Here is a 112,521-nt window from a genome sequence, read left to right as displayed (position 1 = left end):
CGGGCGGTGCCCCCGCCCCGGGGGGGGGGGGGGGGGGGGGGGGCTGTGCGGCACCCCCCCGGGGCCCCCCCCCCCCCCCCCCCCTAACGGGGGGGGGGGGGCCGGCCCCCCCCGCGCGCCGCCCCCCACCAACGATCCCGGACCGCTTCTCAGCCGGATCCGACGAACAGCACCAGCAGCAGCCACACGACCGGCGCGCTCGGCAGGAGCGAGTCGAGCCGGTCCATGATGCCGCCGTGGCCGGGCAGCAGCGTGCCCATGTCCTTGATCCCCAGGTCCCGCTTGATCATGGACTCGCCCAGGTCCCCCAGCGTGGCGCTGGCGGCGACGGCGAGACCCATCAGCAGGCCCTGCCACCAGCTCCCGCCGTCGATCAGGAACTCCATGCACAGGGCGCCGGCCACCATCGCGAAACCGACCGCGCCGAGCAGTCCCTCGCGGGTCTTCCCGGGGCTGATGCGCGGTGCCAGTTTGTGCGTGCCGAAGCGCCAGCCGACGGCGTACGCGCCGGTGTCGCTGACCACCGTCAGGAGGAGGAAGGTCAGTACACGCCACGCACCGTCGTCCGCGGTGAGCATCATGGCGACGAACGTTGCCAGGAAAGGCACGTAGAACACGGCGAAGACACCTGCCGTGACGTCCTTGAGGTAGCCCTCGGGCGGCTCCGTCATCCGCCACACGAGCACCGCGAGGGCCGTGAGCGCCATGGCCACCCAGGCGCCCTCCGCCTCCCGCACATAGCCGGCGACCACCATCGCGGCGCCACCGACGGCGAGCGGCACGAGGGGGACGTTGATCCCCTTGCGCTCCTTGAGGCGGGAGGTGAGCTCCCAGAGCCCCACCACCACCGCCAGCACGACGACCCCGACGAAGACGGCCTTCACGATGAAGAGCGACCCGGCGACGACCGCGCCGAGCCCGAGGCCGACCCCTATGGCGGCACGCAGATCACGCCCCGCACGCTTCTTCTGCGGCGGGGGTGACGGCAACGGGGTGGACATGGGCTCCTGCGGCTTCTCGTCACGGAACAGGGGGCCGCTGACGCGCGCGGCGTCCCTGTTCCGGTCGTCGCGGTCGTCAGCGTCTCTACCTGCGTCGGGAACGTCCGGCACGATGGGCATGGGCCGAGTCTGCTGGGCGCCGTACACATCGTATGCAGGACCCGCCGGAGCGGCCCCCGTCTCGGGCGCGCCCCAGTAGCCGGCTCCCTGCGGGGCGCCCCGGGAAGAGTCGTTCATCAGACTTCGAGCAGCTCGGCTTCCTTGTGCTTGAGCAGCTCGTCCACCTGCGCGACGTACTTCGCGGTGGTGTCGTCGAGCTCCTTCTCCGCACGGCGGACCTCGTCCTCGCCGGACTCCTTGTCCTTGACGAGCTTGTCGAGCGTCTCCTTGGCCTTGCGGCGGATGGAGCGGATCGAGATCTTGGAGTCCTCGGCCTTGGTCTTGGCGACCTTGATGTACTCCTTGCGGCGGTCCTGCGTGAGCTCGGGGAACGTCACGCGGATGATGTTGCCGTCGTTGCTCGGGTTGACGCCGAGGTCGGAGTCACGGATCGCCTGCTCGATGTTGCGCAGAGCGGTCTTGTCGAACGGGGTCACCACGGCCATCCGCGGCTCGGGGACCGAGAACGAGGCGAGCTGGTTGATCGGGGTCAGCGCGCCGTAGTAGTCCGCGACGATCTTGTTGAACATCGCCGGGTGCGCACGGCCGGTACGGATCGCGGCGAAGTCCTCTTTCGCGACCACGACGGCCTTCTCCATCTTCTCCTCGGCCTCGAGGAGGATTTCTTCGATCACCACGTGCTCCTGCGTGTCTTGAGCGGACCCGGCATCGTCGGGTCCTGCGGATCCTGCGTCGCGTCCTCACCTGCACGGTGTCCGACCGGCAGGCCGTTGTCCATCTTTGGGGCTGTCAGGCCCGGGTGCTCTCGTCGCTCACCAGCGTGCCGATCTTCTCACCCTTGACCGCGCGGGCGATATTGCCCTCCGTGGTCAGTTCGAACACCAGGATCGGAAGCTGGTTGTCACGGCAGAGCGTGATGGCGGTGGCGTCGGCGACCCTGAGGTCGCGGGCGATCACCTCGCCGTACTCCAGGGCGTCGAACTTCACCGCGTCGGGGTTGGCCTTCGGGTCGGAGTCGTAGACCCCGTCCACGCCGTTCTTCCCCATCAGCAGCGCCTCGGCGTCGATCTCCAGAGCACGCTGGGCGGCGGTCGTGTCGGTGGAGAAGTACGGCATTCCCATACCGGCCCCGAAGATCACGACGCGCCCCTTCTCCAGGTGCCGTACGGCACGGAGCGGGATGTACGGCTCCGCGACCTGGCCCATGGTGATGGCGGTCTGGACGCGCGAGTCGATGCCTTCCTTCTCTAGGAAGTCCTGCAGCGCCAGGCAGTTCATGACCGTGCCGAGCATGCCCATGTAGTCGGACCGCGCCCGGTCCATGCCGCGCTGCTGCAGCTCGGCGCCGCGGAAGAAGTTGCCTCCGCCGATGACGACCGCGATCTCCGCGCCGTCGCGCACGACAGCGGCGATCTCACGCGCGATGGCGTGCACGACATCCGGGTCGACGCCCAGACCGCCGCCACCGGCGAACGCCTCACCGGACAGCTTCAGCATGAAGCGGCCGGAAATCTTGCCGTCGTCGCGTTTGTGGTCGCCCTGGGTGGCGTCCGCGCCCTTGTTCATGGGAATTCTCCTCGTGCACATACGAAGAAGGCCATTGCCGGTGGGTCTGTTGTCCCTCAGCGGCAATGGCCTCCTCGTCAGATCTGCGGTCGTCCGGCTGGGTGCGGCCGACGACTGCACCAGACCCTATCGGGGTCCACCGTTGTTCGCGGACGGACTCAGATGCCGACCTTGATGCGCGAGAAGCGCGTCAGGCTGACACCGGCCTCGTCCAGGACCTTCTGGACCGACTTCTTGTTGTCCTTCGCGAAGGCCTGCTCAAGGACGACGATTTCCTTGAAGAAGCCGTTGACGCGACCCTCGACGATCTTCGGGAGGGCGGCCTCGGGCTTGCCCTCCTCACGCGAGGTGGCCTCGGCGACGCGGCGCTCGTTCTCGACCGTCTCGGCCGGGACCTCGTCGCGGTTGAGGTACTTCGGGGCGAAGGCGGCGATGTGCTGCGCGACGTCCTTGGCAACCTCGGCGTTCTCCTTGTCCAGCTGGACGAGGACGCCGACCTGCGGCGGGAGGTCGGGCATGGTGCGGTGCATGTACGCGGCCACGTAACCGCCGGTGAACTGCGCGAAGCGGTCCAGGACGATCTTCTCGCCGAGGTTGGCGTTGGCCTCGTCCACGTACGCCTGGACGGTCTTGCCGGACTCGATCTCCGAGGCGAGGAGCGCCTCGATGTCGGCCGGGGAGGTCGCGGCGACGTGCGCGGCGAGCGTGTTGGCGACGCTCTGGAACTTCTCGCCCTTGGCGACGAAGTCCGTCTCGCACTTCAGCTCGAGCAGGACGCCGGACGTCTTGTCCTCGGAGATGAGGGAGACGACGGCACCGTTCTCGGCAGAACGGCCTTCGCGCTTGGCGACGCCCTTCTGGCCCTTGATACGGAGGGCCTCGACCGCGCCGTCGACGTTGCCGTCGGCCTCGTCGAGGGCCTTCTTGCAGTCCATCATGCCGGCGCCGGTGAGCTCGCGGAGCTTCTTGACGTCAGCGGCGGTGTAGTTCGCCATGAGTCTGTTTCTCTCTCGAAGTCTGAAAGATCTACGGGTGGACGGCGGGGGCGGTGCCAGTGCACCGGCCCCCGCCGTCATTCAGCCGTGACTGACGGGTGTCAGGCCTGCTCGGCGTCCGCGGCCGGAGCCTCGGCAGCGGGGGCCTCGGCGGCGGGGGCCTCGGCCTGCTCGGCAGCCTGCTCGTCGGCAGCGGCGACCGGCTCGGCGTCGGCGGCCTTCTCCGTCTCGGCGGAGGACTGGACCTCGGCGTCGTCCTTCTTCTCGCCCGTGAGCAGGTCGCGCTCCCACTCGGCGAGGGGCTCGCCGGCGGCCTTCTCGCCCGGCTTCGAGTCACCGGTGGCGGCACCGGAACGGGCGATGAGGCCCTCGGCGACAGCGTCGGCGATCACGCGGGTGAGCAGGGTGACGGAGCGGATCGCGTCGTCGTTGCCCGGAATCTTGTAGTCGACCTCGTCGGGGTCGCAGTTGGTGTCGAGGATCGCGACGACCGGGATGTGGAGCTTGCGCGCCTCACCGACGGCGATGTGCTCCTTCTTGGTGTCGACGATCCAGACGGCGCTCGGCACCTTCTGCATCTCGCGGATACCACCGAGGGTCTTCTCCAGCTTGGCCTTCTCGCGGGAGAGGACCAGGAGCTCCTTCTTGGTGAGGCCGGAGGCGGCCACGTCCTCGAAGTCGATGAGCTCGAGCTCCTTCAGACGCTGAAGGCGCTTGTAGACGGTGGAGAAGTTGGTGAGCATGCCACCGAGCCAACGCTGGTTGACGTACGGCATGCCGACGCGCGTCGCCTGCTCGGCGATGGCCTCCTGGGCCTGCTTCTTCGTACCCACGAACATGATGGAGCCGCCGTGGGCGACGGTCTCCTTGACGAACTCGTAGGCGCGGTCGATGTACGACAGCGACTGGAGCAGGTCGATGATGTAGATGCCGTTGCGCTCGGTGAAGATGAAGCGCTTCATCTTCGGGTTCCAGCGACGGGTCTGGTGACCGAAGTGGACGCCGCTTTCCAGCAGCTCCCGCATCGTGACGACGGCCATGGCCGTACTCCTTGAGGTACTCGGTTATCGCGACCGCAGGATTGCTGTCGCGCCTGACGCCCCGACGCGCCGTGCCACGAGGGACCGAGGAGCGCGGCCACCGTCCGCAGAGAGGGAGGTGGCGGGGCGTGCGAAGTCGACCCGGTGACCCGGATCGCCAGAAGAAGTGTACGGGACCCGCCGGGTGCCGGGTGACGGCGATGTCCACAACCTCCCGGTCGTCCACAGATCCGGACCTTGATCCCCGCGGAGCACGCCTTCGGTGGATCGTTTCCGTCATGTGCCGCTCACCTGGAAAAACCGCCGGCCGACCCCGTGACGCCCTTCCGGCTGCGCCGCTGCCCGCCGCGCTGCCGGCAGTCCTGATGACCGCGCTGCTCGTGATCCTGCTGGGGCCCGCCGCCGCCATGGCCGCGGCGGGAGCGCCGTCCGAAAGCGACCGTGCCTGGCCGCTCGCGGGCCGGCCACCGGTCGTACGGGGCTGGGAACCGCCCGCCGGCCCGTACGGGCCGGGCCATCGTGGGGTCGACCTCGCCGCCCCGCCGGGCACCCCGGTGCGGGCGGCCGCCCCCGGCCGGGTCGCCTTCGCGGGGCCGGTGGCGGGGCGCGGGGTGGTCTCCGTCGACGTGTCCGGGAGCGGGAAGCCACCGCTCCGCTTCACGTACGAGCCGGTGCGGGCGCGGGTCACCGCGGGCGACGAGGTGGTCGCGGGGCAGGTGGTGGGAATGGTCGGGACGGAGCCGTCCCACTGCGCCTCCGGCTGCCTGCACTGGGGGCTGCGGCGCGGGGACGTCTATCTGGACCCCCTGTCGCTGCTGCCTCCGTCACTGCTGCGACGTGGGCCTTCCCGGCTGCTGCCGGTGTTCGGCGTACCGCTCCCGCAGACGGACCGCGGGCCCGCTGCTCAGCCCCGTACGCCGCGAAGGATCATGGCCACGGCCGTGTCCGCAACGATGCCTGGTTCCTCCGCCGCGCCCAGCTCGATCCTGCGCACCGCCGCGTCCACGGAGCCCTGCAGCAACATGGCCGCGAGCCTCGGCTCGGTGTGGCCCAGGCCGGCGAGCGCCTCGATGATCATGGTGATCAGCCCGCCGTGCGCGGCGCGGATCTTCTCGCGCGCGCCCGCGTCCAGCTCGCTCGCGGAGATGGCCACGACCGCGCGGTGCCGCCGGTCGCCGACCAGGTCGAGCTGCCGGCGCACATAGGCCTCGATCTTCGCCTCGGGCGCGTCTGCCCGCTCCATCGCGTTCTCGACCTCGGCGGCCCAGACGGGGAAGTCGACGGCGCAGAGCTCCTCGACCACGGCGGCTCGAGAGCGGAAATACTCGTAGACGGAGGACCTGGCGAGGCCGGTGCGCTCGGCGAGAGCGGGGAAGGTCAGCGCCTCCGTACCCCCCTCGGACAGCAAGGAGCGAGCGGCGTCCAGGAGGGCGCCGCGCTGCATGGTCCGGTGCTCGGCCACGGAGGCCGCTCGAATCCTGGGCACGCCTCCACTCTACGGCGGCATCGGTTCGAAGGGGGGTCCACGTCCTCGGTCGGGTGGCCGAAGCCGCTCCGCTCAGCGCCCGGCGTCGGCCAGCTTCGCCCTGAGCTGCAGCACCGACTTGGTGTGGATCTGACTGACCCTGCTCTCGGTGACCCCGAGGACATTGCCGATCTCGGCGAGGGTCAGCCCTTCGTAGTAGTAGAGAGTGACCACGGTCTTCTCCCGCTCCGGGAGCGTGTTGATGGCACGGGCGAGCAGCCGTCTGAGCTCCCGGTCCTCGGCGACCTCGACCGGATTGTCGGCCGCGGTGTCCTCCAGGGTGTCCATCAGGCTCAGCCGGTCGCCGCCCTCGCCGCCGACGTGCAGCAGCTCCTCCAGGGCCACCACGTTGGCCAGCGACAACTGGCTGAAAACTGCGTGCAGTTCCTCGAGGGCGACACCCATCTCCGCGGCGACCTCGGCCTCCGAGGGCGTACGCCGCAGTTGCGCCTCCAGCGTGGCGTAGGCGCGCTCGACGTTGCGCGCCTTCTGCCGCACCGACCGGGGAATCCAGTCCAGCGCCCGTAGTTCGTCGATCATCGCGCCGCGGATCCTGGTGATCGCGTAGGTCTCGAACTTGATGGCCCGCTCGATGTCGAACTTCTCGATGGCGTCGATCAGCCCGAAGACACCGGACGAGACGAAGTCCGCCTGTTCCACATTGGACGGCAGCCCCACGCTGACCCGGCCGGCGACGTACTTCACGAGGGGTGAGTAGTGCAGGATCAGCTGCTCCCGCAGCCGTTCGTCACCGGTGGTCTTGTACGAACGCCACAACTCGTCGAGCGAGGAGGGGGCGGGAGGGCGCACAGTGCCACGCGCAGCCGGTGGTACTGCCGCGCGGTCAGACCCGGAGGTGTGCTGGGGCATGTGGTGCCTTGAGCCGTTCTGCTGTGAAGTGCTGGGACGTGTCGCTGGGGCGGATTCCTTGTGAGCGTAGCGTGACTGTGGTGTTGCAGTGCGCTCAGGACAAGGGAACCGCGCGGTGCGATTTCACCCAAATCCCTCGCCGTTCCCTGTTTTCCGACAGGCCGACAGCGAGGGCCGTCACCGCTCACACCGTCCCCCGGAGGGCTGACCCGGTGCTGCCGAGGTCACCGGCATCACCTTTTCACCCGAATGCTCCGGGTCAAGTACCGCCTCGCCGCGCGCCCTCATCGCGTGTCCGTCCCGGCGTCAACCGCCATCCGTCGCCCTCGCGTTCGACGAACCCCAGTGAGTGCAGTTCGTACAACCGACCGAGGGCTTCATCGGTTGACGTCCCGGCGCCCCGGGCCACGTCACGCCCGTCCACGACTCCGGTCCACGGCAGTGCCTCCAGCACCCGTGCGGAGGCGGCGTCGAGGTGGTCCCTGGGCAGGACCGGTCCGCATCTGGCCGGGGCCAGTTCGCCGATCTCCCCCACGAGTTCGGCGATTTCGGCCGCATCGGTGACCAGCACACCCTCGCCGCGCAGGAGTTCATGGACCCCGGCCGAGAGACCGCTGGTGGCGGGACCCGGCACCCCCATCGTGAAACGCCCCAGCCGTAGCGCGTTCCTCGCGGTGACCAGGGAGCCGCTGCGGTATTCGGCCTCCACCACCACGGTGCCTCTCGTGAGCGCCGCGATCACCCTGTTCCGCAGGATGAATCTGCTGCGCGTCGGATGGTCCGAGGGCGGCAGCTCACCCATGACCACGCCCTGTTCCACGATGCGCCCGATCAGCTCGGCGTGCCCCCGCGGATAGGCCACATCCACTCCACAGGCCAACACCGCCATGGTCGCCCCGCCCGCGGCCAGCGCTCCGCGATGGGCGGCGCCGTCCACCCCGAACGCCGCACCGGAGACCACGACCCATCCCCGCTCCGCCAGCCCCGCGGCGAGCGTCCCCGCCATGTGCGCCCCGTAGGGCGTGCAGGCCCGCGCGCCGACCAGGGCGACCGAGCGCAGCGCCCAGAGGCGCAGGTCGGACCGGCCGCGCACCCAGAGCCCGATGGGCCGCGCGTCACCCAGGTCGTCGAGCTGGCTCGGCCACTCCCGGTCACCGGGGCAGACGAACCGCCCGCCCACCGCGGATACGTCCGCCAGGTCCTGCCCGGGGTCGGCGCTCGACGCCCGTAAGCGGTAGCCGGCGAGCCGGGTCTCCGTCATCCCTTTGAGCGTCCGCGCCGATCCGTCCGTACCGGCGAGAAGCCGCAGCAGCTCGACGGGCCCGATCTCACGGATCCAGCGGCCGCCGCGCTCGTCCCCCGGCTCGAACACGCGAGTGAGGGCCGCCCGCGCCAGCCGCTCCCGCGTGTTCAGGCCGTGGGCCGACACCGGCCGCTCCCGCTCGCCGCCCCGCTCGCCGCGGCCCGGCAGGGCGTTCACAGTGCGCTTGCCTTCATCGGGGCACCCCGCTGAATGCCCGTCCGCAGCTCCAGCGCCACCGCGACGTCCGAGGCGTCCGGGCGGTCGGCGGCTCTCAGGTCCGCCACGGTCCAGGCCACGCGCAGGACCCGATCGAGGCCGCGGGCCGTGAGGGCGCCCCGCTCCATGTCGCGTTCGGCCGCCATCAGGGCGCCGGGCGCCGTGACCAGCCTGGTCCGCAGCTCGTGCCCGGGCACCTCGCTGTTGGTGGTCCAGGGGGTGCCGGCGAGCCGCTCCGCGGCGCGCTCCCTGGCCTCCCGCACCCGGGCGGCCACCCCGGCCGAGGACTCCCCACGGCCGCCGCCCCCCATCAGGTCCGCCCTGCCCACCGGTTCGACCTCTACCCGCAGGTCCACCCGGTCGAGCAACGGGCCGGACAACCGCGACTGATAGCGGCGGACCGCGGAGGGCGGACACTCACAGCCCGCCCCGGTCAGGGTGTGCCTGCCGCACGGACAGGGGTTCGCGGCCAGGATCATCAGGAAGCGCGCGGGCAGCCGGACGACCCCGGCCGCGCGCGCGACCACCACGTGTCCGGACTCCAGGGGCTGGCGCAGCGCGTCCAGGGCCCGTCCGGAGAACTCCGGGGCTTCATCGAGGAAGAGAACGCCCCGGTGCGCCAGGGACACCGCTCCCGGCCTCGGCAGGCCGTTCCCCCCGCCCACGAGGGACTGCATCGTCGCCGAGTGGTGCGGTGCGCAGTACGGTGCTCTGCTGATCAGTGGTTCACCCGGCGGGAGGATGCCCGCGACCGAGTGCACCGCCGTCACTTCGAGGGATTCCTGTCGGGAGAGCGGCGGCAGGATGGCCGTGAGCCGCTCGGCCAGCATGGTCTTTCCCGCGCCGGGCGGCCCGGAGAGCAGCAGATGGTGTCCGCCCGCCGCCGCCACCTCCAGGGCCTTGCGCGCCCTGCCCTGGCCCGCTACATCGGCCAGATCGGGCCGGTGCGCCGTGCCGTCGGCCGACAGCGGGGCCAGCCCGGTGCCGAGGCCCGCTCCGGGCACCATCAGCCCGGCGAGCATCGTGTCGGGGCGGCCCCGGTCGGCGGACGGCTCCTCCGGCACGGGTTCGTCGCCGAGGACGGCGATCAGCTGGCGCAGGCTCCGTACGCCGAGGACGGAGATGCCGGGCACGAGGGCGGCCTCCCCCGCGGTCTGTTCGGGGACGACGACGTGCCGGTATCCCGCCTCCGCGGCCGCGAGCACCGCGGGCAGCACTCCGCGCACCGGGCGGACCCTGCCGTCGAGGCCCAGCTCCCCGATCATCACCACATCGGCGATGGCGGCAGGGTCGATCCGCTCGGCCGCGCCGAGCACCGCACACGCGACGGCGAGGTCGAAACCCGAACCGCCCTTGGGTACGGAGGCGGGTGACAGACCCACCGTGAGTTTCTTCTGCGGCCACTCGGCCCCGGAATTGACGACCGCGGCCCTGACTCTGTCCCGGCTCTCCACCAGGCTCTTGTCCGGCAGGCCGACGAGCGTGAACGCCGCCACGCCTGGTTCCAGATCGGCCTGGACCTCCACCACCACGCCCTCGACGCCGACCAGGGCCACCGAACACGCCCGCGCGAACCCCATCAGGCCACGCCCCGCACGTGTTCGACGACCGGGGCGCCGCGCCTGGGCAGGATCACGCCGATCAGGTCGATCCGGACCCCGCCCGGCGGCGGGCCGCCGTGCCGGGCGAGCCAGATCTCGGCGAGCCGGCGCAGCCGGTCGGCCTTGACCGGTGTGACGGCCTCCATCGGATGTTCGAAGGAGCCCGCCCTGCGGGCCTTCACCTCGCAGACGACCACCGCGTCGCCGTCCCTGGCGACGATGTCGATCTCTCCTGCGCGACACCGCCAGTTGCGCTCCAGCACGGTCATACCGGCGTCTGCCAACAGCCGAGCCGCCAGATCCTCGCCGTACCGCCCGAGTGCCCCCCGTGCGTTCATATCGGCACCACCTCCGGCACCGACTGTGACGCGCACCGCCCGATCTATTGGATCTTGGTGGACAACCAGGACGATGTGAATATCCCGGCCACTCGGACGAGTGAACCGGGACACCGGGGAGCACGTCCGGGATCAGCCGCCCGGGAGTTCGAGATCACTCTTGTTGAGCTCTTCGATATTCACGTCCTTGAACGTCAACACCCGGACCTGCTTGACGAACCGGGCGGGCCTGTACATGTCCCAGACCCACGCGTCCGCCATGGAAACCTCGAAAAAGACCTCACCCTGGACCGAATGCACCTGCATCTCGTAGTCGTTGGTGAGGTAGAAGCGCCGTTCGGTCTCGATCACATATTTGAACAGACCGACGACATCGCGGTACTCCCGGTAGAGCTTCAGCTCCATCTCGGTCTCGTACTTCTCGAGGTCCTCGGCACTCATGGCATGTTCCCCTTCAGCCGTGCGTCCCCCCATTGTGCGTCAGCTCCCCGCACCCCTGGCCGATTAGACGACTTCGGGGGCGAGAACCAACGGAACACTCGGGGGACCCTCGTCGAGCAGCGTGCGCAGCAGCCCGGCGAGCTTGGTCGGATACACCGTCTCACGCGTGGCGAGAAGTTCGGCGGAAGTCCACCACCTCAGACCTGCGACACTGCGCAGCTCCAGCTCGGTGAGGCCCTTCTGATCGGTGGCCGTCTGCGACGTACGGGCCAGGAAGTACCACTCGTCCTGGTCCCAGCGCCGCCCGTCGAACGGGAAGGAGCAGATTCTCGTCCACAGCAGCGGACCGAGGGAGACATCCGTGATCCCGGTTTCTTCGGCGAGCTCGCGCAGGGCGGCCTCCTCCCGGCTCTCCTCACCCTCCAGGCCACCGCCCGGGGTGAACCACCAGCTCTCGTCCGGATCCTCGGGCTCGAAGCCGTGGAGCAGCAGGATCCGGTCGTCCGGGTCCAGGAGCACCACACGGGCGACCTTGCGTGTCTCAGTACGCACCGGCGGACGCCTCCGGCCGCCTGCTCCCCCGTTGTGCCGAGCGCGCCACGAGCGGGCCGTAGGCCGCTCCGCCCAGGATCAGCACCACACCCACCGCGAGGGCGCCGACCTGCAGCGGGAGCGGCCCGTCGGACGACACGCCGCCGGGCAGGGCCGCGAAGGCCGCGGGCCGGCCGATCATCCCGTTCATGGGCCAGACCACGGCGTCCACCCGTGCCTGGACCGCGCTGCGGGGCACTGAACCCTGTCCCGGTTCCTCCAGGTGGACGCGGGAATCCATGGAGGTACTGCGCTCGTCCCCGAGGAGGAAGAGCTGGCCTTCGGGAACATCGGCCGTGAAATTCTGGGGGGAGGCCGGAGCCTCACCGTCCGCGGAGGTGAGCGACGAGGCGCCCTCGGCACGCAGATACGGTTCCTCGATGGGCTTGCCGTTGACGGTGAGCCGGCCGTCCTTGTCGCAGCAGGCGACCTTGTCACCGCCCACACCGACGACCCGCTTCACCATGGGCACGTCACCCCACGTCGAATCGATGAAGACGACCACGTCACCGCGCCGCACGTCATCGCCGTCCAACCGCTCCGCGAGGACCCGGTCGCCGGCATTCACCGTCGGGGCCATCGACTCGGTCGGCACGGTGTACGGCTTGTACACCACCGCTCCCCAGGCGAACCCGCCGAGGAAGAGCACACAGCCGACGGCCACGGCCAGGTTCGACAACGCGTTGCCGAGCCGACCGCGGCCGTCCGTACGTCCTGATCCACTCATCCCAGCGCTCCCCCATCGGAGATCGACAATCGCTGATCCGAGTCGGCACCCTACCCGGCGGTATGCCCGCGGGTCAGCCTGCGGCGACGCCAGAACACGAGGGGCAGTGCCCCGGCTACACCCAGTGCTCCGGGCACAGCCGCAGCGGCCACCGCGTTCAGCGCGGGCTGGTCGAACGTGCCCGGCACCGGGAGGGTCGCCCAGCGGTTGACGGGCCAGGCCACGACGACGGCCCGCCCGACCACTTCGTCCGTCGACACCGTGCCCTGACCGGGCAGCTCCTGGTGGTAACGGGAGTCCAGCGAATTCTGCCGGTGGTCACCCATCACCCAGATCCGTCCCTCGGGCACATGGATCGGCCCGAACGGCTCGTCGTCGCAGGCACTGTTTCCCTCGAAGATGAACGACTTGTCGTCCAGCGCCTTGCCGTTGACCGTCACCGGCCCGTTCTTCTTGCACTCGACCGTGTCGCCGCCGACCGCGATGACCCTCTTGATCAGGTCCTTCTCCTCGGCGGACGGCATCAGCCCGATGAAGCTCAGGAACTTCTGCACCGCGTTGGGTTCGGGCGTCGCGGTGGTGTCCAGCCAGCCGCCCGGGTCGTGGAAGACCACGACCTCTCCGCGCTCCGGCTCCGAGCCGAACCACGGCGTCAGTTTGTCGACCAGCACCCGGTCCCCCCGCTGCAGAGTGTTCTGCATGGAGTCGGAGGGAATCGAGAACGCCTGCACCAGGAACGTCTTGATCAGCAGCGCGAGAATGAGCGCGATACCGATGAGGAGCGGCAGTTCCTTCCAGAACGACCGCGGCTTCTTCACCGCCGTACTGCCGCCGCCCGGGGACTCGCCGTCACTCTCCGCCTCCACCGGGGCCCCGTTGCTCGAAGGCCGGTCCTCGGGTTCGTCGTGTCCGGATCGTGCGCCGACCGCCAAATCCCCCACATCCACTCCTCACTCCGTGCCAACGCCCGCGCCCGATTCGGCGCAGGCCCACCACTCCCATAACGAGCGGGAGTTCCGCAGGGGTCGGGAGCAGGATCATTCCATTGCGATCCTGGGATGACACACTATTCGACGGAGCAGCCCCAGCCGTCGCTCCGACGCCCGCGTCAGGGACGGAGGCGTACGTTCCGGGCTCCTCCAGCCTGCGCCAATGCCCGAACGGCCAGGCGATCACCACAGCCCGGCCCACGACCTCGTCCTCCGACACCGTGCCCTTCCCCGGTTTGTCGAGATGGAATCGCGAGTCCGCGGAATTCGACCGGTGGTCACCCATCACGAAGATGCGGCCTTCGGGAACCTTCACCTCGAATTTGAGCGTGGAGGGTACATCGCCGGGATTCAGATACGGCTCGTCGAGCGCCACCCCGTTGACCGTGATCCTGCCGTCGGCGCCGCAGCACTTCACGGTGTCGCCCCCGAGGGCCACCACGCGCTTGATCAGATCCTGCTCGTCCTCGGAGGGGAGCAGTCCGATGAAGGTCAGCAGTTCCTTGACCTGTTTGACCCCGGCGGGCGGGTCCTCGGTGACGGCGCTCTCCTGCTGCAGCCACCCGCCCGGATCCTTGAAGACGACGACGTCGCCACGCCGTGGTTCGGAACCGAACCACGGGGTCAGCTTGTCCACCAGCACCCGGTCACCGATCCGGATGGTCTGTTCCATCGACCCGGAGGGGATCACGAAGGCCTGGACGAGGAAGGTCTTGAGCACCAGCGCGATCAGCAGCGCCACCAGGATGAGGAGGGGTATCTCCTTGATCGCGGACCGGCGCCTGCGGCGTTTCACCTTACGGGCCAGCTTGCGCCGCTCCGCCCGCGTGGGCAGTGAGCGGCCCGAGGCCGGCCCCGGGCCGGTGGGCAGCGGCGGGCTGGTGTCCGGCTCTCCCCGCTTGCGCCCCCGGTTACCCATGGTGCGCGTCCGTCGGCCGTATGCCGGTGAAAGCCTCGGCGCCTTCCAGGGAGCCCATCCTGCCGAGCGGCCAGCCGAGCCAGTCGACCCGTCCGATCACCCGCTCGACGGGCACCATGCCGCCCCCGGGCTGACCCAGGTGGTCGCGGGAGTCCCGTGAGTTGCTGCGGTGGTCTCCCATCACCCACAGCGTGCCCTCGGGCACCACGATGTCGAAGGCGACCTCCGACGGGTGGTCACCCGGGTGCAGGTACTCCTCATCCACCGGAGCGCCGTTCACCTCGAGCCTCCCCCGCTTGTCGCAGCAGACCACACGGTCGCCCCCCACGCCCACCACCCGCTTCACGAAGTCGGACCCGGCGGGTTCGGCCAGCCCCAGGGACGCGGCCGCACCGCGCAGCAGCGCGCCGACGGGGTTCTCCCCGGACGCCGTCTCCTGCACGAAGGATCCCGTGCCGTCGAAGACCATCACGTCGCCGCGCCGAGGCTCCGAGCCGAAACGGTACGCCAGTTTGTTGACGAGGACCCGGTCCCCGACCCGCAGCGTGGGCTCCATCGAGCCGCTGGGGATGAGGAAGGGCTGCAGCACGAACGTGCTGAACAGCAGCAGGGCGACCGTGCAGAGCATGCCCAGGAAGACGGTGCGTCCCCACGACATCGACATCGGCATCGTCGTGGTCGTGGCCCGAGGGTCCGGGACATGCGTGAAGCGCGACCCCTCCTCCGGCCCGTCTTCGGGGCCGGAGGAGCGATCGCGCTCCGTGTGCTGTGCTTCCGTGTCCATCGGAGCCGGATTCTATCCGGCCGCGCTGTGGACGCCGGAGGTGAATCAGCGGTCGCGCTTCTCCTTGATCTTCGCGGCCTTGCCGCGGAGCTCACGGAGGAAGTACAGCTTGGCGCGACGGACGTCACCACGGGTGACGAGCTCGATCTTCTCGAAGATCGGGCTGTGCACCGGGAAGGTGCGCTCGACGCCGACGCTGAAGGAGACCTTGCGGACCGTGAAGGTCTCGCTGACGCCCGAGCCCTGGCGGCGGATGACGACGCCCTTGAACTGCTGGATACGGGAGCGGTTGCCCTCGATCACGCGCACGTGGACGTTGACGGTGTCGCCGGGGCGGAACGCCGGGAGGTCGGTGCGGAGGGTGGCGGCGTTGACGCCATCGAGCAGCGAAGTCATGTTGTCTGCTTTCTTCGCCGATGCCACAGGTCATCGACGGGAAGGTTGGAGAGTGAGGTTCGGGTGCTGATCACATCGGGCGGGCGTCTGTCCCCCTGTGGCAGGGGCGCACACCGGACGTACAGCGGGCCTATTCTTCCACGGCCTCGGGCCTGCGCCAAAATCGTCCGTCGGGCGCCGGGGACCAGCCGAGGATCGAGAGCATCTCACGGTCCTTCTTGTCGAAGCCGGACGCCTCGCAACGCTCGATGAGATCGGGCCTGTGGAGAGCGGTGCGACGGAAGGCCTCGTCCCGTCGCCAGCGTGCGATGCGGCCGTGATGGCCGCTGAGCAGCACCTCGGGGATGCCTCGCCCCCGCCACTCGGGAGGCTTCGTGTAGACCGGGCCCTCGAGCAGGTCGGCCATGGCCCCGGGCGCGAAGGAGTCGTCGCGGTGCGACTCGGCGTTGCCGAGCACTCCGGGCAGCAGCCGGGCCACGGCCTCGGTGATCACCAGGACTGCGGCTTCCCCGCCGGCCAGGACGTAGTCCCCGATGGACACCTCGATGACCGGCATCCGGGTCGCGTACTCATCCATCACCCGGCGGTCGATGCCCTCGTAGCGGGCGGGAGTGAAGATCAGCCACGGCTGTTCCGAGAGCTCGACGGCCAGTTCCTGGGTGAAGGGCCTGCCGCTGGGCGTGGGTACCACGAGGACCGGGGAGTGCGCCCCGGCCTCGTACCCGCCGGCCAGCGCGTCGTCCAGGGCCTCGCCCCAGGGCTCCGTCTTCATGACCATGCCGGGGCCACCGCCGTAAGGCGTGTCGTCCACCGTGTTGTGCCGGTCGTAGGTCCAGTCCCGCAGGTCGTGGACGTGTACGTCGAGACGGCCGCGGGCGCGCGCCTTGCCGACGAGCGAGACGTTGAGGGGTTCCAGGTACTCGGGGAAGATCGTGACGACGTCGAGCCGCATCACGCGTCGCCCTTCTTCCCGTCACGCGCGGCGTCGGCCCCGGCATCGGCGCTCCCGTCCACCACGTTCGCGTCCTCGTCGCGCGTGGAGGCGATCACGGCCTCGCTCTCGTCGATCAGGCCCGGCGGCGGAGTGATGACGGCCCGCTGCTCCTCCAGGTCGATCTCGGCGACGATCTCCTCGACGAACGGGATCATCACCTCGCTGCCGTCCGGCCGTTCCACGATGAACAGGTCCTGGGACGGCAGGTGCGTGATCTCGGTGATCCGGCCGACCTCCGTACCGTCGGCGAGGACGACGTCCAGGTCCATCAGCTGGTGGTCGTAGAACTCCTCGGGATCCTCGGGCAGTTCCGCCGGGTCCACCTCGGAGATCAGCAGGGTGTTACGCAGCGCCTCGGCGGCCGTACGGTCGCGCACGCCCTCGAAGCGCAGCAGCAGCCTGCCGCTGTGCACCCGGCCGGTCTCGATCGTCAGCGGCCCCACGTGGGCGGGCTCCGTGGCCAGCACGGCGCCGGGCCCGAGCCGGAGCTCAGGCTCGTCGGTACGCACCTCGACGGTGACCTCGCCCTTGATGCCATGGGCGCGACCGATCCGCGCAACTACCAACTGCACGCTACTTCTCCCGGTGATCTTTTACTGAGGAGGCGGTCATGTACGGACGACAAAGGCCGGGGACGGCTCGAAAGCCCTCCCCGGCCCCGGCCGGTGTTCAACTCTTTCAGCGAACCTGGTCCACATCGACGAGGTCGACACGGATTCCACGGCCGCCGATGGCACCCACGACGGTACGCAGGGCGCGCGCGGTGCGGCCGTTGCGGCCGATCACCTTGCCGAGGTCGTCGGGGTGAACCCGGACCTCGAGCACGCGTCCACGGCGCAGGTCACGCGAGGCGACCTGCACATCGTCGGGGTTGTCGACGATGCCCTTCACGAGGTGCTCAAGAGCCTCCTCGAGCACGCTCAGGCCTCGGTCGACTCGGTGGACGCGGCAGCGTCAGCCGCCTCGTCCGCCTTCTTGTCCGACTTCTTGGCCTTCTGGGTGATGGCCTCACCCTTGGCCTCGTCGCCGTCCGAGGTCAGGGCCTCGAACAGGGCGCGCTTGTCAGCCTTGGGCTCCGGCTGCAGCAGCGGCGCGGGGGCCGGGAGGCCCTTGTGGGCCTGCCAGTCACCGGTGAGCTTCAGGATCGCGAGGACGGGCTCGGTCGGCTGGGCGCCGACGGACAGCCAGTACTGCGCGCGCTCTGCGTTGACCTCGATGCGCGAGGGGTTCTGCACCGGGTGGTACAGGCCGATCTCCTCGATCGCCCGGCCGTCACGGCGGGTACGGGAGTCGGCGACGACGATGCGGTAGTGAGGCGAACGGATCTTGCCCAGACGCTTCAGCTTGATCTTGACTGCCACGGAAGTGGTGTCTCCTGGTCTCTGACGTGGTTGGGCACAAAAGATGCCACGTGGGGATTGCGGTACTCGGGTGCCCGATGGACGCGTCAGCCGGAGGAGAGAGGGGTCCTATGCGACTGTCGAGTACAGCTAGCCATTGTGCCACACCACATCGGGTCACCCCACCGCGACCGCCGCTTCCGGGATACGGAAGGGCTTCCCGCAGCCACCGCAGACGATCGGAGCCTGGGCGAGGACCGAGGGAACGACGCGGACGTTGCGCCCGCAGTCGCATACGGCCTTGACCCGCACGCCTCCCCCGGACGAGCCGTGCCGCGCGGCGGGACCGCGGAACGAGCGCTTCGTGTCCGCCGCGGTGGCGACGGTGTGCGCCTTGAGCGCACGCTGCAGCCGTTCCGTCGTGGGGCGGTACCTGCGTTTGGCCTCGGGATTCAGTGTCACCAGCGAGAATCCGCTGCTGGGGTGGGGCTCCTCGGCATGATCGAGGCCCAGCTCCTCCGCGATCGCGAGGAAGCGTCTGTTGTGGTAGCGGCCGGCGCGGGAGGTGTCCCGGACACCTCTCGCGGCCGCGATGCCGTGGACTGCCTCATGGAGCAGCCGTTCGAAGGAGAGCTCGGCGCCACAGGCGGACGAGGACTCTCCGATCAGGGACTCTGGCGCGGCAAGATCGGGCAGCTCGGGGTGGTACCGCTGAATGTCGGCCCACGCCTGTGCCAGCTCTGCGGCAAGTACAGGTGGTGTCGTGCTCACGTCGTGACAACGAGCCTGAGTGCTCCGGTGTTCCTATTCCGGGGCATCCCAAATAATTTGCACGTACCAGTCAGTTGCCCTTGATGCGTCCGGACGAGGGCGGGTGCGCAGATCAGCGGAGAAGTCTCACAGCTCGCACCAAGGTGGTACGTAGCAACGCGTACGCACCGGCGTGGACGGGCGCCCCGCAGGCGACATTACCCGGCACGGAGCGACGGCCCCACACCGGTCGTGACCCCGGGCCGGGGCGCTCGACGTGCTGCGCCCCGCGTGTCGGGTCAGACTGTGAGGAAGCGAGCGGCAGGCGTGCTGTTCCCGGCGCCCGCACCGGTCACGCTGCGCCCGGGGGCGCACGACCGGAGCACGCACGCAATGCCATCCCACCCCGTCCGGCCTCTGGACGGGACCGCCGATGCGGAGTTCTCTGACATACGAGGGCTGTGGGCGCACCTACACAGCAACGGACATGGGGGACCTCACTCGGGCACGACCGACCTCACGGCGGATTGGGGCGCATTCCATGACACCTACGCTCGTCCGGCACCACAGGTACGCGGATTCGTCCGCCCAGGTGGACGCCGGTACCCGTGCCCGCGACTGGGCCGAGATCCAGGAGCGCATGCTGGCACCGCTCTACGAGGCGGTGTACGAGCGCCTCGAAGTCGGGACCGGTACGCGGATGCTCTCCCTCGGCTGCGGTTCCGGGCTCGCGCTGCTGATCGCGGCCTCGCGCGGGGCGCGCGTCACCGGCGTCGACACCGACCGTGAACGGCTCGCCCTGGCCCGCGAGCGTCTCGCCTCCGATCCGGGGCGGGACGCGGGCCCGGGGCGTACGGACCCGAGGGCGGCGAGGCTCGTCGACAGCATACCGGCGGCCGCCCCGGCCGGTGAGGCCCCGTACAACCTGCTGACCGCCTTCCAGCCGATCGGCTGCGCGGCCGGAGACTCCGACGGGCTCGCGCCCGCGCTGGCCGGCGCGGTGCCGCACGCCGTGCGAGGCGCCACGGTGGTCCTGGCCGGCTGGGGGCCACCCGAGCGGTGCGCCACGGCCCCGGTGCTTCGGGTGGCGGCCCGGCTCACCGAGTCGGCGCGCGCCCCGCGCTCAGGGAGCGGCTGGCGGCCGGCGCTGCGGGACGATCTGGAGGAGGTCGCGGCACGGGCCGGGCTCAAGCCGGACGGCTCGGGCCGGGTGTCCTGCCCGTTCGGCTACGCGGACGTGGACAGCGCGGTACGCGGCCTGCTGTCGACCGGACTGTTCGATACGGCGATACGGGCGACGGACCGTTCCCAGGTGGAGAAGGAGGTCGCGGAAGCCCTGCATCCGCATCTGCGGCCGGACGGCACGGTGTGGATGCCGAACGTCTTCCGCTATCTGGTGTGCGTGTCGTAACGGCAAGGCGAAGGGGCGCCCCGGCAGGGCGCCCCTTCGTCCGTGTGCCTGGCCAGTCAGCCCATGAACTTCTTGAACTCGTCCGGCAGTTCGAAGTTCTGGTCCTCCTGGGCGGGCAGACCCAGCGCGCCGCCCTGCGCCGCCTGCTCGCGACGGGCGGCAGCGGCCTGCTCCTCGGCCTTGCGCTTCATCGGGTTGCCGCTCTTGCGCTTGCCCTTGGCCTGCTTGACCTGCTTCTTCTGGCGGCCGGGGCCGCCACCCATGCCGGGCATCCCCGGCATCCCGGGCATGCCGCCGCCCTGGGCCATCTTCGACATCATCTTCCGGGCTTCGAAGAACCGCTCGATGAGGCCCTTGACCGCGGAGACCTCGGCACCGGAACCCTTGGCGATACGGGCGCGGCGTGAGCCGTTGATGATCGTCGGTTCGGCGCGTTCCTTCGGGGTCATCGACTTGATGATCGCGGCCATGCGGTCCACGTCACGCTCGTCGATGTTGTTGATCTGTTCCTTGATCTGCCCCATGCCGGGCAGCATCCCGAGCAGCTTGGAGATGGAGCCCATCTTCCTGACCTGCTCCATCTGCGCCAGGAAGTCGTCGAGCGTGAAGTCCTTGCCCTTGCTCGACGCCAGCTTGGAGGCCATTTTGGCGGCCTCTTCCTGGCTGAACGTCTTCTCCGCCTGCTCGATCAGGGTGAGCAGGTCACCCATGTCGAGGATGCGGGAGGCCATGCGGTCGGGGTGGAAGGCGTCGAAGTCCTCGAGCTTCTCACCGTTCGACGCGAACATGATCTGCTTGCCCGTGACGTGGGCGATCGACAGGGCGGCACCACCGCGGGCGTCACCGTCGAGCTTGGAGAGGACCACGCCGTCGAAGCCGACGCCGTCGCGGAAGGCCTCGGCGGTGTTGACCGCGTCCTGGCCGATCATCGCGTCGACGACGAAGAGGATCTCGTCGGGGCTGACGGCGTCGCGGATGTCCGCGGCCTGCCGCATCAGCTCCTCGTCGATGCCGAGCCGGCCGGCGGTGTCGACGATGACGATGTCGTGGACCTTGGACTTGGCGAACTCGATGGAGTCCTTGGCGACCTCGACCGGGTCGCCCACGCCGTTGCCCGGCTCCGGCGCGTAGACCGCGACGCCGGCGCGCTCGGCGACGACGCTCAGCTGGTTGACGGCGTTGGGGCGCTGGAGGTCACAGGCGACGAGCAGCGGGGAGTGCCCCTGTGCCTTCAGCCAGACACCGAGCTTCCCGGCGAGGGTGGTCTTACCGGCACCCTGCAGACCCGCGAGCATGATCACGGTGGGCGGGTTCTTGGCGAACCTGAGCCGCCGGGTCTCGCCACCGAGGATGCCGACGAGCTCCTCGTTGACGATCTTGACGACCTGCTGGGCCGGGTTCAGCGCCTGGGAGACCTCGACGCCGCGCGCCCGCTCCTTGACGTTGGCGATGAACGCGCGGACGACGGGAAGGGCGACATCGGCCTCGAGCAGGGCGATACGGATCTCGCGAGCCGTGGCGTCGATGTCCGCCTCGGACAAGCGGCCCTTGCCCCTGAGGTTTTTGAAAGTCGCGCTAAGGCGGTCGGAGAGAGTATCGAACACGGCGCTCGTCGGTCCTCAGGGTCGGGGGCGGGGCAGGTCAGTCGTCCTCCAGGGTATCCGGACCCCGGAGAACGCAAAGCCCTCGCCCGTTTCTCGTGACGAACGGGCCTGGGCCGGCGGGTCAGCCGAGCTCCTTCTCGACCTCCCTGGCCACCTCCGCGGCGCGTTCCGGGCGCAGTGGTTCACCGTCGCCGTCCGTGACGTAGAAGGCGTCCACGGCGTTCGCTCCGAGCGTGGAGACATGGGCGCTGCGCACGCGTACCGCGCTCTGCTCCAGCGCCCGGCCGATCCGGTGCAGCAGCCCCGGGGCGTCCTGGGCCCGGACCTCGATCACCGTGGCCAGACGTGATCCCGCCGCCGCCACGGACACCCTGGGGGGCGGGGCCTTCACTCCGCGCCGCCGTGGGTAGGCGGCCTCGCGTTCGGCGAGCCTGGCCCGGATGTCCAGGGAGCCGTCCAGGGCTCGTACGAGGTCGGCACGCAGCCGGGTGGCCTGCGGGAGGGATCCGTATTCGGCCGCGACCCGCCAGCTGAGCAGCAGCAGGCCGGCCGATTCGCCCAGCTCGGTGGGGAGCTCGACGGCGCGCAGGTCGGCGGCGCGCACGGTGAGGCGGTGCAGGGCGAGGACCCCGGCCGCCGCCGGCAGGACGCCTGGGCGGTCGGGCAGCGCGATGAGGAGTTCGACGCCGACCGGTTCGGGGGCGCCGTCCTCGGAGGCCGGCTCGGGCCGGGTGTGCAGGGAGAGGACGGGCTCGCCGGTGCGCAGCGCCTCGACGGCGAGACGTTCCTGCTCGGCGCTCGGGGCGAGCGGCTCCGGTGCGGGGGGCTCCTCGCCGGCCAGGAGGGCGGCGACGCGTCCGACCAGGTCGGTGACGAGGGAGGCCCGCCAGGAGCTCCAGGCGGCCGGGCCGGTGGCCAGGGCGTCGGCCTCGGTGAGCGCGTGCAGCAGTTCCAGGGTGGATGCGCTGCCCACGGCCGTGGCGACGGAACGGACGGTCGCGGGGTCGTCGAGGTCGCGCCGGGTGGCGGTCTCGACGAGCAGCAGATGGTGACGTACGAGTGTGGCGACGACGCCCACGTCCTGCTCGTCGAAGCCGATCCGGGTGGCCATGTCGCGGGCGATGACCTCGCCTGCGACGGAGTGGTCCCCGGGCCAGCCCTTGCCGATGTCGTGGAGCAGCGCGGCGATCAGGAGGAGGTCGGGGCGGCCGACGCGACGGGTGAGGTGGGAGGCGCGGACGGCTGTTTCGACGAGGTGCCGGTCGACGGTCCAGGTGTGGACGGGGTTGCGCTGCGGACGGCAGTGGACCCGCTCCCAGTCGGGCAGCAGGCGGGTGACGATGCCTTCCGCTTCGAGGGCTTCCCAGACGCCCACGGTGGACTCGCCGGCGCCGAGCAGGGTGACGAGCTCTTCGCGGGCCTCGGCGGGCCACGGCACGGGCAGCGGCTGGACCGCGGTGCTCAGATGGCGTACGAGGTGACGGGAGAGCGGCAGCCCGGCCTCCGCCGCCGCAGCGGCGGCCCGGAGGGTGAGCACGGGGTCGCGTTCGGGGTGGGCGGTGCGTGCGAGGACGACTTCGCCGTCGGCCTCGACGACGCCCTCGGCGAGCGGGGTGCGTTCCGGTGCGGCCTTGGCACCGCCGCCGAGGATCGCCCGCAGCCTGGGGCGTACGGAGCGGGCCCGCAGCACGCGGTTGACCTCGCGCCAGGTGACGTCGGTGGCGTACGAGACGGTGCGGGCGGCCTCGTACACCTGGCGCAGCAGGGCGTCGGAGTCGAGGAGACCGAGGGCCTCGGCGACCTGGTCCTGTTCCTGCAGGGCGAGGCGGTCGGTGGCCCGCCCGGTGGTGAGGTGGAGGGCGTCGCGGGCGTCGAGGAGCGTACGGCGGGCCTCGGCCAGGCCTTCGCGGGGGGCGTCGGCGACCCAGGAGGCTGCGACGGCGCGCAGTGCGGTCGCGTCCCGGAGACCGCCGCGGGCCTCCTTGAGATCGGGTTCCAGGAGGAACTGGAGCTCGCCCATCCGTTCGGCCCGCTCGCGGCACAGCTCGTCGAGGGCGGGGAGGCGTTTGGGGGCCTGGTTGCGCCAGTCGGCCAGGATCGCGGTCCGCAGTCCCGCGACGAGGCCGAGGTCTCCGGCGACGGGGCGCGCGTCGAGCAGTCCGAGCTGGACCTTGAGGTCCTCCCCGGCGGTCCTGCTCGCTTCGCCGGGGGTGCGCACGGAGTGGTCGAGGGCGAGGCCGAGGTCCCAGACGGGGTACCAGATCCCGTCGGCGAGGGCGGCGACGGCTCCGGCGTCGGCGGTGCCGTCGTGCAGGAGCAGGAGGTCGAGGTCGCTGCGGGGGGAGAGCTCGCCCCGCCCGTATCCGCCGACGGCGACGAGGGCGGCGCCGCGGACGCCCGCCCGCTCGGCGGCCGCGCTGAACAGCCCGGTGAGCCAGTCGTCGGTGAGCCGTGCCAGCGCGGCACGGCGCGGCGGCCCGGACCGCGCCTCCTCCTGGAGAAGGCGCAGCCGGGCCGCCGCATAGCCGCTGGGTCCCGAGTCCTCGGATCCGGTGGTCACTTCGGTGCTCGTCACCCAGTTGCCTTTCCGTTCACAGGAACCGTCGGTCAGAGTGCGTCCGGGCCGCGTTCCCCGGTCCTTACGCGGATCGCGGTCTCGACCGGGACGCTCCAGACCTTGCCGTCACCGATCTTGCCCGTCCGGGCGGCCTTGACGACCACGTCGATGAGCTGTTCGGCGTCCTCGTCCTCGACGAGGACCTCGATACGGATCTTCGGTACGAGGTCGACGGTGTACTCGGCGCCCCGGTAGACCTCGGTGTGTCCGCGCTGCCGCCCGTACCCGCTGGCTTCCGTGACCGTGAGGCCCTGGACGCCGAAGGCCTGGAGGGCCTCCTTGATCTCGTCCAGCCTGTGCGGCTTCACGACTGCGGTGATGAGCTTCATGCGTCCACCTTCTTGTTCGTCGGGGCTGCCGTGCCGCCGGGGGCGGGAGGCGAGGTGCGCGGGGCCGCGCCGCCGCCGGCGCCGCTGTAGTCGTACGCCGTCTCGGCGTGCTCGACCTGGTCGATGCCGGAGATCTCGTCGTCCTCACTGACCCGCATCCCGATCGTCCTGTCCAGGATGAACGCCAGGACAGCGGAGACGACCAGGGAGTACGCGAGGACCCCGAAGACACCGACGGCCTGCTTGCCGAGCTGGTCGAGCCCGCCGCCGTAGAAGAGGCCCTTGGCGTCGGACTGCACTCCGCCGGTGGCGAAGAAGCCGACGAGGAGGGAGCCGAGGATGCCGCCGACGAGGTGGACGCCGACGACGTCCAGGGAGTCGTCGTAACCGAACTTGTACTTGAGGCCGACGGCCATGGCGCACAGGACACCGGAGATGATCCCGATCGCGATGGCGCCGAGCGGGCTGACCGCACCGCCCGCGGGGGTGATCGCGACGAGGCCCGCGACGGCGCCGGAGGCCGCACCCAGGGTGGTGAAGGAGCCGTGGCGGATCTTCTCGTAGGCGAGCCAGCCGAGGACCGCCGCACCGGTGGCGACCTGCGTGTTGACGAACATGACGGCACCGACACCGTCGTCGTTGCCGAGCCACGAGCCGGCGTTGAAGCCGAACCAGCCGAACCACAGGAGGGCGGCACCGAGCATGACGAGCGGCAGGCTGTGCGGCCGCATCGGGTCCTTCTTGAAGCCGACCCGCTTACCGATGACGAGGATCACGCCGAGGGCCGCCGCACCGGCGTTGATGTGGACGGCCGTGCCACCGGCGAAGTCGATCACGCCCAGCTCGAAGAGCCAGCCGCCGGCTCCCCAGACCCAGTGCGCGACCGGGAAGTAGACGACGGTGACCCACAGGGTGATGAACAGGGCCCAGGAGGTGAACTTGACGCGGTCGGCGAGGGCGCCGCTGATGAGGGCGGGGGTGAGCACGGCGAACATCAGCTGGAAGACGGCGAAGACGTATACCGGGATGGTGTAGCCGTCCCAGAGCTCGGTGACACCGATCCCGCTGAGGCCGACGAAGTCCGAGCTCCAGCCGATGACGGAGCCGACGTCGGTACCGAAGGCGAGGCTGAATCCGTAGAGCACCCACAGGACCGTGACGATCCCGAGGCTGATGAAGCTCATCATCAGCATGTTCAGGGTGCTCTTGACGCGGACCATGCCTCCGTAGAAGAAGGCCAGACCCGGGGTCATGAGCATCACCATCGCGGAGCAGATGAGCATGAACCCTGTGTTGGCGGCAGACAGCTCCGGGGCGTCTGCGGCAAGCGTCGTGATGCCTGGGGGCATCGGCGTCTCCTCGTCGTCGGTGCGGCCACGTGCGGGGGTGCGGGACCACGGTGAAAAGGTGCGGGCCGGTTATGCGCCATGAGATTCGCGCAGCACGGTTTCCACGGATGCCGCACGGTGTTTCACCGCAGTGACGAAGGAGCCCCACGTGTTACGTACCGATGAACCGGGGGTGTCGGACCCGGTGTGCTGCCTACCATGCTGCCTGCGCCGCATACGGTGCGGTTGGAACGCCCGGAAACGTGAACCGGCCACGACGGCGACCCGCTGACCTGGCGATGGGGGAGCCGAGTCGGGTGGTACGGGGCGGCCGTCGCGGCCGGTGGCGGTGGGCCCGGTCAGACCGCTTCGGCGGTCTCCGGGAGCTGCTCGGTGAGCAGGTCGGTGAGCCGGGCGACCTCGGGAACGTCCTCGAAGTCCCTGGCAGCGGTGTCGACGGTCTTGCGGAGCCTGGTGTTGACGCGCTCCGACCTGACCTTCTTGGCGACCCTCAGGGCCCTGGTGGCGGGGACGGTCGACTTCTCCGGCTCGCGCTTGAGGAGATGCACGGTGGCCATGCCGATCAGATTGAGCGCGTAGGACCTCTGGTGCTCGTCGTCCTCGCCGAAGAGCTCGACGGCACGGGCCATGACGGGCTCGGCGAGCGAGGCGTAGGTGGGGCTGCGGCCGGCGACATAGGCCAGGTCGCGGTAGGAGTGGGCGTTCTCGCCGTGCAGTTCGGCCTCGGAGAAGAAGCGGATCCAGTCGGGCTCGGGCTCGTCGTCGAGGACGGCGTCGGCGAAGGTGTCCTCGGCCATCCGGACCGCTCGCTTGCACCTGCTCGGCTGGCCCATGGTGGCGTAGGCGCGCGCCTCCATCGCATACAGCATGGCCTGGGTCCGCGCGGTGGCGCAGTCGCGGCTGCCGTACTGGGCGAGATGGATGAGTTCGAGCGCGTCGTCGGGCCGGCCGAGGTGGATCATCTGGCGGCTCATGCTGGAGAGGATGTACGAACCCAGCGGCTTGTCGCCGGCCTCCTTGGAGGCGTGCAGCGCGAGCACGAAGTACTTCTGGGCGGTGGGCTGGAGGCCCACGTCGTAGCTCATCCAGCCCGCGAGCTCGGCCAGCTCGGCCGCGCAGCGGAACAGGCGCTTGGCGGTGGCCCCCGGCTGCGGCTCCTGGAGCAGATCGGTGACCTCGTGGAGCTGGCCGACGACGGCCTTGCGGCGCAGCCCTCCGCCGCACTGGGCGTCCCACTGACGGAACATCGCCGTGGTGGATTCCAGGAGGTCCAGCTCGGGACCCGAGAGGCGCGAGGGCCGGCTCTCCGCGGTCGGCAGCTCCTGCTCCGGCTCCCCCGAACGGGGGACGGGCACCAGCCAGCGCTGCATGGGCTCGATGAGGGTGGGGCCGGCGGCCAGGGCGAGGGAGCTGCCGAGGAAACCGCGCCGGGCCAGCATGAGGTCGCTGCGGGAGAACTCGCTGAGCAGCGCGACGGTCTGCGGTCCCGCCCAGGGCAGGTCGACCCCTGACACCGAGGGCGCCTGGTGGGCGGTGCGCAGTCCGAGGTCCTCGACGGAGACGACGGCGCCGAAGCGCTCGGAGAAGAGCTCGGACAGGATGCGCGGAATCGGTTCGCGGGGCTGTTCGCCGTCGAGCCAGCGGCGGACCCGGGAGGTGTCGGTGCTGATGTGGTGGGCGCCCAGCTGGCGTGCCCGCCGGTTCACCTGGCGGGCGAGCTCGCCCTTCGACCAGCCGCTGCGCACGAACCACGATCCCAGTTGCCCGTTGGGGCGCTTTCCGGCATTCGTCTCGCCTGCGCCACTGCCACTCACTGGAACGCCCCCATCCCGCCGACACCTGTCGCGCGAACCTCTATCAGAATGCCGTGCCCCTGTGCCGTCCGTACTGACGTTGCCCACCATCAAACGGATCAGCGGGTTGCCCGAGGCATACTCAACTGCAGATGCAATTGCAGGTTCGAGTACCCACAGTAATCCTACGATCACTGCTCCGGCGAGGGGCTTTGCGGAAACGCCACCATTCGCCACCCCTTCGAGTGAACCCGTTCGACGCGGTCCGCGCTTCACTTGACAGGCCGTGACCGGCAGCGAGCGGAGTGAAGCATTCAGGGGCGCGGAATCGACATCGCGCACGCCTGCGACGCCATCCCGTGCGCCGGCGGATCGGCGGCGCACGGAGTCCGCCGGAGAGCCGAGGACTCCGGGTCGTAACCACCGGTGAGTCGCACCCGTTGGAGGGCACATGGGCTTCACGATCGGCGGCATCCGGGAGATGCGGTCCGGCACGCGGCGCCACCGCCGTGCGGCCGGGGCGACCGAGGTGGCCGAGTACACAGGACTCTGGGGCTGGGCAGTGGCTCCGGGCGCACGCGCCGCGGCAGGTGCCTGCTCGTGCGGCGACACCGCGTGCGCGGCCCCCGGCGCGCATCCACTGGACTTCGCCCGCGAGGTGCCACCGGGCGCCACGCTCGGCATGGCCGCGGACGCCTGGGCCGAGGTACCGGGCGCCTCACTGCTGCTTCCCGTGGGCCGGACCTTCGACGTACTCGATGTCGCCGAGGCAGCCGGCCGACGCGCGCTGGTGCGTATGGAGCGGATGGGGCTGCCGCTGGGACCGGTGGCGGTGACGCCGGCCGGCCGGACGCAGTTCTTCGTCGCCCCCGGGGCCGCGGCGGGACTGCCCGGGCTGCTCTACCGCATGGGGTGGGACGACGCGGACCTTGATCTGCGGGCCCTCGGCCGCGGCGCGTACGTCACCGCTCCCCCGTCGGACCTCGGTGGCCTCGGCCCGGTCCGCTGGCTGCGTCCGCCGGTTCCGGACACCGCCGCCGCTCCCCCGCAGGCCCGGCTGCTGCTGGGCACCCTCGCCTATACATGCCACCGCTGCTGAACGCCGAAGGGCGGTGAACCCCTCTCGGGTCCACCGCCCTTCACACGTCCGCGGGGGTACGCCGGTCAGTCGCCGATCAGCGCGTCGACGAAGGCACCCGGCTCGAACGGTGCCAGGTCGTCCGGGCCCTCACCGAGCCCGATGAGCTTCACCGGGACGCCCAGCTCGCGCTGGACGGCGATGACGATGCCGCCCTTGGCGGTGCCGTCGAGCTTGGTGAGGACGATGCCGGTGATGTCGACCACCTCGGCGAAGACGCGCGCCTGGACGAGGCCGTTCTGCCCGGTCGTGGCGTCGAGGACGAGCAGGATCTCGTCGAGCGGCCCGTGCTTCTCGACGACCCGCTTGACCTTGCCGAGCTCGTCCATCAGGCCGGTCTTGGTGTGCAGGCGGCCCGCGGTGTCGATGAGCACCACGTCGGCGCCCTCGGCGATGCCTTCCTTCACCGCGTCGAAGGCGATCGACGCCGGGTCGCCGCCCTCGGGGCCGCGCACCGTCCGGGCACCGACGCGCTCGCCCCAGGTCTGGAGCTGGTCGGCGGCGGCGGCACGGAAGGTGTCGGCGGCGCCGAGCACGACGCTGCGGCCGTCGGCGACGAGCACCCGGGCCAGCTTGCCCGTCGTGGTCGTCTTGCCGGTGCCGTTGACCCCGACGACCATCACGACGCCGGGCGTGGCGTCGCCGCCCTCCGTCTTCACCGCACGGTCGAGGTCGGGGCCGAGCAGGGTGACGAGCTCCTCGCGCAGCAGGGTGCGCAGCTCGTCGGGCGTACGGGTCCCGAGGACGCGGACCCGCTCGCGGAGCCGCTCCACCAGCTCCTGCGTGGGGGCGACACCGACATCGGCGGTGAGGAGGGTGTCCTCGATCTCCTCCCAGGTGTCCTCGTCGAGGTTGTCGCGGGACAGGAGCGTGAGGAGCCCCTTGCCCAGGGAGTTCTGCGAACGGGCGAGCCGGGCGCGGAGCCGCACCAGACGGCCGGCGGTGGGTTCGGGGACTTCGAGCTCGGGGACTTCCGGCTCGATGACGACCGGGGTCTCCTCGACGGGAGTCCCGGCGCCGGGAAGACCGACCTCCTCGATGGGGCGCCGCGCTTCGTCGCGCGGCGTCTCGGCTTCCTCGCCGACACGGGGCTCGGCGGGAGGAGTGATGGTCGGCGTGCTCGACGGCGCCGAGGGCGGCAGCTGCTTCTTCTTGCGGCTGCTGACCACGAGCCCGCTGATCAGGCCGACCGCGACCAGGGCGATGACTACAGCAAGGATGACGATTTCCATAACGCGTCCAGTATCGGCCACGACCGTGATCCGGCGCGGTTGCGGAGGACGACGGGCGCCGACCGTGGAAGTGGTATGCCACGTTTGGGGATAAAGGTACGCTTCTGCCCGTGGAGAACCGCGGCTTGGACCCCGTCCCCGACGACGAGCGCACCGGCCGGGTCCGCGCCCTCCTCCCCACCTGGGTGACGGCCAACATGACCGTGCTGCTGCTGACCGTGGGAGCAGGGCTCACCGTCTTCAACGGGCTGAATTTCTGGCAGGTGCTGGCCGTGGCGGTCACGGCCCCCGTGCTCTCGTTCGGGCTGGTCGGCCTCGTGTCGATCGCGGGCAAGCAGGGCGGCGCGCCCGGGATGGCCCTGTCCAGGGCGGTTTTCGGACAGCGCGGCAATCTCTTCCCCGGCGCCCTGCTGTGGGTGGCCCGCTGGGGCTGGGAGACCGTGAACGCGGTCACCGGCTCCTACGCCATGCTGGCGGTGCTCGCCCTGCTGTTCGGCGTACGGAGTACCCACACGCTGACCCTGGTGACTCTGACGGCCTTCGTCACCGCGAGCTTCCTCGTGTCCGGACTCGGAATCCGGGCCCTGCGGATGTGCTCCCGGGTCTCCGTCTGGCTCTTCGGCGGCGCGAGTCTCCTCGTCCTGGTCGATCTGATCGGTTCGACCCCGTGGCGGACCGTCCTGGACCGGCCACCGGGTCCGGCGGCGATGATGATCGCGGGGATCGGGACGCTGGCCGCCGGGGGCATCAGCTGGGTTCCCTCGGCGCCGGACTTCGCCCGTTACCTGCCGCGCTCGGCGTCCGGCCGGGCGATGGTCGGCGCGACCGTGGGCGGGGCCCTGGTCACGGTTCTGCCGATGGTGATGATGGGTGCGGTGATGGCCGTGAGCTCGCCGCGCCTGGCGGTCACGAAGGATCCCGTGGCGTTCATCGGCGAGCTGCTGCCGAGGTGGATCTCGGTGCCGTACCTCCTGACGGCCGTCGTCGGCATGGCGCTGATCAACGCGATGTCGATGTACTCCGCCGGCTTCACCGCGCAGACGCTCGGATTCGCGGTCCCCCGCGCCTGGGCCGTGGGGGTGAACGCGGCGATCAGCCTGCTGTTCGGCGGAACGCTGATGATGGTGGCGACGAGTTTCATCGACACCTTCCTCTCGTTCCTGACCCTGCTCGGCGTGACTTTCTCCGCCTGGATCGGGGTCTTCGGCGTCGATCTGCTGCTCGGCCGTACGTACGACTCCGCGGCTCTCATGGACACCACGCCCGGCAGCGGCTACTGGTACGCCGCCGGGTTCAGCCGGCAGGCGATGGGCGCCTGGGGTGCAGCACTCGTGGCGGGGCTGCTGTGCACCGACGTCGGGTGGTTCACCGGCCCGCTCGCCGACAGCTGGATCGGGCGTCACGGGCTGGGCTGGGCCGTCACGGTCCTGGTCGCGGCGGGGATGTACGCGGTGCTGCCGCGCCCGGCTGCCGGCCGGGACAGCGCACCGGCCCGGTTCTGACGCCCTGTCGGCGGACGGGCGGCGGACGGACGGGCGGGCGGGCGGCACGACGGGACGCTGCCCCGGGCCGGCATGGGCCGGACCGGGGCAGCGGGTCGAGGAGAGGGGCAGCGGGGATTAGCCCATCTCCTCCAGCGCCTTGCCCTTGGTCTCCTTCACGAACTTGAGCACGAAGGGGATCGAGAGCACGGCGAAGCAGGCGTAGATGATGTAGGTGCCCGACAGGTTCCAGTCGGCCAGGCTCGGGAAGCTGGCGGTGATCGCCCAGTTCGCGATCCACTGCGCGGAGGCGGCGACACCGAGCGCGGCGGCACGGATCCGGTTCGGGAACATCTCGCCGAGGAAGACCCAGACCACCACACCCCACGACAGGGCGAAGAAGAGTACGAAGACATGGGCCGCGACCAGGGCCACGACACCTTGGGTGCTGGGCAGCTTGCCGTCGACCAGGTCCGCGGAGAAGGCCCAGGCCTCGAACGCCAGGGCGACGGCCATACCGGCGGATCCGATGAGCGCGAGCGGCCTGCGGCCCACCCGGTCCACCAGGACCATGGCGATCACGGTGCCGATGATGTTGATGATCGACGTGGTGAACGAGTAGAAGAACGAGTCGGTCGGGTCGATGCCGACGGACTGCCACAGCGTCGCCGAGTAGTAGAACGCCACGTTGATGCCGACGAGCTGCTGGAAGACCGACAGGCCGATACCGACCCAGACGATCGGGAGGAAGCCGAAGCGGCTCCCGAGCAGGTCGCTGAACTTCGACTTGTGCTCACGGCGCATGGCCGTCTCGATCTCGCCCACGCGCGCGTCGAGGTCGACGTTCTTGCCCTCGACCTCTTCGAGGATCTTCCGGGCCCGGTCCTTCTTGCCGACGGAGATCAGGAAGCGCGGCGACTCGGGGATCGCGAAGGACAGCAGCCCGTACAGGATCGCCGGGACGACCATCACACCGAGCATCCACTGCCAGGCCTCGAAGCCACCGATCTCGCCGCGCTGGTCGCCGTCGGCGAGCTGCAGGATGCCGTAGTTGACCAGCTGCGAGATGGCGATGCCGATGACGATGGCGGCCTGCTGGAAGGAGCCGAGCCGGCCCCGGTAGGCGGGCGGCGAGACCTCGGCGATGTAGGCCGGGCCGATGACCGAGGCCATGCCGATCGCGAAGCCGCCGATGATCCGCCACATGGCGAGGTCCCAGAGGGCGAACGGCAGCGCGGATCCGACGGCGCTGATGGTGAAGAGCACCGAGGCGATCTGCATGCAGCGGATACGGCCGATCCTGTCGGCGATACGTCCCGCCGTGGCCGCACCGATGGCACAGCCGATCAGAGCGATGGCGATGACCTGTGCGAGCGTCCCCGACCCGATGTCGTAGCGGTCCCGGATGGCCTCGACGGCGCCGTTGATCACGGAGCTGTCGTAGCCGAAGAGGAAGCCGCCCATCGCTGCGGCTGCGGTGATGAAGATGACATGGCCGAGATGGTCCGGGTGGGCCTCCCGGGCTCCGGACTCCGGTCCGCGCGCTGTGCTGGTCACATGAACTCCTGGTACCTGGCCGCGACGTCAGGCGTGGGGGGTGAGCCCTCCCAGTGGCGCACAACTTCCAGCCGACCACCACTTGAAGGTAAAAACAACATTGCCGAGGTTATTCGTTCAAGTTTCGAAGTCAAGACTCGAGCTCACCTCAAGATGCTCCTCACAAGTACCCATGAGCACCCAAAAGGTGCGTTGAAGTCTTGAAGATTAGGTAAAGAGCGTGTGACTGCCCGTCAATCGGTGACCGGAAGGTCAGCGGAGCCGCTGGCTGATCACCTTGGAGACCCCGTCACCCTGCATCGAGACGCCGTACAGCGCGTCGGCGACCTCCATGGTCCGCTTCTGGTGCGTGATCACGATGAGCTGGGAGCTCTCCTGGAGCTCTTCCATGATCCGGATCAGACGCTGCAGATTGGTGTCGTCGAGCGCCGCCTCGACCTCGTCCATGACGTAGAACGGACTCGGCCGGGCCTTGAAGATGGCGACCAGCAGGGCAACGGCCGTAAGGGATCGCTCGCCGCCGGACAGCAGCGAGAGCCGCTTCACCTTCTTCCCCGGCGGGCGTGCCTCGACATCGAGACCGGTCGTCAGCATGTTGTCCGGGTCGGTGAGGACGAGACGGCCTTCGCCGCCCGGGAAGAGCCGGGAGAAGACGCCCTCGAACTCGCGCGCGGTGTCCCGGAAGGCCTCCGTGAACACCTGCTCGACCCGCTCGTCGACCTCCTTGATCACCTGCATCAGATCGGCCCGGGTCTTCTTCAGGTCTTCGAGCTGCTCGGAGAGGAACTTGTGCCGTTCCTCCAGCGCCGAGAACTCCTCCAGGGCGAGAGGATTCACCTTCCCGAGTTGCTGATAGGCCCGTTCGGCCGCCTTCAGCCGCTTCTCCTGCTCGGCCCTGACGAACGGCTTCGGCTGGTTGCGCGGATGCTCCGCATCCGCCGGGAGCTCCTCGCCCTCCGCCGCGGGAGACGGCGGCACCAGCTGTTCCGGTCCGTACTCGGCGGCCAGGCCGGACGGCTCGACGCCGAACTCCTCCAGCGCCTTCGCCTCCACCTGCTCCATGCGCAGCCGCTTCTCGGCCCCGAGCACCTCACCCCGGTGCACCGAGTCCGTGAGCCGGTCGAGCTCGCTCTTGAGGTCACGGCCGCGGCCGCGTTCGGCCGTCAGATCCCGCTCGCGCCCGGCCTTCGCGGCCTCGGCCCTGGTGCGTTCCTCGTCCGCCCGTACGACCGAGACCTCGACGTGGGCGAGCAGCTGCCGGGCGCCCGAGGCCACGGCGGTGGCCACGGCGGCCTCGTGGCGCAGCCGGGCACGGCGCTGCTCGGCCCGGGTACGCGCCTCGCGTTCGGCCCGGGCCCCACGGTCGAGGGCGTCGGCCCGTCCGGCGAGCGCCTTCACCCGTTCCTCGTGGGTACGGGCCTGGAGGCGGGCCTCCATCTCGGTCTGGCGCGCGTTGGCGCCGTCGGCGGCGAGCCGGTCCCGCACGGAGGTGTCGGGCTCCTCCTCGACCGCGGTCTCCTCGGCGACCAGCAGCCGTTCCGCCAGTTCCTCGGCCTCCTCTGTGGCCCGCTCCAGCGCCTCCTGCGCCCGGGCGGCGGCAGCGGTCATCCGCTCGGCCTCCCCGGCTGCGCCACGGGCCTGCCCGGCCAGCCGGCCGAGTTGCTGCGCCACCCCGGACTTCTCCCGCTCCGCGGCCCGGCGGCGCTCCCCCAGCGCCTCCACCCGGGCGGCGCCGTCGCCGCGCCGCGCGGCCGCGGCGCGCTGGGCCGAGGCGAGTTCCTCGCAGCGGACGGCGAGCTCGGCCAGTTCGGCGGCGGCCTCGTCGACGGAGGCCTGGACCTCCAGCAGACTGGGCGCCCCGGCGGATCCGCCGTACGCGAAGTGGGCGCCCAGCACGTCGCCCTCGGCGGTGACGGCGGTCAGCCCGGGGTGGGCGGCGACCAGTTCCTCGGCGTCCTCCAGGGTGCCGACGACGACCATGTCGCGCACCAGCCGCCGTACGGCCGCCATCAGTTCGGCGGGCCCCTGGAGCAGGCCGGCGACGGCGGGCGCGGCGCACGCCCCGGTGCCGGCGGCTGCGGGACCCGCACCGGAGGTGCCGGTGACCGTGACGGCCGTGGGACCGTGTTCCGTCCCGGTCGCCTGCCCCGGGACCTGGCCGGCAGCGGCGCCGACGGGTTCCGGCAGCTGTTCCGTGGCCTGGCCCTGCGCGGGGACCTGCCCGGCCCGTGCGCCCCCCGGCACCAGCGCCGCACGCCCCGCGTCCTGCTTGCGCAGCAGACGGATCGCGTCCGCCGCCGTGGCTGGATCGGTCACAGCGACGGCGTCGGCGGCCGCGCCCAGCGCGGCGGCCACCGCGACCTCGTGCCCCGGGGCCACCGTGATCAGCTCCGCGACCGGCCCGAGCAGTCCGGCGAGCCGGTCCCCCGCCCCGAGCAGCATCCCGGTGCCGTCCTTGCGCCGCAGCCCCAGCGACAGTGCCTCGTGCCGGGCGGACACCGCCGCGCGGCTGCGTTCCGCCACGGTGAGCGCCTCACGCGCCGCGCTCAGCTCAGCCTCCGCCCCGGCGAGCTCCTGTCCGGCGGCCTCGTGCTGCTCCGCCAGCTCCGCGTCGCCCGCGTCCAGGCCCTCGACCTCGGCCCTGAGCTGCTCGTACTCCTCCTGGGCCGCGACCGCGCGCTCCTGCGCCTCGTCGCGCGACGCGGCCAGTCGGTCGATCTCTGCCTGCGCCGAACCAGCCCGGCTGCGGGCGGCGTTGACCTGCCCGTTGAGCCGGGCGAGGCCTTCACGCCGGTCGGCGATGGCCCGGGCCGCGTCCCGGAGTCTGCGCTCCTCGGAGGCCAACTCCCGCTCCAGCTCGGCCCGGTGCGCGGTCGTGTCCTCCAGGGCGTGCTCCGCCGCTTCGAGTGCCGCCTCCAGTTCCGCCTCCTGCTCACGGATCCGGGCGGCCTCACGCTCCATGTCCTCCGGGTCCCGCCCGCGCCGTTCCTCCTCCGGAGCGGCGGTGGCGCTCTTCACCCGGGCGTCGGCGAGCGAGATCGTGCCCCGCACGCGCTCGGCCAGCTGCGAGAGTTCGTACCAGGTCTGCTGGGCCCGTTGCAGCCGCGGCGCCAGCCGGCGTACCTCGTCCTCCAGGTCCGCCTCACGGGCGAGTGCCGCCTTCAGCTCGGCCTCCGCCCCTTCCCTGCGCCGCTTGAGGGCGGCCTCGTCGGCGATCTCGCCGCGCAGCGCCTCCCGCAGCCGCACCAGGTCGTCGGCGAGGAGCCGCAGCCGGGCGTCCCGCAGGTCGGCCTGGATGACAGCGGCCCGGCGGGCCACGGCGGCCTGCCGGCCCAGCGGTTTGAGCTGGCGCCGCAGTTCGTCGGTGAGGTCCTGGACACGGGCGAGGTTGGCACCCATCGCCTCCAGCTTCCGCAGCGCCTTCTCCTTGCGCTTACGGTGCTTGAGCACACCCGCGGCCTCTTCGATGAAAGCGCGGCGCCCCGTGGGGTCGGCGTGCAGGACCGAGTCCAGGCGGCCCTGGCCGACGATGACATGCATCTCGCGGCCGATTCCGGAGTCCGAGAGGAGTTCCTGGATGTCGAGCAGCCGGCAGGTGTCGCCATTGATCTGGTATTCGCTGCCGCCGTTGCGGAACATGATCCGGGTGATCGTGACTTCGGCGTACTCGATGGGCAGCGCCCCATCGGAATTGTCGATGGTCAGCGACACTTCCGCACGGCCCAGCGGCGGCCTTCCCGTCGTACCGGCGAAGATCACGTCTTCCATCTTGCCGCCGCGCAGGGATTTGGCCCCCTGCTCGCCCATGACCCAGGAGAGCGCGTCCACCACATTGGATTTACCCGAACCGTTGGGACCGACGACACAGGTGATCCCCGGTTCGAACCGCAGGGTCGTGGCGGAGGCGAACGATTTGAAACCACGGAGGGTCAGAGCCTTGAGGTGCACGCCGCCGGACTCTACCTTTCACTCTCGGTTTCGCTGATGAAGGCGCAGGGCACATCAGACGGTAAGCGAAGGGCGATAGGCCGGGGGCGGTCCAGGGGGAAAGAAAGAAGGGACGCCGAAGCGTCCCTGGTAAATCCTGCACGGTTCTGCTGTGCAGTCATCCGAACACAGTCTTGCGTAACGGATCGCGACGCACCGGATCACGAGCAATCCTCGGTGTTCCGGACGACGATCCGTGACGAAGACTTCGATGGTTGTCCCGAGCGGCTGGCGTGCGGCCCGACCGGCCCCGGCAGGGCCTTGAGGTCAGGTCAGCGCGGGCTCCGCCTGGGGTACGTCGATGTCGATGCTGTCGAGCAGCGACTCCTGGTGCTGAGCGGCGGCGTTGAGCGCGTCATTTTCGTCCTGGATCCGTACGAGCTCGGATTCCAGGTCCTGGACGCGCTTCTGAAGCCGTCGCATCTCGGCGAGGAGTCGCGGGTCGGAACCGCCGACGTAACCGAGAAGCGCCTTTGCCATGATTGATGGTCCTCCACACTGAGTGACCGACCGGATGCGGTGTGGGTCGTGAGGGAATCGCACCCGCGGCGCTCGGCAGTGCTCTGTATTCACTGCTGTTCTGCTGTCACCAGCCCTGCCGAACAGCTAAGGTGCGCGGGGTTTTCAGCGTCTCACCAAAAAGTTTGACGGTCAACACGATCACACGCCGACAGGGCGGGTGTCCCGGGGGCGCGCGGCCTGACGATCATGGGGCGCGGCTCTTCCGTGGGTCCCGAAGGGCGTGGAGATCTTCGTCAATGCCGCAGCCTGGCACGGCGTGCGCTTCTTGGCAACCATGTCCATACGCCGGCCTCTTTCGCAGGTCATTTCGGGTGCGGGGCTCTCCCCCGCCCTCCCTGCCACCGCTCGCCGCACCCACGTACACGCCATGGATCCGACCCTTTCTCCCCACCGGGGTCAGCGGATCGCGAATCCCTCATATCCTCCGCGAGGCGTGTCCCAGATCTCAGTGACACCATCCACGCGGCCGGGTGTGTCGGCGGAGCCGAGCCAGTCGAGCAGGCGGTGGCAATTCTCACGCGGCCCTTCGGCCACCACTTGTACCCGGCCGTCGTCGAGATTGAGGGCGAAGCCGGTGATGTTTCCGATCTCCAAGGCATTTTCCCTGGTGAACCAGCGGAAACCTACTTGCTGTACTCGACCGCGCACCCAGACGACGAGTCGTGCGTCTTCGTTCATGCCCGAACGCTAACCGGCCAATTGGCCAAGGAGCACACCGCCCCAATCCGCCATGGCGTAAGGTCCCCTCGCAATAGCTTCACCCGAACGGGTGAGTTTGATCTTGCATACGGTGACGTCGGAACGGCGTCCGGACCACGAGGAAGGCACAGCGCATGGGACGGCATCGACGCGCAGGCGCGGCCCCCGCCGCTGAGCAGCACGCGGCACACGCGGAGGGCGGGCGCCGCGGCGCCCGCCGGAAGAAGCGATCCGGCATACCCGTGCGCGCCGGGCTTCTCGGCGTGTCCGCCGCCGTGGCCGTCGGAGCGGTCGCCGTCGCCTCCGGTCTGCTGCCCGGCGGCGACAGCTACAGCGTCAGCGATGGCGGGGCCGCCGACCAGGTCCGCGCGGGCGGCGCTCCCGACCTGCTGACCCAGGGCGAGTCCTCCGCCGAGCCCACCGGCCGCACGTCGGCCTCCGCCTCCGCCGAGGCCGACCGGGGTTCCGGCCGCTCCACCGCCCCCTCGAAGTCCCCCTCGGCCTCCCCGAGCGGGAAGACGAGCGAGAAGCCGTCCGCCACTGCCTCGAAGAAGGCGACGAGGACACCGGAGCGGACGAAGGCACCTGCCCCGGTGCCGAAGAAGAGCACGTCGTCCCGCCCTGCGACCAAGACCCCGGACGCTCCGAAGCCCTCGTCGGCCGCGCCGAGCCAGGAGACTCCGGCCCCGACGAGCCCCTCCGCCCCCACCGCTCAGGCCGCCGTACTCGCCCTGGTCAACCAGGAGCGCGCGAAGGTCGGCTGCAGCCCCGTCACCACCAGCGCCTCGCTGACCGCGCTCGCCCAGGACTTCAGCGAGGACATGGCCGCCCGCGACTTCTTCGGCCACACCGACCCCGACGGGGCGACCCCGTGGGACCGTGCCGCCGCAGCCGGGGTGCAGGGTCTGGGCGGCGAGAACATCGCCCGTGGACAGGCCGACGCGCAGGCCGTGATGGACGCCTGGATGAACAGCGACGGTCACCGCGCAAACATCCTCAACTGCGATTACAAGACGCTCGGCGTCGGAGTCCACCTCGGATCCGGCGGCCCCTGGTGGACGCAGGACTTCGGCTTCTGATCCCTCTGCCGTCCCGAACCCTTACGCCTGTGCAGCGCTCACCTGGAGTGAGCGCTGCACAGGCGTAAGCTGGGACGCATGGGTGAGACGGGAACAGAGTCCGTACGGGACGTCGAGCAGTCGCCGTTCGACGTGTTCTCACGGCAGTGCCCCTCACGCGGAACCCTGGAACACGTCACCGGCCGCTGGGGCAGTCTGACCCTGGGCGCGCTGTACGAGAGCGGCGCCCGCTTCAACGAGCTGCGCCGCAGGGTCGACGGTGTCAGCGAGAAGATGCTCTCCCAGACACTGCACGCGCTGGAGCGCGACGGGCTGGTGAACCGGGAGGCCCGGATGACCAATCCGCCGCGCGTCGACTACGAACTGACGGCGCTCGGCCGTGAGGTCGCGGGCCGGCTGATGGACCTGATCCAGCTCGTCGAGAGCCGGATGCCCGCGGTCGTGGAGGCCCGAAGCCGGTACGACGTGGCACACGAGGCCTGAGCGGGGGACCTCAGCTGATCCGCGGCGGACGCTGGCAGCGCGGGCAGAAGTAGCTGGAGCGGTTCATCCATGGCCGTCGGCGCATCGGCGTACCGCAGCGGTGACAGGGTTCGTCCTCGCGTCCGTACGCGTCCAGCGACCGGTCGAAGTAACCGGACTCCCCGTTCACATTGACGTACAGGCTGTCGAAGCTGGTGCCGCCCTGGTCGAGGGCCTCCCGCATCACGTCCCGGACGTGGCCGAGCAGCTCCGCCGTCCTCGGGCGGGTCAGGGTCGCGGTCGGCCGCTCGTAGTGCAGCCGGCTGCGCCAGAGAGCCTCGTCGGCGTAGATGTTGCCGACGCCGCTGATCAGGGACTGGTCGAGCAGTGCCCGCTTGACCGTCGTACGGCGCAGGCGCAGCGCCAGGTGGAAGGCGGTGTCGTCGAAAGCCGGGTCGAGGGGGTCGCGCGCGATGTGCGCGATGACATCGGGCAGGCCGTCAGGGGTGTTCTCGTGCAGCGACAGCCCGCCGAAGGTGCGCTGGTCGACGAAGCGGAGCTCGGTGCCGAGTGCGTCGTCGAAACGGATCCTGATCCGCAGGTGCTTCTCGTCGGCGGCGGACTCGGGCTGCACGAGCAGCTGACCGCTCATCCCGAGGTGGCCCAGGAGTGAGGACTCCGCCTCGTCGAGGGGGACCCAGAGGTACTTGCCGCGGCGCATCGCCGTACCGAAGCGCAGGCCACGGAGCCGGGCCGCGAAGTCGCCGCCGCCCGCGAGGTGGCGGCGGACCGCACGCGGATGCAGGACCTCGACGTCCTCGACGGTGCGCCCGGCGGTCCAGCGTTCCAGACCCCGCCGCACGACTTCGACCTCGGGCAGTTCGGGCACGGCGGGTACTCCTTCGGGGACACAGCGGGGCAGGGGACGTGACGGGACAGCGAAAGCCCCCCGGTGCCGACGAGGCACCGAGGGGCTTCCGGATCGTTCAGGCCGGAGCTGCGTCCGAGTGCGGCGACGGGTCGGCAGGGACGTCGGCGACCCCTCCGTCGGGCGCGGACGTGCCCGCGGCCTCCCGTGCTTCCGCGGCGGCGCTGATCTCGCGCCAGGCGGACTCCGCCGCCTGCTGCTCCGCTTCCTTCTTGCTACGGCCGGTGCCGGTGCCGTACGAGACACCACCGACGCGAGCAGCAGCAGTAAAGGTCTTCTCGTGATCGGGGCCGGTCTCCGTGACGAGGTACTCGGGGACTCCGAGGCTCTCGCTCGCGGTGAGCTCCTGGAGACTGGTCTTCCAGTCCAGGCCGGCTCCGAGGTTGGAGGACCTGTCGATCAGCGGGTCGAAGAGCCGGTGGACCAGCTCCGAGGCCGCGCTGAGGCCCTGGTCGAGATAGACGGCGCCGAGCACCGCTTCAAGGGTGTCGGCGAGGATGGAAGCCTTGTCCCGGCCACCCGTGCCCTCTTCACCACGGCCGAGCCGGATGAAGGAGCCGAGTTCGAGGCCGCGGCCCACTTCCGCAAGTGCACGCGAGTTGACCACCGCGGCCCGCAACTTGGCCAGCTGGCCTTCGGGCAGGTCGGGGTGGGTGCGGTACAGCGTGTCCGTGACCACCAGGCCGAGCACCGAATCCCCGAGGAATTCGAGCCGCTCGTTGGTGGGCAGACCGCCGTTCTCGTATGCGTACGAACGGTGGGTCAGCGCACGCACCAGAAGGGCGGACTCGAGGTGATACCCGAGCCGCCCTTCCAGAAGCGTGTGGGACGAGGCTGTGTTGACGTTGTCTGCCTGCTTCTTGGCGCTGGACAACTCAGACATCGGGCCTCTCACCAGCCGCTCAGACCTCGAGGACCTGGCGCTTGTTGTAGGTGCCGCAGCTCGGGCACGCAATGTGCTGGAGCTTCGGCTCCTGGCAACGCTCGCACGAAACCAGGGTGGGGACCGCAGCCTTCCACTGCGACCGGCGGTGGCGCGTGTTGCTGCGCGACATCTTCCGCTTCGGAACAGCCACGGCTACTTCTCCTGCTTCTCGTCGACGCCAGGTTCGGCGCCGCCCATGTTGTCCTTCTCGCCGTCCTGAACGGTGTCGGCGAGTCCTTGCAGTGCCGCCCAACGGATGTCGACGGCATCGTGGTGGTGATCCGGATTCTCGTCCAGCCTGATTCCGCATTCGGAACACAGACCGGCGCAGGTCTCCTTGCACACCGGCTGCAGCGGCAGTGCGAGCACCACCGCGTCACGCAGCACAGGCTCGAGGTCGAACGAGTCGTCCTCGAGAAAGAACCTGTCCTCGTCGTCCTCGGCGTCGTCGACCGGGTCCGCGGTCCTGCTGCGGTTCCGGTCATCGGCGTCAGGGTACGAGAACATCTCCTGGAAGTCCGCTTCGACCTTGACGGTCAGCGGCTCCAGACACCTTACGCACTCCCCCTCGGCCGTCGCACGGGCGGTGCCTGTGACAAGCACCCCGTCCATGACGGATTCGAGGCGGAGGTCCAGCGCCACGGGCGCCTTCTCCGGCACACCGATGACCCCGTCGATCCCGAGGACCGGCGTACCAGGGGCTTCCACCGAGCGGGTCAGCCGCTTCATGGCACCGGGACGCCGACCCAGCTCGCGCGTATCGAACACGAGGGGGTTTCGGTGGTCGAGGTGGCCGTTCAGGGCTTTTCCTGCTTTCGAAAATCATGTGCGTGGTGCGGCTTCGGGTGGGCCGCCCCTGTCCGGAAGGGAAGAGGGCAGCCGGGATCGCGGACATACACGCGACCGAAGAGCCAGGATACTGGACGTACCGCCCAGCTCCCAATCCGGTACGGGCCGCTCCGGTCAGCGGCCCTGCTCGTAGCGGCGCAGCTGTTCCAGGTCGATCATGCTCGTGTCGAAGAGGCTGGTCTCGTCGAGCGCGCTCTCACCCTGCTGCGCGGGGGCCTGGGCCTGCTGCGGCCAGCCGTACCCCTGCTGCTGGTTCGGGTCGTACGCCTGCTGCTGGTATCCGGCGTACGGGTCGGGCTGCTGCTGGTAGCCGTAGCCGTCCTGGGGCTGCTGCGAGTCCTGGTAGCCGTACGTCTGCGCGTACTGCGGCTCGGGCTGGGTCTGCGCCGGGAAGCCGCTCTGCACGGGGGCCTGGTAGTCCGCCACCGGCGCGTAGCCCGGCTGCGCCGGCTCCTGGTAGGAGGGCTGCTGAGGGCTCCGGAGCGGCTCGGGGGTGGCGATCTCGGCCAGGCCGGCCCAGTGGTCCTCGTCGCTGGTGTGCTGGTGGCCGCCCGCGGCGTCCTGGGCGGCCATGTGCACGCCGAGGTCGTCGGTGGCGACCCGGCCGTGCAGCTTCTGGCGACCCCGGCCCACGGCCTCCAGGGTCTTGGCGAGGACTGCCTCGAAGGCACCGAGCTTGGTGTCCACGTAGTCGTCGGCACGCCGGCGGAGCGTCTCGGGGTCGGCGCTGCGCTCCGGCGCCTCGGCGAAGTCGGGGTCCGTGTAGCCCTGCTCGTCGGCACGTTCGCCGCGGCCCAGGAGCTTCTCCCGGCCACGGTCGACGGAGCCGATGGTCTTGGTGAGGACGACCTCGAAGTTGGCGAGCTTGCTGTCGACGTACTCGTCGGCCTCGCCCCGCACCTCGTCGGCCTCCCTGCGGGCCTCGGACAGGATACGGTCCGCCTCGGCCTGGGAACGCTGGGCGATCTCGGTGCCGGAGATCAGCGAGCCGCGTTCCGCGCGGGCGGACTCGATGATCCGCTCGGCCTCCTGCCTGGCCTGCTCGACGAGCTGTTCACGACCGCCGATGAGCTCTTCGGCGTGGGCCAGCGAGTTGGGCAGGGCCTCGCGCACCTCCTCGAGCATCGCGAGCAGTTCGGCCCGGTTGACCACGCAGGAGGCCGACATGGGCATGGAGCGGGCGTTCCCGACCGTTTCGACGATCTCGTCGAGCTTCTTCTGCACGTCCACCGTGTGCTCGCCACTCTCTGCTGCTGTTGGAGACGGACGGGACGACTGTAAGGCCAGTCGCCTCCCGTCCGACACCTGGTGACGGACCGTCAGCACATCACTGCTGGCGGAGACGCTCCGCCAGGGCCTCGTGGACCGTCGGCGGCAGCAGGTGCGCCACGTCGCCGCCCCAGGTGGCGACCTCCTTGACCAGGGAGGACGACAGGAAGCTGTAGGTCGGGTTCGTCGGCACGAAGAGCGTCTCGACCCCCGAGAGGCCGTTGTTCATCTGGGCCATCTGCAGCTCGTAGTCGAAGTCGCTGACGGCCCGCAGACCCTTCACGATCGCCGGGATGTCGCGCTGCTTGCAGAAGTCGACCAGCAGGCCGTGGAAGGACTCGACCTCCACGTTGCCGAAGTCCGCCGTGACCTCACGGATCATCTCGATCCGCTCGTCGACGGTGAACAGGCCCTTCTTGGACTGGTTGATCATCACTGCGACGTGCACGACGTCGTACAGCTTCGAGGCTCGTCCGATGATGTCGAGATGTCCGTTGGTGATGGGGTCGAACGACCCCGGACAGACGGCGCGGCGCAACGTGATTCCCTCGCTCTCCGGTGCGTTCATCGTGCGTCTTCGCACGTAGAGGCGGCGCGACCGTACCAAAACGTGGCCTCGCCGTAGCGACGCGCCCGCTGTGGCTCGAATCCGTCGGGCCAGTTGAATTCCCCGCCTCTGGTGCTCCGTTCCACCGTGACGAGAGCGTCGCCCGTGAGCCACCCCTGAGCACGGAGTGTGAGGAGGATCTCCCCAAGATCGCCATCGGTGACGGCGTACGGCGGGTCGAGGAAAACCACGTCGTACGGCTCGGAAGGCGCCGGTCCCGTCACGATCTGTTCGGCTTTGCCCGCACGGAATTCGGCGCCGGGCAGACCGAGGGTGCGGATGTTGTCACGGACGGTGCGCGCGGCCTTGGCGTCGGCCTCCACGAGCAGCGCGTGGGCCGCTCCGCGCGAGAGCGCCTCCAGGCCCACGGCGCCGGAACCGGCGTACAGGTCGGCGACACGGATGCCGTCGAGCGTGCCCAGGAGCGCTTCCCAGGTGGAGAACAGGGCCTCGCGCGCACGGTCGGAGGTGGGGCGGGTGCCGGTGCCGGGCGGGACGGCCAGGCGGCGTCCGCCGGCCGAGCCGGCGATCACGCGGGTCATGGGCTTTACGTTCCTCGGGTCGCGGGTGGCACACAGGAGGGGACGTGTGCCGTGCTCCCCACGATATGGCGTCACCGGGGATCCGCCCGGTCACCCCTTGTCGAGGTATTCCTCCCGGTCCTTGTCGAGCAGGGCGTCCAGCGCGATGCGCAGCTCCGGCAGCCGCTCGAGCCCGGGGTCGTCCGCGACGACACGGACGGCCTCCTCCCGGGCCGCCGCGATGACCTCCTCGTCGTCGATGACGCTGAGCACCCGCAGAGAGGAGCGGACCCCGGACTGCGCCTGGCCGAGGACATCGCCCTCGCGCCGCTGTTCGAGGTCGATCCGGGACAGCTCGAAGCCGTCGAGGGTGGCGGCGACCGCGGAGAGCCTGGCCCGGGCGGGACTCGCCTCGTGGGCCTCGCTGACCAGCAGGCAGAGGCCGGGGGCCGAGCCACGCCCCACGCGGCCCCGCAGCTGGTGCAGCTGGGAGACACCGAAGCGGTCGGCGTCCATGATCACCATCGCGGTGGCGTTGGGGACGTTCACCCCGACCTCGATGACGGTGGTGGCGACCAGGACGTCGACCTGGCCGGCGGCGAACCGGCGCATGACGCCGTCCTTGTCGTCGGGGTGCATCCTGCCGTGCAGCACCTCGATGCGGAGCCCGGTGAGCGGGCCCTTCCCGAGCTGCTCGGCGATCTCCAGCACGGCGAGCGGCGGCCGCTTCTCGGCGTCGTCGGCCGACGGGGCGTCGGCCTGCTTCTTCCCCTTCCCCTTCTCCGGGGCCTCGTCGGTGTCGTCCCCGATGCGGGGGCAGACGACGTACGCCTGGTGGCCGTTCTCCACCTCCTCGCGTACGCGTTCCCAGGCGCGGCTGAGGAAGTGCGGCTTGTCCTTGGCGGGGACCACATGGCTGGCGATGGGCGAGCGGCCGGCGGGAAGCTGGTCCAGGACGGAGGTCTCCAGGTCCCCGAAGACAGTCATCGCGACCGTACGGGGAATGGGTGTGGCCGTCATCACCAGCAGGTGGGGCGGCTGCTTCCCCTTGGAGCGGAGCGCGTCGCGCTGTTCCACTCCGAAGCGGTGCTGTTCGTCGACGACGACCAGACCGAGGTCGTGGAACTGGACCTTGTCCTCGATCAGCGCATGGGTGCCGATGACGATCCCGGCCTCGCCCGTGACCAGGTCGAGCAGCGCCTGCCGACGGGCCGGGACGCCCATCGAACCGGTGAGCAGCACCACTTTGGTGCCCCGGTCGGAGCCGCCCAGCATGCCGCCTTCCGCGAGCTCGCCCATCATCTCGGTGACGGACCGGTGGTGCTGCTGGGCGAGCACCTCGGTGGGGGCGAGCATCGCGGCCTGGCCGCCCGCGTCGACGACGGTGAGCATCGCGCGCAGGGCGACCATCGTCTTCCCCGACCCCACCTCGCCCTGCAGAAGCCGGTGCATCGGGTGTTCCGTCGCCAGGTCGCCGAAGATCTCTCCGGTGACCTTCTGCTGGCCTTCGGTGAGGGTGAAGGGCAGCTTGGCGTCGAAGGCGTCGAGCAGTCCGCCGGGGACGGATCTGCGGGCCACCGCGGGGAGCTGGGTGTCCGCGTAACGGCGGCGGGCGAGCGCGACCTGGAGGACGAAGGCCTCGTCCCACTTCAGCCGGTCCCGCGCGGCCGCGACGTCCGCCTTGGTCTGCGGGCGGTGGATCTTGAGCAGGGCCTCGGGCAGCGGGACGAATCCGCGTCCTTCCCGGAGCGTCGCGGGCAGCGGGTCGACGGCGTCCTGCGCGCTGGGCAGGACCGTGTCGACGGCCTTGGCGATCCGCCAGGAGTCGAGCTGCTTGCAGGCGGGGTAGATCGGCAGGAGCTGCCCGGCGAAGGCGTCGACGGCCTCGGTCACATCCGCGGCCTCGTCACTGTCCTTCGCGTCGAGGAGTTGGTACGTGGGGTGGGCGAGCTGCGTCTTCCTGTTGAAGACGGAGACCTTGCCCGCGAACATCGCCCGCCGGCCGGGGAGGAGTTCCTTGTGGGGCTTGTGGACGCCGTGTCCGAAGAAGACCAGCTGGAGCCTGCCGCTCCCGTCGGTGAGGGTGACCTCCAGGCGCTTCCCGCGGCCGTTGTTGAACATCATGATCCGCGCGTCGGCGACCTGGGCGACCACCGTCACGTGCTCGTCCAACGGGAGATCGGTGAGCGCCGTGAGACGGCCCCGCTCCTCGTAGCGCCGCGGGTAGTGGTGCAGCAGATCCCCGACCGTGTGCAGGTCGAGGTGTTCGGCCATCACCTTCGCGGTGGCTCCGCCGAGCAGCTTCTTGAGAGGTTCATCGAAAGCGGACACGCGGTCCATTGCACACCACGCCACTGACAGATGGTGCCGGGCGCAGCGCAGTGCGACGTGTCATTCGACGCCGATCAGCAGGGGTGCCGCCTGGTGGCCGCCCCGGTAGAAGACCGTGTCGACAGCCAGGTAGCCCTCGCGGATGTGGTCGCTCAGCTCGTCGGCCAGGGCCTCGGGCACGTCCTCCCCGAGGATCAGGGTGACGAGTTCGCCGCCCGCCGACAGCATCCGGTCCAGGACCGTGCGGGCCGTGCCGGGGACGTCCGCTCCGATGACGGCGACGTCCCCGTCGATCAGGCCGAGGATGTCGCCGGCCTGGCAGATGCCCGCCATGGTCCACGACTGCCGTTCGGCGACCGCCAGTTCGGCGTACCGGGTGGCGCCGGCCGCCGAGGTCATGGCGACGACGTCCTCGTCGAAGCTGCGGCCGGGTTCGTGGACGGCGAGCGCGGCGATGCCCTGGACCGCGGCGCGGGTGGGGACCAGGGCGACGCGGATGCCTTCGCTCCTCGCCTGTTCGGCGGCCGCGGCCGCTGTGTGGCGCAGCTGGGCGTCGTTGGGCAGCAGGACCACTTCGCGCGCGTGGGCCCGCCTGATGGCGTCGACCAGTTCGCCGCTGGCGGGCGGCTCGCCGGGGCGGGCCAGCACGGTGGTCGCCCCGGCCTCCGCGCACAGTCCGGAGAGCCCGTCGCCGGGTACCACCGCGACGACCGCGCGCTGGGCGGGTTCCCGGTGGGCCGTGCCCCGGTCGGCGGCGAAGTGGGTGATCCGGATCCGGTAGGGCCGGCCGGCCTCGACCCCGGCCTCGACGGCCGCCCCGGCGTCGTCGACATGGACGTGGACGTTCCACAGGCCGTCGCCGCCGACCACGACGAGGGAGTCCCCCAGGGCGTCCAGCCGGCTCCGCAGCCGGGCGACCGCGTCGTCAGGAGCCTCCAGCAGGTAGATGACCTCGAAGGCCGGCCCGCCGTCCGGGTCCGGGTCCGCACAGTCGCCGGTCAGGGGCAGGACGGCGGGTGCGGGCATGACGGCGCGCTCCCGCGCCCGTCCGCCGACCGCCTCCAGCAGTGCGCCGAGCACGGTCACCAGTCCCTGCCCGCCCGCGTCCACGACGCCCGCGCGCCCGAGGACGGCGAGCTGGCCGGGGGTGGCGGCCAGGGCCGCGCGCGCCCCTTCGTACGCCGCCTCGACCACGTCCCTGAGGCCGGCGCTCCCGTCCGTGGCCCCGGCCGCCTCGGCCGCGGCGGTGGCGACGGTGAGCACCGTGCCCTCGACGGGATGGGCGACGGCCAGCCGTGCCGCCGCGGCGGCCTCCTTCAGCGCGGTCCGCAGGTGAGGCGCGTCGCCCGAGTCGGACAGCACCGAGGCCATGCCGCGCAGCAGCTGGGCCAGGATGGTCCCGGAGTTCCCCCGGGCGCCGATCAGCGCGCCGTGCGCCATGGCCCGCACGGCGTCGGCGGGGGCGGGCACGGTGGAGGCGGTCTCGTGGGCGGCGAAGACCGCTTCGACGGCGGCGGCCGCCGACTCGACGGTCAGATACAGGTTGGTGCCGGTGTCCCCGTCGGCGACGGGATAGACGTTGATGGCGTCGATGGCCGCCCGCTCCCGGCCCAGGGCCTCCAGCGCCAGTGAGCACCAGGTGCGCACCGCGACGGCGTCAAGATCGTCGGGGAACTGCGGCACCGTTGGTCCTCCTTGGGGGCGGCCGTGGGGGGCTGGCTGCACCGCAGGGTAGCCGTCGTCCACGGGTCCGCCGGGCAGAGGTGCGGGACGGAGTGCCCGGGGAGCCATGGTAGTTTCGTACCTCCGACGCAGTCGTTGTATGCTGCTTCGGTTGCCCGACGAAAGTCGGGCCATTCCCCCGGTACCGCCACTTCAGTAAAATGATTCCGGCGTGCCGGAATTCACTGTAAGTGCATCTGAAGTCTTTGGAGTGACCCGTGGCTGCCAACTGCGACGTTTGCGGCAAGGGGCCGAGCTTCGGCAACAGCATTTCGCACTCGCACCGCCGTACGTCCCGTCGCTGGAATCCCAACATCCAGCGCGTGCGTGCCGTGGTCGGTCGGACGCCGAAGCGGCTCAACGTCTGCACCTCGTGCATCAAGGCCGGCAAGGTCGCGCGCTGACGTCCCCGTCGTAGCGCAGCCTTCCGGTTGCCCAAAAAGCCGGTCCACCTCGGTGGACCGGCTTTTTGCTGTGCTCTGCGTCAGCGGACCGGGCGTACGAGCCAGCCGTGGTCGACGGGGCCGATCCCGCCGCCCAGCGCGAAGCCGCCCTGGATCGCGCCGGTGACGTACTCCTTCGCGCCCCGCACGGCCGTCGGTACGTCCTGGCCACGGGCGAGTCCGCAGGCGATGGCGGAAGCCAGGGTGCAGCCGGTGCCGTGGGTGTGCCGGTTGTCGTGCCTCGGTGCGCGCAGCCAGTGCTCCTCACTGCCGTCCGTCAGCAGGTCCACGGCCTCGCCGGGCAGATGGCCGCCCTTGATCACCACCCAGCGCGGTCCGTACGCGAGGATCTCCGCCGCCGCCCGGCGCATCCCCGGCTCGTCGGTCACGGTGAGGCCGGTGAGCTGCGTCACCTCGTCGAGATTCGGGGTGGCGACCGTGGCGACGGGCAGCAGTTTCGTGCGTACGGAGTCGAGGGCCTCGGCGGCCAGCAGCGCGTCCCCATGCTTGGAGACTCCGACGGGGTCGACGACGACGGGTGCGCCGGTGCCCGCGAGGAGTTCCGCGACGAGGTCGACGAGCGCGGCGGAGGACAGCATGCCGGTCTTCACCGCCTGGACTCCGATGTCGTCGACGACGCTGCGGTACTGGGCGCGTACGGCGTCCGCCGGCAGTTCCCAGGCCCCCTGCACGCCCAGCGAGTTCTGAGCGGTCACCGCGGTCAGCACGCTCATTCCATGGGTGCCGAGGGCCAGCATCGTCTTCAGGTCGGCCTGGATGCCCGCACCGCCGCCGGAGTCGGATCCGGCGACGGTGAGGACACGGGGCGGTATCGGGGCAGCTGCGGTCATGCCCCGGAATCTACTGGGCGTCCTCGATGGATCCGAAATGGTCCCAGCCGCCCTTGCTCGTCCAGGGCGCCCCGTCGACGGTGACCTGGGGCAGCGCCGACGGTTTGAGGACCTCCCCGATGACCTTCCAGCGTGCGGGGAGCTTCACGTCGGCCGGGAACGTCGCCACGATCGCGTGGTCCTCGCCCCCGGTGAGCACCCACTGCAGCGGGTCGACCCCGACGGCCTGCCCGATGTCGGACATCTGCGAGGGGATGTCGATGAGCCCGGACCGCAGGTCGATGCGGACCTTGCTGGCCTCGGCGATGTGACCGAGGTCGGCGACGAGCCCGTCGCTGACGTCGGTCATGGCCGTGGCGCCCAGCCCGGCCGCCGCGGGGCCCGCGTGGTACGGCGGTTCGGGGCGCCGGTGCGCCTCGACGAACGCCCTCGGGGAACGGAACCCCCGGGAGAGCACGGCGAATCCGGCCGCGGACCAGCCGAGCCATCCGGTGACGGCCACGACGTCGCCGGGCCGGGCGCCGGCCCGGGTGACGGGCTCGTGGTTGCGCAGGTCGCCGAGCGCGGTGATCGCGACGGTGATGGTGTCGCCGCCGACCACGTCGCCGCCGACCACGGCCGCACCGGCGACCTGGCATTCGTCACGTAGTCCGTCCATCAGCTCGCCGGCCCAGGTGACCGGCAGGTCGGCCGGTACGACGAGGCCGAGGAGCAGCGCCGTGGGCACGGCGCCCATGGCCGCGATGTCGGCGAGGTTCTGGGCGGCGGCCTTGCGGCCGACGTCGTACGCGGTCGACCAGTCGCGGCGGAAGTGCCGCCCTTCCAGCAGGATGTCCGTACTGGCCACGACCCTGCGGTCGGGAGCGGCCACGACCGCGGCGTCGTCGCCGGGTCCCAGCCGTACCGCCGGAGTGGTGGTGAGCCGGGAAGTGAGCTCTCTGATGAGCCCGAACTCCCCCAACTCGCCCACGGTTCCCTTCACCGAGTCTCACCTCTCATCTATCGCACCGGACACCTGTCCGGGCTGCTTCAGCGGCCGGCGGCCCGGACCATGGGCGGACGGCCCACGGGAGCCGGTGGCCCCGGGACGTGCAGGCATCACTGTCCCCCCTTCCGCACCGGTGGGCTTGCGGTCGCGAGCCCCAACTGCTGTCGGTACCGTCAAGAGATACGTCAACTTCTGTGGTGCGTACGCCACGCTGAGGGCGTCAACCGGCCCGCAGGTCTCCCCGCGGCCCGAGGCAACGCGATAACGTGGCGTCCCTTTCCCCCACATGATCCTCGTGGCCGCCCTGGAGGTTCCGTGGTACAGGCGTACATCCTCATCCAGACCGAGGTGGGCAAGGCGTCGACCGTCGCCGAGACCATCGCAAAGCTTCCGGGAGTGATCCAGGCAGAAGACGTCACAGGCCCCTACGACGTGGTGGTGCGCGCGCAGGCCGACACGGTCGACGCACTCGGCCGCATGGTGGTCGCCAAGATCCAGCAGGTGGACGGCATCACGCGTACCCTGACCTGCCCGGTCGTCCACCTCTGACCCCTGTCTACGCTGGTCCGGTGACTCACACCCGCCGCCGGTCCCCCAGATCCCGCGTTCTCGCTGCGCCCGCCGCCCTGTTCGTCCTGATGGCGGCGGGCTGTTCCTCCGGCCCCTCGGTGGCGGTTCCCACGCCGTCGTCGGAGGCCGCCGGGTACTGCGAGAAGCTGCACGAGGAACTGCCGGAGACCGTCGCCGGGCTGGAACGGAGTGATCCCTCGCCGGATTCGGACCTGACCGCCGACTGGGGGGACGGGGCGATCGTACTGCGCTGCGGCGTCCCCCGGCCCGCGAAGATGGATGATTCCCAGTCCGAGGCCGTCGACGCGGACGGCGTCAACTGGCTGCTGGAACAGCCCGATGACACCGGCCCGCGGTTCACGACCACCTACCGCAAGGCGTACGTCGAGGTCACGCTCGGGACGGAGTACGCCCACGACATCACCCCGTTGTCCGCGTTCGCCGAGCCGGTGGAGAAGACGGTACCCGGCAGTCTCTGAGGCCCGGCCCGCGCGGGGGCGGTCCCGGTCCTCAAGGTCCTCCAGGCACTCCAGGCCCACCAGGCCCACCAGGCCCCCAGAGGTCAGCGCAGACCGGTGGAGCGGTTCAGCGCGGCCGTGATCAGCCGGTCCACCAGCTCCGGGTACTCCACACCGCTCGCCTGCCACATGCGGGGGAACATGGAGATCGGGGTGAAGCCCGGCATGGTGTTGATCTCGTTGATGACGAACGTGCCGTCCTCGGTGAGGAAGAAGTCGGCGCGCACGAGACCCTCGCAGGAGGCCGCTTCGAAGGCCTCGACGGCGAGCCGCCGCACCTCGGCCGTCTGCTCCTCGGTGAGCGGCGCGGGAACGAGGCCGGCCGCCGAGTCGATGTACTTGGCCTCGAAGTCGTAGAAGTCGTGCGCGGTGACGGGCGGGATCTCCGCGGGCACGCTGGCCCGCGGCCCGTCCTCGAACTCCAGCACGCCGCACTCGATCTCCCGGCCGCGCAGCAGGGACTCCACGAGGAACTTCGGGTCGTGCCGACGGGCCTCCTCGATCGCCTCGTCGAGCCCGGCGGCGTCGTCGACCTTGGTGATGCCCATGGAGGAGCCGCCGCGGGCGGGCTTGATGAAGAGCGGCCAGCCGTGTTCGGCCGCGAACTCCATGACGCGCTTGCGGGCGGCGGGGCGGTCCGACTCCCATTCCCGGGGGCGGACGACCTCGTACGGGCCGACCGGCAGCCCGAAGGAGGTGAACACCCGCTTCATGTACTCCTTGTCCTGGCCGACGGCCGAGGACAGGACACCGGCGCCGACGTAGGGCACACCGGAGAGCTCCAGGAGCCCCTGGAGCGTGCCGTCCTCGCCGTAGGGGCCGTGCAGCATGGGGAAGACGACGTCGACCTCACCCAGGACCGTGGGCACCGAACCGGGTTCGCCCACGACGACGTCCCGGTTGCCGGGGTCGACGGAGAGCGTCACGGCGCCCTGCCCGGACTCCGCCAGCTGGTCCACGTCGGGCACTCGCCGGTCCGTGATGGCCATGCGGGCCGGATCGTCGGACGTGAGGGCCCAACGTCCGTCCCTGGTGATGCCGATCGGCAGGACGTCGTACTTCGTCCGGTCGATGGCACTCATGATGGCACCGGCCGTGACGACCGAGATGCCGTGTTCGGAGCTCCGGCCGCCGAACACGACGGCCACACGCGGCTTACGGCCCGGCTCGGAGCTCTGCTCGGAGCTCAGCGGGCTCTCAGGGCTCTGGGGGAGGTTCTGGCTGCTCATATCGCGACGAGCGTACCTGCTGGTAGGGCTCGAGTCAGCGTCGCTCGGGCTTGGCGCTGCGCGACATCAGTTCCTTGAGCGCGACCACCGGCGGCTTGCCCTCGTGGACGATGCCGACGACCGTCTCGGTGATCGGCATGTCGACACCGTGCCTGCGCGCCAGATCGAGCACGGATTCGCAGGACTTGACGCCCTCGGCGGTCTGGCTCGTGACGGCGACGGTCTCCTGGAGCGTCATCCCGCGTCCGAGGTTGGTACCGAAGGTGTGGTTGCGCGAGAGCGGTGAGGAGCACGTCGCCACCAGGTCGCCGAGTCCGGCCAGTCCGGAGAAGGTGAGCGGGTCGGCGCCCATGGCGAGCCCCAGCCGGGTGGTCTCGGCGAGGCCGCGCGTGATGAGCGAGCCCTTGGCGTTGTCGCCGAGGCCCATGCCGTCGGCGATGCCCACGGCGAGACCGATGACGTTCTTCACGGCGCCGCCGAGCTCGCAGCCGACCACGTCGGTGTTGGTGTACGGCCGGAAGTACGGGGTGTGGCAGGCCGCCTGGAGGCGACGGGCGACGTCCTCGTCCGCGCAGGCGACGACAGCCGCGGCGGGGCGGCGTTCGGCGATCTCCTTGGCGAGGTTGGGGCCTGTGATGACGGCGATCCGGTCCGGGCCGACCTCGGTGACGTCCTGGATGACCTCGCTCATCCGCTTGGCCGTGCCGAGTTCGACGCCCTTCATCAGGGAGACGAGCACGGTGCCGGGCTCCAGATGCCGCGCCCAGTCGGCGAGGTTGGCGCGCAGGGTCTGAGAAGGCACGACCAGGACCGCGAAGTCGGCGCCGCGCAGCGCCTCGGCTGGGTCGGTCGTGGCCCGGACCGAGGCGGGCAGCTCGACGCCCGGCAGGTACTCCGGGTTCGTACGGGTCGTGTTGACGGCCTCGGCGACCTCCGCGCGACGGCCCCAGAGGGTGACCTCGCAACCGGCGTCGGCGAGGACCACGGCGAAGGCCGTACCCCATGAGCCGGTTCCGAAGACGGCCGCCTTTACGGGGTGCGTCACGTGGTTCCCTTTCCCTTGCCTTCTGCCTTGCGCCGCTGTTCAGCGCGGGCCTTGCGATGATCGTAGAGCTCGACGGGGGCCTTCTCACCGCGTACGTCCTCGAGCTGGGCGGTGATCGCGTCCATGATGGTCTCGGTCGCCTGACGCAGGACGTCGGGGGTCGGCTCCAGGCCGTAGTAGCGGGAGAGGTCGACCGGCGGACCGGCCTGCACCCGCAGGGTCTTGCGGGGGAACAGCTGGAGCTTGTTCTCCTTGGCGTAGGGCGGCATCGCGAGGTTGGCGCCCCACTGGGCGACGGGGATGACCGGGGCCTTGGTCATCAGCGCGACGCGGGCGGCGCCGGTCTTGCCGGCCATCGGCCACATGTCGGGGTCGCGGGTGAGCGTGCCTTCCGGATAGAAGGCGACGCATTCGCCACGCTCGACGGCGGCGACGGCGGCCCGGAAGGCGTCGAGTGCGTTGGTCGTCTCGCGGTACACGGGGATCTGCCCGGTGCCACGCAGGATCATGCCGACAAAGGGTGTCCTGAACAGTCCGGCCTTGGCGAGGAGCCGTGGCACGCGTCCGGTGTTGTACTGAAAATGCCCGTACGACAACGGGTCCAGATACGAGTTGTGATTGACCGCGGTGATGAATCCGCCATCGGCCGGAATGTGTTCCATTCCCCGCCAGTCCCGCTTGAACAGAACCACCAGGGGCGGTTTCGCGATGACCGCCGCCAGGCGGTACCAGAAGCCGATTCTGCGGCGGGACACTCGGACGCCTTCCTCTAGGAAACGAGCTGCTGTGCGGCTCGTGGCGGTGCTGTCCTGCCCCGGGCCCCTGCTGTGTGGAGAACACCGTACGCCTCACCCGTGGGGGCGGACCTCCGGGTTGTCGTACCGGCAGGGGAGAATATGGGCTGACGCGTACGGAGGGGGAGATCGCCACGAACACCGACCCGACCGGCCCCTGGTCCCTGGTCGTCCCGCTGAAACCGCTCGCACGGGCCAAGAGCAGGCTCGGCCGGGCGGTGGGCGGGGATCTGCGTCCGCGCCTGGCCCTGGCGTTCGCCCAGGACACCGTGTCGGCCGCGCTGTCCTGCGGGGCGGTGGGGGATGTGGTGGTCGTCACGGACGACCCGGTGGCCGGAGCGGCGCTGGCCGCGCTCGGCGCGCGCACGGTGGCCGACACCCCGGCGGCCGGGCTCAACGCGGCACTGCGGCACGGTGCGCGATCGGTGCGGGTGCGGCGCGGGGACGCGGCGGTGGCCGTGCTCAACGCGGATCTGCCCGCCCTGCGTCCCGACGAATTGGCGCGGGTGCTCGAATTCTCCGCCGCATTTCCCCGCACATTCATCAGTGATGCGCAGGGAATCGGCACCACATTTCTTTCCGCGTCGCCCGGGACGGAATTGGGGCCGGCTTTCGGAGGGGCGTCACGGGTGCGGCACCTGGCGTCGGGGGCGGTGGAGGTCACCCTGCCGGGCCTTGATTCGGTCCGCAGGGACGTGGACACGGGCGACGATCTGGGCGCGGCGCTCGCGCTGGGCGTGGGGCGGTTCACCGCGGAGCTGACGGCCCCGGCGGTGCCTGCCGCCGAGCGATAGGCTGCCGCGCATGCAGGCGACCTCGTTCACGTACGACTCCGAGACCCGCACCGGCAGCGTGCTGCTCGACGACGGCACCCCGGTGGACTTCGACGCACCCGCGTTCGACGCGGGAGGGCTGCGGCTGCTGCGTCCGGGGCAGCGGGTGCGTATCGAGACCGAGGGCGAGGGTGCCTCGCTGCGGATCACCCTGGTGACGTTGCAGACGCTCTGAAACGGCCCTTGAACAGCCCGCGGGCCGGGCTCCCCGAGGGGAGCCCGGCCCGGCGCGTATGAGGAACGAGCGGTGCTCGGTCTCACTTCTTGCGTGCGGTGACCTTCTTGGCTGTGGTCGTGCGTGCCGTGGTCTTCTTCGCGGGCGCCTTCTTCGCCGTGGTCTTCTTGGCGGGCGCCGTCTTGGCGGCGACGGCCTTCTTGGTCGCCGTCGCCTTCTTCGCCGGGGTCGCCTTCTTCGCCGCCGCCGACGTGGTCTTCTTGGCCGTGGCGGTGGCCTTCTTGGCGGTCGTGGCCTTCCTGGCCGGGGCCGTCTTCTTCGCGGCCGCCGTGGTCTTCTTGGCGGCGGCGGTGGCCTTCTTGGCGGTGGCCTTCTTCGCTGCCGCCTTCGCCGTCGTACGGGTGGAAGAACCGCCCGAGAGGCTGCCCTTGGGAGCCTTCTTCACGGCCACGTCGTTCTTGGGGAGCTTCTTGGAGCCGCTCACCAGGTCCTTGAACCCCTGTCCCGCACGGAAACGGGGCACGGAGGTCTTCTTGACCCGTACGCGCTCGCCCGTCTGCGGGTTGCGGGCGTACCGGGCGGGGCGGTCGACCTTCTCGAACGAGCCGAAGCCCGTGACCGAGACACGGTCTCCCGCGACAACCGCACGGACGATCGCGTCGAGTACCACGTCGACAGCGTCTGCGGCCTGCTGGCGGCCACCGACCTTGTCGGCAATCGCTTCTACGAGCTGCGCCTTGTTCACGTCTTCCCCTTCGGAGACATTGCCCGGAACGAAACTGTTCAGGCTTTTTCGCACGTTAGGCAGATATATACCGCAAATCAAACACGAAACGGGCTAATCACCCTAGTGCCGCAACGAAGTCGACCGCTGCGCTCTCCGCAGAGTCAGTCACCTTCGGGGAATCGGCCCTCATCGAGGTCCTTCATCAACCGGTCCAGACGCCTTGCCGCGCCTGGGAGATCGTGCTTAGCCGCGGCCGTGACGACCAGCAGCTTCCGGGACAGCGCCATCCGTACGCCCTCCGGGACTTGCAGTGCGCGCACCTTTGCGTGCGCTTCTTTCAGTCGGTCGGCGACTTGGCCATAGAGCTCGAGTTGGCTGTCGCGTTCCATGCACCGATTGTGCCATCTGGGGCGAGTTGTCGCCCGAGGGGGTCTCAACAAGCGACTGCGCCCCCTGTCGGCAGACAGGGGGCGCAGTTCGGGAAAAGCGCTGCTCAGACGTCAATTGTGCGGGGCTTGTGGGACGGCCTGGCCGCCTCGTAAGTCACAATGTCCGCTTCGTTCTGAAGAGTGAGGCTGATGTCGTCGAGCCCGTTCAGCAGTCGCCAGCGGGCGTTCTCGTCGAGCTCGAAGTCGGCCGTGACGCCGTCCGCGAGGACCTGCCGCTTCTCCAGGTCGACGGTGACCTCGGCCGTGGGGTCGGCCTCGGTCAGCTCCCAGAGCCTGTCGACGACCCGCTGGTCGAGGACGACGGTCAACAGACCGTTCTTCAGGGAGTTGCCGCGGAAGATGTCGGCGAAGCGCGAGGAGATGACCGTCTTGAAGCCGAAGTTCTGCAGCGCCCAGACGGCGTGCTCACGCGAGGAGCCCGTGCCGAAGTCGGGACCGGCGACCAGCACCGAGGCGCCCTTGCGCTCGGGGCGGTTGAGGACGAAGTTCTCGTCCTTGCGCCAGGCCTCGAAGAGCCCGTCCTCGAAGCCGTCGCGGGTGACCTTCTTCAGCCAGTGCGCGGGGATGATCTGGTCGGTGTCGACGTTGCTGCGGCGCAGCGGGACGGCCCGGCCGGTGTGTGCGATGAATGCTTCCATGACTCTCAGACTCCGGCGGGCGTACGGACGTCGGACAGATCGGCGGGCGAGGCCAGATGGCCCAGCACGGCGGTGGCGGCGGCGACCTGCGGGGAGACCAGGTGGGTACGGCCGCCTTTGCCCTGCCTGCCCTCGAAGTTCCGGTTCGACGTGGAGGCGGAGCGCTCACCGGGGGCCAGCTGGTCGGGGTTCATGCCGAGGCACATCGAGCAGCCCGCGTGCCGCCATTCGGCGCCGGCGGCGGTGAAGACCTTGTCCAGGCCCTCCTCGACGGCCTGCAGGGCGACCCGGACGGAACCCGGGACGACCAGCATCCGTACGCCGTCGGCGACTTTGCGGCCGTCCAGGACCGAGGCCGCGTTACGCAGGTCCTCGATGCGCCCGTTGGTGCACGAACCTACGAACACGGTGTCCACGTCGATCTCGCGCAGCGGCTGGCCGGCGGTCAACCCCATGTACTCCAGGGCCTTTTCGGCGGCGTGGCGCTCCGAGGCGTCCTCGTACGAAGCGGGGTCGGGGACGTTCGCCGACAGCGGCGCACCCTGGCCGGGGTTGGTGCCCCAGGTGACGAACGGCGCGAGTGCGGTGCCGTCGATGACGACCTCGGCGTCGAAGACGGCGTCGTCGTCGGTGCGCAGCGTCTTCCAGTACTCCACCGCGGCGTCCCAGTCCTTGCCCTCGGGGGCGTGGTCACGGCCCCGCAGATAGGCGAAGGTGGTCTCGTCGGGGGCGATCATGCCCGCGCGGGCGCCGGCCTCGATCGACATGTTGCAGATGGTCATCCGGGCTTCCATCGACAGCTTCTCGATGGCGGGGCCGCGGTACTCGAGGATGTAACCCTGGCCGCCGCCGGTGCCGATCCGGGCGATGATGGCCAGGATGAGGTCCTTGGCGGTGACGCTGTCGGGGAGTTCTCCCTCGACGGTGATCGCCATGGTCCTGGGGCGGGCCAGCGGCAGCGTCTGGGTGGCCAGGACGTGCTCGACCTGGCTGGTGCCGATACCGAAGGCCAGCGCTCCGAACGCGCCGTGGGTGGAGGTGTGGGAGTCACCGCAGACGACCGTGGTGCCGGGCTGGGTCAGGCCGAGCTGCGGGCCGACCACGTGCACGACACCCTGCTCGACGTCACCCAGCGGGTGCAGCCGGACGCCGAAGTCCGCGCAGTTCTTGCGCAGGGTCTCCAGCTGGGCGCGGGAGACCGGGTCGGCGATCGGCTTGTCGATGTCGAGGGTCGGGGTGTTGTGGTCCTCGGTCGCGATGGTGAGGTCGAGCCGCCGCACCGGACGGCCGGCCTGGCGCAGACCGTCGAACGCCTGCGGGCTGGTCACCTCGTGCAGCAGGTGCAGATCGATGAAGAGGAGGTCGGGCTCGCCATCGGCGCGCCGGACGACGTGGTCGTCCCAGACCTTCTCCGCGAGTGTCCTACCCATCGCTTTCCCTCCGGCCGGCGTCGTCGCCGGCCCAACTAGAGATTTCGGGTGCCGCCGTCCTGACCCCCGAGCGGGGCGGTGGCTGCGGGCCGTTGTACGGCCGCCTGTACAGGTTCGCAACTTCCGGGGAAAATTGAACTTGCGTTTCACAGAGTGAGACGCGAGTATCGTCGTATGGACAACTCTAGCGGCGTCGGCGTTCTCGACAAGGCAGCTCTGGTATTGAGCGCCCTGGAGTCCGGTCCGGCCACCCTCGCCGGGCTGGTCGCGGCGACAGGGCTCGCACGGCCCACGGCACACCGACTGGCCGTGGCACTCGAACACCACCGGATGGTGGCGAGGGACATGCAGGGCCGTTTCATTCTCGGCCCCCGGCTCGCGGAACTCGCGGCCGCGGCCGGCGAGGACCGCCTCCTGGCGACGGCCGGACCCGTACTCACACATCTGCGGGACATCACCGGCGAGAGCGCGCAGCTCTACCGCCGGCAGGGCGACATGCGGATCTGCGTGGCGGCGGCGGAGCGGCTGTCCGGACTGCGGGACACCGTGCCGGTCGGCTCCACGCTCACGATGAAGGCGGGCTCCTCCGCACAGATCCTGATGGCCTGGGAGGAACCGGAGCGTCTGCACCGGGGCCTCCAGGGTGCCCGCTTCACGGCGACCGCCCTCTCCGGCGTACGGCGGCGGGGCTGGGCCCAGTCGATCGGCGAGCGCGAGCCGGGCGTGGCCTCGGTCTCGGCCCCGGTCCGCGGGCCGTCGAACCGGGTGGTCGCCGCGGTGTCCGTCTCCGGGCCGATCGAGCGGCTCACCCGCCACCCGGGCCGGATGCACGCCCAGGCCATCATCGACTCGGCCGCGAGGCTGAGCGAGGCGCTGCGCCGCACGGGCTGACCCGACCCGCCTCGTCCCCTCCGGCCGCCCCAGCGTCGTGGCGGCCCAAGTCACCTGTCCCGCAAGGGACATGGGCGTTGCGCACGCACGCAGAAGGCCCCCCACCGAAGTGAAGGGCCTTACTGTACTGCCGTGTTGTACCCCCGACCGGATTCGAACCGGCGCTACTGCCGTGAGAGGGCAGCGTGCTAGGCCGCTACACAACGGGGGCTTGTTTACTGCTGACTTGCGCTGGGCTACCAGGACTCGAACCTAGAATGACGGTACCAGAAACCGTAGTGTTGCCAATTACACCATAGCCCATAGTGTGACAAGTACCCCCGACCGGATTCGAACCGGCGCTACTGCCGTGAGAGGGCAGCGTGCTAGGCCGCTACACAACGGGGGCCCTAGCGATCCTGCATCGAAAACGTGGGTGCGACCCAGGTGTTCTCGCGGGAAGGATCTGTACCCCCGACCGGATTCGAACCGGCGCTACTGCCGTGAGAGGGCAGCGTGCTAGGCCGCTACACAACGGGGGCTTGTTACTTCGGTCTTACGCTGGGCTACCAGGACTCGAACCTAGAATGACGGTACCAGAAACCGTAGTGTTGCCAATTACACCATAGCCCACTGAAACGCAACCCCTGAGGGCTCTGTTTCTGTCTGCGCTTCCCGGCCGGATCTTTCGGCCCGCCCGGGTGGCGCAGGAAGAACATTACCTGAAGGTGTCCGGCGCTCCAAAACGGGTATCGCCCACCAGCAGGCCGGGAAGCTCGTCCAGACCGGTGATCCGCACGAGTTCGGGACGCCCTCCCCGCCCCTCGCGGTCCAGCCAGATCCCCGTCAGTCCCGCGGCCACCGCGCCGCCCGCGTCGATGTCGGGCTCGTTGCCGACGTACGCCACCTCGCGCGGGTCGAGCTCCAGCACCGCACAGGCGGCGTGGAACGCTCCCGCGTCCGGCTTGGAGACACCCAGCTCGACGGCGCACACCACGGCCTCGAAGCGGTCCCGCACCCCGAGGGCGCGCAGCTTGCGGTCCTGGTTGTGGATGCTGGAGTTGGACAGGACGGCGTGGCGGAAGCTCCCCGCCAGCCGGTCCAGGACCGGCAGGGTGTCCGGGAAGAGCGCCCACGCGGCCTCGTAGTGGGCGGCGTGCCGGCCGAACCAGTCATCGGCCTCGGCGTCACTCAGCCACCGCCCGAGAAACGCGCGTACGCGCTCCCGGCGCTGCCCCTGGAAGTCGAGCTCCCCGGCGGCGAAGCGCGCCCACTGCACATCCGTGATGGCCTTCCACGCGTCGAGGGCACGCTCCAGGCCGTCATACCCCTCGGGACAGCCCTCGTGCTCCAGATGCTTGCGCATACCGATGCGGTCGGCTCCGGAGTAGTCGAAGATCGTGTCGTCGATGTCCCAGAGGACCGCGCGGATGGCCATGCGGCGAACCTACCCGTCCCGGGGCACGGGGATGCGCCGGGACGGTCCCACGCCGCGCACGCCGGAGGCCGGGACTCCCCCAAGGGAATCCCGGCCTCCGGCGTGCGCGGAAGAGCCGCGCGACAGACCTACGCGGCCAGCTTCGCCAGCGCCGCGTCGATGCGGGCGATCGTCTTCTCGCGGCCCAGGATCTCCAGGGACTCGAAGAGCGGCAGCCCGACCGTACGGCCGGTGACGGCGACGCGGACCGGGGCCTGCGCCTTGCCGAGCTTCAGGCCGTGCTGCTCGCCGGCGGCGAGGACGGCGGCCTTGAGGGCCTCCGCGTTCCACTCGGCGGCGATCAGTCCGGCACGGGCCGTGACGAGGAGGGCGTCGGAGCCCTCCTTCATGGCCTTGTTCCAGGACGCCTCGTCCTCGACGGGCTCGTCCAGGAAGAGGAAGTCGACGTTGGCCGTGATGTCCGAGAGGACCGTCACCCGGGTCTGGGCGTGCGGGGCGATCTCGGCGAACTGCGCCGCGTCGAAGGCTTCCGGCGCCCAGGGGGCGAAGGGGGCCTTCAGCCAGGGGCCGCACGCCTCGGTGAAGGTGTTCACGTCGAGCATGCGCAGGTGCTCGGCGTTGATGTGCTCGGCCTTCTTCAGGTCGAAGCGGGCCGGGTTGGCGTTGACGTCGGCGATGTCGAACGCGGCGACCAGCTCGTCCCGGTTGAAGATGTCGCGGTCCTCGGCGATCGACCAGCCGAGGAGGGACAGGTAGTTGACCAGACCCTCGGCCAGGAAGCCACGCTCGCGGTAGAGGTTGAGCGAGGCCTGCGGGTCACGCTTGGAGAGCTTCTTGTTGCCCTCCCCCATGACGTACGGGAGGTGACCGAAGGCAGGGGTGTCCTTGGCGACGCCCAGTTCGATGAGCGCCCGGTAGAGGGCGATCTGGCGCGGGGTGGAGGAGAGCAGGTCCTCGCCGCGCAGGACGTGCGTGATCTCCATCAGGGCGTCGTCGACCGGGTTGACGAGCGTGTAGAGAGGAGCGCCGTTGGCACGGACGATGCCGTAGTCCGGGAGGTTCTCCGGCTGGACCGTGATGTCGCCGCGGACCAGGTCGGTGAAGGTGATCGCCTCGTCGGGCATCCGGAAGCGGACGATCGATGTGCGGCCCTCTGCCTCGTACGCGGCCTTCTGCTCGTCGCTCAGGTCGCGGCAGTGACCGTCGTAGCCCGAGGGCTTGCCGGCCGCGCGGGCGGCGTCGCGGCGGGCGTCGAGCTCCTCGGTGGTGCAGTAGCACGGGTACGCGTGCCCGGCGGCCAGGAGCTTCTCCGCGACGTCCTTGTAGAGGTCCATCCGCTGCGACTGACGGTACGGGGCGTGCGGGCCGCCGGTCTCGGGGCCCTCGTCCCAGTCGAGGCCGAGCCAGCGCATCGAGTCGAGCAGCTGCTCGTAGGACTCCTCGGAGTCACGGGCCGCGTCGGTGTCCTCGATGCGGAAGACCAGGGTGCCCTGGTGGTGCCGGGCGAAGGCCCAGTTGAAGAGAGCTGTCCGGACCAGGCCCACGTGGGGGTTGCCCGTGGGGGAAGGACAGAAACGTACACGGACGGGGGCGTTAACCACGCTTGATCACCTTGTTGGTGAGAGTGCCGATGCCTTCGATGGTGACGGCGACCTCGTCGCCGACGTGCAGGGGCCCGACCCCTGCGGGGGTCCCGGTGAGGATCACGTCGCCCGGGAGCAGCGTCATGGCTTCCGTGATGTGGACGACCAGGTCCTCGATCGACCGGACCATGTCGCTCGTACGGCCGAGCTGACGTTGCTCACCGTTGACCGTGGCCTGGATGGCCAGGTTGCCGGGGTCGAGGTCGGTCTCCACCCAGGGGCCGAGCGGGCAGGAGGTGTCGAAGCCCTTCGCCCGGGCCCACTGGCTCTCGCGTCGCTGGACGTCACGCGCGGTGACGTCGTTGGCGCAGGTGTAGCCGAAGATGACGTCCTTGACGCGCTCCCGCGGGACCTCACGGCACATGCGGCCGATCACCACGGCCAGCTCGGCCTCGTAATGCAGTTCCTCGGAGAAGGAGGGGAACTCGATGGAGTCGCCCGAGCCGATCACCGAGGTGGTGGGCTTGAAGAAGGCGACGGGCACATCCGGGACCTCGTTGCCCATCTCGGCGGCGTGTTCCGCGTAGTTGCGGCCGATGGCCACGACCTTGTTGGGGAGCACGGGCGGCAGGAGCCGGACCTTCTTCAGCGGGACCTTGGTCCCGGAGAGCTCGAAGTCGGCGTACGGGATGCCCTTGATGATGTCGAGGACGAGGCTGTCGGGGCTGTCGCCCTCGACCGCGCCGAAGGCGACATTGCCGTCGATGGAGAACCTGGCGATGCGCACGGGATGCTGTCGCCCCTCACTTGCTGGCTGGCTGAAGACTGACGCTCCAGGCTATCGCCTCGCCAGGCCGGAGGACGGCCGCTACTTCGCCGCCGCGACCGGGGCGACCATGAGGATGGTGCGGCGCGGGTTGGCCGTCTGGGTGGGCAGGTCGACGACGTGCTCCCGCAGCTCCGGCGCCTGCAGCGTTTCGGCGCCCTCGAGGTGCATCAGCGTCGTGCGCCGGGGGTTGGCAATGTTGCGGAACGTCATCGTCGTCTTCATCTGCCGTGTGGACCTTTGCCGCTGGGGGCGCTGCCCGGAGGAGGCGCGCCGGTTGTCGGATTCGCTATCCCTGTAAAGCGCCAGGCTAAACATCCGATTCCCCACCGCGGCCGGGATGAGGCGGCGATCATGATGTGAGTTTGCTCACGAAGTTGACGACATAACGCTCATTAAAGACAGTTGATCATGGGATGCAAACCAGACAATACACCACTGAATCTCTCATTCCGCTCCCGATCATGGCGTCTGGGACACCCGGCACTCCCCGTACGCCAACCCCTTTCCACCCGATTTGACCGTGAACACGCTCCACGCCTTGTTACTCAGCCATCACACCGTGTCATCCAGGTCACAGCCCGGTACACGGGCCTTGTTGGAGATCCTCCACTGTGCTGGAATTCCACGCACCGCCGCGGGTTTCAGGCCCAACGCGCAGGGGCGCAACGCAGCGCCGAGTGGCGGCGGAAGGGGGAAGTACGCCGGTCACTCACGACCACCATGGGGCGCGTCCAGCGCCCCACGACGCCGACACCGTCCCGCCGGGCAACCGCGCGGAGGGACGCCTGGTCCAGAGGTTGCGACGCTAGTGCAGGGACGTTTCAAGAGGGATGGCATGGGGTCGCCCCAGCCCCGCCAGGGCCGAGGGGACACCCCGGCGGATCAGGAGCCGCGCGGCGGGAACGACCGCGGTTCCTCGCCCCAGCACGCCCAGAATCCCGGTGCGGCCGGAGACGGCGGCAACCGCGCGCAGCGCTCCGGCACGACGAGTTCCGGCAGTGTGGAGGCCTCGGCGCCCCCCAAGGCGGCCGGCCCCACCTCCGCCGGCTCACGCGTGGCCCTGCGTAACTGGCGCATCAGCACGCGTCTGGTCTCCCTGCTCGCTCTCCCCGTGGTCGCGGCGACCACCCTGGGCGGGCTGCGGATCAACGAGTCGATGAACGACATCGACCAGCTGGAGCACATGCAGCTGCTCACCAAGATGACCAAGAAGGCGACCGCGCTCGCCAACGCGCTCCAGGAGGAGCGCGACAGGTCGGCCGGCCCGCTGTCGACCGGCGTGAAGGCCACCGACTACAAGGTCACGCAGCCCCGTGAGCGCACGGACCGTGCCAAGGCCGCCTTCTTCGAGGCCACCGACGAGATCGGCAACTCCCCGGGCGACGCGGCGCTGGACAGCATCCACGCGAGCGTCAGCCAGATAGGCAACCAGCTGGGCAACATCACCAGCATCCGCAAGGACGCGTACGCCGGCGACAGCCCGAGTCTCAACACGGTCGACCAGTACAGCCAGCTGATCACCTCGCTGCTGAGCCTTTCGCAGGACATGGCGCAGGCCACCAGCAACCCCGAGATGATCAAGCGGACGCGTGCGCTGGCCGCCTTCTCCTCCTCGAAGGAGTACGCCTCCGTCGAGCGCGCCATCATCGCCGCGGCGCTGCCGGGCGGCGACGGCACCAAGGCGCACCTGAACGACAACGACCAGGCGTTCGGCCGCAACGCGCTCAACAAGGCGAGCACGACCCTCAAGACCTTCGAGACGACCTACGAGTCCACCGGCAGGAGCTCCGCCGAGCTGCTGGCCCCGCTGGACAACGGCAATCCCGAGATCACCGCCGCCGACATGTACGCGAAGAAGGTGCTCGACAGCCCTCTCGGCATGGAGGGCAGCGGCAAGACCCGTACGTACATGGACTGGTACGACCAGAGCTCCAACAAGATCCAGGCCATGAAGACCATCGAGGAGACGCTCCTCGGTGAGATGGAGAGCAAGGCCCGCGAGCTCCGTGACGAGTCGCGGCGCGACGCGATCCTCAACGGTGCGATCATCCTCATCGTCCTCGGTGTGTCGCTGGTCGGCGCCTTCGTCGTGGCACGGTCCATGATCCGCTCGCTGCGAAGGCTGCAGGAGACCGCGACCCGGGTCGCCCAGGACCGGCTGCCCGAGCTCGTCAGGCAGCTCTCCGAGACGGACCCGCAGGACGTCGACACCTCCGTCGAGTCGGTCGGTGTGCACTCCCGGGACGAGATCGGCCAGGTGGCCGCGGCCTTCGACGACGTGCACCGCGAGGCGGTCCGTCTGGCCGCCGAGCAGGCGCTGCTGCGAGGCAACGTCAACGCGATGTTCACCAACCTCTCGCGCCGCAGCCAGGGCCTCATCCAGCGCCAGCTCTCGCTCATCTCCGAGCTGGAGTCCCGCGAGGCCGACCCCGACCAGCTGTCCTCGCTCTTCAAGCTCGACCACCTCGCGACCCGTATGCGCCGTAACGGCGAGAACCTCCTCGTCCTCGCGGGCGAGGAGCCCGGCCGCCGCTGGACCCGGCCCGTGCCGCTGGTCGACGTGCTCCGCGCCGCCGCCTCCGAGGTGGAGCAGTACGAGCGCATCGAACTGGCCGCGGTGCCCGCCACCGAGGTCGCCGGCCGCGTCGTCAACGACCTCGTGCACCTCCTCGCAGAGCTGCTGGAGAACGCCACGTCGTTCTCCTCTCCGCAGACGAAGGTCCGCGTCACCGGCCACGCGCTGCCCGACGGCCGTGTGCTCGTCGAGATCCACGACACCGGCATCGGCCTCTCCCCCGAGGACCTGGCCGCGATCAACGAGCGGCTCGCCTCGCCGCCCACCGTGGACGTCTCGGTGTCCCGCCGCATGGGTCTGTTCGTGGTCGGCCGGCTGTCCCTGCGTCACGGCATCCGTATCCAGCTGCGGCCCTCCGACTCCGGCGGCACGACCGCGCTGGTCATGCTGCCCATGGAGGTCGCGCACGGTGGCAAGCTGCCGCCGAAGCCGGGCCAGCAGGGCAAGGGCCCGCAGGGCGGCGCCCCGGGCGGGCTCCTCGCCGGCGGTGGCGCTCCCGCCGCGGGCGGTCAGCGTCCCGGCCTCGACGGTTCCGCGTCGGCTCCCGCCAAGGGGCTGGGCGGGTCCGCCCCGCGCGGCCAGGTCGGTGCGGGCTCGGCTCCGCGGGCCGCGCTGCCCTCACGTGACGGCGGACCGCGTCAGCCGCAGCAGGGCAACCAGCAGGGCCCGGGCCAGCAGGGCCCCGGTCCGCTGGGCAACAGCCAGCAGGGTGCCGGTCTGCCCGGCAGGCCCGACGCCCCGCGTCAGGGCGGCGGCCTCGCCGGTGCCTTCGCCGGTGGTGCCCGTGCGGGAGCACGGCCCCCGCAGAACCCCTCGGCCGGTACGGACTCGGGGCGGCCCAACCTCTTCGGTCACTCCGGTGCGCCCACGCCCCGGACTCCGCAGCAGCAGCCCCAGGGCAACCAGGGCGGCCCCGGCCGTCAGCTGCCGCCCTCCGGCGGACCGCGGGCCGAGCTGCCCGGCGGCAACCCGCAGCCGCAGCGCCCGCAGAACACGAGCTGGGGCGTCGAGGAGCAGGGTGCTCCCCGGCGTACGCAGCCGGACGCTCCGCGTGGGCACGAGGAATACGACAACGGCCGGTTCGCCCGGCCGGGCACCTCCGGCCCGAACCAGTCGTTCAGCCCGCCGAACCAGCGTCCGCCGATGGACGACCGTCAGGGCCCCGGTGCCACCGCGGAGTTCGCCCGCCCGGACTTCTCGGCCCCGCAGGCGCCCCAGTTCCCGCAGGCCCCGGACCCGGCGAGCACCGCGCAGTTCGCCCGCCCCGACTTCAACGCCCCGATGCAGCAGGACCAGGGCTACGGTGCCCAGGCCCCGCAGCGCCCGCAGGCACCCGCACCGCGCCACCCCGACAACACCGACTTCGGCGCACCGCGTCCGCCCGCCCCCTTCGCGGGTGAGCCGCACCGCCCGGCGCTGCCGCAGCAGCCCGAGGCGCTGCCTCCGGCCGGTCCCGGTGACGGGCGTACGCCGCTGTTCGACAATCTGGAGACGAACTGGTTCCACGGTGCGCAGCAGGACGGCCAGATGCCGCCCGCTGCCGAGCCGCAGGCACCGGCCTCCTCTCAGCCCTTCGACGGCACCACGCCTCCGCCCATGCCGCAGCGTGGTGCGGCGGACACGGGCGCGACCAGTTCATGGCGCGCTTCGCCCAATGACGAACTCGTACGGCAGGCGGAGCGGGTCAAGAAGCCCGCCGCCGGCGGGATCACGACGTCCGGACTGCCCCGCCGTGTCCCACGTGCCAATTTGGTGCCGGGCACTGCTCAGCAGCAGAATCATCAGTCCGGACCTCAGGTTTCGCGTGCGCCGGATGACGTACGCGGCCGTCTGACCAATCTCCGCCGGGGCATCCAGCAGGGACGACAGGCCAACACCGGCCCGTCTACCGGCAGTTTCCAACTCGGCCCCACTCACCAGCAGGAGCGTTAGTTGAGCCCCATGAGTCAGGCCGCGCAGAATCTGAACTGGCTGATCACCAACTTCGTGGACAACACCCCAGGGGTGTCCCACACGGTGGTGGTCTCCGCGGATGGCCTGCTGCTGGCGATGTCCGAAGGTTTCCCGCGCGACCGCGCCGATCAGTTGGCGGCTGTCGCCTCCGGCCTGACGTCGCTGACCGCGGGTGCCTCCCGGATCTTCGAAGGCGGCGCCGTGAGCCAGACGGTCGTGGAGATGGAGAGAGGTTTCCTCTTCCTCATGTCCATCTCTGACGGATCTTCACTCGCCGTTCTCGCCCACCCGGACGCCGACATCGGTCTGGTCGGGTACGAGATGGCACTTCTCGTCGACCGCGCGGGGACCGTCCTCACCCCTGACCTCCGTGCCGAACTACAAGGAAGTCTGCTCCACTAGACGGCCATGCGGCAGCCAATTGACGCGATCCACCCAGGTACTACTCAAAACCCTCACCCGTCCGGCCGACACAGCTCCCCACCGGCCACCTTCAGACGGCAAGCCGACACCCTGCTGTCACGCCCGGAGGATTTATGACCCCGCCACCCGCCTCACCTGATCCGTACGGCGCCCTGCACCACGCCTCGTACGACGGTGAAGGCGACCAGCCGCTGGTCCGTCCCTATGCCATGACCGGCGGCCGGACCCGGCCGCGCTATCAGCTCGCGATAGAGGCACTGGTCAGCACCACAGCGGACCCCGCCCACCTGGGGACCCTGCTCCCCGAGCACCAGCGGATCTGCCACCTGTGCCGCGAGGTCAAGTCGGTGGCCGAGGTGTCGGCCCTGCTGTCCATGCCCCTGGGTGTGGCACGGATCCTCGTGGCGGACCTGGCGGAAGCCGGCATGGTGGCCATCCACCAGCCGGGCAACGGAGAGGCCGGCGGCGCGCCGGATGTGACACTGCTCGAAAGGGTGCTCAGTGGACTTCGCAAGCTCTAGCGGCGGTACGGGTACGGCCCGTGCCACCACCTCGGCGAAGATCGTGGTGGCAGGGGGCTTCGGCGTGGGTAAGACCACGTTCGTCGGTGCCGTTTCGGAGATCAATCCGCTGCGCACCGAAGCCGTGATGACGTCCGCGTCCGCGGGCATCGACGACCTGACCCACACCGGGGACAAGACCACCACCACGGTGGCCATGGACTTCGGACGCATCACCCTGGACCAGGACCTGATCCTCTACCTGTTCGGCACCCCCGGACAGGACCGCTTCTGGTTCATGTGGGACGACCTGGTCCGCGGCGCCATCGGCGCCGTCGTCCTCGTCGACACCCGCCGCCTCGCCGACTGCTTCCCCGCCGTCGACTACTTCGAGAACAGCGGCCTCCCCTTCGTCATCGCCCTCAACGGCTTCGACGGACACCAGCCCTACACACCCGAAGAAGTACGCGAAGCACTCCAGATCGGCCCCGACGCCCCGATCATCACGACGGACGCCCGGCACCGCGCGGACGCCAAGAGCGGCTTGATCACCCTGGTCGAGCACGCACTGATGGCCCGGCTGAAGTAGCCGCAAGTTCTTAGTGATCTACGGAAGTTGTTGTAGTCGCTCGGGGGCGGCCTGTGTCCTTTGACACGATCCGCCCCCGTGTTCATAACATTTCGACAGAGATCTGGGTCCTCATCGATACCCGACGCGCACGATCGGTACCGCTGCGCTCACATGAGCCTCGCCTTTTGGCGGGGCTCGCTCTTTATGCCCGTTTTATCGGACGCCCGTCTCGTTCCGAATCGCGCGCTCCGACTGTTTGGAACGCGCCCGGTCCGCGTGCTGCAATGCCTCGAACTACCCAGTGGTACAGCCCCTGAACGATAATCCGGCACAACGTAGGTGCCGACGCCGAGAGGTTGTTGGTCGAGTGAGGCGAAGCAACGAGGGCTCCGCGGCGCAGCCGGAGCGGGGCAACTTCACGCCGCCGCCGCGCGCTGCGGTGTCTCCGCCTGCGGGCACGTCGTCCGAGGCGGAACCGGCCGGTGGCAGCACCAGCCGGCTGACACCGCGCAACTGGCGGGTGCCCACCCGACTGAACGCGATTCTCCTGATCCCGGCGCTGGTCGGCCTGATCATGGGCGGCTTCCAGGTGAAGGGGTCGGTCGACACCTGGAACGAGGCCCAGGAGGCCGAGAAGACGGCTCTGGTCGTCCGCGCGGCCGCGGCGTACGGACAGGCGCTGCTCAACGAGCGTGACCTCACCGCTCAGCCCCTGCTGTCCAACAAGCGCACCGCCGCCGAGGTGGAGAAGGTGCGTGCCACCACGGACAGCGCCGCGTCGAAGTTCGACGCCGCCGTGCAGAACATGCCGGACAAGGAAGGCCTCCACCGCCGCCTGAAGCTGTTCAAGGTGGAGGAGCCGCTGCTCCCCGAGCTGCGCAAGGCCGCCTACGCCGAGGCGATGGACCCGGTGAAGACGGAAGAGGGCTACACCAAGGTCCAGCACTCGCTGATGGAGTTCTCCAACGAGCTCGGCCTGGGTACCGGCAACATCACCAGCTACGGCCGGACCGTGTACGCGATCGAGCTGGCCAAGGCCGCTGAATCGCTTCAGCGCTCCATAGGCATGCATCTGCTGGTGCGGCCGAGCCAGGAGGAGCGCAACTTCAACGGCCAGGTCACGGCGTTCAGCTCGTACAACTACCTGGAGCAGATCGCCATCGGTGAGTTCGTCTCCGGTGGCACGGAGGCCGACGCGGCCCGGCTCAAGGAAGTCATGGCCGGCAAGGCCGCCGAGGGAGCCAAGCAGCTGAAGGCCGCCGAGGCGCAGGCCAAGGCCGCGGGCAAGCCCTTCGTGGCGCCTCCGAGCATCGACGGTTCGGTCTTCGACGGGATGGCCCAGCAGATCGGCCAGGGCAAGCAGCCGGACGAGCTGAAGGCCAAGGGCATCACGCCCGAGACCTGGATGGCCGCCGCCACCGCGAAGTTCGACGGCTACACCACGGTCGAGAACGAGCTGGTGGACAAGGCCGTGGCCGAGGCGGCGCAGATCTCGACCGACGCCCGGAACGACGCCGTCGTCAACGCCGCCATCGTGATCATCGCGCTGCTGGCCGCCTTCATCATCGCCGGGCTCATGGCCCGCCAGATGAGTCGCTCCATGCGCCGGCTGCGTACCGCCGCCTTCGGCATCGCCGAGCAGCGGCTTCCGATGCTGGTCGACCAGTTGTCGCGGACCGAGCCGGGCCGGGTGGACACCCGGGTGCAGCCGATCCCGATCAACAGCCAGGACGAGATCGGCGAGGTCGCCCGCGCCTTCGACCAGGTGCACCGCGAGGCCGTCCGGCTCGCTGCCGAGCAGGCCATGCTGCGGGGCAACGTCAACGCGATCTTCACCAACCTGTCGCGCCGTAACCAGTCGCTCATCGAGGGTCAGCTGACCCTCATCACCGGCCTGGAGAACAACGAGGCCGACCCGGACCAGTTGGAGAGCCTCTTCAAGCTGGACCACCTGGCCACCCGTATGCGCCGTAACGGCGAGAACCTCCTCGTCCTCGCGGGCGAGGAGCCCGGCCGCCGCTGGAACCAGCCGGTGCCACTGGTCGACGTGCTGCGGGCCGCCTCCTCCGAGGTGGAGTCCTACGAGCGCATCGAGCTCACCGGTGTGCCGGAGAGCGAGATCCACGGCCAGGCCGTAACCGACCTCGTGCACCTGCTGGCCGAGCTGCTGGAGAACGCCACCACCTTCTCCTCGCCGCAGACCAAGGTCCGGGTCACCGCGACCCGGCTGCCCGACGGCCGCGTCATGGTCGAGATCCACGACAAGGGCATCGGCCTCACCGCCGAGGACTTCGCGGACATCAACCACAAGCTGGCCAACCCGCCGACCGTGGACGCCGCGGTGTCCCAGCGGATGGGCCTGTTCGTGGTCGGCCGGCTGGCCGACCGGCACGGGATCCGGGTCCAGCTGCGCCCCTCGGGCGAGCAGGCGGGGACCACGTCGCTGGTCATGCTGCCGGACGCGATCACCCATGGTGGCGGCGGCGAGGGTGTGCCGCAGGACGACTTCACCGTCTCCTCGATCATGCCCGAGCAGCAGCAAGAGCAGTCGTTCGAGCCGATGCCGCAGCAGGTTTCGATGCGTACGGCGGCGGAGCTCGGCTTCGACGACTCGCGCTACGAGACCTCGGTCGCGGACTCCCCGCAGCTGGACCCCGTCAACCGCTCGCTCATGCGCGAGGAGCGCCGGGCGGCGCTCGACGCGCAGTCGGGCGGCGAGCGTCCGCCGTACCAGGACGCCGGGGCCGGGCAGCAGCAGGCCTACTCGCCGGAGCAGTTCACGCAGGAGCAGTACGCCCAGGGACAGCAGGAGTACGCGCAGCCTGGTTACGAGGGCGGCTACGACCCGTACGCCGGCAACGGCTACCAGGATCCACAGCAGCAGAACGGCTACACGGACGCCTCGTACGCCGCTCCGGCCGGTCAGCAGGAGCAGTACGCCGACCAGTTCGCCCCCCGGAACGACAGCCCCCAGCAGGGCGAATGGGCGGAGCAGGGCAGCTACCAGGGGGCCTACGAGCCCTTGGCGCAGCCCGAGGCTGAATCTGTGCCGAGCGCTCCCGCCGAGACACAGGACCACGTAGGCTTCGACCGCCCCGGGCCCACCCCGAATCCCGGTCACGACCTGACCGAGGCGGGTCTCCCGCGTCGCGGTGCGGGCCAGCAGCACTGGCAGCCCAGCGGCCGCGGAAACGATCAGCCTGCCGCGCCGGCGCAGCGGCAGCGGCCTCAGCAGGACCAGTCGCAGGACCAGTCGCAGACGCAGCAGGCCGACGGGGACGGCCCCGACGACTGGCGTTCGGCGAACGACGAGCGCTGGGAGCGGGCCGAGAAGCTGCGGGATCCGAAGGCGGGCGGAATCACCCCTTCCGGCCTTCCCCGGCGCGTCCCCAAGGCCAATCTGATCGAGGGCACGGCGGAGCAGACCCAGCAGGGCGGCCCACAGGTCTCCCGCGCCCCCGAGGACGTGCGGGGCAGGTTGAGCAACCTGCGCCGTGGTGTCCTGCGGGGACGTACCGCGGGTTCGGAGACAAGTGATACCTACAACCAGGAGCGTTAGTGTGAGCCCGATGAGCCAGGCGGCGCAGAATCTGAACTGGTTGATCACCAACTTCGTGGACAACACCCCCGGGGTGTCGCACACGGTGGTGGTCTCCGCCGACGGACTCCTGCTGGCGATGTCCGAGGGTTTCCCACGTGACCGTGCCGATCAGCTGGCGGCTGTCGCCTCCGGTCTGACGTCGCTCACCGCGGGTGCCTCGCGGATCTTCGAGGGCGGCGCCGTGAATCAGACCGTTGTGGAGATGGAGCGAGGATTCCTCTTCATCATGTCCATCTCTGACGGATCTTCACTCGCCGTTCTCGCCCACCCGGATGCCGATATCGGTCTGGTTGGGTACGAAATGGCACTTCTCGTAGACCGTGCAGGAAGTGTTCTTACCCCAGATCTCCGTGCCGAACTCCAGGGAAGTCTTCTTAACTAATAGACAGACAGTGCGTTTCTCGTCACCGCGCCATAAGGTGCGGTGGCGCGGCACCACTGGGACGGCGACCGGTAGTCGGAGGAGGAAACGTGACAGCACCCACAGGCGGGCACCCGTACCAGGGCGGTCAGCAGGTTCCGGGTGAGCAGGGTGACAACCGTTTCGACATCCCCTCCGTGCCCGGCAGACAGGGCACGCAAGAGCCTTATCAGCCGTATCAGCCATACCCGCCCTACCAGCAGCCCCCGCAGGGCTCTCAGGGCGGCGACTGGCAGCAGCAGGGCCCGCAGGGCGGCGACTGGCGGCAGCAGCAGCCCCAGCAGCACTCACAGGGCGGCGACTGGCAGCAGGAGTCCGGGCCCGGGTGGCCGCAGCAGCCGCACTACCCGCAGCCGCAGCACGACCAGCAGCAGCCGCAGCGGTACGAGGCCCCGCCGTCGCGCATCCAGCCGGTCCAGCGACAGGCCCCGGAACCCGCGCAGCCCGCGGTACACAACCCGCTGGTCCGTCCGTACGCCATGACCGGCGGCCGGACACGACCGCGGTACCAGCTCGCCATCGAGGCGCTGGTCAGCACAACGGCCGATCCGTCCCGGCTGCAAGGGCAGCTGCCCGAGCACCAGCGGATCTGCCGGCTCTGCATCGAGATCAAGTCGGTGGCCGAGGTATCGGCCCTGCTCTCGATTCCTCTCGGCGTTACCCGGATCCTCGTCGCCGACCTGGCCGAGGCCGGACTCGTCGCTATCCATCAGCCCGGCGGCGACGAGACCGCCGGCGGCCAACCAGATGTGACACTGCTCGAAAGGGTGCTCAGTGGACTTCGCAAGCTCTAGCGGCGGAGCGGCCCGCTCCACTACCTCGGCGAAGATCGTGGTGGCAGGGGGCTTCGGCGTGGGTAAGACCACGTTTGTCGGTGCCGTTTCGGAGATCAATCCGCTGCGCACCGAAGCCGTGATGACGTCCGCGTCCGCGGGCATCGACGACCTGACTCACACCGGGGACAAGACCACCACCACGGTGGCCATGGACTTCGGACGCATCACCCTGGACCAGGACCTGATCCTCTACCTGTTCGGCACCCCCGGACAGGACCGCTTCTGGTTCATGTGGGACGACCTGGTCCGCGGCGCCATCGGCGCCGTCGTCCTCGTCGACACCCGCCGCCTCGCCGACTGCTTCCCCGCCGTCGACTACTTCGAGAACAGCGGCCTCCCCTTCGTCATCGCCCTCAACGGCTTCGACGGACACCAGGCCTACACTCCCGACGAAGTACGCGAAGCACTCCAGATCGGCCCGGACACCCCGATCCTGACGACGGACGCCCGGCACCGGGCGGACGCCAAGAGCGCGCTGATCACCCTGGTCGAGCACGCACTGATGGCTCGCCTGCGCTGATCCCGCCGCCGCACGACGAAGGCCCCGTACTCCTCGGAAGGAGTACGGGGCCTTCGTCCGTACGGGGCCGGAACGGCCTCAGCAGCCGTTCTCAGCCCTGCCAGCTGTGCGGGGCACGGAAGCCGGGGGTGCGCTCCAGGCGGCGCCATCCGGCGGTGCTGCGGCCTCGGTGGGCGGGTGCGTCGGGCTGGGCGGCCGCGCGGGCGAGCAGAACCGCGGTGATGGCGGCGAGCTCCTCGGGGCCGGCCTGGCCCTTCTCGACACGCAGGACCGACTCGGCGGGAGTGATGCTCATGGATGGTCTCCGTCTTCTGGGCAGGTGGTCGGAACGCGGGCGGGGGCCGCCGCTGCGGCCGCGACTACTGCGGAGGGTTGCCGTGCTTGCGGGACGGCAGGTCGGCGTGCTTGTTGCGGAGCATCGCGAGCGAGGCGATCAGTACCTCGCGGGTCTCGGCGGGGTCGATGACGTCGTCGACCAGGCCGCGCTCGGCCGCGTAGTAGGGGTGCATCAGCTCCGCCTTGTACTCCTTGACCATGCGCGCCCGCATGGCTTCGGAGTCCTCGGCGTCGGCGATCTGACGGCGGAAGATGACGTTGGCGGCGCCCTCGGCGCCCATCACCGCGATCTCGTTGGTGGGCCACGCGTAGGTGAGGTCGGCGCCGATGGACTGGCTGTCCATGACGATGTACGCGCCTCCGTAGGCCTTGCGCAGGATCAGCGAGATCCTCGGCACGGTGGCGTTGCAGTACGCGTAGAGCAGCTTCGCGCCGTGCCGGATGATCCCACCGTGCTCCTGATCGACGCCGGGCAGGAAGCCGGGTACGTCCAGCAGAGTGACGAGGGGAATGTTGAACGCATCACACATCTGGACGAATCGCGCGGCCTTCTCGGACGCCTCGATGTCCAGGACGCCGGCCAGCGACTGCGGCTGGTTGGCCACGATGCCGACGACCTGGCCGTCGAGCCGGGCCAGGGCGCAGACGATGTTGCGGGCCCAGCGCTCGTGGACCTCCAGGAAGTCGCCGTCGTCGACGAGCTCCTCGATGACCTTGTGCATGTCGTACGGACGGTTGCCGTCGGCCGGGACCAGGTCCAGGAGGACGTCGCCGCGCCGGTCGGCGGGGTCGTCGCTCGGTACGACCGGCGGGTTCTCCCGGTTGTTCGAGGGCAGCATCCCGATCAGGTAGCGGACCTCGGCGATGCAGGTCTCCTCGTCGTCGTACGCGAAGTGCGCGACGCCCGAGGTCTCGGCGTGCACGTCGGCGCCGCCGAGGCCGTTCTGCGTGATCTCCTCGCCGGTGACCGCCTTGACGACGTCCGGTCCGGTGATGAACATCTGCGAGGTCTCGCGGACCATGAAGACGAAGTCGGTCAGCGCCGGGCTGTACGCCGCGCCACCGGCGCACGGGCCGAGCATCACGCTGATCTGCGGGATGACACCGGAGGCGCGGGTGTTGCGCTGGAAGATCCCGCCGTATCCGGCGAGCGCGCTGACGCCCTCCTGGATACGGGCTCCGGCGCCGTCGTTCAGCGAGACCAGCGGGGCGCCGGCCGAGATGGCCATGTCCATGATCTTGTGGATCTTCGTGGCGTGGGCCTCGCCCAGCGCCCCGCCGAAGATCCGGAAGTCGTGCGCGTAGACGAAGACCGTCCGGCCGTCGACCGTGCCCCAGCCGGTGATGACACCGTCGGTGTACGGCTTCTTCGCCTCCAGGCCGAAGCCGGTCGCCCGGTGCCGGCGCAGCTGCTCGACCTCCTTGAACGATCCCTCGTCCAGCAGCAGCTCGATGCGCTCGCGGGCCGTCAGCTTGCCCTTGGCGTGCTGCGCCTCGGTCGCCCGGTCGCTCGGTCCACGCCGGGCCTGCTCGCGCAGTGCCAGCAGTTCGGCCACCCGGCCACGCGTGTCACTCGGCTCGCCCGGGATTTCGTCCACAACGGTCATACGTCGACCCTACGAACCCGACCGCACAAACCCTGCCGTCCACACCGGACAGTCTCCTGCCCCGTTTCCTGGTGGCACCTGACAGAAGTCCTGCACCATGCAGCCCATCCGCCAGCTCACGCGGCTTCCGCGTTGTAGGGCTCCGACAAAGCGGAATGTGTGTCTCCCGCCACACACCGGCCCACACGCCACGCCGCGGATCCACCGGGGCGGGCGACCGGACGCACCACAATGGCAGGGGGTCACCCCCCAGGATCACATCCCCCGCGGTCCCCGTCCGGCCGCCCTGGGGTGACCGGGCGCCCTCAGGGCCTCCGTTCGCGTTCAGTTCCTGTTCACTCCGCGCAGCCGGCGCTCGACCAGGCGTGGCCAAAACGCGTCCGGCGGCGTCGAGTTGTGAAGAACGCCGACATTCTGAGAGCGCTCTCAGACATAAGTCTTGACGGCCACCGAAGGCGTCGCGAGAGTGGTGCGCACCGCAGACGCCCCCCACTGCTCCACCTCCCCGCACCACACGTGACCCCTGTCTGCGACCCCCACACCTCGGGAGTTCCTTCGTGATTTCGCGCAGAATGTTCCTGACGGGCGCCGCCGCCTCCGCGACGGCGCTCACCTACCCCCTCTGGGGCAGCGCCCTGAGCCCGCGTGCGTCGGCCGCTGCCGAGACCTGTGAACTGGCGCTCGAGAACAAGTCGTTGCCGGGCACGGTCCACGCGTACGTCACCGGCCACGAGCAGGGCACGGACCGCTGGGTGCTCCTGCGCCCTGACGGCAGTGTCTACCGCCCCGACTCCCCCGGCGCCCCGCAGACCCCCCTGCCGGTGGACTGCGCCATCCCGCTGAAGGCCGCCGGCGCCGGGCCCGTCACCCTGACCCTGCCGCAGATGTACGGCGCGAGGGTCTACTTCGTACGGGACGACAAGCTGGACTTCTACCTCAACCCGGGGCCGTCCCTGGTCGAGCCGGCCTTCGCGACGCCCACCGACCCGAACTACGGCAGGACCTGGTCGTTCTGCGAGTTCACCTTCAACCCGCAACAGCTGTACGCGAACATCAGCTACGTCGACCTGGTGACGGCGCTGCCGATCGGGCTGACCCTGGAGGGCGACGCCACGCACACGGTGGCCCCGCTCCCGGACGGCGCGGTCCAGCGCATAGCCGACGACCTCACGGCCCAGGCCGCCGCCGACGGGCAGCCCTGGGACAAGCTGGTCACCCGTGGTGACGACGGGCAGGTCCTTCGGGTCGTCTCGCCGCAGAACCTGATGGCACCGTTCTTCGACCGGCCGAACGAGATGCCGTTCCGCGATCTGTTCACCGCACAGATCGACGAGGTCTGGGAGAAGTACCGCTCCACCGACCTGAAGATCGACCTGCAGGGCGGCCGGGGCGCGCTGGCGGGCCGCGTCAGCGGGGACACGCTGACCTTCGAGGGCGGGCACACGTTCGTCAAGCCGACGTCGAAGGACATCTTCACCTGCAACCACGGCCCCTTCACCAACAACCCGGGTGACTCCGACGAGAAGAAGGCGCTGCTGGCCAGGATCGCGGCGGGCTTCAACCGCTCGATCATGCTCAGCCACCCGCAGCAGCCCAACGGCACCACGGTGGCGGACTACTACAAGGGCGGGGTGACGAACCACTGGTCCCGCGTCGTCCACGCCAACTCCCCGATCGGCTACGCGTTCCCCTACGACGACGTACGCCCGGACGGCGAGCCGGACGTGTCGGGGGCGGCGCACGACGGCAACCCGCGGCGCTTCACGGTGAGCGTCGGCTCCTGACACGCCCCCACGATCCGCCCCGTCGGCCGCTTTCCGCGGCAGGCGGGGCGGATCACTGCCGGAACGGCGGCTCCTGACGCCGGGAGCACGCGCGGACGCCCGACGCGTCGGGTGACGTCCCGGGGCGCTCCGACCGGCACCACGCCCCGCGTCCCCGCTCAGCCGGCTGCCGTCAGTGCCGCGCGCGCGGCATCGAGGATCTCCTCGGAGACCGGGGAGCCCTTGGTGGCTCGGGCCAGGACGAGTGCGCCGAGCATGGTGCACAGCCGGGTGAGGCCTTCCTGGTCCTCGGTTGCCAGCCACTCGGCGAAGTCGCCCACCCCCTCGGTGTACACGCGGCGTGCCTCGCGCGCTCCGGATTCGCGCGCCATGTCGGTGGCGAGTGCGGCAGCGGGGCACCCGTCCGCCGCGCTGTCGCGGTGCCCGACGGACAGGTAGGTCTCGATCAGCGCCTGCTGGGCGTCGCCGCGCCGTCCGCCGTACTGCTCGAGTCCGTCGTCGCGGAGCCGGGTGAGCTCGCCGAACGCATGGGCGGTGGCTTCGTCGACGAGCGCCTCCTTGGAGGCGAACTGCTTGTAGAAGCCACCGTGGGTCAGACCGGACGCCTTCATGAGGTCGGCGACGCTGACGTGGGTGCCCTGCTCCCGGAACAGCCGGGAGGCGGTCTCCACCACGCGTCGGCGGTTCTCCTCCGCCTGCGCCTGCGATACGCGGCCCATCAGCCACCTCCCAGTTTGATGTCGATCACAATCTATTCTAGGGTGAATTTTAGATTACAGGCAACATCTAATTGGGTGCCTCGGGCGCCCACCACGCCGGGAGCAGACATGGAACTGAAGGACGCGGTCGCTGTGGTCACGGGCGCCAACCGGGGGCTCGGGCGTCATCTGGCCGCCCAGCTCGTGGAGCGCGGGGCGAAGGTGTACGCGGCGGCCCGCCGCCCCGAGACGGTGGACCTGCCGGGCGTCGTCCCGCTGCGCCTGGACGTCACGGACGAGGAGTCGATCCGGGCCGCGGCCCGCCTCGCGTCCGACGCGACCCTGCTGGTGAACAACGCCGGCATCTCCACCGCCACACCGCTGATCGCGGGCGGCCTGGACGCGGTGCGCCTGGAGATGGAGACGAACTTCTACGGCCCGCTCGCCGTGACGCGGGCGTTCGCCCCCGTCATCGAGAAGAACGGCGGCGGCGCGGTGCTCAACGTGCTGTCCGTCCTGTCCTGGCTGCACCCGGCCGGCCTCGGGTCCTACGCCGCGGCCAAGGCCGCGGCATGGGCACTGACCAATGCGGCCCGGGAGGAACTGGCGCCCCACGGCATCACCGTCTCGGCACTGCACGTCGGCTACATGGACACCGAGATGGCCGCGGGAGTTCCCGCCGATCAGAAGGCCGCTCCCGCCGACGTCGCGGCACAGGCCCTGGACGGCGTCGAGAAGGGCCTGCCCGAGATCCTCGCCGACGAGACCACCCAGTACGTCAAGCAGCGCCTGGCCGCTTCGCCGAACACGGCGTGAGGCACACACCGCCGCACCGGCGGTGGATCCCCGGGAGTGCCCTTGGCCCGGGGGAAGCTCAGGATCGACAGGGGTCCGGTCCCTTCGAGGACGGGAAACGGAGACGACAGTGAAGACCTTCATGATCGAGCGCTACGGTGACAAGGCCGGAATGCGCGCCGGTGAGATGCCCGACCCCCGGGTGGGCGCCGACGACGTCCTGGTCCGGATCCACGCGGCGAGCATCAACCCGCTGGACCTCAAGCTCCGCGACGGGGACTTCAAGGCGATCCTGCCGTACCGTCTCCCGCTCGTCCTGGGCAACGACCTCGCGGGTGTGGTGATCCAGGCGGGACCGGGCGTCACGCGCTTCGCGGTGGGCGACGAGGTCTACGCGCGGCCCGACAAGAACCGCATCGGCACGTTCGCCGAACTCATCGCCGTCCACCAGGACGACGTCGCCGTCAAACCGGCCACGCTCACCATGGAGGAGGCCGCGTCCCTTCCGCTGGTCGCTCTGACCTCATGGCAGGCGCTGGTGGAGCGGGCTCAGGTGCAGCCGGGCCAGAAGGTCCTGATCCACGCGGGCGCCGGCGGAGTCGGCAGCATCGCCGTCCAGTTGGCGAAGCAGCTGGGCGCGCACGTGGCCACCACCGCGAGTACGGCCAAGGTCGGCCTGGTGGAGGAGCTCGGCGCGGACGTCGTCATCGACTACCGGAAGCAGGCTTTCGAAACGGTCCTCGACGGCTACGACGTCGTCCTGGACACCATCGGCGGCGAGACGCTCGAGAAGTCCCTGAAGGTGCTCAAGCCCGGCGGGAAGGTCATCAGCATCGCAGGCCCTCCGGACCCGGCCTTCGCCCGTGAGATGGGCGCGAACGCGATCCTCCGGCTGGCCGTGGGCGCGCTGAGCTTCAGGACCCGGCGCCGCGCCGGGCGCCGCGACGTGACGTACTCGTTCCTGTTCATGAGGGCCGACGGCGACCGGTTGGGCGGACTCGCGGCGCTCGTCGACGCCGGGAAGATCCGGCCGGTCGTCGACCGCGTCTTCCCGTTCGAGGAGACCCGGGAGGCCGTGGAGTACGTCGAGAAGGGCCGCGTGAAGGCCGGCAAGGTCGTCGTCGCGATGAGGTGAGGGCAGGCCCGCCGCGAACGGCTGGTGGCGAGGGCGCGGCGGCTGTCGGCCTCCTGGTGAAGCCGAGGCTGCCGCGGGCCCGTCCTCACGAGCCCCTGTGGACCCGCGCGACCGCCACGGCACGCGGCGGAAAGCCCCTCGACGTCAAGACCCACCGGCTCGCGCGTCCGGGCGCTTGACCCTCCAGCGGCTGGAGGGTCCAGGATCTCGCCCATGGAAGACGAACGCCCCGACGTACTCACCATCGGCCAGCTCGCGCACCGCACCGGACTTCGGGTGCGCACCCTGCGCTTCTGGTCCGACGAGGGCGCGGTGCCGCCCGTGGCCCGCTCGGCGAGCGGCTACCGGCTGTACGACGCCGAGTCCGTGGCCCGCGTCGAGCTGGTCCGCACCCTGCGTGAGCTGGGCCTCGGGCTCGACGACGTGTGCCGCGTGCTGAGCGGCCGCACCACGGTCGCCGAGGTCGCCGACGCGCACGTGGCCGCGCTCGACGCGCAGATCCGCTCCCTCAAGGTGAGCCGGGCCGTCCTGTCCACCGTATCGAAGCGTGGTTCGACCGCTGAGGAGACAGCACTGATGAACCGGTTGGCACGGCTTTCCGCCGCTGAACGCAAGCAGATCATCGAGGAGTTCAAGGAGGAGGTGTTCGGCGGTCTCGACATGGACCCCCGCCTGCGTGACCGCATGCGCGCCTTCAGCGTAGAACTGCCCGACGACCCCGCACCCGAGCAGGTCGACGCCTGGATCGAACTGGCCGAGCTGGTGCGGGACCCCGGCTTCCGCGCCCGGATGCGCACATGGATGGAGCTCAACACGCCCGTACCGGGGCAGGTTCGTCCCCCCGGGGCGTCCATCTGGTGGGCCAGGCAGGTCGTGCAGACCGTCGCGGAGGTCAGAGAACGCGGCATCGCCCCTGAGGGCCCGGCAGCGGCCGACGTGCTGACCGAGCTGTTCGGCGACGCCGACCGGGCCGCCGTGCTGTCGTCCCTGGAGGCCGGGATCGAGGCAGGGGCGGAGCGCTACCGCAGGCTCGTCGCCCGCGTGCGCGGGCAGTATGCGTCTCCCGACGCGACCGAGGAGCTGGAGTGGCTGGCGCGAGCCCTGCGTGCGGCGGATCGCCCCTGACCGGCGCGTCGGAGGCGGATGACGACGTCCCGGCCTCGGCTTGCACGGCATTCTCGTGTTCCCGCCGAACCCACGGGTCCACCCACCTGTGCCAGGCCGGTGGACCCGTGGGTTCAGGCTGAAGGGCTTTCGGTTTCCTGGCACTCACGGGAATCCCGCCGTCCGCAACACCTCATGAAATACGATCGCCACAGGTGGACCACCGCTTGGCCGGGTGTCGCACAGGCGACCACCTGTGCGACACCGCCCCGGGGCGGACGTGGAGGCGTCCCGTCGTCAGAGCCGTCGAGTGCCCGCGCCGGGCCATCCAGCAGGCCCACGACGCCGCTTCCCCTACCCGGTAAGGAACCACGCCATGGCCACCCCGCGCGTCTTCCCCCTGGAACCCACCCCGATCCATGTGTCCGACGAGGTCCTCGATGACCTGCGCGCCCGTCTCGCATCGACCCGTCCGCCGCTGGACGAAGGGAACGAAGACTGGTCCTACGGCGTCCCTGACAGCTATCTCCGTGAGCTGGTCGCCTACTGGCGGGACGGCTACGACTGGCGCAAGGCCGAGGCGGCCATCAACGCCTACGAGCACTATCAGGTGAGCGTCGCCGGTGTCCCGGTGCACTTCATGCGCAAGCCCGGCCGCGGCCCCCGCCCGATCCCGTTGATCCTCACCCACGGCTGGCCGTGGACGTTCTGGCACTGGTCGAAGGTGATCGACCCGCTCGCCGACCCGGCCGCGTTCGGCGGTGACCCCGCCGACGCGTTCGACGTCATCGTGCCGTCCCTGCCCGGCTTCGGCTTCCCCGGCCCGCTCACCGGCTTCGCGGACGTCAACTTCTGGAAGGTCTCCGACCTCTGGCACACCCTGATGACCGAGACCCTGGGATACGAGAAATACGCCGCCGGGGGCTGCGACATCGGCGGGATCGTCTCCAGCCAGCTCGGCCACAAGTACGCCGACGAGCTGTACGGCATCCACATCGGCTCCGGGCTGCCGCTCAATTTCTTCACCGGCCCCCGTGCCTGGGACTTCGCCCGGAACCGGCCCCTCACCGACGACCAGCCCGCCGATGTCCGCGCCCGCATCATCGAGCTGGACCACCGCTCGGCGTCCCACCTCAACGTGCACATGCTCGACGGCGCCACCCTGGCCCACGGGCTGAGCGACTCACCCGCCGGACTGCTCGCCTGGCTGCTGGAGCGCTGGAATGCCTGGAGCGACAACGGCGGCGACGTCGAGTCCGTCTTCACCAAGGACGACCTGCTCACCCACGCCACGATCTACTGGGTGAACAACTCCATCGCCACGTCGATGCGTTACTACGCCAATGCCAACCGCTACCCCTGGGCCCCCGCCCACGACCGCACTCCGGTCGTACAGGCCCCGGTCGGCCTCACCTTCGTCACGTACGAGAACCCGCCCGGCATCCACAGCGCGGACGAGCGCGTCCAGGCGTTCAGGGCCGGCCCGCAGGCCGATTGGTTCAACCACGTCAACGTCAACGCCCATGACCACGGCGGCCACTTCATTCCCTGGGAGAACCCCGACGCCTGGGTGAGCGACCTGCGCCGCACCTTTCACACCCGCAGGCCCTGAACGTGTCTGTGCGGTGCACGCCTCGGTAGCAGGTGATTCGGCCCCACTTCAGCAACTGATGGGGTAACACCCGAACGACCCTGGGGGCAGGTGTCCGGGCCAGGGCTCCCGGGCCCGGTGCGCGCGGACACCTCCGCGTGGCGGGGACCTGCGCGTGGCGGGGACCTGCGCGTGGAGGGCTCGTGCCTTCCAGGTCAGCAGCCGCCGCAGTCGTAGGAGGTCACGTCCCAGTGGTTGCCCTCGTCGGCGTAGATGGTGCCGGAGCCGGACTTGTACTGCGGGGCGCCGTCGCCGCGCGGGCCCGATGTAGCTGAACACGCCCTTCACGTAGTTCGTGCGGAGTCCGGGACGGGTCACCATGAGGGTTTCTCCTGCTCATGACAATTACGGGCAGGGAGGCAGCGCCCGAGTTCCACACGCGTCCGCCAGGGGGCGTCGCCGGGAGACGTGACGCCGGGCGCACCGTCCGGACCGGCCCGAGACCTTGATGTTGAATGTTGAACAAAAAGGGTCTACAGTGAATCTCGTTGAAGGTTAAACCAGATCTTCGGCAGCCACTCGTCTGAACACGTCCCCCGAGGAGGAGCCATGGCTCTGTTCAACCGCAAGAACAACAACGAAGCCGCGTCCGCCACCGCCACCCTCGCGGTGGACCCCGCGCTGGCGGCACTGACCGGCACGTACACCATCGACCCGGCCCACAGCAGCATCGGTTTCACCGTGCGCCACGCCATGGTCACCAACGTGCGCGGCTCCTTCGGTGAGCACGAGGGCACGCTGGTCCTGGACGGCTCCGCCCCGTCCCGGTCCTCCGCCTCCATCGACGTCAAGATCGCCAGCGTCGACACCGGCATCGCCGACCGCGACGGCCACCTGGTCAGCGGCGACTTCTTCGACGCCGAGACGTTCCCCTTGATGACGTTCCGCTCCACGCAGGCCGAGCAGCTCGGCGGCGACACCTACCGCGTGACCGGCGACCTCACGATCAAGGACGTCACCCGCCCCCTCTCCATCGACCTGGAGTTCAACGGCTCGGCCACCGACGTCTACGGCAACGAGCGCGTCGGATTCGAGGGCAGCACGAACATCCTGCGCTCCGACTGGGGCCTGACCTGGAACGCGGCGCTGGAGACCGGCGGCGTGATGGTCAGCGACAAGGTCAAGCTGAACTTCGACATCTCCGCGATCAAGGCCGCCCCGCAGGCCTGACCGACCCCCCCTGGACCGAGCGCGCCCGCCGGCTCTCCCCTTCCGGGGAGGACGGCGGGCGCTCGGCGTCAGCGGCCGGCCTTGCGGCGGAGCTTCAGCGCGTTGTCCGTACGGGTGGTGGGGTTGCCGTCGGGGTCGTTCTGGATCCGCTCGTGCTCCTCGCTGAGCAGCACCTCCCACTCCCCCTCCGGGAGTGCGAGGGACGCGAGGACCTCGTCCGTCGTGGGCAGCTCCATGTCCGGGTGGTCGTGCTCCCAGGACGGGAACCCGGCGTGGCCGACGATCAGGAGCACGCCGCCGGGTGCGACGGCCGCGGCGGCCTTGCGCAGGATCTCCTCGCGCGGCAGGTCACCCATGGAGTGCAGGAACTGGGCGGAGACCAGGTCGTACTCCCCCTCGGGGAAGGTGGCCCCCAGATCGTGCCACTGCCAGTCGACCCGGCCCGCGACATCGGCCTCGACGGCGTGGACCGCCGCCCGCTCCAGGGCGACGCGCGAGATGTCGGTGGCGGTGACCTGCCAGCCCCACCGGGCGAGCCAGACCGCGTCCGCACCCTCCCCGCACCCGAGGTCGAGGGCGCGCCCCGGCTTCAGGCCCTCCACTTCACGGACGAGGACGACGTTGGGGTTGCCGCTCCAGATCCGGTCGCTCTCGCGGTACCGGTCGTCCCACATCTCGGCGTCGGTGCGTGTGCTGTCGGTGGTCATCGTGATGTCTCCTGAAGTCCGTGACGGCGGTCTCCGAGCACACGCTCGGTGACCTGGCGCTCGGCCTCGGCCGAGAAGGGGGCGCGGCGGGCACCGACCGCGCGGCGGGTGTCGTCGGTGACCAGGTCCATGTTGATCATCGACGCCGCCTTCAGCCCGGCGGCGGCGGCTCCGACGACCTGCTCCATGAGGTTGGCGACGTTACCGGCCACCCATACGCCCGGCACCTCGGTCGCCCCGGCGGGGTCGGCCGCGATGTAGGTGCCGATGACCTGGTCACCCATCGCCATCTCGGTCGGCACCAGGCCGAGGCTCTCCAGGACCGCCGAGCGTGCGGTGAAGCGGGGCTGGACGACGAGCGCCTCGCGCGGGATCACCGTGCCGCCGGCCAGCCGCACACCCGCGACCCGGTCCTCGGCCACCTTCAGCGCGGCCACCTCGCCGTCGACCACCCCGATGCCCCGGGCGGCGAGCTGCTCGTACTCCTCGTCGCTGAAGTCGGGCTGGTTGTGCCGGAACAGCACCACGTCGTCGGACCACTGCCGCCAGAGCAGCGCCTGGTGCACGGCCATGGGGCTGAGCGCCAGGATGCCGATCGGCCGGTCCCGCACCTCCCACCCGTGGCAGTACGGACAGTGCAGCACCTCGCTGCCCCAGCGCTCGGCCAGGCCCTCCACCGCCGGCAGCTCGTCGACGATTCCGGTGGTCACGAGCAGCCGGCGGGCGTGGACGGTGGTCCCGTCCTCCTGTACGACGCGGAAGCCGTCGGACACCTTCTCGGCCGAGACCACGTCGCCCTGGACGATCTCCGCGCCGTAACCCGCCGCCTCGGCCCGGCCGATGGCCAGCAGCTCCAAGGGCGGGACGCCCTCGCGGCCCAGGTAGTTGTGCGCGTGCGACGCGGGTGCGTTGCGCGGCTTCCCCCCGTCGATCACGAGCACGGAACGCCGGGCCCGGGACAGGGCGAGCGCCCCGCTCAGCCCCGCGGCCCCACCGCCGATCACCACTACGTCGTACCGCTGGTTCTTGTCGCTCATGCGGAACACCTCCTGTTACGGGAGATGGTGCGCGCGGGGGGCCGATTCGACAAGCTTGCTTGCCGAAACGGCAAGCTCGCACCACACGACCTTCCCGGGATCCCGCTCCCCCACCCCCCACGCGTCGGCGAGTGCCCCGACCAGCACCAGCCCCCGCCCGTACTCGGCGAGGGGTACCGGGTGCGCGGGCGCACCGACCTCGCCGCCCCCGCTGTCGTGCACCTCGATCCGGAGCGCGCTCCCCCAGGTGAGGTGGACCCGGAAGCCCCTCCCGGGCGGGACGCCGTGGATCAGGGCGTTGGTCGCCAGCTCGCTCACGCAGAGCAGTACGTCACCGAGGTCCACCCCCTCGCACGCCCAGTCGAGCAGGGCCTCACGGACGAACTGGCGCACGAGGGGGACCGACCTGCGCTCGCGGCGGTAGAACGCCTCGCGGAAGGCGACGAGTTGTGTTGATTCATTCACGGGACGACTGTCACAGAACGTCACTACTGTTGTGCACCGCGTCAGGTCGTACACCGTGTCTGTACGAGCGCTGACGGGTCCGGCGGGGCTCGCGTACGGGGAAAGGCACCTCATGCACTCGGCGAAGAACAAGAAGAACAAGCGGGTCACGTCCTGGCATGTGATCGGCGCGCAGCTCGCCACCTTCCGGAAGGCGGCCGGGCTGACGCAGGCGTCCCTGGCCGACCGGTTCTGCGTGGGCGAGGACACGATCGCCTCGATCGAGCAAGGTCGCCGGGCACTCCAGGCGGACTTCGCGGAGCAGTTGGACGAACTACTGCAGACCAAGGGGGCGTTGGGGGTCGCCGTGGAGAAGGTGCCGCAGAAGGAGCGGTTCCCTGCGTTCGTTCAGGACTTCGTGGAGTACGAGCAGGAGGCGGTGACGCTGCTCTGGTACGAGAACCAGGTGGTGCCTGGGCTGCTCCAGACCGAGGAGTACGCGCGCGGTCTTCGCGAGCCTCTACCCGCCGCTGGAGGACGACGAACTGGAGGAGCGCCTCGCAGGCCGTCTCGACCGGCAGTGCCTGTTCGACCGGAAGCCCCGGCCGATGGCCAGCTTCCTGATCGAGGAGTCCATTCTGATGCGGCCTCTCGGGGGCCGGTCCGTACTCCGCGAGCAGATCCTGCATCTGCGGCGCTGCGCGGAACTACCCTTCCTGGCCCTCCAGATCATGCCCACGAACCGCGAGACGCACGCCACGCTCGACGGGCCGATGGTGCTGCTGGAGACCCCCGACCACGATCAACTGGCGTACATCGAGGGTCAGCGTGTCAGTGTCCTGATCGACGACCTCGACGAGGTCAGTGTGCTGCAACAGAAATATGGGATGCTGCGTTCGCAGGCGCTTTCCCCCGAGGAAAGCATGCGCCTACTGGACGATCTGCTTGGAGAGTGAGTCATGACGCGAGCAGCACACGGCACGGGTCTCACCTGGTTCAAGTCGAGCCACAGCGGCAGCGAAGGCGGCGCGTGCCTCGAAGTCGCCTACGCCTGGCACAAGTCCAGCTACAGCGGTAGCGAAGGCGGCAACTGCGTCGAGGTCGCCACCCACCCCGCCGCCGTGCACATCCGCGACTCCAAGGTCACCGACGGCCCGGTCCTGACCATGCTCCCGGCCGCCTGGGCCGCGTTCGTCGCCTCCGCCGTCTGACGGTGCGCGCATGACCGGCCCGCACGGCCCTCTCGCCCGGATCGTCGAACGGGTGGCGCCGCCCGCCGTGTCGGTCGACGGGCGGGGTGACTGGGGCGAGGCGGAGAAGGCGCTGGGAATTCAGCTGCCGGAGGACTTCAAGCTGCTCGTCGTGACGTACGGGCGCGGGGACTTCTGGGGCGCGCTGCGCTTGTGCACGCCGTTCGGTGACGACAATCCCCGCCCGCTCACGGCGGACTCGGCGGACGCGGCGGACTCGTAGAGCATCTTCCACTGCGTCTTCTCCCGCAGCGCAACATCCAGGCGCCCCGGCGGCCGGGTCCGGTCGGCGCCGGTTCACCGGTGAGCATCCACCCCCAGGTCGTCAGCGAGATCCGGTAGATACGCGCGGAGGACTTCGCGATGCCCGCGCCGGTGAGGTAGCGCTCGACCGCCGCGGTGTACGCCGCGGGAGGGGCGGACATGGGCACGACGCGGGCGCGCGGCAACCGCAACGCGCCCCCGCTCCCGAGTTCGGTCACCGGTTCGATCGTCATGCCCTCTCCGCCCTCCCGGTGCTGCCGCAGTAAATGCGTACACCTCACCCCGGCCGGCCGGAATGCCCCGCCGCAGGTCACGGTGATCACGACAGGAGCTCTGCCGCAGTAGATCCGGCATTCACTGCGGCAGGGTCCTGACGAGGTGTCAGATTGCGGGCGCCGAGCCGCCCTCGAAGCGATCCGCTGCTGGATTGGGTCTCGCCCGGAACCAGCGACCGGCCATCACTATGCCCACGAGCATTCGTTGCCTGGATCCGCTGTCGTCGTTGGACGAGTGAGAGGCGCATACGCGGGTGACCTCATGCCCCTCCCGCCCCCGCCGTGCGCCTTGTTCCTGCGGCGACAGAAACCGATTCTGAGCCTCCCCGCCACTGCATCAGAGGTGACCACCATGACGATGAGCAACGACGACAACACGTCCGTGACCCCATCCGAGCCCGGGTCACCTTCGCCCGCGCCCGAGCCCGGGTCACCTTCGCCCGCGCCCGAGCCCGGGTCACCTTCGCCCGAGAACAGGCGCGGCTGGCGAAGCAACGCGACGGTACTGGCGCTGGTGGTGGCAGTTACCGGGACCGTCGTAGCCTCCGTGGTAACCCCGCTCGGAGATCGCCTGATGAAGGTCATCCTTGACGAGCCGACCTGCCCGGGGGAGGCATGTGATGGCAAGAACCCGAAGAACCAGGGGTGTGCAGAAGACGCAAAAAGTTTCAAACCTGAGACCGGCAACCCTGCGATGCTCTCGCTGCGCTACAGCAAGGATTGTCAGGCCGTGTGGGCGAAGATTGAGCGCGGCAACCCCGGGGACCAGGTCCAGGCGAAGGCGGCTGGACACGGCGAGCGCAACGCCGAGATCACTTACGACGATGACCAGTTCACGCAGATGGTGGCGGTCGGGGACGGCGAGTTCCAGGTGACCGCCTGCGCCATTCCGCAAGCCGGCAGGGGCAGTAAGTATGAGCACTACTGCATCCAAGCAAGCGAAGCCACTGCTTGGCGGTGACCGTCGGGCGGGCCGGAGAACACGGCCTCCCCTCCCTGCCTCGCATGCACCGCAGTGCATCCAGATCAACCCATCGCCTCTTGGCTCGTACTCCGGGTTCCCACCCCGGTGTCGGACACACGAGGGTGCACGCCGGAACCCGGCACTCACCCTCGTATCTGTCTCGTTCAGCCATGGAACTGGTGTACTCGCAGCCGCTGCCCCTTTGGCGCGTATCTCGGTCACACCCCTCATGGGACGTCCCGTGCAGTCGACCGACACCGTCCACGGCGCCTCGTCCTGGAGTTCGGATTCCGAGCCTGCGGACCCTTCCCTGCCACGGTGACCCGCTGACGGGATTCCCGTACCCGTTCTTCGTCGAAGCCTGCCGGAGGTCTGTACGGGCATCGACGCGCCGGTGTACGGTCTCGGGCCGATGGACCTTGGGAGCGCTCCCACCCTCCCACCCCCCACAGTTTCCGCTTCGCACGAGGAGGAGCACCATGAAACGCCTGTTCGCCTTACTCGCGACCTTCGCGACCGTCCTGGGCCTCACGGCAGCATTCAGCCCTTCGGCGGTGGCGGCCACCGGCTGCAAGGTCGACTACACGGTCACCAGCCAGTGGTCAGGCGGCTTCCAGGCCGGAGTGAAGGTCACCAACCTGGGTGCCCCGGTCACCGGCTGGACGCTCGGGTTCACCTTGCCGGACGGGGGCCAGAAGCTCGTCCAGGGCTGGAACGCCACGTGGTCGCAGTCCGGCTCGGCGGTCACCGTCGCGGGTGTCGACTGGAACCGCGCACTGGCCACCGACGCGGCGGCGGAGGCGGGATTCACGGGCTCCTTCACGGGCGCCAATCCGCGACCCACGGCGTTCACACTCAACGGCGTCGCCTGTACGGGCTCCCTCGAAGCAGACCCCCCGACCGTCCCCGCCGCCGGCACCCCCGTGGAGGTCAACGGCCGGCTCCACGTCTGCGGCGTGAACCTGTGCAATCAGCACGACCGCCCCATTCAGCTGCGGGGCATGAGCACGCACGGCATCCAGTGGTTCGACCGGTGCTACAACGCCGCGTCCCTGGACGCGTTGGCGAACGACTGGGAGTCGGACCTGTTCCGCATCGCCATGTACGTACAGGAGGACGGCTACGAGACCGACCCGGCGGGCTTCACCAGCCGCGTGAACGACCTCGTCGACATGGCCGAGGCCCGGGGCATGTACGCATTGATCGACTTCCACACCCTGACGCCGGGTGACCCGAACTACAACCTCGACCGCGCGAAGACGTTCTTCGCCTCCGTCGCCGCCCGCAACGCCGACAAGAAGAACGTGATCTACGAGATCGCCAACGAGCCGAACGGCGTGAGCTGGTCGGCCATCAAGAACTACGCCGAGCAGGTCATCCCGGTGATCCGGGCCGCCGACCCGGACGCCGTCGTCATCGTCGGCACCCGTGGCTGGTCCTCGCTGGGAGTCTCGGACGGTTCCGACGAGAGTGAGGTCGTCGACAACCCCGTCAACGCGACCAACCTCATGTACGCGTTCCACTTCTACGCCGCGAGCCACCAGGACGACTACCGCTCCACGCTGAGCCGCGCGGCCTCGCGACTGCCCCTGTTCGTGTCCGAGTTCGGCACGGTGAGCGCCAACGGCGGCGGCGCGATGGACCGGGCGAGCACCACGGCCTGGCTGGACCTGCTCGATCAGCGGAAGATCAGCTACGCGAACTGGACCTACTCCGAAGCCCCCGAGAGCAGCGCGGCGTTCAAGCCCGGCACCTGCGACGGCGGCGACTACAGCAGTAGTGGCGTGCTGACCGAATCCGGCGCACTGCTCAAGAGCCGGATCAGTACGCCCGACAGCTTCCCCACCAGCTGACGTCCGGCGGGGATCGCTCCCCCCGTCACCTTCCGCACCACCTCACCCCCCTACCTCGGAGGCACACGTGCGCATCCACCCCAAGCGATTACCGCGCCGGCCAGGGACCGCAGTCCTCACGGCCGTCGCGCTGCTGGCGTCCGGCTTCCTGGCAACATCCGCGAGCGGCGCGGAGTCCACCCCGTCCCCCGCGCCCCCGTCACCCGCCGCGGACTGCGGCAGCGCAGTGATCTGTTCGGATTTCGAGGACCAGACCGGCCCCGCTCCGTCAGGCGCCTGGCAGTTCACCGCACCCGACTGCCAGGGCACCGGCACGGCTGCCGTCGACACCGCGGTCGCGCACAGCGGCAGCAGATCGCTGCGGGTCGACGGCGGGGCCGGCTACTGCAACCATGCCTTCGTCGCCTCCACCGCCGACCTGTCCTCGGTCGGTCCGGTGATGCACGTACGCATGTGGGTGCGGCACACCACCGCTCTCCCCTCCGCCCACGTCACGTTCGTCTCCCTGCCCGACAGCTCCCAGAGCGGGCGGAGCCTGCGCGTCGGGGGCCAGAACGGCGCCCTGCAGTGGAACCGGGAGACCGACGACGCCACCCTGCCGGCTCAGAGCCCGGCCGGAGTGGCGCTGAGCAAGCCGCTGCCGACGGGGAGTTGGCAGTGCCTGCGTTTCGCGATCGACACGACGGCCCCCGGTCTCGACACCTGGCTCGGCGAGGAGCAGATTCCGGGCCTGCACGCCGACGGGGTTCCCACGCAGGACATCGACCAGCAGTGGCTCGCCCGCACCACGCCACCCCGGCCCACCGCTCTGCGACTGGGATGGGAGAGCTACGGGATGGGCGACGACACCCTGTGGTTCGACGATGTGAGCGTCGGCTCCACTCCCATCGGCTGCTGACAGCCCGCCGGAGCACCGGGCGGGCGCCCGCCCGGTGCTCCGGCGGGACTGCCGAGGCGGTCGTCGCCTCAGTCAACGGCGGGCCGTGGTCCCGCCGCGACGAGCGCGACGGACTCCCTGACCGTGTCCAGCGCCGCCGCCCTCTCCTGATCGGTCATGCGGGCCGGCCCGTAGGTGATCACGGGGTCGAGGACCTGGTAACCGACGAACTCCAGCATGCCGCGGTGGATGTGGAACAGGAGGTCGTCCATCGAGCCGATGGCGCCACCGGGACGGAACGACTCCCCGGGCCCGCCGGTCGTGAAGAGCAGCATCGCCCGCTTGCCGGCGAGCGCCGCGTCGCCGAAGAGCCCGTGGTCCCCGCCGAAGACCGCTCCCATCACGAAGACCCGGTCCACCCACCCCTTGAGGATGGCGGGCAGCGAGAACCACCACAGCGGGAACGACAGCACCAGCAGATCGGCGGCGAGCAGCCGGTCGAGCTGGGCCTCGACGGCCGCGTCGAGCGTTCCTTCCTCGACCGCGCGCTGCTGCTCGGCCTGCGGCTTGAAGTAGCCCTCCACCGGCGCGAACTCCTCACGGCCGAGGACCGGGGCCCACGCGTCGGAGTAGAGGTCGAGGACGTCGACCCGGTACCCGGCATCGCGCAGGGCCTGAGCGGCGGTGGCCATCTGCGCGGTGTTGAACGACTGGGGCTCGGGATGAGCGTGAACGATCAGGGCGACGGGCGCAGCATCGAAGGTCGACATGAAAAAATCATATCGACGTATCGCGATGTGTCAATCAGACTGTGGTGCCCATCGCGCGCGCCACCTGCCCCAGCCGCTCCTCGTCGCGCCGGTAGTGGGTCCACTTGCCCACCCTGGTGGGATGCACGAGCCCCGCCCGTTCGAGCGTGCTCATGTAGCTGGAGACGGTTGACTGCGCGAGTCCCGACTTCGCCTGGATGTGCGTGACGCACACACCGACCGACCGGCGGTCCGCGATCGGCTCGTACGCACCGAAGTGCGCGTCGGGATCCTTCAGCCACTGCATGATCTGCAAACGGGCAGGGTTGCCGAGGGCCTTGAACACCTCGATCAGGTCACCCGCTCCCATTCCCGCGGTCTCGGCCACGAGCCACCTCCCTCACCGAACATTCCGACACACCACGATATCTCGATCCCGTCCGCCCTCGTCCTCCCGGCGACCGTGGACCCCGGTGGTCCTCGGTGGTCCTCGGTGGTCCTCAGTGGCGCGCGGGAAGCGTGATGCCGTAGGTCCTCATCTTCCGGTAGATCGTCGTACGGGAGATGCCGAGCCGCTGTGCCGCCAGCAGTTTGTTGCCCTCCGCCTCCAGCAGGGCCTGGACCAGGGTGTCGCGTTCGGACGCCTCCCAGGCGCTCAGGGACCGGCTGCTCGCGCTGTGCAGGGACGGAGGCAGGTCGCCGAGCTCGATCCGGTACGTACGGCGGCCCGCGGCGGCCTTGCGCAGGGCGGATTCCAGTTGGCGGACGTTGCCGGGCCAGTCGTGCCGGCGCAGCAGCGGCAGGACCTCCGGGGCGCACTCCACGCCCGCGCCGACGCGTTGCAGCAGACAGTCGACCAGGGCGGGGAGGTCGGCGAGGCGGTGCCGCAGGGCGGGTACGGCCGCCGCCTCGGCGAAACAGTGCCGCAGGGCTTCCGGTACGCCAGGGGCGCGGGTGAGCGTGCCCACGATCCACGTGCCCTGCGCCGTCGCGGCGTCCAGCGCCCGGGCGACTTCCGGGCACTGCTCCGAGGTCACGGCGTCGACGTTCCGCAGGACCAGGGTCCGCCCGGGCCCGGTGGGCGCCGCGCGCAGTGCGGCCGTCAGGTCGGTCCCGGCGTCCACGGTCACGGGCACCGAGGCGGCCCCTGTGAGCGCGTGTGCGGCGCGGGCCAGTGCGGACTTCCCCGTTCCGGCCTCGCCGTGGAGCAGGAGCGGCGTCCGTTCGCGGGCACAGCGCGACGCCGTGCGGGAGACGGCGTTCCAGGCCGGGTCCGTCCCGGCCAGGCCCGGCAGCGGCCAGGGCCGGGTCAGGTCCTGGCCGGAACGGGAGCGGGCGCCCGTGCGGGGGCCGGCCTGGTCGCAGGGGTGGTCCGTGAAGGCCAGCTCCAGGAGGTATCCGGCCGCGCCTGCGGAGCTGTCGACCTGGCGGCAGCGCATCAGGACGGCCTCCCCGCCGGTCAGCCGCACCTGCTTCCGGGTGCGCGGCGCGTGCCCCAGCTCGGCGGCGGCCTCGTGCAGCAGCCGGTGGTCGTCGCCGGTGAGCCTCGCCGAGGCGGCGGAGTTGGCCAGCACGAGATCCTGGCCGAGGCAGAGCACCGGCCGGTCGCCGTAGTGGGTGACCTGCTGGAACGCCTCCAGCAGGGCGCGCTGGTGCGAGCTGCTGAACTCGTACATCACGCGCTCGATGTCGCCGGCGGCTTCCTGCACCAGGGCTGCCATGAGGGTGCGCGCCGGGCCGTTCCAGCAGGTCAGGTTCATGGCGCCCTCGACCCGTCCGGTGACCGAGTTACGGATCGGGGCGGCCGCGCAGGACACGTTCTGCAGGCGTTCGTTGAAGTGCTCGGTGCCCAGCACGACGTTGGGCCGGCGCTCCTCCAGCGCGACCCCGATGCCGTTCGTACCGACGAACTGTTCGGCGTAGTTGAAGCCGGGGGCCAGGTGGACCCGGTCCAGGTGCGCCGAGAGCCGCTTCTCGCCGACGCGGCGGTCGCGTACCCAGCCCTTCCGGTCCGTCACGATCACACAGGCGTCCGAACCGGCCAGCGCCTGTTCCAGGCGGTCCAGGACCGGCGCGGCGGCGCGTACCAGGCGGCTCTCCCGGTCGTAGTCGGGCTGGTAGGGGACGACCACCTCGTCGGTGCCGATCCCGAGGTACTTGGAACGCTGCCAGGAGTTACGGATGCCTTCGGGCACGATCGCCGCAGGCAGCTCCGCGTTTTCCAGGAACTTCAGGCGTGCTCGCGCGATGGTCCGGTCCCGCGCTGTGCTGTCACTGAGCATGGCGCCTCCGATGAGCGTGTTTCCGCCATATTACGAACGTGTTTGCACCTGTCAACGGTTGGTTCGCCATGACTTTTCCGCGCGTTCGCCCCGGCCTGATCAGGGAGCGGGTCGGGGTGTGTTCCACATTGGAAAACTCGACGGCACCCCCCGCCCCCACGCTGATGGGCAGCACCGCACGAAGGGTGCGGCCACTTACCGTCGAGCACAGGAGCACCCATGACTTCCGCCGACAACGCAGCCCGTACCGCGATCGTCACCGGCGCGGCCCGGGGCATCGGCCGCAGCATCGCGGAACGGCTGGCCAGGGACGGGCTCGATGTGGCCGTCGCCGACCTCCCCGGCATGGCCGACGAGCTGAGCGAGGTGGCGGCCGGCATCGAGAAGACCGGGCGCCGGGCGCTCGCCGTGCACGCCGACGTGAGCAGCAAGGAGCAGACCGACGCCCTCGTGGAAGAGGTGGCGGGCCGCTTCGGCAAGGTCGACGTCTATGTGGCCAACGCCGGTATCGCCAGGGTCACTTCGCTGCTGGACACCGGGCTCGACGAGTTCGAGCAGGTCATGGCGGTGAACCTGCGGGGCGTCTTCCTGTCCTACCAGGCAGCCGCGCGGCAGATGATCGCCCAGGGCGGCGGCGGCAAGATCATCGGCGCCGCCTCGATCGTCGCGTACCGCCCGTTCGCGCTGCTCGGCACCTACTCCGCGTCGAAGTGGGGCGTACGAGGGCTGACCCAGGCCGCGGCCATGGAGTGGGCGCAGCACGGCATCACCGTCAACGCGTACTGCCCGGGGATCGTCGGGACCGCCATGTGGGACCTGATCGACGAGCGGCTGGCCCAGGAGGAGGGCCTCCAGAAGGGCCGGGCCATCAAGAAGTACGCGGAGGCGATCGCGCTCGGCCGGGTCGAGGAGCCCGAGGACGTCGCGTCGTTCGTCTCCTACCTGGCCTCGCGGGACTCGGACTACATGACCGGCCAGTCCGTCATGATCGACGGCGGCATCCAGTTCTCCTGACGCCGGGCGTCGAGCACCCACTCGGTCAACCACCCATCGCGAGCTGAGGAGAGAGAGATGTATTCCAAGGACGGCGAGAACTACTTCATCGTGGACGCGCACGTCGCGCTGTGGGACGCGCGCCCCGAGAACCAGCTCAACATCCACGGCAAGCAGTTCATCGACTGCTTCTACGACTACCACCGCAATCTGAGCCCGGAATCGGAGCTCTGGCCGTACGAGGAGTACCTCTACTACGGCGGTGAGCGCCTGATGAAGGACCTCTTCGTCGACGGGTACGTCGACCACGCCATCTTCCAGCCCGCTCGGCTGGGAGCGTTCTACCGCAACGGTTTCGGGCAGACCGAGGAGTCCTTCGCGCTCGCCCGACAGCACCCGGACAAGCTGACCTACAACCACTCCTGGGACCCGCGGTACGAGCAGAAGGGGCTCGACCAGCTGCGGCGGGACGCCGAGCGGTTCCAGCTCAAGGGCGCGAAGCTGTACACCGCCGAGTGGAAGGGTGACAGCCGCGGCTACAAGCTGGACGACCCGTGGACGTACCGCTATCTCGAGGCCTGTCAGGAGCTCGGGATCAACAACATCCACATCCACAAGGGCCCCACGATCCGGCCGCTCGACCGGGACGCGTTCGATGTGGCGGACGTCGACAAGGCGGCCACGCAGTTCCCCGAGATGAACTTCGTCGTCGAGCACTGCGGCCTGCCCCGGCTGGAGGACTTCTGCTGGATCGCCACGCAGGAGCCCAACGTGCACGCGGGCCTCGCGGTCGCGATGCCCTTCATCCACAGCAGGCCGCGGTACTTCGCGCAGATCATCGGCGAGCTGCTGTACTGGCTGGACGAGGACCGCATCCAGTTCTCCAGCGACTACGCGCTGTGGACGCCCCGGTGGCTGATCGAGCGGTTCGTCGACTTCCAGATCCCCGAGGACATGACCGAGTACGCGCCGATCACCCTGGCGCAGAAGAAGAAGATCCTCGGGCTGAACGCGGCCGCCATGTACGACATCGAGGTCCCTGCCGGGCTGGGCGTCGCCGAACCGGCGGTGGCCTGAGATGTCCACCGCCGCACGGGAACGGGCCGCTCGCGCGGCCCTGGACACGGTCTTCGACCCGGAGCTGGACGAGCCGATCACCGACCTCGGCTTCGTACGCTCCGTGGCGGTGGGCTCCGACGGAGCGCTCACCGTGCATCTGAGGCTTCCCACCTCGTTCTGCTCGCCGAACTTCGCGTATCTGATGGCCTCCGACTCCAAGGACGCGCTGACGGCGCTGTCCTGGACGCGGCGGGTCGTGGTGCTGCTCGACGACCACCACGACTCGGACCTGATCAACCGTGGGCTGGCCGCGGACGCGGGCTACCGCGGAACGTTCGGGGACGAGGCGGAGAAGGACCTCGAAGCACTGCGGCTGACGTTCCGCCGCAAGGCGCACACCGCGGCGATGGAGCGTGCGCTGTCCGTCCTGCTCCGCGAGAACCCGGACCTCACCGAGGAGGACCTCCACGACGTGGTGCTCGGCGGCCTCCCCGACGCGACGGCGACCGCCGCGCTGCTGCGGCGGCGGGCGGCACTGGGGCTCGGGGTGGCACCGTCCGACCCGGTCCTGGTGGACGAGGACGGGCGGCGCTACCCGCCGGGGGAGATCCCGCTCCGGCTCCGTTTCGCCCGTGCGGTCCGGGTGTCGATCGACGGCAACGCGCATTTCTGCCGGGGCCTGCTCCGCACCCGGTATCCGCAGTCCGCGGCCGACCAGTCCCCGCGCGCGGCGAACTTCGCAGAAGCGGGGGAACCTGTGGACGCGGGGGAAACCGTGGACGCGGGGGAACTCCTCCACCTCACCGTTCCGCAGAAGGAGAACGTCTCGTGAAAGCAGTCCAGGTCGTGGGCTACGGCAAGAACCTCGAGATGGCCGAGGTCCCGGCCCCCGAGATCACCGGCCCGTACGACGTGATCATCAGGATCGGCGGGGCCGGCGTGTGCCGGACCGACATCCACATCCTGGAAGGGCAGTGGGCCGAGAAGTCCGGGGTGACCCTGCCCTACACGATCGGCCACGAGAACGCCGGCTGGGTCCACGCCGTCGGCAGCGCCGTCACCAATGTCTCCGAGGGCGACAAGGTCATCGTGCATCCGCTGATCACCTGCGGACTGTGCCGGGCGTGCCGGGCCGGTGACGACGTGCACTGCGAGAACAACCTCTTCCCCGGGATCGACACGGCCGGCGGTTACGCCGAGTACCTGAAGACCTCCGCGCGGAGCGTCGTGCGGATCGACGACTCCCTCGAACCCGCCGATGTCGCGGCTCTCGCCGACGCGGGTCTGACCGCGTACCACGCGGCGGCGAAGGCCGCCCGGAAGCTGCGGCCCGGTGACCGCTGCGTCGTGATCGGCGCGGGCGGGCTGGGGCACATCGGCGTACAGGTGCTGAAGGCCGTCACGGCCGCCGAGATCGTCGTCGTGGACCGCAATCCCGACGCGGTGGCCCTGGCCGTCTCCATCGGGGCCGACCACGGTGTCGTCGCCGGGGGCGACCAGGTGGAACGGGTGCGCGAACTGACCGGTGGGCTGGGGGCGGAGGCGGTCATCGACTTCGTCGGCGAGGGCGGTTCCACGAAGGACGGCGTCGGCATGCTGCGGCAGGCGGGCGACTACCACGTGGTCGGTTACGGCGAGAACATCGACGTCCCGACCATCGACATCATCTCCGCCGAGATCAACTTCATCGGCAACCTCGTCGGTTCGTACAACGACCTGTGCGAGCTGATGGTCCTCGCCGCGCAGGGCCGCGTGAACCTGCACACCGCCAAGTATCCTCTCGACCGGTTCCAGGACGCCCTGGACGATCTCGGGAGCGGCCGGATCCGGGGCCGCGCGATCCTCACCCCCTGACCCCGCCCCGTACGACAAAGGAAGTAGTCCCCTTGATTTTCATCACCGTGAAGTTCCGTGTCCTTCCCGAGCACGCCGACCGGTGGCCCGAGGTGGTGGAGGAGTTCACCCGGGCGACGCGCGCCGAACCAGGATGCCTGTGGTTCGACTGGTCCCGCAGCATCGAGGATCCGACGGAGTACGTCCTGCTGGAGGCCTTCCAGGACGACGAGGCCGGTGCGGCGCACGTGGGCTCCGCGCACTTCCAGGCGGCGCGGCGGGACCTGCCGCCCCATCTCGTCGCGACGCCCAGGATCGTCAACACGACAATCCCGCAGGACGACTGGTCGCTGCTCGGTGAGATGACGGTCCAGGAGGGCTGACACGGGGCGTGGAGTCGCCGGGGCGGCCGGAGCCGGTTACGTCGGCTCCGGCCGCCCCAGCACGTCCGTGACGCGAAGGACCGACCTCAGGAGGCCTTGCTCAGGGCAGGAGCGGTGCGCCAGATGCCGGCGAGTTCGGACAGGGGTACGCCCAGTACCTCACTGAGCCTGACGACGGTGCCGAACGCGGGCGTCGGCAGCCGGCCGGTCTCGATCTTGCGGAGGGTCTCCGGCGAGATCTCCGCCGCCAAGGCCACATCGACGAGGCTGCGTCCGGCCCGGGCGGAGCGCAACGCGGCCCCGAGACGTCGGCCCGCCTCGATCTGTTCGGGGGCGAGCGGGTGACGAACCATGCGCACATGCTAGAGCGGCAGGCGTTCCGGCGGCAACCACTCCACCCCCTGGTATAAATATACCTGTCAGCACCCCGGAGGATCGAGGAACGCAGTGATCGAGCACAAAACCCCCCAGGACATCGAACGTATGCACGTCACTGGACAGTTCGTCGGCCAGGTACTGGGTGAGCTCGCCGACCTCGCCGCCGTGGGGGTCGACCTGCTGGACCTGGAGCATCACGCCCGCCGCCGGATCAAGGAGCGCGGCGCGGAGTCCTGCTACTGGGACTACGAGCCCTCGTTCGGCAAGGGCCCGTTCCGCAACGTGGTGTGCCTCTCGGTCAACGACGCCGTGCTGCACGGACTGCCGCACAGCTACAAGCTGCGTGACGGGGACCTGCTGACCATGGACATGGCAGTGGTCATCGACGGCTGGGCCGCGGACTCGGCCTACTCCGTCGTCGTCGGCACCCCGGCCGAAGAGGACCTGCGGCTGATCGAGGCCACCGAGGTCGCCCTGGAGGCCGCGATCAAGGTCGCCCTGCCGGGCAACAGGCTCGGGGACATCTCGGCGGCCATCGGCGCGGTCGCCGCCGAGTACGGCTACCCCGTCAACCTGGAGTTCGGCGGTCACGGTATCGGCCGGACGATGCACGAGGACCTGCACATCCCCAACGACGGCCGTGCCGGCCGCGGCTGGAAGCTGCGCCCCGGTCTGACCCTGGCGATCGAGCCCTGGTTCGCCGCCGGCACCGACAAGATCGTCTATGACCCGGACGGCTGGACGATCCGCTCGGCCGACGGCTCGCGCACCGCTCATTCCGAGCACACGGTCGCCATCACCGAGACCGGCCCGCTCGTGCTCACCCGGCGCCCTCGGAGCGGCAAGGCGCTGGAAGCCCAGCGGGAATCATCGACGACCGAACGCTGACGAGGAGGCGCGGCCGACCGGCCGCGCCCCTGCGCCGTACGTCCTACGGGTGTTCCCCCGGGCCCTCGGTGTTGGGGGCGAGGCGGGTGGGCGAGAGGGCGGTGTCCTCCTCGCCCGGCTCCAGCAGCGTCGCGGCGGCGCCCACGATGAGGGGGTCGGGCCTGCCGACCGCGTCGGCGTCCTTCGCCGCGTAGTCGACGCGGGCGAGGAGACTGCGCATCGCTTCGAGGCGGGCCCTGCGCTTGTCGTTGCTCTTCACGACGGTCCACGGCGCGTGCTCGGTGTCGGTGGCACGGAACATGTCGATCTTCGCCGTGGTGTAGTCGTCCCACCGGTCGAGGGAGTCGATGTCCGTGGGCGAGAGCTTCCACTGGCGCACCGGGTCGACCTGGCGGATGGCGAAGCGCGTGCGCTGCTCGGCGCGGGAGACGGAGAACCAGAACTTGACGACGACGATCCCGTCGTCGACGAGCATCTGCTCGAAGGCCGGGCACTGCCTGAGGAAGAGTTCGTACTCGGGCGGGGTGCAGAAGCCCATGACGCGCTCGACCCCGGCCCGGTTGTACCAGGAGCGGTCGAAGAAGACGATCTCGCCGGGCGCCGGAAGGTGGGCCGCGTAGCGCTGGAAGTACCACTGACCGCGCTCGCGGTCCGTGGGCTTGTCCAGCGCCACGATGCGCGCGCCACGCGGGTTGAGGCGCTCGGTGAAGCGCTGGATGGTGCCGCCCTTGCCGGCCGCGTCCCGTCCCTCGCAGACCACGACGACCCGCGCACCGGTGTCCTTGGTCCAGCGCTGCAGCTTGAGCATCTCGATCTGCAGGATGCGCTTGATCCGCTCGTACTCCTTGCGGCGGATCTTGCGGACGTACGGGTAGTTCTCGCGCCAGGTCTTGATCGGCCTGCCCGCCGCGTCCAGCAGGATCGGCTGCTCCGGCCTGCTGGTGTCGACGGTCAAGCCGTCGAGCAGCTGCTTCTCCACCCGGTCACGTTCCACCAGGTCAAGACTGGCACCCGTTCGCGCCCCGCGCCACCAGGTGACGCGGGACGCGGGACGCGACGCCGACAACGCCGCCTCACCCAGCCGCGCGGCCTCTAAGTAAGGTGGACCTAACAGTGTGCCAGGTCAGCGATCCGCTGCGGTGCCCCACGAGGTACGGAGAACCCCTTGTCGAACGCCGCCGCCGACGCCGCCGCCCCGCAGGCCGTCGACCCCCTGGCCGGGGCGGTGCCCCTGGAGTCGGCCGAGCAGTTGCGCGAGATCCTCGGCACACCGTGGCCGATCGTCATCGACAAGGTCCACGAGGAACTCACCGAGGACGACCTGGACCTCCTGGCCCGTGCGCCGTTCTGCGCCGTGTCGACCTCCGACGCCGACGGCAACTGCGACACCTCACCGCGCGGCGGCGAACCGGGCTTCACGCTCGTCCTGGACCCGCGCACCCTCGCGCTGCCCGACCTGCCGGGCAACCGTCGCGGCGACAGCTTCCACAACATCCAGTCCAACCCGCACGTCGGGCTGCTCTACCTCATACCGGGCACCATGACCGTCCTGCGGATCAACGGCCGCGCCCGCGTCCTCACGGACGCCCCCTTCTTCGACGCGATGACGGTGAAGGGCCGGCGCCCCGATCTGGCACTGGTCGTGGACATCGACGAGATCTATCTGCACTGCCCGGCATCGCTCAAGCGCTCGGGGATGTGGGCTCCGGAGACGTGGGAGGGCACGGCTGCGAAGGCCTCGAACCCGCAGGCCCCGAACCCGCAGGCCCCGAGCCCGGAGGCCTAGAACCCGCCGCCGTCGAAGCCTCCGCCGCCACTGAAACCGCCGCCGTCGCCGAAGCCTCCGCCGCCGAAGCCTCCGCCGCCGAAGCCGGAGGAGTCGAAGTCGGAGCCGGAGACGTCGCCGCCTCCCCAGTCACCGCCCCCGCCTCCGCCGAAGTCACCGCCCCCGTACTCCCCCGCGTACGCCGGGGTGGCGAGCATCGAGCCGAGCATGGTGCCGACCAGCAGGCCCGGGAGCAGGCCGCCGCCGAAGTAGCCGCCGGCCCAGGGGCCGTAGGCAGGGCCCGCCTCCCAGTAGGGGCGGCGGCGGCCGTCGCCGACGTCGACCGTGCGGCTCATCGGGTCCTCGCCCGCGCGCAGCCGGACCTCGTCCGCGCCGCAGACCGGGACCTCGCGGGCGGCGCCGCCGGACGGCGTCCACAGGACGTCCGCGACCGAGGGCCCGTGGCGCGGGTCGAAGAAGCAGGGCGGCCGGCGGGCCGGGAGCGCGCGGCCCTTACGGCGGGCCTCCAGGACGGCGAGGGAGAAACGGCCGTCCTCCAGGGCACGGGTGACCCCGCGTACGTCGGAGGGGTGCTGGGCGTTACCCATGCGGGACTTGGCGTCCTCGTAGGCGTCGAGCGCGCGCTCGTAGTCGATGCGCATCGCGTCGTCGGCGCCCTTGTCGGCAGGATGGAAGTCCAGCCGGTCCAGGGTTTCGCCGTACGCGGTGATGTCCTCGTCCACGACGATCCGGAGCTTCTCCAGGGCGGCCCGCTCTTCCTCCTCGCGGCGCTTCCTGTTGCGGCGGACGACGGTGAACGCGGTGCCTCCGCCCACGAGGACCACCCCGCCGAGGACGATCAGGCCGGCCACCGGTACGCCGTTCCCCGATCCGTCACCGGCACCTCCGCCGGACCAGGAGGCCGGGGCGTTGCCCCTGGCCTGTTCGACGGCGCGGTCGACGAAGGCGTTGAGCTGGGTCGCGGTGGAGGTGTCCGTGCCGGAGGTCTTCACGGCGGTGGTGAGGTTCTCGACGGCCCGGACCGGCATCACCTGCGGGTCGGCGCCCGCGTCGAAGCCGTCGCCGAGGCGGACCGCGTAGACGCCGGTGATCCCGGTGTCGGTGCGCAGGTTCTGCAGGAGGTTCTCGGGCGGGTACGCGGACGTCGCGGGCAGGACGGCCACGAAGACCGGCTTGTCGGCGTCTGTGATCTTCTTCTCCAGGGCGGCCTCCTGGGACGCCGAGAGCTGATCGGACGCCGCCGGGTCGACGTACACGGGGCCCTGGCGCAGAGCGCGGGCGGCGTCGTCGATCGTGGCAGGGGCGGCGGCCTGGGCAGCGGGGAGGACGGCCAGCACGACCGCTGAAATGATCAGCAGCAGGCAGGCCCACAAGGGAGCGAACAGCCTTTTCCGCATACTCCGAAAGTAACCCGGGCGGGCGAAAGATGCGTCGCCGCCCGGGTCACGTGCGTGCTGTTCACACCGCGCGGTACGCCGTGCGCAGTTTCGCGACCGCTCCGGTGAGGTCACCGGTGAGCAGCAGGTGGTCGGCCTCGGCGAACGGCTTCGACACCGCCTCGGTCAGCTTCCCGCCGGTCTTCTGCTGGACCAGCAGCCTCGCCCGGTCCACGATCTCCTTGCCCGCCACGGTCTTCCCGAGGCCCGCCCGCTCGGCGAGCTGCGCGGCGACGGCGAGGCCGGTGAGAGTGGCTTCGCCGCCCGCGGGGGCCTTCCGCAGGGTGGTCAGGCCCCAGCCGTACGGGAACTGCGGGTCGTACGCCGCGTCGCCGACGTTGACCGGCAGCTGCGACTCGGACTTCGGCCAGGTCACCGGGAGCTGTCCGGTGAAGGCCCGCTTGCCGTAGAGGACGTCGGCGACGCCGTCGCCCTCGGTGCCCGGCAGCCAGGAGGCGACCAGGGCGTCGATGTCGCCGAGGCGGTCGCCGATGAGCTGCGGGCGGCCCGAGACGACGAGGACCGCGCACTTCATGGCGGCGCAGACCGTGTCGACGGCCTTCTTGTCGGCGTCGGTGAGCTCCAGGTCGTGGCCGTTGCCGACGTCCCCGATGCCTTCGGCGTACGGCTTCTCGCCGACGACCACGACTCCGGCGTCGTACCCCTCGGTGGGGGCTGAGGCGTCCTGGGACCAGGTGGCGGACGAGGTGTTCTTCTCGATGCCCTTCAGGATCGTCGTGCCCGTGGTGGTGGCGCCCGAGGCGCCCTGCCAGCTGATGGTCCAGCCGCCGGCCTGGTTGCCGAGGTCGTCGGCGTTGGATCCGGCGACGTACACCTTCTGCGACGGCTCGAGCGGCAGGACCGCGCCGTCGTTCTTCAGCAGCACCTGGGACTTGGCGGCTGCCTCGCGGGCGACCGCGCGGTGCTCGGCGGAGCCGACCTTGTCCAGGTCGGAGGTGTCGGCGTACGGCTTCTCGAAGAGACCCAGGCGGAACTTCTGGGTGAGGATCCGGGAGACGGCGTCGTCGATGCGGGCCTGGCTGATCCGGTCGGCGGTGACCTCGTCCTGGAGGGTCTTCGTGAAGTCCTGGTACGCGGTCGGGACCATGATCATGTCCAGCCCGGCGTTGACCGAGGTGCGGACGTCGCTCGCGTAGTCACCGGGGATCTGGTCGATGGCCTGCCAGTCGCTGATGACGAAGCCCTCGAAGCCCATCCGGTCCTTGAGCACGCCGTTGATCATCTCGGCGTTGGCGTGCATCTTCACCGGGCCCGCGTCGTCACCGAGGACGTCCAGCGAGGAGTACGACGGCATGACCGTGCCGACTCCCCGCTTCACGGACTCGGCGAACGGCGAGAGGTGCACCGCTTCGAGCTCCTCGCGGGTGACCTTCGTGACGCCCTGGTCGATGGTGTACGAGCCGGTGGTGGACGAGCCGAACTCCGTGCCGCCGTCGCCGACGAAGTGCTTGGCGCTGGCCAGCACCTTGTCGTTGCGGTCCAGATCCTTGCCGGACGGGCTGCCCTGCATGCCGGTGATGACCGTCTCCATGGCCTCGACCAGGGCCGGGTCCTCGCCGTACGCCTCGTAGGAACGGCCCCAGCGCTCGTCGCGGGTGACGCACACACAGGGGGCGAAGTCCCACGGGACGCCGGTGGCGCGGACCTCGCTCGCGGTGACGGCGCCCGTCCTGCCGGCGAGCTTCGGGTCGCGGCCCGCACCGATGCCGATGTTGTGCGGCATGATCGTCGCGCCGATCACGTTGTTGTGGCCGTGCACCGCGTCCACGCCGTAGATCAGCGGGATCTGGAAGCGGGTCGCCTGCGCGCGCAGCTGGTAGGCGTCGGTCATCTTCGCCCAGGCCTCGGGCGTGTTCGGGGTGGGCACGGAGCCACCGCCGGAGAGCAGCGAGCCGAGGTCGTACGTGGCGATGTCGCCCTGCGACTTCAGCGCGTTGCGCTCGGCCTGGGTCATCTGACCGGCCTTCTCGGCCGGGGACATCCGAGCCAGCAGGTCGGCGACGCGCTTCTTCACCGGAAGCTTCGCGTTCTGGTACGGCAGCCCGTGGGCGTCGATGACGACCTGCGGGTTCTCCTTGGGCGCCTTGGCCCCGGTGACGGTGAGCTCCAGCGGGATCGTCTCCGCCGACTCGGCGCCCTTGTCCTCGGCCGTGGCCACGGAGACGGTGTGGGTGGTGCCGGAGGCGGTGCCCGCCGGGAAGGTGTGCGTACCGGTGACCGGCGTGTAGTCCTTGCCGGCGCCGGCGCTGCCGCCCTTGGTGGTGTACGCGACGGTGACGGGTTCCTCGACGGGGAGGGAGCCGGTCGTCGCGACGGAGATCCTGATGTCCGCGGTGGCGCCCTCCTTGACGGGGTGCACGGCGGAGTCGACGACGACGCTCGACTTCAGGGCCGGGTCGGCCTTCCCGTACAGCTCGACGGCGTCCATGGCGAAGGAGCCGGGTGCGCCGGTCGGGAGGGTGAGGGCGTAGCCCCACATCTCGTTCAGGCCGAGGACCTGGTCGATGCCGCCGACGGGCTGGTAGTCGGCCCGGTAGACGAAGTCCGCGAAGGGGATCTCGACCTGCTGCCAGCCCTCCCAGTCGTCGGTGAAGGAGGTGGTCCACAGCTCGGAGGCGCCGCCGTTCGCGCCGCCGTCCTTGATCTCGAAGTTGATCCGCTTGCCCGAACCGGGCGGCAGCGGCGCGGTGTTCTGGCCGTACCACCAGAAGCGGACGCCCTTGTGGGCCGTCCAGTCCTTCGGGGGCTGGTCCACCGCGAACTCGTGGCTGAGCCCGCCGTAGGCGCTGATGTCGTAGGTGCCCTGGAGGACCTTGGCGCCTTCGGGGGCGTCGGCGCGCTCCTTCAGCTCCAGAGCGGGGTGGTCGTCGGCGTCGCCGCCCCAGGTGAAGAGGGCGTCGGCGGGCGGGTTGCCGAGCGGGACCTCGCCCTCGAAGCGGTCGACGAGGACCGGTGCGGGCTCGTCGCCGTCGGCCGCCGCGCTGGGGACGGCCCCGGCGAGCAGGGAGGCGAGGACGGTGGCGGCGGCGAGCGCGGCGGTCACCGGTCTCGCCCGGTGGCGTGCGCGGACGTGAGGTGTGCGGGTCATGGAGGACTCTTCTCTGCTCCGGTGGCGGTTCGGCACGGGGGAGATCAGTCGGTGCGGGCGTTCCGGGTGAGGTGGATCGTGTCGCGGTACCACTTGGCGCTGTCCTTGAGCGTCCGCACCTGCGTGTCGTAGTCGACGCGGACGATGCCGAACCGCTTGTCGTAGCCGTAGGCCCACTCGAAGTTGTCCATCAGCGACCAGGCGAAGTAGCCCCGGACGTCGGCTCCCTGCCTGCGGGCCTCGGACACGGCTGCGATGTGGTCGGCGAGATAGGCGGTGCGGTCGGCGTCGGGCACCGAGCCGTCGGCGGCGACGGTGTCGTCGAAGGCGGCGCCGTTCTCGGTGATGACGGTCGGCAGCGCGTAGTCGCTCTGGAGCCGCAGGAGCAGATCGGTGAGCTCGGTGGGGGTGATCTCCCAGTCCATGGCCGTGCGGGGCAGGTCGCGCTCCACTCCGCGGACGACGGGGAGGCCGTCGGCGTCGGTCGGCGACCCGCCCTCGGTGACTCCGGAGAACAGGGCGCCGCGGTAGAAGTTGACGCCGAGGACGTCGAGGGGGGTGGCGATGGCTTCCAGGTCGCCTTCCTGGACGGGCAGTTCGATGTTCTGGGCCGCGAGGTCGTCCACGACGTCCTGCGGGTAGCGGCCGTGGACGATCGGGTCGAGGTAGAGGCGGGTGCCCATGCCGTCGGCGCGGCGGCAGGCGTCCCGGTCGGCCTCGCTGTCGGTCTCCGGGGTGGCGGTGCCGAGGTTGAGGGTGATGCCGAGTTCCAGCGGGTTGCTCCCCGCCGCCTCGCGCATCTGCCGGGCGGCGAGGCCGTGGCCCAGGAGCAGGTGGTGGACGGCGCCCATGGCGTCGCCCAGGTCGCCGCGGCCGGGGGCGTGCGCCCCGTAGGCGTATCCGAGCATCGCCGAGCACCACGGCTCGTTCAGGGTCGTCCAGTGCTCGACCCGGTCGCCGAGTGCCTCGTAGGCGAGCATGGCGTACTCGGCGAAGCGCAGGGCGGTGTCGCGGGCCGGCCAGCCGCCCGCGTCCTCCAGCTCCTGCGGCAGGTCCCAGTGGTAGAGGGTGATCCAGGGGGTGACGTTCCTGCCCTGGAGCTCGTCGACCAGCCGCTTGTAGAAGTCGAGTCCCTTGGCGTTGGCGGGGCCCCGGCCGCCCGGCTGGATGCGCGGCCAGGCCAGCGAGAAGCGGTACGTGTCGACTCCGAGGCCCGCGATCAGCTCCACGTCCTCGGGCATCCGGTGGTAGTGGTCGCAGGCCACGTCGCCGTGCTCCGCGTTGTGCACGGCACCCGGCACACGGCAGTAGGTGTCCCAGATCGACGGGGTGCGGCCGTCCTCCGAAGCGGCGCCCTCGATCTGGTACGAGGAGGTGGCGACGCCCCAGCGGAAGTCGGCAGGGAGTCCCTGGACGGCGGCGGGCTGCAGGCTGCTGCGGGGCGTGACGAGGTTCATGGGTCTCCGTACTCCAGGTGTCCTGTGGGGTGGTGGGCGGCGGTGCGGACGGTCAGTGGTGCAACCAGCAGGCGGCCTCGCGGTCCTGGCCGGCCTCCGGCGGGGCGAGGACCGGGACCCGCTGGGCGCACGGCTCGAACGCCTTGCCGCAGCGGGGGTGGAAGGCGCACCCGGTGGGCATCGCGGACAGGTGCGGGGGCGATCCGGGGATGCCGGTGAGCTCGCGGCGGGGGCCGTGCAGCGCGGGGAAGGAGTGCAGGAGGCCCTCGCTGTAGGGGTGGCGGGGGTTCCGGTAGATCTCGGTGGCGCCGGCCTGTTCCACGATCCGTCCGCCGTACATGATCGCGATCCGGTCGGAGAACTCGATCAGCAGCGAGATGTCATGGGTGATGAACACGACGGAGAACGAGAGGCGCTCCCGCAGTTCCACCAGCTTGCGCAGGATCTGACGCTGCATCACCACATCGAGCGCGGTGGTGGGTTCGTCCATGATGACGATCTCGGGTTCCAGGGCGAGCGCCATCGCGATCATCACGCGCTGGCGCATGCCGCCGGAGAGCTGGTGCGGATAGGCGGCGAGCCGGTCGGCGGAGATCCCGACGAGGCCGAGCAGCTCCTCGGCCCGCGCGGTGCGCTCGGCGGCCCGCATGCCGGGGCGGTGCGCGGTGAGGACGTCGGTGAGCTGGCTGTGGACGGTGTGCACCGGGTTCAGCGAGTTCATCGCGCCCTGGAACACGATCGACAGTTCCTGCCAGCGGAAGGCGCGCAGCTCGTCCGGCGTGAGGGAGAGGATGTCGACGGGCTCGCCGCCCGGCCGGTGGTAGTGGACGTCGCCGCCGGTGATCACCCCGGGCGGGGAGAGCAGCCGGGTGACGGCGTACGCCAGTGTGGACTTGCCCGAGCCCGACTCGCCCGCCAGGCCGAGGACTTCACCGCGGTGCAGGGTCAGGTCGATGTCCCGCAGCGCGCGGACGCCACTCGCACCGGTGCCGTAGTCGACGTTCAGGCCGCTGATGGTGAGGATCGGCTCGGCGGTCATGCGCTGGGCTCCTTGCTGGGCGTTCCGGGCGTCTCGGGTGGGGCGTCCTCTGAGGGGGCCGGCGCGGTGCGGGCCACGGGGGTGAAACCGACCCGCATCCGGACCTTCCGGGAGGCGCCCGTCGCGGTGCGCAGGCGCGGGTTGACGAACTCGTCGATGCCGAAGTTGATGAGCGAGAGGGCGGTGCCCAGCAGGGCGATGCACAGTCCGGCGGGTACGAACCACCACCAGGCGCCCTGGGCCAGGGCCTGGTTGGACTGGGCCCAGAAGAGCACGGTGCCCCAGTTCCAGTGGGAGATGTCGGCGACGCCGATGAAGGCGAGGGTGATCTCCGAGAGGACCGCGAAGATGACGGTGCCGACGAAGCCGGACGCGATGACGGCGGTGAGGTTCGGCAGGACCTCGAAGAGGATGATCCGCCAGGTGGATTCGCCGGTGGCCCGCGCCGCCTCCACGTAGTCGCGGCGCCGGAGCGACAGGGTCTGGGCGCGCAGGACGCGCGCGCCCCAGGCCCAGGAGGTGAGGGCGATGACGGCGGCGATCAGCAGGTCTCCGGTGTCCTCGACGAAGCTCGCGATGATGATGATCAGCGGCAGGCCCGGGATGACGAGGAAGATGTTGGAGAGCATCGAGAGGATCTCGTCGGCGGCTCCGCCGAGGAATCCGGCGCTGACTCCGATGAGTACGGAGAGCACGGTCGCCAGGATGCCCGCGAGGAAGCCGACGAGCAGCACCCCTCGGGTGCCGACCAGGATCTGCGAGAGGACGTCCTGCCCGGTCTGCGTCGTCCCGAACCAGTGGTCGGCGGACGGCGGTTGCAGCAGCTGCTCACTCATGGCGTCCGGGTCGTACGGGGCGAGCCAGGGGCCCGCCACGGCGAGGACGACGAAGAACGCGAGGATCAGCAGCCCGGTGCGGGTCTTCCCGCCGCGCAGGAAGCGGAGCCTGGCCCGGGACGCGGCGGGGGCGGCGTCCGCGACGACGAGGTCGGTGGTGGTGGTGACGGACATGGTCAGGGCCTCTCTTCCGGGGCAGGCCGGAACAGGGAGCGCGGTCTGGTGCGTGCAGCCGCAAGGCGGAGGAGGGAGGCAACGCGGAACGTTGAGGACTGACGACAACGCCGCGGATGTGCGTGCCGGACCGCGCGAGCCCTGCCTGTCCCGGAAGAGAGGCCCACTAGGGCGTGTTTCGGAAGTAGCGCCGTCCGCCCGGAGGGCGGGGCCGGCGGCGTCCGGTGCGTGCGATCGCAAGGCGGAGGGTCGCCCCGGTACGCATGGGGGCACCTCCCAGGCGAACCCTGGGGGAGTATCGGGTGATCCCGACAACGCGGCGAGCGTGCGTGCCAGGCGTCGCCGGACAGGCGGGACTTCCGAAACACGGCCTAGGCCTCCTTGCGGGTGCGCGGGTCGAGGAGGGCGTAGGCCATGTCGGCCAGCAGGTTCGCGGCGAG

General features: G+C 70.1%; 107 protein-coding genes, 5 tRNA genes and 3 pseudogenes (1 of these 115 cut by a window edge). 39 read left to right on the top strand and 76 right to left on the bottom strand.

Going from position 1 to position 112,521, the window contains the following annotated elements:
- Positions 1-149: 149 nt before the first annotated feature.
- The 5 genes from ACFYQ5_RS07070 to rpsB form a co-directional block, all read right to left on the bottom strand.
- Positions 150-1,238, bottom strand: coding sequence for a phosphatidate cytidylyltransferase (locus ACFYQ5_RS07070; RefSeq protein ID WP_389194208.1), 1,089 nt, complete (start codon positions 1,236-1,238; stop codon positions 150-152).
- Positions 1,238-1,795, bottom strand: a complete 558-nt coding sequence (gene frr / locus ACFYQ5_RS07065) for a ribosome recycling factor (RefSeq protein WP_073726823.1) — start codon at positions 1,793-1,795, stop codon at positions 1,238-1,240. Before frr ends, ACFYQ5_RS07070 begins: the two co-directional genes overlap by 1 nt.
- A gap of 115 nt (positions 1,796-1,910) precedes the next feature.
- The gene (pyrH, locus tag ACFYQ5_RS07060) at positions 1,911-2,687 is read right to left on the bottom strand and encodes a UMP kinase (RefSeq protein WP_389194205.1); all 777 of its coding nucleotides are present in this window, start codon (positions 2,685-2,687) and stop codon (positions 1,911-1,913) included.
- A 158-nt stretch (positions 2,688-2,845) separates the two neighbouring features.
- Positions 2,846-3,682, bottom strand: a complete 837-nt coding sequence (tsf, locus tag ACFYQ5_RS07055) for a translation elongation factor Ts (RefSeq protein WP_389194202.1) — start codon at positions 3,680-3,682, stop codon at positions 2,846-2,848.
- Between the two features lie 101 nt (positions 3,683-3,783).
- A complete protein-coding gene (gene rpsB, locus ACFYQ5_RS07050) occupies positions 3,784-4,722 on the bottom strand; it encodes a 30S ribosomal protein S2 (protein ID WP_389194200.1) in 939 nt (312 codons plus the stop codon).
- Positions 4,723-4,922: 200 nt separating this feature from the next.
- On the opposite strand from rpsB, the pseudogene ACFYQ5_RS07045 reads away from it, so the two are divergent.
- Positions 4,923-5,468 (top strand): annotated as a pseudogene (locus ACFYQ5_RS07045) (murein hydrolase activator EnvC family protein); the annotation flags it as partial.
- Between the two features lie 158 nt (positions 5,469-5,626).
- Here the strand turns inward: ACFYQ5_RS07045 and ACFYQ5_RS07040 are convergent.
- The 17 genes from ACFYQ5_RS07040 to ACFYQ5_RS06960 form a co-directional block, all read right to left on the bottom strand.
- Complete coding sequence (locus ACFYQ5_RS07040; RefSeq protein WP_389194272.1) at positions 5,627-6,184, bottom strand: TetR/AcrR family transcriptional regulator; 558 nt, start codon at positions 6,182-6,184, stop codon at positions 5,627-5,629.
- Between the two features lie 96 nt (positions 6,185-6,280).
- On the bottom strand, positions 6,281-7,117 hold the full coding sequence (gene whiG, locus ACFYQ5_RS07035; RefSeq protein ID WP_033304072.1) for an RNA polymerase sigma factor WhiG: 837 nt from the start codon (positions 7,115-7,117) through the stop codon (positions 6,281-6,283).
- A gap of 259 nt (positions 7,118-7,376) precedes the next feature.
- On the bottom strand, positions 7,377-8,546 hold the full coding sequence (gene dprA, locus ACFYQ5_RS07030; protein WP_389194269.1) for a DNA-processing protein DprA: 1,170 nt from the start codon (positions 8,544-8,546) through the stop codon (positions 7,377-7,379).
- Positions 8,547-8,593: 47 nt separating this feature from the next.
- Positions 8,594-10,216: a YifB family Mg chelatase-like AAA ATPase gene (locus ACFYQ5_RS07025; RefSeq protein ID WP_389194196.1), complete on the bottom strand. Its 1,623-nt coding sequence runs from the start codon at positions 10,214-10,216 to the stop codon at positions 8,594-8,596.
- Entirely contained in the window at positions 10,216-10,575 is a 360-nt protein-coding gene (locus ACFYQ5_RS07020; protein WP_389194193.1) for a YraN family protein, read from the bottom strand. Before ACFYQ5_RS07020 ends, ACFYQ5_RS07025 begins: the two co-directional genes overlap by 1 nt.
- Positions 10,576-10,707: 132 nt before the next feature.
- Positions 10,708-11,016, bottom strand: coding sequence for a DUF2469 domain-containing protein (locus ACFYQ5_RS07015; RefSeq protein WP_003965949.1), 309 nt, complete (start codon positions 11,014-11,016; stop codon positions 10,708-10,710).
- 63 nt (positions 11,017-11,079) lie between these two features.
- Positions 11,080-11,568: an NUDIX hydrolase gene (locus tag ACFYQ5_RS07010; protein WP_389194190.1), complete on the bottom strand. Its 489-nt coding sequence runs from the start codon at positions 11,566-11,568 to the stop codon at positions 11,080-11,082.
- Positions 11,558-12,334, bottom strand: a complete 777-nt coding sequence (gene lepB / locus ACFYQ5_RS07005; protein ID WP_389194187.1) for a signal peptidase I — start codon at positions 12,332-12,334, stop codon at positions 11,558-11,560. The genes ACFYQ5_RS07010 and lepB (ACFYQ5_RS07005) overlap by 11 nt, the downstream gene beginning before the upstream one ends.
- 50 nt (positions 12,335-12,384) lie before the next feature.
- The gene (gene lepB, locus ACFYQ5_RS07000) at positions 12,385-13,266 is read right to left on the bottom strand and encodes a signal peptidase I (protein ID WP_389194267.1); all 882 of its coding nucleotides are present in this window, start codon (positions 13,264-13,266) and stop codon (positions 12,385-12,387) included.
- Positions 13,184-14,242 carry a signal peptidase I gene (gene lepB / locus ACFYQ5_RS06995; protein WP_389194184.1) on the bottom strand — a complete coding sequence of 353 codons (1,059 nt, stop codon included), beginning with the start codon at positions 14,240-14,242 and terminating at the stop codon, positions 13,184-13,186. Before lepB (ACFYQ5_RS06995) ends, lepB (ACFYQ5_RS07000) begins: the two co-directional genes overlap by 83 nt.
- Positions 14,235-15,026, bottom strand: a complete 792-nt coding sequence (gene lepB / locus ACFYQ5_RS06990) for a signal peptidase I (RefSeq protein WP_389194181.1) — start codon at positions 15,024-15,026, stop codon at positions 14,235-14,237. The genes lepB (ACFYQ5_RS06995) and lepB (ACFYQ5_RS06990) overlap by 8 nt, the downstream gene beginning before the upstream one ends.
- 45 nt (positions 15,027-15,071) lie before the next feature.
- Positions 15,072-15,422: a 50S ribosomal protein L19 gene (rplS, locus tag ACFYQ5_RS06985; RefSeq protein ID WP_359472872.1), complete on the bottom strand. Its 351-nt coding sequence runs from the start codon at positions 15,420-15,422 to the stop codon at positions 15,072-15,074.
- Between the two features lie 130 nt (positions 15,423-15,552).
- Entirely contained in the window at positions 15,553-16,374 is an 822-nt protein-coding gene (gene trmD, locus ACFYQ5_RS06980) for a tRNA (guanosine(37)-N1)-methyltransferase TrmD (RefSeq protein WP_389194264.1), read from the bottom strand.
- Complete coding sequence (gene rimM / locus ACFYQ5_RS06975; RefSeq protein ID WP_389194178.1) at positions 16,374-16,988, bottom strand: ribosome maturation factor RimM; 615 nt, start codon at positions 16,986-16,988, stop codon at positions 16,374-16,376. The genes trmD and rimM overlap by 1 nt, the downstream gene beginning before the upstream one ends.
- 106 nt (positions 16,989-17,094) lie before the next feature.
- On the bottom strand, positions 17,095-17,334 hold the full coding sequence (locus ACFYQ5_RS06970; protein ID WP_014153811.1) for an RNA-binding protein: 240 nt from the start codon (positions 17,332-17,334) through the stop codon (positions 17,095-17,097).
- A 2-nt stretch (positions 17,335-17,336) separates the two neighbouring features.
- Entirely contained in the window at positions 17,337-17,777 is a 441-nt protein-coding gene (gene rpsP, locus ACFYQ5_RS06965; protein WP_384500429.1) for a 30S ribosomal protein S16, read from the bottom strand.
- 156 nt (positions 17,778-17,933) lie between these two features.
- Positions 17,934-18,527: a hypothetical protein gene (locus ACFYQ5_RS06960; RefSeq protein WP_003965961.1), complete on the bottom strand. Its 594-nt coding sequence runs from the start codon at positions 18,525-18,527 to the stop codon at positions 17,934-17,936.
- Positions 18,528-19,047: 520 nt separating this feature from the next.
- Here ACFYQ5_RS06960 and ACFYQ5_RS06955 point away from each other — a divergent pair.
- Positions 19,048-19,917, top strand: a complete 870-nt coding sequence (locus ACFYQ5_RS06955) for a methyltransferase domain-containing protein (RefSeq protein WP_389194175.1) — start codon at positions 19,048-19,050, stop codon at positions 19,915-19,917.
- Positions 19,918-19,973: 56 nt separating this feature from the next.
- Here the strand turns inward: ACFYQ5_RS06955 and ffh are convergent, their stop codons facing one another.
- From ffh to ACFYQ5_RS06930, 5 genes are all read right to left on the bottom strand, one after another.
- Complete coding sequence (ffh, locus tag ACFYQ5_RS06950; RefSeq protein ID WP_389194172.1) at positions 19,974-21,521, bottom strand: signal recognition particle protein; 1,548 nt, start codon at positions 21,519-21,521, stop codon at positions 19,974-19,976.
- 121 nt (positions 21,522-21,642) lie between these two features.
- A complete protein-coding gene (locus ACFYQ5_RS06945) occupies positions 21,643-24,096 on the bottom strand; it encodes a [protein-PII] uridylyltransferase (RefSeq protein ID WP_389194169.1) in 2,454 nt (817 codons plus the stop codon).
- Between the two features lie 32 nt (positions 24,097-24,128).
- The gene (locus ACFYQ5_RS06940) at positions 24,129-24,467 is read right to left on the bottom strand and encodes a P-II family nitrogen regulator (protein ID WP_014048583.1); all 339 of its coding nucleotides are present in this window, start codon (positions 24,465-24,467) and stop codon (positions 24,129-24,131) included.
- Entirely contained in the window at positions 24,464-25,816 is a 1,353-nt protein-coding gene (locus ACFYQ5_RS06935; protein WP_389194166.1) for an ammonium transporter, read from the bottom strand. The genes ACFYQ5_RS06940 and ACFYQ5_RS06935 overlap by 4 nt, the downstream gene beginning before the upstream one ends.
- 338 nt (positions 25,817-26,154) lie before the next feature.
- The gene (locus ACFYQ5_RS06930) at positions 26,155-27,630 is read right to left on the bottom strand and encodes a hypothetical protein (RefSeq protein WP_389194163.1); all 1,476 of its coding nucleotides are present in this window, start codon (positions 27,628-27,630) and stop codon (positions 26,155-26,157) included.
- Positions 27,631-28,060: 430 nt separating this feature from the next.
- Between ACFYQ5_RS06930 and ACFYQ5_RS06925 the strand changes: the two genes are divergently transcribed.
- On the top strand, positions 28,061-28,708 hold the full coding sequence (locus ACFYQ5_RS06925) for a bifunctional DNA primase/polymerase (RefSeq protein ID WP_389194160.1): 648 nt from the start codon (positions 28,061-28,063) through the stop codon (positions 28,706-28,708).
- 65 nt (positions 28,709-28,773) lie between these two features.
- Here the strand turns inward: ACFYQ5_RS06925 and ftsY are convergent, their stop codons facing one another.
- On the bottom strand, positions 28,774-29,979 hold the full coding sequence (gene ftsY, locus ACFYQ5_RS06920; protein ID WP_389194157.1) for a signal recognition particle-docking protein FtsY: 1,206 nt from the start codon (positions 29,977-29,979) through the stop codon (positions 28,774-28,776).
- 110 nt (positions 29,980-30,089) lie between these two features.
- Here ftsY and ACFYQ5_RS06915 point away from each other — a divergent pair, with 110 nt between their 5' ends.
- Positions 30,090-31,481, top strand: a complete 1,392-nt coding sequence (locus ACFYQ5_RS06915) for a purine-cytosine permease family protein (protein WP_389194155.1) — start codon at positions 30,090-30,092, stop codon at positions 31,479-31,481.
- A 117-nt stretch (positions 31,482-31,598) separates the two neighbouring features.
- Here ACFYQ5_RS06915 and ACFYQ5_RS06910 read toward each other — a convergent pair whose 3' ends face one another.
- From ACFYQ5_RS06910 to ACFYQ5_RS06895, 4 genes are all read right to left on the bottom strand, one after another.
- Positions 31,599-33,017 carry a sugar porter family MFS transporter gene (locus ACFYQ5_RS06910; protein ID WP_389194152.1) on the bottom strand — a complete coding sequence of 473 codons (1,419 nt, stop codon included), beginning with the start codon at positions 33,015-33,017 and terminating at the stop codon, positions 31,599-31,601.
- Between the two features lie 252 nt (positions 33,018-33,269).
- Positions 33,270-36,965 carry an AAA family ATPase gene (locus ACFYQ5_RS06905; protein ID WP_389194149.1) on the bottom strand — a complete coding sequence of 1,232 codons (3,696 nt, stop codon included), beginning with the start codon at positions 36,963-36,965 and terminating at the stop codon, positions 33,270-33,272.
- Between the two features lie 306 nt (positions 36,966-37,271).
- Positions 37,272-37,484, bottom strand: coding sequence for a hypothetical protein (locus ACFYQ5_RS06900; RefSeq protein WP_033304037.1), 213 nt, complete (start codon positions 37,482-37,484; stop codon positions 37,272-37,274).
- A gap of 438 nt (positions 37,485-37,922) precedes the next feature.
- Entirely contained in the window at positions 37,923-38,204 is a 282-nt protein-coding gene (locus tag ACFYQ5_RS06895) for an acylphosphatase (RefSeq protein WP_359472900.1), read from the bottom strand.
- A 155-nt stretch (positions 38,205-38,359) separates the two neighbouring features.
- Between ACFYQ5_RS06895 and ACFYQ5_RS06890 the strand changes: the two genes are divergently transcribed.
- Both ACFYQ5_RS06890 and ACFYQ5_RS06885 read left to right on the top strand, forming a co-directional pair.
- Entirely contained in the window at positions 38,360-39,304 is a 945-nt protein-coding gene (locus ACFYQ5_RS06890) for a CAP domain-containing protein (RefSeq protein WP_389194146.1), read from the top strand.
- Positions 39,305-39,382: 78 nt separating this feature from the next.
- A complete protein-coding gene (locus ACFYQ5_RS06885; protein ID WP_389194143.1) occupies positions 39,383-39,787 on the top strand; it encodes a winged helix-turn-helix transcriptional regulator in 405 nt (134 codons plus the stop codon).
- 10 nt (positions 39,788-39,797) lie between these two features.
- Here ACFYQ5_RS06885 and mutM read toward each other — a convergent pair whose 3' ends face one another.
- From mutM to ACFYQ5_RS06840, 9 genes are all read right to left on the bottom strand, one after another.
- A complete protein-coding gene (gene mutM / locus ACFYQ5_RS06880; RefSeq protein WP_389194141.1) occupies positions 39,798-40,655 on the bottom strand; it encodes a bifunctional DNA-formamidopyrimidine glycosylase/DNA-(apurinic or apyrimidinic site) lyase in 858 nt (285 codons plus the stop codon).
- Between the two features lie 97 nt (positions 40,656-40,752).
- Positions 40,753-41,577 (bottom strand): ribonuclease III, encoded by an 825-nt coding sequence (gene rnc / locus ACFYQ5_RS06875; protein ID WP_389194138.1) that lies wholly within the window; start codon positions 41,575-41,577, stop codon positions 40,753-40,755.
- Between the two features lie 19 nt (positions 41,578-41,596).
- Positions 41,597-41,770 (bottom strand): 50S ribosomal protein L32, encoded by a 174-nt coding sequence (rpmF, locus tag ACFYQ5_RS06870; protein ID WP_003965982.1) that lies wholly within the window; start codon positions 41,768-41,770, stop codon positions 41,597-41,599.
- A gap of 2 nt (positions 41,771-41,772) precedes the next feature.
- Complete coding sequence (locus ACFYQ5_RS06865) at positions 41,773-42,387, bottom strand: YceD family protein (protein ID WP_389194135.1); 615 nt, start codon at positions 42,385-42,387, stop codon at positions 41,773-41,775.
- A gap of 195 nt (positions 42,388-42,582) precedes the next feature.
- Positions 42,583-43,698, bottom strand: coding sequence for a cell division initiation protein (locus ACFYQ5_RS06860; protein ID WP_389194132.1), 1,116 nt, complete (start codon positions 43,696-43,698; stop codon positions 42,583-42,585).
- Between the two features lie 97 nt (positions 43,699-43,795).
- Positions 43,796-44,275 carry a pantetheine-phosphate adenylyltransferase gene (coaD, locus tag ACFYQ5_RS06855; RefSeq protein ID WP_389194262.1) on the bottom strand — a complete coding sequence of 160 codons (480 nt, stop codon included), beginning with the start codon at positions 44,273-44,275 and terminating at the stop codon, positions 43,796-43,798.
- Positions 44,276-44,301: 26 nt separating this feature from the next.
- Positions 44,302-44,886: a 16S rRNA (guanine(966)-N(2))-methyltransferase RsmD gene (rsmD, locus tag ACFYQ5_RS06850; RefSeq protein WP_389194130.1), complete on the bottom strand. Its 585-nt coding sequence runs from the start codon at positions 44,884-44,886 to the stop codon at positions 44,302-44,304.
- A gap of 90 nt (positions 44,887-44,976) precedes the next feature.
- A complete protein-coding gene (recG, locus tag ACFYQ5_RS06845) occupies positions 44,977-47,205 on the bottom strand; it encodes an ATP-dependent DNA helicase RecG (RefSeq protein WP_389194127.1) in 2,229 nt (742 codons plus the stop codon).
- A 51-nt stretch (positions 47,206-47,256) separates the two neighbouring features.
- Entirely contained in the window at positions 47,257-48,879 is a 1,623-nt protein-coding gene (locus ACFYQ5_RS06840; protein WP_389194124.1) for a DAK2 domain-containing protein, read from the bottom strand.
- A 257-nt stretch (positions 48,880-49,136) separates the two neighbouring features.
- Here ACFYQ5_RS06840 and rpmB point away from each other — a divergent pair, with 257 nt between their 5' ends.
- Positions 49,137-49,322: a 50S ribosomal protein L28 gene (rpmB, locus tag ACFYQ5_RS06835; protein WP_003965989.1), complete on the top strand. Its 186-nt coding sequence runs from the start codon at positions 49,137-49,139 to the stop codon at positions 49,320-49,322.
- 80 nt (positions 49,323-49,402) lie between these two features.
- On the opposite strand, the gene thiD is transcribed toward rpmB, so the two are convergent.
- Both thiD and ACFYQ5_RS06825 read right to left on the bottom strand, forming a co-directional pair.
- Complete coding sequence (gene thiD, locus ACFYQ5_RS06830) at positions 49,403-50,212, bottom strand: bifunctional hydroxymethylpyrimidine kinase/phosphomethylpyrimidine kinase (protein WP_389194121.1); 810 nt, start codon at positions 50,210-50,212, stop codon at positions 49,403-49,405.
- Between the two features lie 10 nt (positions 50,213-50,222).
- Entirely contained in the window at positions 50,223-51,194 is a 972-nt protein-coding gene (locus ACFYQ5_RS06825; RefSeq protein WP_389194118.1) for a thiamine-phosphate kinase, read from the bottom strand.
- A 321-nt stretch (positions 51,195-51,515) separates the two neighbouring features.
- Between ACFYQ5_RS06825 and ACFYQ5_RS06820 the strand changes: the two genes are divergently transcribed.
- Both ACFYQ5_RS06820 and ACFYQ5_RS06815 read left to right on the top strand, forming a co-directional pair.
- The gene (locus ACFYQ5_RS06820; RefSeq protein ID WP_389194116.1) at positions 51,516-51,749 is read left to right on the top strand and encodes an Lrp/AsnC family transcriptional regulator; all 234 of its coding nucleotides are present in this window, start codon (positions 51,516-51,518) and stop codon (positions 51,747-51,749) included.
- 20 nt (positions 51,750-51,769) lie between these two features.
- Complete coding sequence (locus ACFYQ5_RS06815) at positions 51,770-52,249, top strand: DUF3515 domain-containing protein (protein ID WP_389194113.1); 480 nt, start codon at positions 51,770-51,772, stop codon at positions 52,247-52,249.
- Between the two features lie 83 nt (positions 52,250-52,332).
- Here the strand turns inward: ACFYQ5_RS06815 and ACFYQ5_RS06810 are convergent, their stop codons facing one another.
- Genes ACFYQ5_RS06810 through ACFYQ5_RS06800 form a run of 3 tightly spaced genes read right to left on the bottom strand, consistent with a single transcriptional unit; the run spans position 52,333 to position 55,317 of the window.
- A complete protein-coding gene (locus tag ACFYQ5_RS06810) occupies positions 52,333-53,517 on the bottom strand; it encodes a D-alanine--D-alanine ligase family protein (protein ID WP_389194110.1) in 1,185 nt (394 codons plus the stop codon).
- 34 nt (positions 53,518-53,551) lie between these two features.
- Positions 53,552-54,562 (bottom strand): NAD(P)H-dependent glycerol-3-phosphate dehydrogenase, encoded by a 1,011-nt coding sequence (locus ACFYQ5_RS06805; RefSeq protein WP_389194107.1) that lies wholly within the window; start codon positions 54,560-54,562, stop codon positions 53,552-53,554.
- Complete coding sequence (locus tag ACFYQ5_RS06800; RefSeq protein ID WP_389194104.1) at positions 54,559-55,317, bottom strand: lysophospholipid acyltransferase family protein; 759 nt, start codon at positions 55,315-55,317, stop codon at positions 54,559-54,561. Before ACFYQ5_RS06800 ends, ACFYQ5_RS06805 begins: the two co-directional genes overlap by 4 nt.
- A gap of 146 nt (positions 55,318-55,463) precedes the next feature.
- On the opposite strand from ACFYQ5_RS06800, the gene cofC reads away from it, so the two are divergent.
- A complete protein-coding gene (gene cofC / locus ACFYQ5_RS06795) occupies positions 55,464-56,150 on the top strand; it encodes a 2-phospho-L-lactate guanylyltransferase (RefSeq protein ID WP_389194259.1) in 687 nt (228 codons plus the stop codon).
- Positions 56,151-56,160: 10 nt separating this feature from the next.
- On the top strand, positions 56,161-56,364 hold the full coding sequence (locus ACFYQ5_RS06790; RefSeq protein ID WP_147959669.1) for a hypothetical protein: 204 nt from the start codon (positions 56,161-56,163) through the stop codon (positions 56,362-56,364).
- Between the two features lie 82 nt (positions 56,365-56,446).
- On the opposite strand, the gene ACFYQ5_RS06785 is transcribed toward ACFYQ5_RS06790, so the two are convergent.
- The 4 genes from ACFYQ5_RS06785 to leuC all read right to left on the bottom strand — a co-directional run bounded on the left by ACFYQ5_RS06785 (position 56,447) and on the right by leuC (position 59,608).
- The gene (locus tag ACFYQ5_RS06785; protein ID WP_389194101.1) at positions 56,447-57,109 is read right to left on the bottom strand and encodes an HU family DNA-binding protein; all 663 of its coding nucleotides are present in this window, start codon (positions 57,107-57,109) and stop codon (positions 56,447-56,449) included.
- A 143-nt stretch (positions 57,110-57,252) separates the two neighbouring features.
- Positions 57,253-57,480, bottom strand: a complete 228-nt coding sequence (locus ACFYQ5_RS06780; protein ID WP_031100634.1) for a hypothetical protein — start codon at positions 57,478-57,480, stop codon at positions 57,253-57,255.
- 104 nt (positions 57,481-57,584) lie between these two features.
- A complete protein-coding gene (leuD, locus tag ACFYQ5_RS06775; protein WP_389194099.1) occupies positions 57,585-58,178 on the bottom strand; it encodes a 3-isopropylmalate dehydratase small subunit in 594 nt (197 codons plus the stop codon).
- Positions 58,179-58,183: 5 nt separating this feature from the next.
- On the bottom strand, positions 58,184-59,608 hold the full coding sequence (gene leuC / locus ACFYQ5_RS06770) for a 3-isopropylmalate dehydratase large subunit (protein ID WP_389194096.1): 1,425 nt from the start codon (positions 59,606-59,608) through the stop codon (positions 58,184-58,186).
- A gap of 174 nt (positions 59,609-59,782) precedes the next feature.
- Between leuC and ndgR the strand changes: the two genes are divergently transcribed.
- Positions 59,783-60,499: an IclR family transcriptional regulator NdgR gene (gene ndgR, locus ACFYQ5_RS06765; protein ID WP_033303994.1), complete on the top strand. Its 717-nt coding sequence runs from the start codon at positions 59,783-59,785 to the stop codon at positions 60,497-60,499.
- A 138-nt stretch (positions 60,500-60,637) separates the two neighbouring features.
- Here ndgR and ACFYQ5_RS06760 read toward each other — a convergent pair.
- The 9 genes from ACFYQ5_RS06760 to ACFYQ5_RS06720 all read right to left on the bottom strand — a co-directional run bounded on the left by ACFYQ5_RS06760 (position 60,638) and on the right by ACFYQ5_RS06720 (position 64,550).
- Positions 60,638-60,710 (bottom strand) — tRNA-Glu (locus tag ACFYQ5_RS06760).
- A gap of 20 nt (positions 60,711-60,730) precedes the next feature.
- Positions 60,731-60,802, bottom strand: a tRNA-Gln gene (locus tag ACFYQ5_RS06755).
- A 12-nt stretch (positions 60,803-60,814) separates the two neighbouring features.
- Positions 60,815-60,887, bottom strand: a tRNA-Glu gene (locus tag ACFYQ5_RS06750).
- Positions 60,888-60,947: 60 nt separating this feature from the next.
- Positions 60,948-61,020, bottom strand: a tRNA-Glu gene (locus ACFYQ5_RS06745).
- Positions 61,021-61,039: 19 nt separating this feature from the next.
- Positions 61,040-61,111, bottom strand: a tRNA-Gln gene (locus tag ACFYQ5_RS06740).
- A gap of 85 nt (positions 61,112-61,196) precedes the next feature.
- Entirely contained in the window at positions 61,197-61,916 is a 720-nt protein-coding gene (locus ACFYQ5_RS06735; protein WP_389194094.1) for an HAD family hydrolase, read from the bottom strand.
- Positions 61,917-62,044: 128 nt separating this feature from the next.
- Complete coding sequence (gene gltX, locus ACFYQ5_RS06730; RefSeq protein ID WP_389194091.1) at positions 62,045-63,517, bottom strand: glutamate--tRNA ligase; 1,473 nt, start codon at positions 63,515-63,517, stop codon at positions 62,045-62,047.
- Positions 63,510-64,286, bottom strand: coding sequence for a fumarylacetoacetate hydrolase family protein (locus ACFYQ5_RS06725; protein ID WP_389194088.1), 777 nt, complete (start codon positions 64,284-64,286; stop codon positions 63,510-63,512). Before ACFYQ5_RS06725 ends, gltX begins: the two co-directional genes overlap by 8 nt.
- Before the next feature lie 81 nt (positions 64,287-64,367).
- Complete coding sequence (locus tag ACFYQ5_RS06720) at positions 64,368-64,550, bottom strand: hypothetical protein (protein ID WP_389194085.1); 183 nt, start codon at positions 64,548-64,550, stop codon at positions 64,368-64,370.
- A 613-nt stretch (positions 64,551-65,163) separates the two neighbouring features.
- Here ACFYQ5_RS06720 and ACFYQ5_RS06715 point away from each other — a divergent pair.
- The 8 genes from ACFYQ5_RS06715 to ACFYQ5_RS06680 all read left to right on the top strand — a co-directional run bounded on the left by ACFYQ5_RS06715 (position 65,164) and on the right by ACFYQ5_RS06680 (position 75,728).
- Positions 65,164-68,835, top strand: a complete 3,672-nt coding sequence (locus ACFYQ5_RS06715) for a nitrate- and nitrite sensing domain-containing protein (protein WP_389194082.1) — start codon at positions 65,164-65,166, stop codon at positions 68,833-68,835.
- Positions 68,836-68,844: 9 nt separating this feature from the next.
- Complete coding sequence (locus tag ACFYQ5_RS06710) at positions 68,845-69,258, top strand: roadblock/LC7 domain-containing protein (protein ID WP_006127850.1); 414 nt, start codon at positions 68,845-68,847, stop codon at positions 69,256-69,258.
- A 134-nt stretch (positions 69,259-69,392) separates the two neighbouring features.
- Positions 69,393-69,800, top strand: a complete 408-nt coding sequence (locus ACFYQ5_RS06705) for a DUF742 domain-containing protein (RefSeq protein WP_003966010.1) — start codon at positions 69,393-69,395, stop codon at positions 69,798-69,800.
- Positions 69,781-70,368: an ATP/GTP-binding protein gene (locus ACFYQ5_RS06700; RefSeq protein WP_389194079.1), complete on the top strand. Its 588-nt coding sequence runs from the start codon at positions 69,781-69,783 to the stop codon at positions 70,366-70,368. The genes ACFYQ5_RS06705 and ACFYQ5_RS06700 overlap by 20 nt, the downstream gene beginning before the upstream one ends.
- Before the next feature lie 349 nt (positions 70,369-70,717).
- Positions 70,718-73,909: a nitrate- and nitrite sensing domain-containing protein gene (locus ACFYQ5_RS06695; RefSeq protein WP_389194076.1), complete on the top strand. Its 3,192-nt coding sequence runs from the start codon at positions 70,718-70,720 to the stop codon at positions 73,907-73,909.
- A gap of 10 nt (positions 73,910-73,919) precedes the next feature.
- On the top strand, positions 73,920-74,333 hold the full coding sequence (locus ACFYQ5_RS06690; protein WP_006127847.1) for a roadblock/LC7 domain-containing protein: 414 nt from the start codon (positions 73,920-73,922) through the stop codon (positions 74,331-74,333).
- An 89-nt stretch (positions 74,334-74,422) separates the two neighbouring features.
- On the top strand, positions 74,423-75,166 hold the full coding sequence (locus ACFYQ5_RS06685; RefSeq protein WP_389194072.1) for a DUF742 domain-containing protein: 744 nt from the start codon (positions 74,423-74,425) through the stop codon (positions 75,164-75,166).
- Positions 75,147-75,728 carry an ATP/GTP-binding protein gene (locus tag ACFYQ5_RS06680; RefSeq protein ID WP_356332557.1) on the top strand — a complete coding sequence of 194 codons (582 nt, stop codon included), beginning with the start codon at positions 75,147-75,149 and terminating at the stop codon, positions 75,726-75,728. Before ACFYQ5_RS06685 ends, ACFYQ5_RS06680 begins: the two co-directional genes overlap by 20 nt.
- Before the next feature lie 91 nt (positions 75,729-75,819).
- Here the strand turns inward: ACFYQ5_RS06680 and ACFYQ5_RS06675 are convergent, their stop codons facing one another.
- Positions 75,820-76,023 (bottom strand): acyl-CoA carboxylase subunit epsilon, encoded by a 204-nt coding sequence (locus ACFYQ5_RS06675; RefSeq protein WP_389194069.1) that lies wholly within the window; start codon positions 76,021-76,023, stop codon positions 75,820-75,822.
- A gap of 64 nt (positions 76,024-76,087) precedes the next feature.
- On the bottom strand, positions 76,088-77,671 hold the full coding sequence (locus tag ACFYQ5_RS06670) for an acyl-CoA carboxylase subunit beta (protein WP_389194066.1): 1,584 nt from the start codon (positions 77,669-77,671) through the stop codon (positions 76,088-76,090).
- Positions 77,672-78,243: 572 nt separating this feature from the next.
- Here ACFYQ5_RS06670 and ACFYQ5_RS06665 point away from each other — a divergent pair.
- Complete coding sequence (locus ACFYQ5_RS06665) at positions 78,244-79,455, top strand: glycoside hydrolase family 64 protein (RefSeq protein WP_389194256.1); 1,212 nt, start codon at positions 78,244-78,246, stop codon at positions 79,453-79,455.
- A 158-nt stretch (positions 79,456-79,613) separates the two neighbouring features.
- Here ACFYQ5_RS06665 and ACFYQ5_RS06660 read toward each other — a convergent pair whose 3' ends face one another.
- Positions 79,614-80,174 carry a TetR/AcrR family transcriptional regulator gene (locus tag ACFYQ5_RS06660; RefSeq protein WP_389194063.1) on the bottom strand — a complete coding sequence of 187 codons (561 nt, stop codon included), beginning with the start codon at positions 80,172-80,174 and terminating at the stop codon, positions 79,614-79,616.
- 108 nt (positions 80,175-80,282) lie between these two features.
- Here ACFYQ5_RS06660 and ACFYQ5_RS06655 point away from each other — a divergent pair, with 108 nt between their 5' ends.
- The 5 genes from ACFYQ5_RS06655 (at position 80,283) to ACFYQ5_RS06635 (ending at position 86,008) form a co-directional block, all read left to right on the top strand.
- Positions 80,283-80,969: an SDR family oxidoreductase gene (locus ACFYQ5_RS06655; protein WP_389194060.1), complete on the top strand. Its 687-nt coding sequence runs from the start codon at positions 80,283-80,285 to the stop codon at positions 80,967-80,969.
- 109 nt (positions 80,970-81,078) lie between these two features.
- A complete protein-coding gene (locus ACFYQ5_RS06650; protein WP_389194056.1) occupies positions 81,079-82,083 on the top strand; it encodes an NADP-dependent oxidoreductase in 1,005 nt (334 codons plus the stop codon).
- 213 nt (positions 82,084-82,296) lie between these two features.
- On the top strand, positions 82,297-83,208 hold the full coding sequence (locus ACFYQ5_RS06645) for a MerR family transcriptional regulator (protein ID WP_389194053.1): 912 nt from the start codon (positions 82,297-82,299) through the stop codon (positions 83,206-83,208).
- Positions 83,209-83,563: 355 nt separating this feature from the next.
- Positions 83,564-84,799 carry an epoxide hydrolase family protein gene (locus tag ACFYQ5_RS06640; protein ID WP_389194050.1) on the top strand — a complete coding sequence of 412 codons (1,236 nt, stop codon included), beginning with the start codon at positions 83,564-83,566 and terminating at the stop codon, positions 84,797-84,799.
- Between the two features lie 588 nt (positions 84,800-85,387).
- Positions 85,388-86,008: a YceI family protein gene (locus ACFYQ5_RS06635; protein WP_389194047.1), complete on the top strand. Its 621-nt coding sequence runs from the start codon at positions 85,388-85,390 to the stop codon at positions 86,006-86,008.
- Between the two features lie 68 nt (positions 86,009-86,076).
- Here ACFYQ5_RS06635 and ACFYQ5_RS06630 read toward each other — a convergent pair whose 3' ends face one another.
- From ACFYQ5_RS06630 to ACFYQ5_RS06620, 3 genes are read right to left on the bottom strand one after another with little or no spacing between them, the layout of a single operon-like run.
- The gene (locus ACFYQ5_RS06630) at positions 86,077-86,715 is read right to left on the bottom strand and encodes an SAM-dependent methyltransferase (RefSeq protein WP_389194044.1); all 639 of its coding nucleotides are present in this window, start codon (positions 86,713-86,715) and stop codon (positions 86,077-86,079) included.
- Positions 86,712-87,752: an NAD(P)/FAD-dependent oxidoreductase gene (locus tag ACFYQ5_RS06625; protein WP_389194041.1), complete on the bottom strand. Its 1,041-nt coding sequence runs from the start codon at positions 87,750-87,752 to the stop codon at positions 86,712-86,714. Before ACFYQ5_RS06625 ends, ACFYQ5_RS06630 begins: the two co-directional genes overlap by 4 nt.
- 15 nt (positions 87,753-87,767) lie before the next feature.
- Positions 87,768-88,217, bottom strand: coding sequence for an ATP-binding protein (locus tag ACFYQ5_RS06620; protein ID WP_389194038.1), 450 nt, complete (start codon positions 88,215-88,217; stop codon positions 87,768-87,770).
- Between the two features lie 112 nt (positions 88,218-88,329).
- Between ACFYQ5_RS06620 and ACFYQ5_RS06615 the strand changes: the two are divergent.
- The 6 genes and pseudogenes from ACFYQ5_RS06615 to ACFYQ5_RS06590 all read left to right on the top strand — a co-directional run.
- Positions 88,330-89,152 (top strand): annotated as a pseudogene (locus ACFYQ5_RS06615) (helix-turn-helix domain-containing protein).
- Between the two features lie 3 nt (positions 89,153-89,155).
- Positions 89,156-89,407 (top strand): DUF397 domain-containing protein, encoded by a 252-nt coding sequence (locus tag ACFYQ5_RS06610; RefSeq protein WP_389194035.1) that lies wholly within the window; start codon positions 89,156-89,158, stop codon positions 89,405-89,407.
- 10 nt (positions 89,408-89,417) lie between these two features.
- Positions 89,418-89,669, top strand: coding sequence for a hypothetical protein (locus ACFYQ5_RS06605; RefSeq protein ID WP_389194033.1), 252 nt, complete (start codon positions 89,418-89,420; stop codon positions 89,667-89,669).
- A 668-nt stretch (positions 89,670-90,337) separates the two neighbouring features.
- Positions 90,338-90,946 (top strand): DUF2690 domain-containing protein, encoded by a 609-nt coding sequence (locus tag ACFYQ5_RS06600; RefSeq protein WP_389194030.1) that lies wholly within the window; start codon positions 90,338-90,340, stop codon positions 90,944-90,946.
- Positions 90,947-91,428: 482 nt separating this feature from the next.
- Positions 91,429-92,802 (top strand): cellulase family glycosylhydrolase, encoded by a 1,374-nt coding sequence (locus tag ACFYQ5_RS06595; protein ID WP_389194027.1) that lies wholly within the window; start codon positions 91,429-91,431, stop codon positions 92,800-92,802.
- A gap of 175 nt (positions 92,803-92,977) precedes the next feature.
- Positions 92,978-93,700 (top strand): annotated as a pseudogene (locus ACFYQ5_RS06590) (cellulose-binding protein); the annotation flags it as partial.
- Positions 93,701-93,768: 68 nt separating this feature from the next.
- Here the strand turns inward: ACFYQ5_RS06590 and ACFYQ5_RS06585 are convergent.
- The 3 genes from ACFYQ5_RS06585 to ACFYQ5_RS06575 all read right to left on the bottom strand — a co-directional run bounded on the left by ACFYQ5_RS06585 (position 93,769) and on the right by ACFYQ5_RS06575 (position 96,710).
- Positions 93,769-94,449, bottom strand: a complete 681-nt coding sequence (locus ACFYQ5_RS06585) for an NAD(P)H-dependent oxidoreductase (RefSeq protein ID WP_389194024.1) — start codon at positions 94,447-94,449, stop codon at positions 93,769-93,771.
- 34 nt (positions 94,450-94,483) lie between these two features.
- Positions 94,484-94,816 (bottom strand): ArsR/SmtB family transcription factor, encoded by a 333-nt coding sequence (locus tag ACFYQ5_RS06580; protein WP_389194021.1) that lies wholly within the window; start codon positions 94,814-94,816, stop codon positions 94,484-94,486.
- A gap of 112 nt (positions 94,817-94,928) precedes the next feature.
- Positions 94,929-96,710, bottom strand: a complete 1,782-nt coding sequence (locus ACFYQ5_RS06575; protein ID WP_389194019.1) for a sigma-54-dependent Fis family transcriptional regulator — start codon at positions 96,708-96,710, stop codon at positions 94,929-94,931.
- Between the two features lie 219 nt (positions 96,711-96,929).
- Between ACFYQ5_RS06575 and ACFYQ5_RS06570 the strand changes: the two genes are divergently transcribed.
- Genes ACFYQ5_RS06570 through ACFYQ5_RS06550 form a run of 5 tightly spaced genes read left to right on the top strand, consistent with a single transcriptional unit; the run spans position 96,930 to position 100,978 of the window.
- Positions 96,930-97,724: an acetoin reductase gene (locus ACFYQ5_RS06570; protein ID WP_389194016.1), complete on the top strand. Its 795-nt coding sequence runs from the start codon at positions 96,930-96,932 to the stop codon at positions 97,722-97,724.
- A 57-nt stretch (positions 97,725-97,781) separates the two neighbouring features.
- Positions 97,782-98,780 (top strand): amidohydrolase family protein, encoded by a 999-nt coding sequence (locus ACFYQ5_RS06565; RefSeq protein ID WP_389194013.1) that lies wholly within the window; start codon positions 97,782-97,784, stop codon positions 98,778-98,780.
- A 1-nt stretch (position 98,781) separates the two neighbouring features.
- A complete protein-coding gene (locus ACFYQ5_RS06560; RefSeq protein WP_389194010.1) occupies positions 98,782-99,594 on the top strand; it encodes an iron-sulfur cluster assembly protein in 813 nt (270 codons plus the stop codon).
- Entirely contained in the window at positions 99,591-100,616 is a 1,026-nt protein-coding gene (locus ACFYQ5_RS06555; protein ID WP_389194007.1) for an NAD(P)-dependent alcohol dehydrogenase, read from the top strand. Before ACFYQ5_RS06560 ends, ACFYQ5_RS06555 begins: the two co-directional genes overlap by 4 nt.
- 32 nt (positions 100,617-100,648) lie before the next feature.
- On the top strand, positions 100,649-100,978 hold the full coding sequence (locus tag ACFYQ5_RS06550; RefSeq protein WP_389194004.1) for a putative quinol monooxygenase: 330 nt from the start codon (positions 100,649-100,651) through the stop codon (positions 100,976-100,978).
- An 86-nt stretch (positions 100,979-101,064) separates the two neighbouring features.
- Here ACFYQ5_RS06550 and ACFYQ5_RS06545 read toward each other — a convergent pair whose 3' ends face one another.
- Positions 101,065-101,331, bottom strand: a complete 267-nt coding sequence (locus ACFYQ5_RS06545; protein ID WP_389194001.1) for a helix-turn-helix domain-containing protein — start codon at positions 101,329-101,331, stop codon at positions 101,065-101,067.
- A 94-nt stretch (positions 101,332-101,425) separates the two neighbouring features.
- On the opposite strand from ACFYQ5_RS06545, the gene map reads away from it, so the two are divergent.
- Positions 101,426-102,244, top strand: a complete 819-nt coding sequence (gene map / locus ACFYQ5_RS06540; RefSeq protein ID WP_389193998.1) for a type I methionyl aminopeptidase — start codon at positions 101,426-101,428, stop codon at positions 102,242-102,244.
- Positions 102,245-102,287: 43 nt separating this feature from the next.
- On the opposite strand, the gene ppk2 is transcribed toward map, so the two are convergent.
- Entirely contained in the window at positions 102,288-103,241 is a 954-nt protein-coding gene (gene ppk2, locus ACFYQ5_RS06535; RefSeq protein WP_389194253.1) for a polyphosphate kinase 2, read from the bottom strand.
- Between the two features lie 168 nt (positions 103,242-103,409).
- Between ppk2 and ACFYQ5_RS06530 the strand changes: the two genes are divergently transcribed.
- Positions 103,410-104,030, top strand: a complete 621-nt coding sequence (locus ACFYQ5_RS06530) for an MSMEG_1061 family FMN-dependent PPOX-type flavoprotein (protein ID WP_389193995.1) — start codon at positions 103,410-103,412, stop codon at positions 104,028-104,030.
- On the opposite strand, the gene ACFYQ5_RS06525 is transcribed toward ACFYQ5_RS06530, so the two are convergent.
- From ACFYQ5_RS06525 to ACFYQ5_RS06500, 6 genes are all read right to left on the bottom strand, one after another.
- Entirely contained in the window at positions 104,027-105,427 is a 1,401-nt protein-coding gene (locus ACFYQ5_RS06525; RefSeq protein ID WP_389193993.1) for a hypothetical protein, read from the bottom strand. The two genes, ACFYQ5_RS06530 and ACFYQ5_RS06525, sit on opposite strands and share 4 nt — an antisense overlap.
- A gap of 61 nt (positions 105,428-105,488) precedes the next feature.
- Positions 105,489-108,575 (bottom strand): glycoside hydrolase family 3 N-terminal domain-containing protein, encoded by a 3,087-nt coding sequence (locus ACFYQ5_RS06520; protein WP_389193990.1) that lies wholly within the window; start codon positions 108,573-108,575, stop codon positions 105,489-105,491.
- A gap of 44 nt (positions 108,576-108,619) precedes the next feature.
- Complete coding sequence (locus tag ACFYQ5_RS06515) at positions 108,620-110,032, bottom strand: GH1 family beta-glucosidase (RefSeq protein WP_389193987.1); 1,413 nt, start codon at positions 110,030-110,032, stop codon at positions 108,620-108,622.
- A gap of 52 nt (positions 110,033-110,084) precedes the next feature.
- A complete protein-coding gene (locus ACFYQ5_RS06510; RefSeq protein ID WP_389193984.1) occupies positions 110,085-111,071 on the bottom strand; it encodes an ABC transporter ATP-binding protein in 987 nt (328 codons plus the stop codon).
- A complete protein-coding gene (locus tag ACFYQ5_RS06505; protein WP_389193981.1) occupies positions 111,068-112,081 on the bottom strand; it encodes an ABC transporter permease in 1,014 nt (337 codons plus the stop codon). The genes ACFYQ5_RS06510 and ACFYQ5_RS06505 overlap by 4 nt, the downstream gene beginning before the upstream one ends.
- Before the next feature lie 371 nt (positions 112,082-112,452).
- Positions 112,453-112,521 carry the final stretch of an ABC transporter permease gene (locus ACFYQ5_RS06500; protein WP_389193978.1) on the bottom strand. The gene runs 912 nt beyond the window's last position, so 69 of the gene's 981 nt are visible here — the last part of the coding sequence; its start codon lies off the right edge, out of view — the gene reads right to left on this strand; the stop codon is at positions 112,453-112,455.

Source organism: Streptomyces sp. NPDC005794, from assembly GCF_042871445.1.
Lineage (GTDB): Bacteria > Actinomycetota > Actinomycetes > Streptomycetales > Streptomycetaceae > Streptomyces.
Note: the sequence above shows the minus strand (reverse complement) of the source record. Positions and strands in the feature narration are given on the sequence as shown.

Coding starts and splice junctions, on each gene's coding strand:
- leuC (WP_389194096.1), bottom strand. CDS start 59,608: ATGGGTAGGACACTCGCGGAGAAGGTCTGGGACGACCACGTCGTCCGG.
- lepB (WP_389194181.1), bottom strand. CDS start 15,026: ATGGACACGGAAGCACAGCACACGGAGCGCGATCGCTCCTCCGGCCCC.
- ACFYQ5_RS06565 (WP_389194013.1), top strand. CDS start 97,782: ATGTATTCCAAGGACGGCGAGAACTACTTCATCGTGGACGCGCACGTC.
- ACFYQ5_RS06900 (WP_033304037.1), bottom strand. CDS start 37,484: ATGGCAAAGGCGCTTCTCGGTTACGTCGGCGGTTCCGACCCGCGACTC.
- leuD (WP_389194099.1), bottom strand. CDS start 58,178: ATGGAAGCATTCATCGCACACACCGGCCGGGCCGTCCCGCTGCGCCGC.
- lepB (WP_389194187.1), bottom strand. CDS start 12,334: ATGAGTGGATCAGGACGTACGGACGGCCGCGGTCGGCTCGGCAACGCG.
- ftsY (WP_389194157.1), bottom strand. CDS start 29,979: ATGGAAATCGTCATCCTTGCTGTAGTCATCGCCCTGGTCGCGGTCGGC.
- ACFYQ5_RS06655 (WP_389194060.1), top strand. CDS start 80,283: ATGGAACTGAAGGACGCGGTCGCTGTGGTCACGGGCGCCAACCGGGGG.
- rnc (WP_389194138.1), bottom strand. CDS start 41,577: ATGTCTGAGTTGTCCAGCGCCAAGAAGCAGGCAGACAACGTCAACACA.
- ACFYQ5_RS06605 (WP_389194033.1), top strand. CDS start 89,418: ATGACCGGCCCGCACGGCCCTCTCGCCCGGATCGTCGAACGGGTGGCG.
- ACFYQ5_RS06575 (WP_389194019.1), bottom strand. CDS start 96,710: ATGCTCAGTGACAGCACAGCGCGGGACCGGACCATCGCGCGAGCACGC.
- pyrH (WP_389194205.1), bottom strand. CDS start 2,687: ATGAACAAGGGCGCGGACGCCACCCAGGGCGACCACAAACGCGACGAC.
- ACFYQ5_RS06720 (WP_389194085.1), bottom strand. CDS start 64,550: ATGAAGACGACGATGACGTTCCGCAACATTGCCAACCCCCGGCGCACG.
- ACFYQ5_RS06690 (WP_006127847.1), top strand. CDS start 73,920: ATGAGCCAGGCGGCGCAGAATCTGAACTGGTTGATCACCAACTTCGTG.
- ACFYQ5_RS06705 (WP_003966010.1), top strand. CDS start 69,393: ATGACCCCGCCACCCGCCTCACCTGATCCGTACGGCGCCCTGCACCAC.
- ACFYQ5_RS06505 (WP_389193981.1), bottom strand. CDS start 112,081: ATGTCCGTCACCACCACCACCGACCTCGTCGTCGCGGACGCCGCCCCC.
- ACFYQ5_RS06715 (WP_389194082.1), top strand. CDS start 65,164: ATGGGGTCGCCCCAGCCCCGCCAGGGCCGAGGGGACACCCCGGCGGAT.
- ACFYQ5_RS06545 (WP_389194001.1), bottom strand. CDS start 101,331: ATGGTTCGTCACCCGCTCGCCCCCGAACAGATCGAGGCGGGCCGACGT.
- ACFYQ5_RS07070 (WP_389194208.1), bottom strand. CDS start 1,238: ATGAACGACTCTTCCCGGGGCGCCCCGCAGGGAGCCGGCTACTGGGGC.
- ACFYQ5_RS06895 (WP_359472900.1), bottom strand. CDS start 38,204: ATGAACGAAGACGCACGACTCGTCGTCTGGGTGCGCGGTCGAGTACAG.
- ACFYQ5_RS06810 (WP_389194110.1), bottom strand. CDS start 53,517: ATGAGCAGCCAGAACCTCCCCCAGAGCCCTGAGAGCCCGCTGAGCTCC.
- tsf (WP_389194202.1), bottom strand. CDS start 3,682: ATGGCGAACTACACCGCCGCTGACGTCAAGAAGCTCCGCGAGCTCACC.
- ACFYQ5_RS06560 (WP_389194010.1), top strand. CDS start 98,782: ATGTCCACCGCCGCACGGGAACGGGCCGCTCGCGCGGCCCTGGACACG.
- ACFYQ5_RS06610 (WP_389194035.1), top strand. CDS start 89,156: ATGACGCGAGCAGCACACGGCACGGGTCTCACCTGGTTCAAGTCGAGC.
- rplS (WP_359472872.1), bottom strand. CDS start 15,422: ATGACTTCGCTGCTCGATGGCGTCAACGCCGCCACCCTCCGCACCGAC.
- ACFYQ5_RS06940 (WP_014048583.1), bottom strand. CDS start 24,467: ATGAAGCTCATCACCGCAGTCGTGAAGCCGCACAGGCTGGACGAGATC.
- ACFYQ5_RS06520 (WP_389193990.1), bottom strand. CDS start 108,575: ATGACCCGCACACCTCACGTCCGCGCACGCCACCGGGCGAGACCGGTG.
- recG (WP_389194127.1), bottom strand. CDS start 47,205: ATGGACCGCGTGTCCGCTTTCGATGAACCTCTCAAGAAGCTGCTCGGC.
- thiD (WP_389194121.1), bottom strand. CDS start 50,212: ATGACCGCAGCTGCCCCGATACCGCCCCGTGTCCTCACCGTCGCCGGA.
- ACFYQ5_RS06780 (WP_031100634.1), bottom strand. CDS start 57,480: ATGGAACGCGACAGCCAACTCGAGCTCTATGGCCAAGTCGCCGACCGA.
- rsmD (WP_389194130.1), bottom strand. CDS start 44,886: ATGACCCGCGTGATCGCCGGCTCGGCCGGCGGACGCCGCCTGGCCGTC.
- ACFYQ5_RS06625 (WP_389194041.1), bottom strand. CDS start 87,752: ATGAGCGACAAGAACCAGCGGTACGACGTAGTGGTGATCGGCGGTGGG.
- lepB (WP_389194184.1), bottom strand. CDS start 14,242: ATGGGTAACCGGGGGCGCAAGCGGGGAGAGCCGGACACCAGCCCGCCG.
- ACFYQ5_RS07020 (WP_389194193.1), bottom strand. CDS start 10,575: ATGAACGCACGGGGGGCACTCGGGCGGTACGGCGAGGATCTGGCGGCT.
- ACFYQ5_RS06885 (WP_389194143.1), top strand. CDS start 39,383: ATGGGTGAGACGGGAACAGAGTCCGTACGGGACGTCGAGCAGTCGCCG.
- ACFYQ5_RS06510 (WP_389193984.1), bottom strand. CDS start 111,071: ATGACCGCCGAGCCGATCCTCACCATCAGCGGCCTGAACGTCGACTAC.
- ACFYQ5_RS06710 (WP_006127850.1), top strand. CDS start 68,845: ATGAGTCAGGCCGCGCAGAATCTGAACTGGCTGATCACCAACTTCGTG.
- ACFYQ5_RS06595 (WP_389194027.1), top strand. CDS start 91,429: ATGAAACGCCTGTTCGCCTTACTCGCGACCTTCGCGACCGTCCTGGGC.
- ACFYQ5_RS06600 (WP_389194030.1), top strand. CDS start 90,338: ATGACGATGAGCAACGACGACAACACGTCCGTGACCCCATCCGAGCCC.
- ACFYQ5_RS06570 (WP_389194016.1), top strand. CDS start 96,930: ATGACTTCCGCCGACAACGCAGCCCGTACCGCGATCGTCACCGGCGCG.
- ACFYQ5_RS06735 (WP_389194094.1), bottom strand. CDS start 61,916: ATGGCCATCCGCGCGGTCCTCTGGGACATCGACGACACGATCTTCGAC.
- ACFYQ5_RS06515 (WP_389193987.1), bottom strand. CDS start 110,032: ATGAACCTCGTCACGCCCCGCAGCAGCCTGCAGCCCGCCGCCGTCCAG.
- ndgR (WP_033303994.1), top strand. CDS start 59,783: ATGGACAACTCTAGCGGCGTCGGCGTTCTCGACAAGGCAGCTCTGGTA.
- ACFYQ5_RS06645 (WP_389194053.1), top strand. CDS start 82,297: ATGGAAGACGAACGCCCCGACGTACTCACCATCGGCCAGCTCGCGCAC.
- ACFYQ5_RS06585 (WP_389194024.1), bottom strand. CDS start 94,449: ATGTCGACCTTCGATGCTGCGCCCGTCGCCCTGATCGTTCACGCTCAT.
- ACFYQ5_RS06635 (WP_389194047.1), top strand. CDS start 85,388: ATGGCTCTGTTCAACCGCAAGAACAACAACGAAGCCGCGTCCGCCACC.
- ACFYQ5_RS06890 (WP_389194146.1), top strand. CDS start 38,360: ATGGGACGGCATCGACGCGCAGGCGCGGCCCCCGCCGCTGAGCAGCAC.
- whiG (WP_033304072.1), bottom strand. CDS start 7,117: ATGCCCCAGCACACCTCCGGGTCTGACCGCGCGGCAGTACCACCGGCT.
- rpsB (WP_389194200.1), bottom strand. CDS start 4,722: ATGGCCGTCGTCACGATGCGGGAGCTGCTGGAAAGCGGCGTCCACTTC.
- ACFYQ5_RS06935 (WP_389194166.1), bottom strand. CDS start 25,816: ATGCCCCCAGGCATCACGACGCTTGCCGCAGACGCCCCGGAGCTGTCT.
- ACFYQ5_RS06640 (WP_389194050.1), top strand. CDS start 83,564: ATGGCCACCCCGCGCGTCTTCCCCCTGGAACCCACCCCGATCCATGTG.
- ACFYQ5_RS06665 (WP_389194256.1), top strand. CDS start 78,244: ATGTTCCTGACGGGCGCCGCCGCCTCCGCGACGGCGCTCACCTACCCC.
- ACFYQ5_RS07015 (WP_003965949.1), bottom strand. CDS start 11,016: ATGAGTGCCGAGGACCTCGAGAAGTACGAGACCGAGATGGAGCTGAAG.
- ACFYQ5_RS06630 (WP_389194044.1), bottom strand. CDS start 86,715: ATGACCACCGACAGCACACGCACCGACGCCGAGATGTGGGACGACCGG.
- ACFYQ5_RS06925 (WP_389194160.1), top strand. CDS start 28,061: ATGGGCTTCACGATCGGCGGCATCCGGGAGATGCGGTCCGGCACGCGG.
- ACFYQ5_RS06675 (WP_389194069.1), bottom strand. CDS start 76,023: ATGAGCATCACTCCCGCCGAGTCGGTCCTGCGTGTCGAGAAGGGCCAG.
- ACFYQ5_RS06955 (WP_389194175.1), top strand. CDS start 19,048: ATGACACCTACGCTCGTCCGGCACCACAGGTACGCGGATTCGTCCGCC.
- ACFYQ5_RS06660 (WP_389194063.1), bottom strand. CDS start 80,174: ATGGGCCGCGTATCGCAGGCGCAGGCGGAGGAGAACCGCCGACGCGTG.
- ACFYQ5_RS06790 (WP_147959669.1), top strand. CDS start 56,161: ATGCAGGCGACCTCGTTCACGTACGACTCCGAGACCCGCACCGGCAGC.
- trmD (WP_389194264.1), bottom strand. CDS start 16,374: ATGCGGCTCGACGTCGTCACGATCTTCCCCGAGTACCTGGAACCCCTC.
- ACFYQ5_RS06670 (WP_389194066.1), bottom strand. CDS start 77,671: ATGACCGTTGTGGACGAAATCCCGGGCGAGCCGAGTGACACGCGTGGC.
- ACFYQ5_RS06525 (WP_389193993.1), bottom strand. CDS start 105,427: ATGCGGAAAAGGCTGTTCGCTCCCTTGTGGGCCTGCCTGCTGCTGATC.
- ACFYQ5_RS07025 (WP_389194196.1), bottom strand. CDS start 10,216: ATGGGGTTCGCGCGGGCGTGTTCGGTGGCCCTGGTCGGCGTCGAGGGC.